We start from the raw sequence: 105315 nt of genomic DNA on the forward strand, positions 1-105315 counted from the left end.
GCGACGTGACCGATCCGGGCCTTCTTCCGGAGTTGCGGGGCGCCGTGGATGTGCTGCTGTGCAACCCGCCCTATGTGCCGGCGGCCACGCCGGTTCCGGCCGAGGTCGCCGTCGACCCGGCCGAGGCGGTGTTCGGCGGCGACGACGGGCTGACCGTGATCCGGCCGGTGATCGCGCTGGCCGCGGCCCTGCTGCGGCCGGGCGGAGTGGTCGGCATCGAGCACGACGACGTGCACGGCGAGGTGGTGCCCGAGCTGCTGCGCGCCGACGGCCGGTTCCTCGAGGTGGCCGCGCACGCCGACCTGGCCGGGCGGCCACGGTACGCGACAGCGAGGCGGGCCTGATCGATACGCCGGATCGCATGGCAGACTGCACGGTGTGATGCTCTACGACTGCCGTACGACCGCGGACCGGGATCGCGGCATCGCCGCCGCCGTCGAGGCGGTCAAGAGCGGTGAGCTGGTCGTCATGCCGACCGACACGGTGTACGGGGTCGGAGCGGACGCGTTCACCCCGCACGCGATCACGTCGCTGCACCATGCGCGCAGCGTCACCAACCAGGTTCCGCCGCCGGTGTTGGTCGGTTCGCGGCACACGCTCGACGGTCTCGTCTACTCGCTGCCCAAGGCGGCGCGTGAGCTGGCCGACGCGTTCTGGCCCGGCGCGCTGACCCTCTATGTCGAGCATTCGCCCAGCCTGCAGTGGGATCTCGGCGACACCGGCGGCCGCATCGCGGTGCGCATGCCGCTGCACCCGGTGGCCCTCGAGGTGCTGCGGGCGGTCGGTCCGATGGCGGTCACCACAGCCAACAAGGTGGGTCAGCCCGCCCCGATCACCGCCGAGGCCGCCCGCGACCAGCTGGAGTACGCGGTCCGGGTCTATCTCGAGGCCGGCGAGGCGCACGACCCGGCGCCCAGCACGGTCGTCGACGTGACCGGCGAGGTGCCGCAGGTGCTGCGGGCCGGCGCGATCCCGATCGGCAAGCTGCGCGACGTCGTGCCCGAGATCGTGGCGCCCGACGAGGCGGAGGCCTGAGGTGGCCCCCTTCACCGTCCTGCACGTCTGCATGGGAAACATCTGCCGGTCGCCGATGGCCGAGCGCCTGCTGGCCCGGGCCGTCCGCGACCGCGTCGGCGAGCAGGGCGACCAGCTGGTGCGCAGCGTCAGCGCGGGCACCGGCGGCTGGCACGAGGGCGAGGAGATGAACCCGCCCGCCGCCCGTCAGGTGCTTTCCCGCGGCGGCTCCGACGACGGCTTCGAGGCCCGCAAGCTGCGCGGCGACTTTCTCGACGAGGCCGACCTGATCCTCACCGCGACCGCCGACCAGTACGACTACGTGGTCGCGCTGCGTCCCGGCGCCGCCGCCCGCACGTTCGTCACCGGCGAGTTCGGCCGGCTGCTGGGCGCGGTCGACGCGAGCGCGCTGCCGCCGGTCGAGCCGAAGCCGGACGCGGTGCACGCCCGCGGGGTGGCCCTCGTCGAGGCCGTGCACGCCCTGCGCGGCCACGACGGGCCCCAGCCGTCCGACGACCTCGACGACCCGTGGGGCCGCGGCGACCAGACGTTCCAGCGCATCGGCGACGAGATCGAGGACACCACGGTCCCGTTCGCCAAGCTTCTGCTGCCGTGAGGCTGGTCCGTCCCGACGCCGACGGCCTGCGGCGGGCCGTCGAGGTGCTGCGGGCCGACTCGGTCGTCGCCTTTCCCACCGAGACCGTGTACGGCCTGGGGGCGAACGCGTTCTCCGAGAAGGCGGTGCGCGAGATCTATCGCCTCAAGAACCGGCCGTCCTGGAACCCGCTGATCGTGCACGTGGCCAACGTCGCGGCCGCCCGGGACCTGGCCGAGACGTGGCCCGCCCTGGCCAACGAGCTGGCCGCGCAATTCTGGCCCGGACCGCTCACGCTCGTGCTGCCGCGGGCCCGTCATCTGGCCGGCGTGGGCGCGAGCAACGACACCATCGCGATCCGCATCCCGGCCCACGAGGTGGCTCTGCAACTGCTCGAGGCGTCCGGGCTGCCGCTCGCCGCGCCCAGTGCCAACCGCTCCGAGAGCATCTCGCCGACCACCGCCGAGCATGTGCTGCGCAGCCTGCCCGACGTGCCGCTGGTGCTCGACGGCGGCCCGGCGTCGTGGGGCATCGAGTCCACGGTTCTCGACATCACCGGCGAGACGGCGCGGCTGCTGCGGCCGGGGGCGCTGCCGTTACGCCTGCTGCGCGACGTGACCGGCTCGATCCTGCTGCCCTCCGCGGACGGCCCGGAAGACGGCGCGGTGCGCCATTCGCCGGGCATGAGCCGGCGGCACTACGCGCCGCGGGCGAAGTTGCTGCTGGTCAAGGACGTCGGCGATATCGACCAGACCGGTCTGTCCGGCCCGGTCGGGGTGCTCACCTACGAGGGCAGCGGAGTTCCGGGCACAGAGATGCTCTCGGGCGACCCGCGCGAATACGCGGCCGACCTCTATGCCGCCCTGCACCGGCTCGACGACGCCGGAGTGGCCACGATCCTGGTGCAGGAGCCGCCGCAGACCGAGGACTGGCTGGCCGTCCGCGACCGGCTGAGCCGCGCGGCGGCCTGACCGCAGGCGTCAGCCCGGTTGCGGGCGGTCGGCCGGGCGCCGGACGCGCTCGGCGCCCTTCGCGATGTTGTTGGTCATGCCCTTGAAGATGAAGCCGTGGAAGGGCACCACGGCCGCCCAGTACGCATGGCCGGCCAGGCCGCGCGGCAGGAAGACGGCCCGCTGGCGATAGACGCTGCCGCCGTTGCCGTCCGGCGAGGCGGACATCTCGAGCCAGGCCCGTCCCGGCACGCGCATCTCGGCCCGCAGCCTCAGCAGCTTGCCCGGCTCGATCTCCTCGACCCGCCACCAGTCGAGCGCCTCGCCCACCCACAGGCGGTCGCGATCGCGGCGGCCCCGGCGCAGACCCACGCCGCCGACCAGCCGGTCCAGCCAGCCGCGGACCGACCAGGCCAGCGGGAACGAATACCAGCCGTTCTCGCCGCCGACGCCCTCGATGACCCGCCACAACGCGTCGGCCGGGGCGTCGACCGCGCGGCTGCGCTCGTCGACGTAGATGTTGCCGCCGGACCAGGCCGGGTCGCTCGGCAGCGGCTCGGCCGCCCAGTCCCGCCCGGCCGCGTTGGACCAGCGCGTCTCCACGTTCGCGTCGCGCACCTTGCCCAGCGCGACCCGGACGGCCTGCTCGAAGCCGAGCGGCTCGCCGGGGGCGTACTCGCGGATGTCGTTCTCGTGGGCCACGGCCTCGTGGATCAGGCTGGCCACCAGCGGGCGGGCGATCGAGTTGGGCACCGGGGTGACCACGCCGACCCAGTGCGACGACAGCCACGGGCTGAGCGGCCGCAGCGGGACGATCACGCGGCGGTGCAGCCCGGCCACGCGGGCGTAGCCCTGCATCATCTGGCCGTACGTGAGAACGTCCCGGCCGCCCACGTCGAAGCCGCGATTGATCTCGGGTGGCAGGGTGGCCGCGGCGATCAGGTAGCGCAGCACGTCGCGGATGGCGATCGGCTGGATCCGGTTGCGGACCCAGCGCGGGGTGACCATCACCGGCAGGCGCTCGGTCAGATAGCGCAGCATCTCGAACGACGCGGAACCGGAGCCGATGATCACCGGAGCTCGCAGTACCGCCGTCGGCACCCCGCTGGCCAGCAGGATCCGGGCCACCTCGGCGCGCGAACGCAGATGCGGCGACGGCTTGTCCTCGGGCGGCGGCTCGGGGCCACCGAGATAGACGATCCGGGAGACTCCGGCCGCCTTGGCCGCGATCGCGAAGTTGCGGGCCGCCTCCCGATCCAGCTTCTCGAAGTCGGCCCGGCCCAGCGAGTGGACGAGGAAATACGCCACGTCGACGCCCTCCATCGCCGCCCGCAGCGTCCCGGCCTGGTTCAGGTCGCCCTCGACCACCTCGGTGCGCCCGGCCCAGGGCACGTCGCGCAGCCGGCCCGCGCTGCGGGTCAGGCAGCGCACCTCGTGGCCGGACTCGAGCAGGCGCGGGGCCAGCCGTCCACCGATGTATCCCGTCGCACCCGTCACCAAGCACCGCATAAACAGAGACTGTGCCCTCGGAAAGGCCTGGTTAAGCCATATGCTCGAAACCGGCAGCGCTGCCTACGCGGGGGAGGGCACGTGGACACCTTCTGGGGGCCGGATTTCGCCGCGCTCGAGCGTGCCGATCCGGACATCGCCCGCATCCTGCTGGCCGAGGTCGAGCGGCAGCGCACCGGACTGCAGCTGATCGCCAGCGAAAATCTCACCTCGCCGGCCGTGCTGGCCGCGATGGGCTCCACGCTGGCCAACAAGTACGCCGAGGGCTATCCGGGTGAGCGCTATTACGGTGGCTGCCTCGAGGTCGACAAGGCCGAGCGGCTGGCCGTCGAGCGGGCCAAGGATCTGTTCGGCGCCGAGCACGCGAACGTGCAGCCGCACTCGGGGGCGGCGGCCAACCTGGCGGCGTACGCGGCCCTGGCCGAGCCGGGCGATCCGGTGCTGGCCATGGAGCTGCCGCACGGCGGGCACCTGACCCACGGCAGCCGGGTCAACTTCAGCGGCAAGTGGTTCCATCCGATCGGCTATCGCGTCCGCCCCGATACCGAGGAGATCGACTACGACGAGGTGCGCGACCTCGCGCTGGCCCACCGGCCCAAGATCATTATCTGTGGCGCCACCGCGTACCCCCGCCTGATCGACTTCGCCCGGTTCCGCGAGATCGCCGACGAGGCCGGGGCCTATCTGGTGGTCGACGCCGCGCACTTCATCGGCCTGGTCGCCGGGCGGGCCGTGCCGTCGCCGGTGCCGCACGCCGACGTGGTCACCTGCACCACGCACAAGGTGCTGCGCGGTCCCCGCGGCGGCATGATCCTGTGCCGGGCCGAGCTGGCCCAGCGGATCGACAAGGCCGTCTTCCCGTTCAGCCAGGGCGGCCCGATGATGCACGTCATCGCGGCCAAGGCGGTGGCGTTGCGCGAGGCGTCGCTTCCGGGTTTCCAGACGTACGCCCGTCAGGTCGTCCGCAACGCGCAGGCCCTGGCCGCCGGTCTGACCGCCGAGGGGATGCGGCCCGTCGCCGGTGGCACCGACACCCACCTGGCGCTGGCCGACCTGCGCGGGCTCGGGGTGTCCGGCCGGGACGCCGAGAGCCGGTGCGATCTGGCCCGCATCACGCTCAACAAGAACGCCATCCCGTACGATCCGGAGCGACCCGCGGTGGCCTCGGGCATCCGGGTCGGCTCGCCCAGCGTGACCACTCAGGGGATGCGCGAGGGTGAGATGCGGCAGATCGCCGGCCTGATCGGCGTGGCCGTGCGCAGCGATCCGGACACCCTGGGCGGGGCGTCCCGTCTGGCCGACGCCGCGGACGAGGTGGCCGACCTGGTGCGGCGGTTCCCGGCGTACGGGCGGCAGGAAGTGCTGGCATGAGCGACGCACCGCGCTAGGCGGAGCGGCCGCCGGGCCAGGAGGCATGCCATGGAGGCGCAGGCTTGAGTACGGAGATCGACGAGTTCGAGCGGGAGCGACAGCGGGCGCTGGAGTTCCAGCAGCGGCGTGCGGCCGAGGACGACGAGGACGATCGCCCGCTGCCCGACCTGCCCCCGCTGCCGGCCGACCCGCGTTGGCGAGTGGCCCACCTGCCGTTCCTGACCATCGTCTCGTTCGCGCTCATCCTCTGTGCGGCCTCGGCCGGGTTCTTCGCCGGTGGGAAGACGTCGGCGCTGGGTGCGGCGCTCGGCGTGGTGATCGTCACGATCAGCTACACCATGTCGACACTTATCATTGCTTGGGCCGATACCGTACGCCCGGCCCTGCTGATGCCGTTGGCCCTGTTTACGTACGTTTTGAAGTACAGCGTGCTCGGCGTCGTGCTGGCCTATGGCGTCGAAAGTCAGTGGGCGGGCAAGGACGCGCTCGGCTGGGGCATCGTCGCGGGCGTCATCGTGTGGACCGCCGTCCAGGCCTGGTGGTTCCACAAGGTCGGTCGCTCGAAGTGATCCTCTAACAGCCGTTTCGCCTCGTCAGCGTCCCATTCGTGGTTTGTTGACCACGAAACGGTGACGTGAACGGTTACGTGATGTCAGGTTATGGCGAAGGGGGAGTACCGTGTCCTTCCAGTTGCGAGACCCCTGACGCCTGGACAACTGCGGTTGTGCGGGGGGTCGCGCTTAGCCTCGTGTTTCCTGCTGATATCGTTCGGGCCGTCATGACCGGTCAAGAACCTCCCAGGAAACCCGACGGTGACGACGACCAGCCCCCGCCCGACACAGGCATGGGAATGACGGCGGTCGCTTATCTCATCTCGGGCATGTTGGTGTGGGGAGCGATCGGTTTGCTGGTCGATCACTGGGTCGGGACCAAGGGCATATTCGCCGGTATCGGTGCTGTCGTTGGAATCGGCGGCGGTGTCTACCTCATCGTGCGCCGTCTCGGCGCCTGACAGGAAAGGGCTACGGTGATCGGTCAGTCGATCGTCCTCGCAGCGGAAGTTCCGTTCCCGCCGAGTGTCGAGGACTTCTACCTGCCCAGCATCCTGCCTTGGGGAGAACACAACTCCTACTGGTTCACCAAGATCACGGCGTTGCTGTGGATCACGGTGGCCGCGATCATCATCTTCTTCCTGGTCACGTACCGGAAGCCGCAACTCGTGCCGACCAAGAAGCAGTGGCTCGCCGAGAGCATCTACGGCTTCGTGCGGAACAACATCGCGGTCGACATGCTGGGCAAGCGCGGCATCAACTTCGCGCCCTACCTGACGACGCTGTTCGTCTTCATCCTGCTGATGAACTTCTGGGCCATCGTGCCCTTCGCGCAGATCTCGCCGAACTCGCACATCGCGTTCCCGGCCATTCTCGCGGTCATCAGCTACGTCATGTTCATCTACATCGGCATGAAGCACCACGGCGGCCTGAAGTACTTCAAGCACGCGCTCATTCCGCCGGCGCCGTGGTTCATCCTGCCGCTGCTCATTCCGATCGAGTTCTTCTCCACGTTCCTCGTCCGGCCGTTCTCGCTCGCCGTTCGTCTCTTCGCCAACATGTTCGCCGGCCACATGCTTCTGCTGGTGTTCACGCTGGGCGGCTTCGCGATGCTGAACGCCAACGTCTGGTTCGCGCCGTTCTCGGTCGTCTCCTGGGTGATGACCATCGCCCTGACCTTCCTGGAGTTCCTGGTCATCTGCCTCCAGGCCTATGTCTTCACGGTGCTCACGGCGAGCTACGTCCAGGGCGCGCTCGCCGACGAGCACTGAGTTCGGCCACGTAACACCCGTTACACCCCGTTGTCGTCCCGCGTGACAGTCACGCGAGATACCAGGAGGAATTGCAATGGTTGACGTTATTGCCGCCGTCGGTGGTAGCACCGCCGCCATCGGCTACGGCCTCGCCGCCATCGGCCCCGGCATCGGTGTGGGTCTCGTCTTCTCGGCCTACATTCAGTCGACCGCCCGTCAGCCGGAGTCGTCGCGCCTGACCCTGCCGTACGTCTGGATCGGCTTCGCCGTCATCGAGGCGCTCGCCCTGCTGGGTATCGCGTTCGGCTTCATCTGGGCCGGCGAGTTCTAAGCCCCTTCCCGCGCAGCGGAGGTCTTTATGATCACCAAACTAGCGACTGACGTCACAACGCTGGCTGCTGAAGGCGCTACCGAGCACAACCCGATCATCCCGCTCTGGCAGGAGGTCGTCCTCGGCCTGATCGCTTTCTCGATCCTCTGCTTCGTGCTGATGAAGTTCGTCTTCCCCATGATGGAGAAGACCTTCGCGGCGCGGGTGGATGCGATCGAGGGTGGCATCAAGCGCGCCGAGGCTGCTCAGGCCGAGGCCAACCAGCTTCTCGAGCAGTACAAGGCCCAGCTGGCCGAGGCTCGTACGGAGGCCGCGCGCATCCGCGACGAGGCCCGGGCCGACGCCGAGGGCATCCGCCAGGACATCCTGGCCAAGGCTCGCGAAGAGTCGGACCGCATCATCGGCGCCGGCCAGGAGCAGCTCTCCGCGCAGCGCGAAAGCATCGTGCGTGAGCTCCGCTCCGAGGTCGGAACGCTCGCGGTCGACCTGGCCAGCAAGATCGTGGGCGAGGCTCTCGCCGACGAGGCGCGCAGCCGGGGCACCGTCGAGCGGTTCATCGAAGAGCTCGGCACCACCGGCTCGGCGGGCGGGCGGCGCTGATGGCGTCGCTCGTCAACCAGCAGGGCTTCGCCGAGGCTTCGGAGAAGCTCGAGGCGGCGACCCGCACGGCCACGGCCGAGCAGGTCGCCAAGGTCGCCGACGACATCCTGTCGGTGGCCGGCCTGCTCCGGACGCAGCCGCGTCTGCGCCGGGCGCTGACCGACCCGTCCCGCACCGGGGCGGACCGGGGCGAGCTGCTCCGGTCGCTGCTCTCCGGCAAGGTCGACAGCATCGCCGCCGACGCACTGGCGACGCTGGTGTCGGGCCGGTTCTCCCGGCCGGGCGAGCTGCTCAACGCCACCGAACGCCTGGGCGTCGACGCTCTGCTCGACTCGGCCGAGCGCGACGGCAAGCTGGAAGACGTCGAGGACGAACTGTTCCGCTTTGGGCAGATCGTCTCCGGCAACTCCTCGCTGGCCGTGACGCTCAGTGATCCAGGTGCGCCGATCGATCGTCGCGTTAAGCTGGTGCAGGACCTGCTGAAGGGCAAGGTCCAGCTGGCCAGCGGACGGCTCGTCGAGGTGGCTCTCATGGGCCTCGGCGGCCGCGGCTTCGAGGCCTCGCTGGCCCGTCTGGTCGAGTGGACCGCCGCGAAGCGCGATCGTGAGGTGGCGTACGTGACGGTGGCCAAGCCGCTCACCGAGGCCGACGAGCAGAGCCTGGCGGACAAGCTGGCCACGATCTACGGCCGGCAGGTCTCGCTCAAGGTGAACGTCGACCCCGCCATCATCGGCGGCGTCAGCGTCCAGGTCGGCTCCGACCTCTACGACGGCACGGTTCTGCGGCGGCTGAACGCGGCCAAGCAGGCATTCGCGAAGCAGTAATTTTCTCTCGGTCCCGCGGTGACGTCGGATCGAGCAGGCCCCTCGGTGGCGGGAACGTCCCGAGCTACACAGAGAAGGCAGAGGATGGCCGAGCTGACCATCTCCTCGGACGAGATCCGGGGGGCGCTAGAGCGCTACGTCTCGTCCTACACGTCCGGACTCACCCGCGAGGAAGTCGGCACCGTCTCCGATGCGGGCGACGGCATCGCGCACGTCGAGGGCCTGCCCTCGACGATGGCCAACGAACTGCTCGAATTCGAGGACGGCACGCTGGGTGTCGCCCTGAACCTCGACGTCCGCGAAATCGGCGCCGTGGTGCTCGGCGACTTCACCGGCATTGAGGAAGGCCAGCCGGTCAAGCGCACCGGCCGCGTCCTCTCGGTGCCGGTCGGCGACGCGTTCCTCGGTCGCGTGGTCGACCCGCTGGGCCGGCCGATCGACGACCGTGGCGAGATCGCCAACGAGGGCTTCCGCGAGCTCGAGCTCCAGGCGCCCAACGTCATGAACCGCCAGCCGGTGAAGCAGCCGCTGCAGACCGGCATCAAGGCGATCGACGCCATGACGCCGATCGGCCGCGGCCAGCGCCAGCTGATCATCGGCGACCGCAAGACCGGCAAGACCACGGTCGCGATCGACACGATCATCAACCAGCGGGCCAACTGGGAGTCCGGCGACCCGGACAAGCAGGTCCGCTGCATCTACGTCGCGATCGGCCAGAAGGCGACCACCATCGCCTCGATCCGCGGCACGCTGGAGCAGAACGGCGCGCTGGAGTACACGACGATCGTCGCCGCTCCGGCCTCCGACCCGGCCGGCTTCAAGTACATCGCTCCGTACACCGGCTCGTCCATCGGGCAGCACTGGATGTACAACGGCAAGCACGTCCTGATCGTCTTCGACGACCTGACCAAGCAGGCCGAGGCGTACCGCGCCGTGTCGTTGCTGCTGCGCCGCCCGCCGGGTCGCGAGGCCTACCCGGGCGACGTCTTCTACCTGCACTCCCGGCTGCTCGAGCGCTGCGCCAAGCTCTCGGACGAGCTGGGCGGCGGCTCGATGACCGGTCTTCCGATCATCGAGACGAAGGCCAACGACATCTCGGCCTACATCCCGACCAACGTCATCTCGATCACCGACGGCCAGATCTTCCTGGAGACCGACCTGTTCGCCTCGGGTGTCCGCCCGGCGATCAACGTCGGCACCTCGGTGTCCCGGGTGGGTGGCTCGGCGCAGGTCAAGGCGATGCGCTCGGTCTCCGGCCGTCTGCGTCTCGACCTGGCCCAGTTCCGTGAGCTGGAGGCGTTCTCGGCCTTCGCCTCTGACCTGGACCGTGCCTCGCGGGCCCAGCTCGACAAGGGCGTACGCCTGGTCGAGCTGCTCAAGCAGCCGCAGTACTCGCCGTACTCGGTGGTCGACGAGGTCATCGTGATCTGGGCCGGCACCACCGGTCAGCTCGACGACATCCCCGTCGGCGACGTGCGCCGGTTCGAGCAAGACTTCCTGGAGTGGGTCAAGCGGCACCGCAGTGACACCGTCACCGCGATCTCGTCGACCGGCCTGCTGTCGGATGACGACATCGAGAACCTCAAGAGCGGCGTGAACGAGTTCAAGGAGCTCTTCAAGCGCGGCGAGACCAGCAGCGCGGTCAACGAGAACCCGGCCGAGCCGCTGGAAGACGGCCGCCAGACGCGCGAGACGGTGACCCGCGAGGTTCCCCGTCCGGCCGAAGGCCAGTAGTCGTGGCCGGTCAGGTACAGGTTCTCCGGCGGCGCATCCGCACCGTCCGGTCGACCAAGAAGATCGCGAAGGCGCAGGAGCTGGTCGCCACCAGCCGCATCGCCAAGGCTCAGGAGCGGGTCACCGCCTCGAAGCCCTACGCGGAGGCGATCACCCAGGTCCTGACCGCCCTGGCGTCCAACGCGTCGATCGACAACCCCCTGCTGGTCCCGCGCGAGCGGGTCCGGCGGGCGGGTGTCCTGCTCATCACCAGCGACCGCGGCCTGGCCGGCGCGTACAACGCCAACGCCATCCGCACCGCCGAGCAGCTGATCGAGCGTCTCAAGGCGGACGGCAAGGACCCGGTGCTCTACGTCGTCGGCCGCAAGGGCGTCGGCTACTACCGGTTCCGCAACCGGCCGATCGAGACCAGCTGGACGGGCTTCTCCGAGCGGCCGTCGTTCTCGGACGCCAAGGCGATCGGTGACGCCCTGCTGGACGCCTTCATCGCCGGCGCGGACGACACCGACAGCACCTACGGCCCGGACGGCATCCAGGGCGTCGACGAGCTCCACATCGTCAGCACGCAGTTCAAGTCGCTGATGACGCAGAGCGCCGAGGCGCACTTCCTGGCCCCGATGCAGGTCGAGGAGCGCGAGGTCGAGCCCGGTCTGCGCCCGGCCTACGAGTTCGAGCCGGACGCCGACGAGTTGCTCGACGCGCTCCTGCCGAAGTACCTCAACACGCGGATCTACGCGGCGTTGCTGGACTCGGCGGCGAGCGAGTCGGCCTCCCGGCGACGGGCGATGAAGAGCGCGTCGGACAACGCGGACGACCTGCTCAAGCGGTACACGCGCGAGATGAACTCCGCGCGGCAGGCTGCGATCACCCAGGAAATCAGTGAGATCGTCGGCGGCGCCAACGCGCTGGCCGCGGCGGGAAGTGATGTGTGATGACTGCTGTTGCTGAGCCCACCAAGGCGGAGACCGGCGTCGGCCGCGTCGTCCGGGTCATCGGCCCGGTCGTCGACGCCGAGTTCCCGCGTGACGCCATGCCCGAGATCTTCAACGCGCTGCACGTCTCGGTGACCCTCTCCGAGGGCACCAAGAAGCTGACCCTGGAGGTCGCCCAGCACCTGGGTGACAACGTGGTCCGCGCGATCTCGATGCAGCCGACCGACGGCCTCGTGCGCGGGGCCGAGGTCACCGACACCGGCGGGCCGATCTCGGTGCCCGTCGGCGACGTGACCAAGGGCCACGTGTTCAACGCCCTCGGCGAGGTGCTCAACGCCGACCCGGCGACCCTGGACATCCAGGAGCGCTGGGGTATCCACCGCAAGCCCCCGGCCTTCGCCGACCTCGAGCCCAAGACCGAGATGCTGGAGACCGGCATCAAGGTGCTCGACCTCCTCGCGCCGTACGTGCGTGGTGGCAAGATCGGCCTGTTCGGCGGCGCGGGCGTGGGCAAGACGGTGCTCATCCAGGAGATGATCATCCGGGTGGCCCGCAACTTCGGTGGTACGTCGGTGTTCGCCGGCGTCGGCGAGCGCACCCGTGAGGGCAACGACCTCATCCTGGAGATGGAGGAGGGTGGCGTTCTCGACAAGACCGCCCTCGTCTTCGGCCAGATGGATGAGCCGCCGGGCACCCGCCTGCGCGTCGCCCTGTCCGCGCTGACCATGGCGGAGTACTTCCGGGACGTCCAGAACCAGGAGGTGCTGCTCTTCATCGACAACATCTTCCGGTTCACCCAGGCCGGTTCCGAGGTCTCCACCCTGCTCGGCCGTATGCCGTCGGCCGTGGGTTACCAGCCCACGCTGGCCGACGAGATGGGCGAGCTGCAGGAGCGCATCACCTCGGTCCGGGGCAAGGCCATCACCTCGCTCCAGGCGATCTACGTGCCCGCCGACGACTACACCGACCCGGCGCCGGCCACCACGTTCGCCCACCTGGACGCCACGACCAACCTCGAGCGGTCGATCTCCGACAAGGGCATCTACCCCGCCGTGGACCCGCTGGCCTCCAGCTCGCGGATCCTGGCGCCCGAGTACGTCGGCGCCGAGCACTACGCGGTCGCCCGTGAGGTGCAGCGAATCCTGCAGAAGTACAAGGACCTGCAGGACATCATCGCCATCCTCGGTATGGACGAGCTCTCGGAAGAGGACAAGGTCACGGTGCAGCGGGCCCGCCGCATCGAGCGCTTCCTCTCCCAGAACACGTACGCCGCCGAGCAGTTCACCGGCGTCCCCGGCTCGACGGTCCCGCTCAAGGAGACCATCGAGGCGTTCAAGAAGATCAGCGAGGGCGAGTACGACAACTTCCCCGAGCAGGCCTTCTTCATGTGCGGTGGCCTCGAGGACCTCGAGAAGAACGCGCACGAGCTGATGAAGGGCTGATTCTCCGCTCATCGCGCGAGACTCAGAGTCAGCGAAGCCGCGCCGACCGTAATGGTGGGCGCGGCTTCGTCATGTCCGGCCAGAAGTCGTGTCCGTTTTGTGTTGTTCTGCTGGGATCCTCGTGGGCGCTCACTGGTTACTCTTGGCGGCGTCCGATCGAAGTATTGGGGAGCAAGTGGCGAAGTCCGGGAAACGACGTACGCCTCTCTGGGCGCGGCTCTGCGCGATCTTCGGTTGCGTCCTCATGGTCGTCGCCGGCGGCGCCCTCGTCACCCAGCAGGTGCTGGTGTCGCGATACGCCGGGTCGATCGAGACGCAGAACCTGCTCGGTGCGCCGGCCGCCAACGCCGCCAAGCCCGCGTCCGACATCAAGGGCCCGCTCAACATCCTGCTGGTCGGCATCGACCCGCGCACCGACGAGCAGACGCCGCTGAGCGACTCGATCATCGTGGCGCACATCCCCAAGGACATGAAGCAGGCTTACCTGTTCTCGATCCCGCGTGACCTGGTGGTCGACATCCCGCCGTTCGAGAAGACCGGCTTCAAGGGCGGCCGCTCCAAGATCAACGCTGCGATGGGGTACGGCAGTTCGATCGGCAACGGCAAGCACGACGTGGTGCAGGGCTTCGATCTGCTGGCCAAGACGGTCGGGCAGCTCACCGGCATTCCCACGTTCGACGCGGGCGCGATCATCAACTTCAACGGCTTCAAGGCGATCGTCGAGGCCATGGGCGGCGTCACCATGACGATCGACCAGAACGTCAAGTCCGAGCACCTGCAGCCCAACGGCAAGCCCCGCCCGCGCCTGTCCCGCTGCGCCGACAACTCCTGCGCCCACCCCTATTACGGCCCTCAGGCCGAATACAAGAAGGGGACGTACCACCTGCAGGCCTGGCAGGCCCTCGACTACGTGCGGCAGCGCTACGGCCTGCCCCGCAGCGACTACGACCGCCAGCGGCACCAGCAGCAGTTCATCAAGGCGATGGCCAAGCAGGCCCTCGGCAAGGACGTGGTGACCAACCCGGCCAAGCTCGACCGGGTGCTCAAGGCGGCCGGCAAGGCGCTGATCTTCGACGGCGGCGGTCACGACGTGGTCGACTGGGCGTTCTCGATGAAGAACATCCGCTCCGACGACATGACGCTGATCAAGCTGCCCGGCAGTTCGATCATCAACAACGGCGACTACCGCGGCGAGGAGCTCGCGCCGAGCGCCAAGGACTTCTTCACCGCGGTCCGGCGGGACACCGTTCAGGACTTCGTGTTCCGTAACCCGGAGTACATCAACAACAACGCCGGCTGACCGTGTGGCGGTTGCCACCCCGTACCACGGCGGGCAACGACGCCGATTAGACTTCACCCATTCGGCGGTGCCGCCGGAGGTCAAAGCAGGCTCAACAGGAGGACAGCGTGGCCAACCAGCTGCCCGTCAAGGTCGTTGCCGTCGAGGAACGCATCTGGTCCGGCGAGGCCGAAATGCTCGTCGCGCGCACCACCGAGGGTGAGATCGGTGTGCTGCCCGGCCACTCTCCGCTCCTCGGCCTGCTCAAGGAGCCGTCGCAGGTGCGGGTCAAGCTCGCCGGCGGCGAGCAGCTGACCTACGACGTGTCCGGCGGCTTCCTCTCGATCGACGCCGACGGCGTGACCGTCCTGGCCGAGAGCGCCACGCCCGCCACCCCCGAGTCCCGCTGACGCCGGCGATGCGGGTTCTGGAAGTCTTCGGAATCTGCGTCGTTGCGCTGCTCCTTGTCCTCCTCGCGATTTTCTTCCGCCGCCGGCTGCTCATGGTCGGCGGCGGAACGATCCGCTTGCAAATCCGCGTCACCACGTTCGTGCCGGGTCGCGGCTGGTCCACGGCGACCGGCCAGTTCGCCGGGGGCACGCTGCGGATCCACCGCATGTTCAGCTTCGCGTTCCGCCCGAAGCGCATCCTCGACCGGGCCACGACCGTGGTCGAGGGCCGGCGTCCCCCCGAGGGGCCCGAGCGGCTCACGATGCCCGGTCACTGGGTGATCCTGCGTCTCTCCACCACCCTCGACGAGATCGAGATCGCCATGGCCGAGTCCACGGTCACCGGCTTCCTCTCCTGGCTCGAGGCCGCGCCGCCCGGGCCGCCCGGCAGTGTGGCGCCCCGCCCGGCCATCCACCCCGGCTCGATCGAGCCGTGACCGCCTGATTGGCTCTCGCCCCACCGCTGCGGCAGGTCATAGCGTCGGGGAATGCGAATTCGAATCGTCGACGCCTTCACCGACCGTCCGTTCGCCGGGAACCCGGCCGGAGTGGTCGTGCTCGACAGCTCGGAGTTCCCGTCCGACGAGTGGATGAGCCAGATCGCGGCCGAGGTCAACCTGTCCGAGACCGCCTTCGTGCATCCGGTCGAGGGCGAGGCCGACTACGCGCTGCGCTGGTTCACCCCGGCCATCGAGGTGGCGCTGTGCGGTCACGCCACGCTGGCCACCGCGCACGTGCTCGGGGTCGACGGCACGGTCAGCTTCTCCACCCGCAGCGGCATCCTCACCGCCACCGCCCGGGACGACGGCTCGTACACGCTGGACTTCCCGACCGCACCCCTGGCGCCGATCGCCCCCGACGCCAAGCTGCTCGACGTGCTCGGCGCCTCGCCGGTCTCGGTGCACCACACCGGGCCCAACACCGACGACGTGCTGCTGGAGCTGCTGGACGAGACCGCCGTACGGAACCTGACGCCCGACCTGACCACGCTGGCCACCTACGAGCAGCGCGGCGTGATCGTCACCGCCCGGGCCGACGACCCCGGCGCCGGCTACGACTTCGTGTCCCGCTTCTTCGGCGCGGCGGCGGGTGTGGGCGAGGACCCGGTGACCGGCAGCGCCCACACCGCGCTGGCGCCGTTCTGGTCGGCCAAGCTCGGCGGCCGCACTGAGCTGGTCGGCTACCAAGCGTCCCGCCGCGGCGGGACGGTCCGGGTGTCTCTGCGCGGCGACCGCACCCTGCTCACCGGCCGGGCCGTCACCGTCATCGACGGCACGCTGCTGGCCTGACCGCCGGCCCGCGGCATCCCCGGCCCGGCTGCTCGCTCGGGCCGGGTTGCCCACTCCGGCCGGGTTGCTCGTTCGGGCCGGGTTGCCCGCTCAGGCTGGGCTGCCGGCTCGGGCCGGGTTCCTCGCTCGGGCCGGGTGCTCGTTCGGGCCGGTGGGCCGGTCGCCCATCAGACCCGCGTAGAGGCGGTCACGCAGGGCGTTCGCGGTCTGCTTGGGCAGGGCCCGGTGCAGGTCGCGCAGCACGACGCGGAGCAGCACGTTCACCTCGCCCTCGCGGAGACCCAGCCGCTCGCGGGAGGCGGCCGGCAGCGCGGCGGGCGGGGTGACCGACTCGATGGCGACCTCCTCGACCAGATGGGCGTCGGGGCCGAGCAGTTCCCGGACGCGGTCGCCCAGGTCCTCGGCCGTGACTCCGGCGGGCAGCGCCACCGACAGGTCCCGGCGGGCCGCAGGCTGGGCCGAGACCGGCCGGTACGGCGTCAGGTCGAGCATCTGGCCCGCCACCCGCGGGTCGGCCGAGCGCAGCAGCCGGATGTCGTCGACGCCCTTGCGCAGCATCAGCAGCCGGTCGAGACCCAGCCCGAGCGCCAGCCCGTGCCGGTCGGGGCCGACCACGTGCGAGGCCGCGACGCCGCACTCCCCGATCTCGACCCAGGCGTCGCCCACCCGGGCCTCGATCTCGAGGCCTTCGGTCGTGTAGGGATGCTCCGCCGGGTTGGCACGCCACTCCGCGCCGGGCAGCGCCGCCGCCACCACGGCCTCGACCAGCTCCACGAGTGCGGAGGGCGCTGGGCAAGCGGGAGCGACCCACCACAGGTCCATCTGGTGCGGTGTGCCGGTGTGCAGCCGGTCAATGGAGTCGCGGCGGTAGACGACGCCGGGGCAGGCGATCAGCGCCTCGGACGCGGACAGTTCCCGCAACGCGCCCGGTACGAGGGCGGAAGTCTGCGATCGCAACATACGCCGGGCGCCGACATATCGGGTGTACCGGCTGTCGCGGGCGGCCGCCGAGGCGCTGTAACCCAGGCGGTCGTAGTTGTCGGCCACGTCGACGATCCGGTCGCCGCGATGGACGACCACGGCCGCATCCGGATATCGGGCGCTTGCCGCCCGGATCACGGCGTCGGCGATCGCCTGGATCGCGTGCGGACCCGCGGCCGGGTCGGTGAGGTCGCGGACGGCCAGGTCGGCGGCGAGGGCTTCGGGGGACAGGTGGGACATCGGCTTCTCCGTACGTGAGGAAGCTGCCCACGCGGAGGCCGGAAAGCAGAATGGCCGCCCCGTGGGGCGGCCATGAATGGAACGCGAAGGTCAGCCGGCCGCCGGAAGAGGCCGGGCAAAGACAGCGACGCGAGAACTCATGCCCCGATGGTGACACCTGCGGGCGCGTCCGTCACCGGATTTTGCCGACCGGCGTCAGGCCGCGCCGCCGCCGGGCACCCACTTCACGTCGCCGCCCGGGTTCGCGATGCGGGACAGGATGAACAGCAGGTCGGAGAGGCGGTTCAGGTATTTCGCGGGCAACTCGCCCGTACGGGAAGGGTCGCTCTGAAGCAAGGCCCACGTCGAGCGCTCGGCCCGGCGCGCGACCGTGCGGGCCACGTGCAGCAACGCCGCGCCGGGGGTGCCGCCGGGCAGCACGAAGCTGTCGAGGGCGGGCAGCCGCTCGTTGAACTCGTCGCACCAGCCCTCGAGCCTGGTCACGTACTCCTCGGTGATCCGCAGCGGCGGGTACGGCGGATTTTCGCTCTCGGGGTTGCACAGGTCGGCCCCGACGTCGAAGAGATCGTTCTGGATGGCGGTGAGCACCTGGCGGACGTCGGCCGGCAGATCGCCGAGCGCCAGCGCCACGCCGATCGCGGCGTTGCACTCATCGGTGTCCGCGTACGCCACGATGCGCGGATCGGTCTTGCCGGCGACCTCGTTGTTGCCGAGGCGGGTCTGCCCGGCGTCGCCGGCACGGGTGTAGATGCGAGTGAGGTGAACGGCCATGGACTGAGCCTAATGGGCATGCCCTTCTGGCCCTCGCCTTCGAGGCCGTTGTCAGATGCTGCCGGGTGCCGCTCGGTGCAGGCGGTCATACCGGGCCTAATGGGCATGCCCTTCTGGCCCTCGCCTTCGAGGCCGTTGTCAGATGCTGCCGGGTGCCGCTCGGTGCAGGCGGTCATACCGGGCCTAATGGGCATGCCCTTCTGGCCCTCGCCTTCGAGGCCGTTGTCAGGTGCGGCTGGGTGCCGCTCGGTGCAGGCGGTCATACCGACCCTACGGAGGCGCGGCCGGGAGCTCACCAATACCATGGCCCGCGTGGATGTGATCAGGGTGAAGGGTGGCACGCCGCTGACCGGTGAGGTCACTGTCGGTGGCGCGAAGAACTCGGCGCTCAAGCTGATGGCGGTGGCGTTGCTCGCGCCGGGCCGCAGCGTCGTCGAGAACGTTCCGCGCATCACCGACATCGCCATCATGGCCGAGGTGCTGCGCCGGCTGGGCTGTCAGGTGTCGCTCGACGGCGGTCAGGCGACCATCGACGTGCCCGACAATCCGGGCAGCGAAGCCGACTACGACCTGGTCCGGCGGCTGCGCGCGTCGATCTGCGTGCTCGGGCCGCTCCTCGCCCGTACGGGATATGTCCGCGTCGCCCTCCCCGGCGGCGACATGATCGGCTCCCGCGGGCTGGACATGCACGTCTCGGGTCTGGCCCGGATGGGCGCGCAGATCTCCGGCGAGCACGGCTTCGTGATCGCCTCGGCGCCGGGTGGCCTGCGCGGCGGCAAGATCTGGCTCGACTTCCCGAGCGTCGGCGCCACGGAGAACCTGCTGATGGCGGCCGTGCTGGCCAAGGGAGTCACCGAGATCGACAACGCGGCGCGCGAGCCCGAGATCGTCGACATCTGCGAGATGCTCGTCGCGATGGGCGCGCGCATCGACGGCGCCGGCTCGTCGACCCTGACCATCGAGGGCGTCAACGAGCTTTCCCCCGTACGGCATCGGACCGTGGGCGACCGCATCGTCGGCGGCACCTGGGCCTTCGCGTCGGCCATGACCCGGGGCGACGTCACCGTGCAGGGCGTGCGGCCCGAGTTCCTCGACCTCGCGCTGGACAAGCTGGTCACGGCCGGGGCCACGGTCGAGCCGGGGGACAACCAGTTCCGCGTACGGATGAACGACCGCCCCAAGGCCGTCGACATCGTGACCCTGCCCTATCCGGGCTTCGCGACCGACCTGCTGCCGATGGCGATCGGCCTGGCCGCGGTGGCCGAGGGCTCCTCGCTGATCACCGAGAACATCTTCGACGGCCGGTTCATGTTCGTGAACGAGATGGTCCGGCTCGGCGCCGACATCCGCACGGACGGCCACCACGCGGTGGTCAACGGGCGGGAACGGCTCTCCGGGGCGCCGGTGCGGGCCACCGACATCCGGGCCGGGGCCGGGCTGGTCATCGCCGGGCTGTGCGCCGAGGGCGTGACCGAGGTCGGCGAGGTGCACCACATCGACCGCGGCTATCCCGACTTCGTGGCCGACCTGGCCAAGCTGGGCGTCGAGGTGGAGCGGGCCGACGTGCCCGAGCCGACGTTCGACTTCTGAGCCGGCGACTCAGACCGAGCCGGCCAGCCGCCGGGCCGCCTCCACATGCTCGGCGAAGACCAGCACGATGGTGCGGCCCTCCCGGTCGTACGTCTGGGTCGCTCTGATGCCCGCCTCGCCGAGCAGTCGCCTGATCTCGTCGGCGACCTCGGCGTCGGTGGTGACCGCGGCCGGGCAGAGCAGGCCGTAGTCGTCCGAGTCGCCGAAGATGGCCAGGCCGGTCGCCGGTTCGGGTTCCGTCGCGAGCGTCCATTGCAGGCCCATGCGCCAGAAAATCGCGCCGAGGACGCCGACCAGACCGACGGCGATCAGAGGCCCGACGAGATACCAGCCATTACCCGACGCCATGGGCACAGTCTGGCACCGGTACGTGCGGTTTTACCCCGAAACTGCCCCGATCGAGCGGCGCCCCCTGCCCTGAATTTCCGTTCAGTAACCCGGCTAGGGTGTGCCTGTTGTTCTCGACGTCGAGGAGGAAACACACATGGCGGGTCGACTCGCGGTCATCGGCTCCGGGCTGATGGGTTCCGGCATCGCGCAGGTCTCGGCGCAGGCCGGCTGGCACGTCACGATGCGGGACGTGGACGACGCGGCGACCGGCCGCGGCATGGCGGCGATCCGTGACTCGCTGAGCCGGTTCGCGGCCAAGGGCAAGATCACCGAGGAGGACGCCGAGGCGACTCTCGGCCGGATCACCCCGACCACCGACCTCGAGGCCGCCGCCGACGCCGACGTGGTGGTCGAGGCCATCTACGAAAAGGTCGAGGCCAAGCACGAGGTGTTCCGCACCCTCGACAAGATCTGCAAGGCCGACGCCGTGCTCGGCACGAACACGTCGGCCATCCCGATCACCCAGATCGCGACCGTCACCCAGCGGCCCGAGTCGGTGGTCGGCATCCACTTCTTCTCGCCGGTGCCGATGATGAAGCTGGTCGAGCTTGTCCGGGGCTACCAGACCTCCGACGAGACGCTGGCCGCCGCCCGGGCGTACGCGGAAGAGGTGGGCAAGACCTGCGTCGAGGTCAAGCGGGACGTCGCCGGTTTCGTCTCCAACCGGCTCTTCAGCGCGATCCTGGTCGAGGCGATCAAGCTGGTCGAGTCGGGCGTGGTCAGCGCGGCCGACCTCGACACCGTGATGAAGCTGGGTTTCGGCCACTCGATGGGCCCGCTGGCCACGGTCGACCTCACCGGTCTCGACGTCATGCTCAACGCGGCCAGCAACATCTACCGCGACACCGCCGACGAGAAGTTCTTCCCGCCGGAGCTGCTCCAGCGCATGGTGCAGGCCGGTGACCTGGGCCGTAAGAGCGGTAAGGGCTTCTACTCGTACTAATCGGATTATTATCCGCTTATGACGCGTACGGGGCCGGCTCCGGAGGAGATGCAGTGGGCGCTCGCCGAGGCCAGCAAGGAGGCCCTGGCGGTCGCCCCCGGCTGGTTCCGCACGTGGCCCACGACCGAGGACAAGTGGTCGGCCGTGAACGTCCGGTCGGCCACCCAGGTCATCGTCAACCATAGCCGTGAGGACGACCGGCATCCGAACAGCTGGACCGTACGCGCCGTCTTCGGCACCCACACCGTCGAACTGCGCCTCGGCCCGTACGACTCCAAGGAGCAGGCGATCCTGGTCGCGCACGCCGTGCTGTCGGTGGCGTACAAGGAAAGCTAGCTGTTCTGCTCCTCGAGCTCGCGCGGCGCCACCCGCAGCCGCACCTTGGTGATCGCGCGGCCGGTGACCTCGACGACCTCGGCGGTGTGCCCGTCGATCTCCACGGACTCGCCCGGCTCGGTGGGGATGTGCCCCAGGTGGGCCAGCACCAGGCCGGCCACCGTGGTGTAGTCGCCCTCGTCCAGGTTTTCCACGTCGACGCCGATGTCGGGCAGGTCGTGGATGGGGAACGTGCCGGGCAGCAGCATCGAGCCGTCCGGCTCGCGGACCACGGACTGCACGTCGCGGTCGGTCTCGTCGTAGATCTCGCCGACGATCTCCTCGACCAGGTCCTCCATGGTCACGATGCCGTCGATGGCGCCGCGCTCGTCGACGACCAGCGCGATCTGCTGCCGCTGCAGACGCATCTGCTTCATCGCGTCCGACACCTTGAGCGTCTCGGGCAGGAACAAGGGCGCGAACATGTGCTCCCGTACGGGACCCTCGGAGTCGACGAGATCGCGCAGATGCACCACGCCGAGCACGTCGTCCAGGCCCATCGGCCCGGTGACCGGCACCCGCGAATAGCCCTTGGCGATCATCTCGGCCAGCGCCTCGTGCGAGTTCGTGTCACCCCCGACAACCAGCACGTCGCGGCGCGGCACCAGGATCTCGCGCAGGATCCGGTCGGCGATCTCGAACGCGCCGCTGATGATCGTGCGCTGCTCGGGCGTGAATTCCTGCTGCTGGGTGACCAGGTCGCGGATCTCCTCGGTGGTCACCTCCTCGCGGGCGGCGTTCGGGTCGGCGCCGGTCAGCCGCACGACCACGTCGGTCGACTTGCCGAGCAGCCAGACCACCGGGCGGGACAGCGTGGCCAGCATGTCGAGCGGGCGGGCGACCAGCATGGCCCAGCCCTCGGCGCGCTGCATCGCGATCCGCTTGGGGGCCAGCTCGCCGATGACCAGCGTGAAGAAGGTCAGCACGATGGTGACCACGACGATCGACGCCGGCTCGGCCGCCGAGCCCAGAAACTCCAGCGGACCGGTCAGCGGCTTGGCCAGCGAGACCGCGGCCGAGGCCGAAGCGAGGAAGCCGGCCAGCGTAATGCCGATCTGGATCGTGGCCAGGAAGCGGTTCGGGTCGCGGGCCAGTTTCGCGAGCGTGCGGCCGGTGCGGCTCTGCCGTTCCAGCCGCTGCAGCTGACTGTCGCGCAAGGAGATCAGGGCCATCTCGCTGCCGGAGAACGCCGCGTTGAGCAGCACCAGCACGATGACGAGCACGATCTGCCAGCCATATCCGCCCATGGCGGCGACCAACCCCTTCGCTTGGTGATCCCGCCGGTTTACCCGCGGGCGGTGAAGATCAAGCCTGTCAGAATCGGCGGTCGCGTTCGGTCGTCCACCCGAAGCTCATCAGACCGGTGACCCGACACGATAGCGGGCGCCCCGGAATGACCCTTTACCGGAAAGGGCGGTCGCGGGTTTACCTTCTAATCAGACACGAGGACAAAGACGAACATGACGGCACCCGGCGGCAACCGGGTGCCGTAGCGGAAGCAGATCCCCCCAAAGAAGCGAAGACGCCCGGGCCGAGGCCTTGGGGTTGTTCGTGATGGACCGTGGGGCCTGCCTTGCTACGGCACCCGGGACTCTGGGGCCGTATCAGGTGGTCCCGGCTGAAGCCGGAGGTAGCCGTCATGTTCACCGTTCTCGAGACCCTCAGCCCGGCGATGGGCTGGGTCGCTGTCGTCACCGCCTGCGCGGCGGGCACGTTCGTGATCTATGTAGGCGCGACCCTGGCGGTCACGTTGTTCCACCCCCGCGCCGAGATGCGCCGGCATGCGGCCCGCGTGCTGCGTCAGCTGCTGAGCTTCCTGCGGAGCGACCGTTGACCGGCGAGGAGCTTCGCCGTCAGTTGATCGCCGACCGCACGATCGAGGCGCTGGCTTCGCTGCGGCGGCAAGGGGTGCGGCTGGGCCGCCCGCGCCGGTGCCCCGACGAGGTGTTGCTGCGGGTGCTCACCGAGCGGGACGCCGGCCGGCGACTGGCCGAGATCTGCGCCGGGCTGAACGCCGACGGGGTGCCCACCCCGGCCGGTGGCGGGCGCTGGTATCCGTCGCACCTGTCCCGGCTGCTGCGCACCCAGGACGCGCAGCGTTTACGGGCGGCCCGGAAATGATTGCGACGATGCTCACTTGTGGATAACCCGGTTCGAGCCTCGGCCCGAGCCTAGGGTTACGCCACCTTTTCCCTGGGCGGGCGGGGGAGGCGGTGGCTGCTCAAGTAACTGGCGGGTAACAAGAATCAGTGCTTCGACGCGAAGGCCAGCGACATCAGGGTGGCCGCGACCATGCCGCCCAGCAGGGTCAGGCCGATGCCGCCGATGTCGAGGCGGGCCTGCAAGCGGCGGTGGGCGATGAACGCGGCCACCGGCACGCCGGCCGAGGGGGCCACCAGGAAGGCCATCCAGCCGAGGCCGCGGATGACCGCGCCGCCCCAGATGCCGGTGCTTCCGAAGGTCACCAGGCCCGAGCCGACCAGGCCGGCCATGGCGGCGATCAACGCGCCGATCAGGGGGAGCAGCGGCAGGGACCAGCGGGGCAGGGAACGGCGTCCGGCCGGGCGGATGGTGTGGTCGATCCGTTCGGCCGCGCGGTCCAGCAGGGCCCGCGGGGACTGCCGGGGAACGGGTGGCGTGTCCGGAGCGGAGCCGGGGCGGGGGAGCGCGACGCGGGGCAGCGACTCGACCGGCGTGGGCTCCGGCATCTCGCCGATGGCCCGCACCCGCAGCCCGCGCGCCCGGCGCAGCTGGTCCCAGAGGCGGGCCGCCTCCCGGTCCACGTCGAGCACCTGGGCGGCGGCCGCGCCGGCCCAGCGGTCGGCCGACAGCGCGTCGCCCTCGGCCCGGGCCAGCTCGCCGGCGGCCTGGGCGGCGCTCTGCTGGTAGGCCTGTTCGGCTTTGCCCAGCTCGTGGTCGCGGCGCCGGGTCGCCTCGGCCAGCGCGCTCACCATCAGCTGGTAGTCCCGGCCGATCGGCTGCCGGTCACGTGTGGTCACTGTTCACCTCGTACGGGACGATGACTTCGGGTGTGCGGTGCACCGAGCGGTCGAAGAACAGGGCCCGGCGGGTGCGGGGATACCAGGCGGGGCCGCCGGGCTGTGGATAGATGGGGGCCAGGTCGGCGCCCTGCACGTCGAGCGCCACCCAGGCGCCGATCGGGTCGAGCCGGGCGCCGAGGCCGCCGAGCGAGTCGCGCAGCCGGGCCACCGAACGCCACCAGCCCAGCACGTGGGTGCGCTGTTCGGGGCCCTCGGTCACGAGCTTGCGCAGCAGGGCCTGGTCGTTGCCGGCGTCGAGGGCGTACCCGATCACGTAGTGCGGCACGTCGAGCGGCATCATCTCGGGCAGCGCGTCGCACCAGTCGGCCGACGGCAGTTCGGCGATCAGGCGGGCGGCGGGGCGGGCCGCGTCGGCGTCGAGGCAGACGACGCTGAAGTGGGCGGGGCCCTGCGCGGCCAGGGACAGCGCTGCCGCGGCGAGGATGTCACAGGCCTCGTCCGTACGGGTCCCGAGCACCGCCAGGTTGCGTCCCGGCATGCGCCCCAGCCGGAACCGGGCCGGTCGGGCCGCCACGTCGATGCGCTCGCCGAGCACCGCACCGGGGGAGGAGCCGACGGGGCTGGCCGCGGTGGGCACCGGACCGGCGGGTCGGCAGTTCTCGGGCAGCATCGGCACCGCATCGCCGTCGAACAGGCGGGGCTCCTCGCAGCCGTCCGGCCGGTCTCGCCACAGCCGCCGCTGCAGGCTGCGCCACACCAGGCGGTCGCCGGCGTCGGGCAGGCGCACGATCTGGTTGGCCCCGGACGCTCCGGACTGGGTGTTCACGACGGCGTGGAAGCGGGGGATCACCGCCGCGGCCAGGTTGTCGTCGGCCAGGATGCGGCGGGCCTTGGGCAGGGCGATCCGCAGCGTGAACTGTCCGATCAGGCCGGAGCGGCCCCACAGCGCCTCGATGCCGCTCACGTCCTGGCTGGCCAGGATCAGGTGGATGCCCTGCGAGCGGCCGCGCCGGGCCAGGTCCTCGAGCAGGGCGACGGCCTCGTCGGCGACCGCGTCCCGCCCGGCCAGCAGCACCTGGAACTCGTCGATCACCGCCACTATGCGGGGCCAGTGCCCGTGCGGGTCCTCGGCGCGCAGCTCGGCCAGCTTGGAGGCGTCGACGCGCTTGGCCGCCTGGGCCCGCGTACGCAGTTCCTCGCTCAGATGCCGCAGCATGGCCAGCCCGAACTCGCGGTCCCCGTTCACGTTGATGCCGGCCAGCCGCACCTGAGGCAGCCAGCCGGGGTCGCGCGGCCCGGGCACGAACCGCGCGAACGACACGCCCTCCTTGAAGTCGAGCAGATAGAGCGCGAGCTCCTCGGGGCCGTAGCGGGTGGACAGCGCGGCCAGCCAGGCGTAGATGAGGTTGGTCTTGCCCGATCCGGACGGCCCGCCGATCAGCGCGTGCGGCGGGTCGTCGCCCAGCGGCACGTCGACCAGCGAGCCGTCGGTGCTGTCGCCGATCGGCGCGACCAGCCCGTGCGCCGACGACTCGGCCCAGAATTCGCGCGGCTCCAGGTCGGACAGGCGGGCCGGGGGCGGTCCGGCCCGCAGGCGCTCGGCGGTGGCCCGGCAGAACGCGGCCACCCGTTCGGCCGGTGGCGCCTGATCGAGGCGGATCTCCAGGTCACCGGTGATGTCGCAGGTCGCGGTCTGGTCGCGCACCTCGAGCCGGCGCACGGTCGGATGTTCGGCCAGCTCCAGACCCCGTACGAGAAGGTGGACCCCACAAGAGACGCCGGTGCGCACGATCCGGTCAAGCTGCGCGCGCTGGGCGTTGGTCAGCTCCTGGGCGGTGGCCGAGTCGGCGAGCAGGACGACCACCCGCCACGGCTCGGCGCGCGGGCCGGGAGTGGCCGCGGTCAGGTCGGCCAGCGACTGGTACTCCCCGGCCAGCACGGTCTCGTTGACCCGGCAGATGTGCTCGACCAGCTCGTCGAGGGCCGGTCCGAGCCCGCCGGGCCCGACGAACGAGATGCCGAGCGGGGCGAACGAGGCCAGCGTGCCGCCCAGGTATTCGGGGTCGTAGACGGTGAGTTCCACGTCGCCCGGGCGGGTGGTGCCGAGCGCGCGCAGCAGCAGACCGGTGATCACGCCGTCGGCGGTCGCGGCCGGGCCGTCCAGGTTGATGTGGGCCGCGTCGAGGAACGGGACGAGGGCGGGCAGCGCGGCGGTGTCGTCGAGGGTCAGCGTGCCGATCCGCAGCAGGCCGGGGCGGGTGCCGGGTTCGGGCTCGGTCGGCGACCACATGCGCCAGGGCAGGCCGGCCGCTCCGGTGGCGCTGCGGGCGGCCAGCTGGCGTACGTTGCCGGCCAGCCGGGACGACTCATACTGGAAGCGGCGTTGAATGTCGCGGCGGGCGGCGTCGCGCGCCTCGGCCAGCTGGTTGAGGCAGGTCGAATACGCGTCCCGGACGAGGCTGCGCCGGGTCTGCGCCTCGCCCCGGGCCGACTCGGCCTCGGCCAGCACCGCCCGGGCCGCCCCTCGGGCCTCGGCCAGCTCCTGCCGGACGGCGGCGACCAGCGCATTGCGATGGTTACCCACACGATCCCCCGAGATTCACGATGGGGGATTTTACCGATTTTCGCCCGAAGAGCCCGATTATGTGCTGCGTGTCGGCGCGGTCCGGTGGCCGCGCTGCGGGGCGATCTTCCGCGGGTCGGTGGTGATCAGCTCATCCCAGAGCCCGGCCGCGACCAGGGCGGCGGCCTCGTTGTGCCAGCGTCGCAGGGTCCCGCGCGGCACATAGCGGCGCATCCAGTCGAGCGCCTGCCGTGCGTCGCGTTCCAGTCCGTCCGTCCGGAGCTTCCTCCCGTACGGGTTGAGCCCGAGCACGGTGCAGAAGTGCAGCGCGTTGTAGTGCCGCCATTCGTCGGTCGTCTCGAACGTCCCCGACGGGCGCAGCCGGTCGACCTTGTCCTTGAGCAGCGCCCGCAGTTCGACCGCGCGCTCCAGCGGCTGGTCGGGCGCGCTCCCGGTCAGGCGGCGGTCCACGGCGGGCAGGTCGGTGAGCGGGCTGCGCATCAACCGGCCCAGATCGCCGTAGTTGTCGAGCGCCTGTCGCGCGTACCGCAGGAACTCGTCCTCGCCGGTGGCCAGCAGGCGGTGCCGTTGCCGGTGGCGGGGCAGCGCCTCGGCCAGCCGCAGCAGCGCCGACCTGTCCTGACGCAGCCGCTCCTCGTCGCGGAAGGCCAGCAGGTCGAGCCCGCGGCGCACCGGCCCCTCCAGGCCGACGACCGACATCACGGCGGCGACCAGCCCGAACTGCAGACCTTGGACGATGGCGTCGTCGACCGCGAGCAGGGTGACCGCCACCGGACCGCCGACCAGCACGGTCATCACGGCGGCGGCGGTCGCCGAGCGAACCAGGTCGGGACGCAACCGCTCGCCCACCTCGATCGTGTCCGAGACGGCGATCAGGAACCCGAGGACGAGCAGGTCGAGACCGATCGCGGCCAGCACCAGGCCGGTCAATCCCAGGTGGAGGGGCAGCAACAGGGCGGCCAGGGCCAGCGCATAGAGGGTGGCCGCGACCGTCAGCGCGGCGGTCAGCATCGGCGGGCGCACCTGGTCGCGGAACCGCCAGAGCAGCACCAGCCCACCGGCCAGGGGCGCCAGCGCCACAAGCCGACCGGCCGACGGGAGGACGATCAGCATCGCCAGGAAGACGCCGGCCAGGATCATCCAGCCCAGGTCGATCTGGCGCCGCTCGGGAACCGCGGACGGCAGCAGCGCCACCGCGGCCCCGGCCCAGAGCACGGCGGGCAGGCAGAGCAGCACCTCAGCGGCCACGCCGCCCGGGTCGACGGTCCACAGTGCCACCCCGGCCGCGTACGTGAGCAACGCGCCGGCCGCCCGCATTGCCGCCGGTCGCTTCGGGTCGCGACCGGCCAGATAGCAGGCGGCCCACCAGGCGAGCGCGAAGACGGGGACGGCGAGGGCAGGCACGGCGAAGAGTCAACCACCCAGCCGTGGGGAGCCGGTAGCGGCGAGGGTCCTCCGGCGGCGGCGCCGGCGCACCACCCAGATCGCGGCCCAGACCATCACCACCAGTCCGACCAGGACCAGGACCGGCAAGAGAATGGCCAGAACGGACATCACGACGCTGCCGATGTCTTCCGCCGTGCTGGCCACGGGCGCCCCGAAACCGGCGGTAGTGGCGTTCACCACTGGCCGGGAGGACGCCTTCACCCCGTGGACGAGGAGCGCGATGATCACCCCGGCCGCGATCGGCACCCACTGATGCGATCCGAAGAACGAACCCGGGTCGCTGACCGTGACCGTCTCGGAGGTCGAGCCGGCGCCGAACGCGAGGCCACCCGCGGTCGGCCGTACGACGGTCTGCACCACGTCGTTCACGTGGTCGACCACCGGCACCTTGTCCGCGACGACCTCGACCGCCAGCAGCAGGGCCAGGATCAGTAGCGTCCAGCCGTTGGACAGCCAGGACCAGCCGGTGGGCAGGTCGATCGTGTCGGTGTAGCGGGCGAGAACGCCCATGGTGATCAGGGGGATGTAGGCGTTGAGCCCGGCCGATGCGGCCAGGCCGGTGCCGGTGAGCGCTTCGAGCACGACTTCAGGATGACAAACCCACGCGAGTGCCGCCCGTCGAGCGGGATCGCGTACGGGTAGGGTCGTGCGGTGCGTCTGGTCATCGCGAAGTGCTCTGTCGACTACGTCGGGCGGCTGTCCGCCCACCTGCCCACGGCCGTCCGGCTGGTGATGGTCAAGGCCGACGGCTCGGTCTCGATCCACGCCGACGACCGTGCCTACAAGCCTCTGAACTGGATGAGCCCACCCTGCAAGCTGCAGGAGGCGCCCGGCGTCTGGAAGGTCGTCAACAAGGCCGGCGAGGAGCTGCGGATCACCCTCGAGGAGATCTTCCAGGACACCTCGTACGAGCTGGGGGTCGATCCGGGCCTGGTCAAGGACGGTGTCGAGGCCCACCTGCAGGAGTTGCTGGCGGCCCACCCCGAGACCTTCGGCGAGGGGCACACCCTGGTCCGCCGCGAGTTCATGACCGCCATCGGCCCGGTCGACCTGCTGCTCAAGGACTCGACCGGCGCCTCGGTCGCGGTCGAGGTCAAGCGGCGCGGCGAGATCGACGGCGTCGAGCAGCTCACGCGGTACCTCGAACTGATGAACCGCGACCCGCTGCTGGCCCCGGTCCAGGGAGTCTTCGCCGCCCAGGAGATCAAGCCGCAGGCCCGGGTGCTGGCCACCGACCGCGGCATCCGTTGCGTGGTCGTCGACTACGACAAACTACGCGGCATGGAACGCGACGAATTGACTTTGTTCTAGTTCGACAGTTCCGTGCGGTCGTCGCCGGTGGTTCCGGACAGGTAGACGCGGGCGCCGGCCACGCCGATGACGGCCTGGAGCAGCAGGAGCGTCGGGGTCAGGTTGCCCGAGCCGATGGCGATCCAGGCCGGGATGCCCAGCAGCAGCAGGTCGGGGCCCATCACGGCGTTGACCAGCGGGCCAGTCGAGAGGGTGCCCATGGGGGTGTCCAGCGGCAGCAGTTCGTTGCGGACGAAACCGACCCGGGCGCGGTGCACCGCGGCGGCCGCGCCGACCGGGCCCAGGGTCAGGCCCAGCGCCCACCACGGGCCGGCCGGCAGGTTGCCCAGCAGGTCGAGGGCGGTCAGCGCGACAGCCGCCCACACGGCGGCCAGCACGCCGGGGATCCACAGGCGCTGCAGGACCGCGTCGCGGGACGACAGGCCGAGCAGTCGCAGCAGGACCGGGTTGCCCGCGTCGGTTTTGACGTTGCCGGTGGCGGTCATCCCGGCGATCAGGCAGCCGACCAGCACGGCAGCGCCCAGCACCCAGCCCGGGGCCCCGCCCAGCAGCACCGGCAACGCGGCCATCAGCACCAGCCACAGCAGGCGGCTCCCGCGGCGCAGCGTCAGCAGCAGGTCCTGGGCCACGAGCACCGGCAGCCGGGGGAACAGGCGGGTCGATCGCAGCCGCCGCCGGGCCCAGTAGCGCCGCTCGACCATGTCGGTCAGGAACGACGGCTCGATGCCGAACGCCGCGTCGAACAAAGTTCCGGCCGTGCGGGACGCCTCGAGGATGCGGTCGCTCGGCGTCGCCGCCAGACCGCGGATCACCAGGGCCAGCGCGACGACCACGACCAGCGCGACCGCGGCCACGACCGGGAGCAACGCCGAAACCGCGGGCCATCGGGTCACCACGGCCGGCCGGTCGAGGGTCGTGGCCGTGACCAGCCCGGCCAGCCCGGCCGCGAAGACCAGGCTCACCAGCCGGTCGAGCGCGTCACCCCACCGGCCCCCGGCCTGCGCGGCCGTCGCCACCAGCAGCAGCACCAGGCCGATCAGCGCACCCCCGGTGACCAGCAGCGCGACCTCGTCGCCGGCCTCGGCCCGCGGTGCGGCGTGCCCGACCACGGCCAGCGCGACCACGCCGCCGAGGACCGTGGCGACGATGCCGGTCAGCCGCAGCGACGGCAGCAGCAACCGGCGCCGGCTGACCGGGGCCGGCAACAGCCAGGACGCGGCCGGCCGGCTCAACGCGAGCGGGCCGAACCGGCGCAGTGCGAGATAGAGCAGCCCGTAGCAGATCGCGACCAGCGATCCGGCGGCGAGCGCGGAGCTGTCCGGCGCGGACGGCCAGAAGATCGCGGCGACCTGCTTGTGCAGCATCCCGCCGATGATCGCGACGGTCAGGACGCCGATGTAGAGGCTGCTCAGCGTGGCGCCGCGCTCGCGATGCGACGACTGGGTGCGGCTGATCCACCGCCGTACGGGAGCCAGCGGGACGACGCTCATGGCGTGACCGCGCTCAGCGACTCCATCGTCGTGACGTCCGCCCCCGACGCGAGCGCGAAGGCGTCGTCGTGGCTGGCCATCAGCAGCGACCCGCCGCCCGCGACGTAGTCGGTGAGCAGGCCGGCCACGTCGGCCCGGCCCTCGCGGTCGAGGCGTTGCTCGGGCTCGTCCAGGATCAGCAGCGAGCTGGGCCGCAGCAGGGCGATGGCCAGCACGAGCCGCTGCTTCTGACCCGACGAGAGCTGCGGCGGGATGGCGTCGGCGTGCGCGCCCAGGCCGAAGCGGTCGAGCGCCTCGTCCACGCCGGCGTCGTCCGGGTCCTGCCCGTGCGCCCGGCAGACCAGTTCGGCGTGCTCGCGCGCGGTGAGACCCGGATACCAGGTCGGCGGCTCGACCGTGGTCACCACGGCCCGCCAGAACTCGGGGGTGGCGCCCGGGTCGCCGCCGAAGACCCGGATCGTGCCCTCGTCGGGCTGCTGCAGCCCGCTGACACAGCGCAGCAGGGTCGACTTGCCGATGCCGTTCTCGCCGGTGACGCACACGCCCCGGCCGGCCGGCACGGTCAGCGAGACCCCGACCAGCACGGGCGTGGAGCCATATCCGACATGCAGGCCGTCGACCTCGACAGCGGGGTGATCCACCACTTCAGGGACGCTAGCAGCAGCGTCCCGGCGGCTACTTCCGGCCGTACAGAATTCGCAGGGCCTTGATGATGTTGGCGACCTGAGCGGGGGTGCGTTCGAAGGTCATCGCGGGCAGCACGGACGGTCCCCGGCGTACGGTGATCGACTTGGACCGGGCGAACTCGCGCAGCCCGTCCTCGCCGTGGATGCGGCCGAAACCGGACTCGCCGACGCCGCCGAACGGCAGGTTGCCCATGCCGACGAAGGTGAGCGTCGAGTTGACCGCCACCATCCCCGAGCGCAGCCGGCGGGCGATGCGCAGCGCGTTCTTCTTGCCGAAAACGGCGCCACCCAGCCCGTACGCGGTGTCGTTGGCCTGGCGTACGGCCTCGTCCGCGTCGGCCACCCGGGTGATCGTCAGCGTCGGCCCGAAGGTCTCGTCGCGGATCTCGGCCGAGTCGGCCGGCACGTCGACCAGCACGGTGGGGGAGACGTACGGGGGTTGCACCGCCCCGGCCCCGCCCAGCACCGCCCGGCCCCCCTTGGCCAGGGCGTCGTCAATGTGGTCGCGGATGATGTCGATCTGGCGGGGCATCGTGATCGGGCCGATCTCCTCGCCCGTACGCAGCTTGCCCGCCTTTTCCGTCACGGCGCTCACGAAGGCGTCGTAGATCGGGGCGACCGCGTACACCCGCTCGATGCCGATGCAGGTCTGCCCGGCGTTGGTCATCGAGCCCCAGACCGCCGCCTCGGCCGCGGCCGGGATGTCGGCGTCGGCGTCGACGATCAGCGCGTCCTTGCCACCGGCCTCGATCACGGCCGGCACCAGGTTTTCCGCGCAGGCGGCCAGCACCTTCTTGGCCGTGGCGGTCGAGCCGGTGAACGACATCTTGCCGACGCCCGAGCGGCACAGCGCGGCGCCCACCTCGCCCAGGCCGTGCACCGCCTGCAGCACCGGCTGCTCGGGCACGACCTCGGCGAACGTGTCGACCAGCCACTGACCGACGATCGGGGTGTATTCGCTCGGCTTGAAGACCACGGCGTTGCCCGCGGCCAGCGCCCCGCTGATCGGCCCGACCGGCGTGACGATGGGGTAGTTCCACGGGCCGATCACGCCGACCACCCCGTACGGCTGATATTCGACGTGCCCGGAGTGCTCGGCCAGCAGCAGGCGGGTGCGCATCTTGCGCGGCCCGAGCACCCGCTTGGCGTTGCGGGCGGCCCAGTCCAGGTGTTCGACGGCCGCGGTGGCCTCGACGACCGCGTCCGCGTCCGGCTTGCCGGTCTCGAGGGTGGTCAGCTGGGCCAGCTCCTCGATCCGGCGCACGATCAGCGACCGCCAGCGCAGCAGCCGCTCGCGGCGGCCGTCGTAGCCGAGCGCCTGCCACCAGCGGGCGGCTTCGGCGGCGCGGCGGACGGTCTCGTTCACGGCCGCGGCGTCGGCCACCGGCACCCGGCCGGCCTCGGCGCCGGAAGCGGGGTTCGTGGAGATCAGTACGCCGTCCTCGACGACCGGAATGCCGGGCACACGGGTAGCGGTCATGGCCGCGAGTCTAATTCGCTTGTTACCGGCGAGTCACCAATTGTTTTCACCGGCCCGGCTCCGACGGGCCGGTGATCAGCGTCACCCGTACGCTGGTAAATGTGAGTCCCCGCCGTAACCATCCCCGCCGTCGTGAGGCCGGGGTGACGCCACCGCCGGACCTGACCGACGAGCGGGTCCGCAAGGGCATCGAGGGCGTCCAGCAGTGGCAGGACGGCGAGTGGATGGTGCGGTCGATCTTCGGCGGGGCGGCCGTGAAGGCGTACCGGTGCCCGGGTTGCATGCAGGAAATCCGTCCCGGCGTGGCCCATCTGGTGGCCTGGCCGGTCGACGGCAGCGGCGACCTGACCGACCGGCGGCACTGGCACACCGGCTGCTGGCGGGCCCGTGACCGGCGCGGCCCGAACGTGGAGCGCTCGCGCAACGCGCCGCGCTATGGATAAGGATCTTCTCTCATGACGAGCCCCATTCGAGCCAACTCGATCCTGCCCGCCCACCGGGAGGACATCGAGCTCGAGACCGCCGACGGCCTCACCCTGGTCGGTGAGCTGGCCCGGCCGCTCGACCGCGACCCGGTGGCCACGCTGGTCTGCCTGCATCCGCTGCCCACGCACGGCGGAATGATGGACAGCCACGTCTTCCGCAAGGCCGCCTGGCGGCTCCCGGCCCTGGCCGGCCTGGCCGTGCTGCGCTTCAACAGCCGGGGCACCTCCAGCGTGCGGGGCACCAGCGAGGGCACGTTCTCGGCCGGGGTGGACGAGAAGTACGACGTGGCCGCCGCGATCGAATACGCCGAATTCGCCGACCTGCCGGACATCTGGCTGCTGGGCTGGTCGTTCGGCACCGATCTGACGCTCATGCACGGGCTCGACCCGGCGGTGGCCGGTGCCATCCTGCTCTCGCCGCCGCTGCGCTATTCGCAGCCCGAGCACCTGAAGGCGTGGGCGGCCGACGGCAAGCCGCTGACCGCGATCGTTCCTGAGTTCGACGACTACCTGCGCCCGGCCGAGGCGGCCGAGCGGTTCGCCGTCGTGCCGCAGGCCGAGGTGCTGCCGGTGCCGGGAGGCAAGCACCTCTGGGTCGGCGACGCCGAGAAGGTGCTCGACGAGGTGGTCAAGCGGGTCGCGCCGGGCGTCGAGGTTCCGCTGCCGCGCACGTGGGACGGTCCGATGGAGACGGGCGACATGAACGCGTACGCCGACCGGACCACCTCGGTGTTCCGCGAGGTCCCGATGCCTACCGCGCCTCCTGGCTCGGAATGACGACCTCGCGCATGATCAGCTGGATGGCGGCCACCATCGGGATCGCCACCAGCGCGCCGATCACGCCGAACAGCGCCACCCCGAGCAGGGCCGCGACCACGGCGGCGACGTCGCTGACCTTGACCGAGCGGCGCATCACGTTCGGATAGATCAGGTAGTTCTCGATCTGCTGATAGAGCAGGAAGAACACGGCGCAGACGATGCCGTCGGTCAGCGACGAGGCGAAGCCGACCAGGCTCACGATGATCGCGCCGAGCGTGGCGCCGATCTGCGGGATGAGGTCGGTGATGGCCACGACGACGGCCAGGGCGAACGGATAGGCCAGCCCGAGGATCACGGCCAGCAGCCAGGTGCTCGCGCCGGCCAGCACGGCGATCGAGATGGCCCCGACCATGTACGCGCCGACCTTGGTCAGGATCTCGTCGGTCAGCAGCCGTACGCGCACCCGCCGTGACGCCGGCACGAGCGAGTAACCGGTCTCGCGGATGCGATCGAACGAGGCCATGAAATAGATCGTCAGCACCAGCACGGTCAGCAGGTTGAAGACCGTGCCGGCCAGCACGCGGCCCACGCCGACCACGCCACCGACCGCGTTGCCGACCGTGCCCGCGTTGAGCGCGCTGGTCACCCGGTTGAGGATGTCGTAGCGCTGGACCAGCTCGTTGATCGTCTCGCTGCGCTGCAGGCTCTGGATGTACTCCGGCACGTTCTCGATCAGCTCGGTGGTCTGGCTGATCAGCGGCGGGATCAGCGCCACGATGCCGCCCGCGAGCAGCGCCACCACCGAGAGCGCGACGACGGCCACGGCCAGACCGCGGGGAACACTCCAGCTGCGCAGCCGTACGACGGCGGGGTTGAGCCCGATCGCCAGGAAGAGCGCGATGAAGATCAGGACGAGGATGCCCGCCGCGTTGCGCAGCCCCAGGAAGATCCCGTACGCCAGCAGGATGCCCAGCCCGCCCAGCAGCCCGATCATGAACGGGTTGCGGCGGTCGAGCGGCGGCCCGGCCCGGCCGAAACGACCGGCCAGATGCTCCTCGGCCGGAGGTTCCAGAGGCTCGTCGTCGCGCGCGGTCTCGTCGTCTTCGCCGGCCACCCGAATCCTCCACACTGGTGGGTGAGCCGGAGTTGCTGACGCCGGCCTTCCGTTCCCCGGCGGCGACGTTATCGCTGTGCGGCCGGGGCCGCCACTCGCATCAGTCGGCGTCGGCTCCGACGCGCGTGACCGGCGGCACGGTGACCTTGGCCGAGGCGGTGACCTTGCCGGCCGGCTTGTCCGTGGTCTTGTCGGCGGCATGCTGCGCGGCGGTCTGGTCGACGGCGTGCTGTCCGATGGCCTTCTCGGGGGCGTGCTGCCCGACGGGCTTCTCAGCGGCGTGCTGTCCGACGGGCTTCTCGGCGGCGTGCTGCCCGGTGGGGTTCTCGGCGGCGAGCGGCCCGGTGGGCTTTTCGGCGGCGTGCTGCCCGGCGGGTTTGTCGGCGGCGTGCGCCCCGACCGCCTCGTCGTCGGCCGGATCGTCGTCGGCGGACGAGCCCGCGGCGGCCAGCACGGCGGCGGCGGCCAGCTCGGCCACCCGCTTGGCCTCCCTCTGCACCTGGCGGCGGACGTCGGTGGCGTGGCGCTCGGCGGCCTCCCCGGCACTGCGCGCCTCGGTCACCCGCTTCTGCGTGACCTCGAGCTCCTGGCGGGCCTCGGCGAGCTGCTTGTGCACCAGGTCGGCCTGGCCGGCGCCGGCCCGGGCGCGTTCCTCAGCCGCGGCCAGCTCGCGCTCGGCCTCGGCGACCTTGGCCCGGGCGGCCTCGAGCTCGCGGCCGGCCTCGGCGATCTTTTCCTGCTGGGCGGCGATCTCGTTGCGGACCGCGGTGGCCTGGTCGTCGGAGCGGCGCAGAACCTCTTCCGCGTATTTGTCGGCCTCGCTGCGCAGGTCGGCGCACTGCTTCTCGACGCCCGCGCGCATCTGGGTCAGCTCCTGTGTGAGCGCCTGGCGCTTCTGCGCGAGCTCCTGATCGAGGGCGCCGCGCTGCTCGGCGGCGGCGCGCTCGGCCGCGGTGCGCTGGGCGGTGATCTCCTGCTGGGTCTTCTCCCGCAGCGCCTTGATCTCTTGCTCGGCCTGCATGCGGGTGGACTGGGCGTAACCGTCGGCCTCGGCCCGGGTGCGGTGGGCCGCCTGCGCCGCCTGGTCGGTGTGCTGCTGCGCCTCGGCGCGGGCGCGGGTCAGCACGTTCTCGGCCTCGGTGCGCATCTGCTCGGCCGACTGCCGGGCGGCGACCAGCGCCTTTTCGGAAGCGGCGCGCTTGGCCGAGTCGGCCCTCTCCTCCTCCGCGCGGCGGGCGGCCAGGGCGATCTCGAAGTCGCGGATGCCGTTGTGCGCGTGCGCCTCGGCCTCGGCCCGCACCCGCTCGGCCTCGGCCAGGCGGGCGGCGATGTCGTCGGTGGCCGACGCCTTGATCGCCTCGGCCTGCTCCTCGGCCAGCGTGAGGATCTGCTCGACCCGCGGGCCCAGGTGGCGGAACGAGACCTCGGGCCCGGGACCGTGCTGCTTGCGGGCCTGCACGATCTCCTGCTGCAGACGCTCGATCTGCGCGTTCATGGCCTGCATCTGCGAGTAGGCCTGCTCGCGCTCGGCCGCCAGCGCGGCGATCTCGTTCTCGGCGCGGGCGACGTACCGCTCGACCTGCTTCTTCTCATAGCCCCGCAAGGCGATGTCGAAGCTGGGTTCGGTGGCCGCGTCTCCGCCGAGACCAAGAATTTCACCGCCGTGCGACATGGTTCCCATCCTCACATACGCGACGTCCGGCCTCGGGGGGATACACACCGTCCCGGGGGGAGTATGCGTCTAGTTGTGATTTGTCTGACCCGGCTTGCGTCTCGAGACGAAACAAGGCTACGCGCGAAAACGATCGAGGCCGTACCGGAGAAACTCCGATACGGCCCGCATCGATGTTCGTCTGACGACCGGGCGACCCATACGGTCGCGCACCTCGGGGGTGCTCGCAACCGCAGGGAACCCGGTCGGGCAGATCAGGAGTTCGTCTTTGCGGGCACCTGCTTGTCGGCCTCGGGAGCGGGCTTGGGGCCGCCGTCGGTCGCGCGCTGAGCGGGAGCCTCGGTCGCCTTGGCCACCGCCTCGGCCGCCTTGGCCGGGCCGACGCCGGGAACCAGACCGGAGAGGCCGGACAGCATCTGGCCGAGCTGGTTGGTGACCGCGTCCTTCTGGCGGGTCAGGTCCTCGACCTCGCGCCGGGCCGCCTGCGTGGTCAGCTCGGCCTCGGTGCGGGCCTCGCTGAGCAGGCGCTGCGCCTCGGCGCGGGCCTCGCTGACGTTCTTCTCGGCCAGGGCGCGGGCCTTGTCGGTGGTCTCGGCGGCGTTGCGCTCCGACTCGATGCGGCGCTGCTCGGCCCGCTGCGAGATCTCCTTGGAGCGGTCCTCGGCGGCGCGGGCGCGCTCCTCGGCCTCGGCCACCATCTTCTGCGTCGCGTTGATCTGGGCCGCGTGCCGCTGGGACTCTTCGCGCTCGGCCTTCTCGCGGCGCTCGGCGATCTCGAGCGCGAGGGCCTGCAGGTCCTTGTCGCGCTTGTCGCGGGCGTCGGTCAGCAGCTTGGTCGCCTCGGCGCGCTTCTCTTCGGCCTCGCGCGACGTCTTGGCCCGCAGCTGAGTGATCTCGCGCTCGGCCGTGGCCCGCAGCGAGGCCACCTCGCGCTCGACGGTCGACTTGAGCTCGGCGACCTCATGCGCGGTGACCGTACGCAACTGCTTGGTCTCACGGTCGGCGTCGGAGCGCAGCGTGTCGGCCTCGCGGCGGGCCTGCACCCGGGCCTCGGCGGCCTCGCGCTCGGCGTGGGTGCGCAGCTGGCCGGCCTCGCGCTCGGCGGTGGCCTTCATCGCGGCCGCCTCGGCGCGCGCCTTGTCGGTGATCTCCCGAGCCTCGAGACGCGCAGCGGAGAGGATGCCCTCGGACTCTCGCTTCGCCTCGCTCCGGTGATCGTTCGCCTGTTCCTCGGCCAGCCGCAGGATCTGCTCGACCCGGGTGCCCAGCCCGGAGAGCGTCGGCCGGTTGTTCTCCTCCAGCAGCTTGTTGCTGTCGGCCAGCTTCTGCTCGACCGCGTTGAGCCGCTGCTCGGCCTGACGCAGCCGGCGCTGCGCGTCGTTCATCCGCTGCTCGGCCTCGCCCTGGGCCTGCGAGGACTGGTTGAGCGCGGCCACCAGGCGGCCGAGGTGGGCGTCCACCTGCCCGCGGTCGTACCCGCGGAGCACAACGGTGAAGTCGTGCTGAGAATTCGCGGAGTCGAAAAATGCCAAATTCTGATCCTGCTGCTGGGGCATTGGGCCATCCTGGCGAAGACACACGAGCCACGCAAGAGCGGAACGGCTACGGAAAAGACACGTAGATCAGCTTTGAGCTGGCCCGGAGCGAGCGGGTCCACCGTTCGGCCGGACGAACGTCACCCGCGCGGCGGTCCGGTTCCGCCCCGGTGTCACCTGCTGTATCGGGGGTTGTCGCGATGATCGTCGGGAGAGGGCCGCGACCGCAACCCTCTATGCCCCGAGATCCTGCCAGGCCGGGCTGGCCACGTCAGGACGATTCATCCTTAAGGCGTACGAAACCCGGCAGGCTCCACCAACTCCACCAGAACGCCCCCGGCGTCCTTGGGGTGCACGAAGTTGATCCGGGACCCGGCCGTGCCGCGGCGCGGGGTGTCGTAGAGCAGGCGCAGCCCCTTGGCCCGCAGCGCCGCCGAGGTGGCCTCGACGTCGGCCACTGTGTACGCCAGCTGCTGCATGCCCGGGCCGCTGCGGTCGAGGAACTTGGCGATCGCCGAGTCGGGCCGGGCCGGGGCGAGCAACTGCAGGCGGGGACCCTCGCCGTCGCCGACCGCGAGCATCGCTTCCCGTACGCCTTGCTCCTCGTTGGTCTCTTCATGCACGCACCGCATGCCGAAGGTGTCGGCGTAGAAGCGCAACGCCTCGTCGAGGTCGGGCACGGCGATGCCTACGTGATCAATCCGCAGAGGCGCTACCTCGCTGAATGTGACATTCTCAGACTCGGTGGCACTAGGTGAAGGCTGGCTCATCCTATTAGTCTTGCCTAAACGGCCGTTAAGGCCAACGGGGCGTCCCCCCTATGACCCCCCTGAGTCCGCCCGGCAGATCGGAAAACAACCGTGACCAGCTCGGTGATCGTGAGCGGCGCCCGTACCCCGATGGGCCGCCTGCTCGGCAACCTCAAGAACGTGCCGGCCACGACGCTCGGCGGCTATGCGATCGAGGCCGCCCTGTCGCGCGGTGGCGTGCGCCCCGACCAGGTGCAATACGTGATCATGGGGCAGGTGCTGCAGGCCGGCGCCGGTCAGATCACCGCCCGGCAGGCCGCGGTGGCCGCGGGCATCCCCATGTCGACCCCCGCCCTCACCGTCAACAAGGTGTGCCTCTCCGGGCTCGACGCGATCGCGCTGGCCGACCAGCTCATCCGGGCCGGCGAGTTCGACATCATCGTGGCCGGCGGCATGGAGTCGATGACCAACGCGCCGCACCTGCTCATGACCCAGCGGCAGGGCGTCAAGTTCGGTGACGTGCTGGTGCGCGACCACACGGCGTACGACGGTCTGATCGACCCGTGGGACGGCGTTTCGATGGGCGAGTCCACCGAGCGCAGCGGCGTGCACCTGGGCATCACCCGCGCCGAGCAGGACGCGTTCGCCGCGCTGAGTCACCGCCGGGCGGCCGCGGCGCAGCGCGAGGGCCGGTTCGCCGAGGAGATCGTGCCGATCAAGGCCGGCCAGCGCTCGGAGGACCCGATTGTCGAGGTCGACGAGGGGGTCCGGCCCGACGCGACGGCCGAGTCGCTGTCCAAGCTGCGGCCCGCGTTCACTCCAGGCGGCACGATCACGGCCGGCAGCTCGTCGCCCATCTCGGACGGTGCGGCCGCGGTCGTGGTGATGAGCAAGGCCAAGGCCGAGGCGCTCGGGCTGCACTGGCTGGCCGAGATCACCGCGCACGGCAACGTCGCCGGCCCCGACAACTCGCTGCAGTCGCAGCCGGCCAACGCGATCAAGCACGCGCTCGACAAGGCCGGGCTGACCGTCGACGACCTCGACCTGATCGAGATGAACGAGGCGTTCGCCCAGGTCGTCCTGCATTCGATGCGCGAGCTGAAGGTGGACGAGGAGATGGTGAACGTCAACGGCGGGGCCATCGCGCTGGGCCACCCGATCGGCATGTCGGGCGCCCGGCTGGTGCTGACGCTCGCGCTCGAGCTGCGCCGCCGCGGCGGCCTCTACGGCGCGGCCGGCCTCTGCGGTGGTGGCGGTCAAGGGGACGCGCTGATCATCAAGGCTGCCGGGGCGTGAGCTTTCGGCACGACGTTCCAGTGCTGGTCGCCAAAGCGCGGGACGGTGACGCCCGATCGGTGGCCCGGCTCATCACCCTGGTCGAGAACGGTGACCCGGCGCTGCCCGAGGTGGCCGCGGCCCTGGCCCCGTACGCCGGTGGCGCCCAGGTCATCGGTCTCACCGGCTCGCCCGGCGTGGGCAAGTCGACCACCACCAACGAGCTCGTGCGGGCGCTGCGCCAGGAGGGCAAGCGGGTCGGCGTGCTGGCGGTCGACCCGTCCAGCCCGTTCACCGGCGGGGCGATTCTCGGTGACCGCATCCGCATGCAGGACCACACCACCGACCCGGGCGTCTACATCCGGTCGATGTCCAGCCGTGGCCAGCTGGGCGGGCTCGCCGCGGCCACGCCCCAGGCCGTACGGGTGCTGGAAGGGGCCGGCTGCGACGTGATCCTGGTCGAGACCGTCGGGGTCGGGCAGGCCGAGGTCGAGATCGCCTCGCTCGCCGACACGACGCTGGTGCTGCTGGCGCCGGGCATGGGCGACGCGATCCAGGCGGTCAAGGCGGGCGTGCTCGAGGTGGCCGACGTGTTCGTGATCAACAAGGCCGACCGGCCGGGAGCCGACGCCACCTACCGCGACATCCAGGGCATGCTCGGGCTGGGCGAGCGTGCGCCGGGCGACTGGCGGCCGCTGGTCGTGCGGGCCACCGCGGTCAAGGCCGAGGGCATCGACGACGTGGTGGCCGCGGTCGGCAAGCACCGGGCCTGGCTCGAGTCGACCGGCACCCTGCGGACCCGCCGCGAGCGCCGGGCGGCCGTCGAGGTCGAGGCGATCGCGCTGGGTGTGCTGCGGGCCCGGATCGGGAGCCTGCGGGAGGGCACGGCCCTGGGCGAGCTGGCGACCGGCGTGGCCGGCGGCGAGATCGACCCCTATGCCGCGGCCGACCAGCTGATCAAGGGTCTCTAGCCGAATTCCTCCAGCGTGTCCTCGATCAGCTTGAGGTCCCAGGTCAGCGTGCCGTCGTCGAGATCGGCGACGACCCCGCGCAGCCAGGCGATCTCGGCCGTGAGCAGGGCCGCGCGGTATTCGTCCTCGATCAGGAAGAGCCGGGGCAGACCCGGGGGCGCGGCCGCGTGGACGTCGGTCACCTTTGCCTCCAGGGCCTCGATGCGCCGCGCGAGCAGATCCCGTACGTGCGCGGGCTCGAGCACGGCGATGAAGGCGAGCGCGGCCGGAAACTCGGGGAACTCGCGGGCCGGGGTGGGCAGCGCGGCGTCCAGCCAGCGCCGCATCGTGGCCGCGCCCTCCGCGGTGATCTCGTAGACCGTGCGCTCGGGCCGGCCGGCCTCGCGCGCGGTGCCGGCCGGGCGGGCCAGGCCGTCCCGCACGAGCCGGTCGAGCGCCTGATAGACGCTGTTGCGCTGGGCCACGTTGACGAGCTGGTCCTGGCCTCTTTCCTTGATCATCTGCTGCATCCGGTACGGGTGCATGGGCGCCTCGATCAGCAGCGCCAGCAGCAGCATGCCCAGCGTCGATCGGCGCGGTTCGGTGGCCACCGATCAAGCCTAAGGGGTTGACCGTTCATAGTCATGAGATGGATAGTCATTACATGACTAAGCCAGTTGCTCTGATCGCCGGCGGCGGAATCGCCGGCACCGTCGCCGCCCTCGCCCTGCATCGAGCCGGCTGGGCGCCGCACGTCTTCGAGGCGCGCTCCGCGGGCGCCGACGAGCGCGGCGCGTGGCTGACCGTCGCCGTCAACGGCCTCACCGCCCTGCGCGCCCTCGGCCTCGACCCGTCCGTCGTGCTCGCCGACGGCTTCCCGACCCCGTCGCTGACCATGACCAACGGCGCCGGGCGTTCCCTCGGCGTGCTTCCACTCGGCGGTCCGGCCGAGGACGGCACGACGACGACCACGATCCGCCGGGCCGACCTCTACTCGGCGCTGCGGCGGGCGGCGGAATCGAGGAGCATTCCCCTCTCGTACGGGACGGGCCTGCGCGACTTCACCGAGGGGCCGGGCGGGGTGTCCGTCACGCTGACCGACGGCTCGACGGCCGAGGGTGAGCTCCTGGTCGGGGCGGACGGCCTCCGGTCCCGTACGCGCGAACTGCTCGACCCCGACGGCCCGGCACCCTCCTATCTGGGTTTGCTGAACGGGGGCGGGTTCACGACCGGTCCCGTCGAGGGGGTCGACGCCTCGGCGCCGGGCATGGTTTACATGGCCTTCGGGCGGCGGGCGTTCTTCGGCTGGGTTCCGGCGCCGGACAGCTCGGTGTGGTGGTTCGCGAACCCGCCCAGCCGGCAGCCGGTGCGCCCGGGGGACTATCCGGCCGGGGCGTGGCGGGCTCACCTGCTCGACCTGTTCGCCGACGATGGGTTCCCGGCCGCGGCCATCATCCGGGCCACGCCCGAGGTGCTCGGACCGTGGAACACCGACGACCTGCGGCGCGTACGGGTGTGGCACTCGGATCGGACGGTGCTGATCGGCGACGCGGCGCACGCGGTCGCGCCCTCCTCGGGTCAGGGCGCGTCGATGGCCTTCGAGGACGCGGTCACGCTCGGGTTGTGCCTGCCCGCGGCGGGGCCGGTTCCGGAGGGGCTGGCCGCGTACGAGCAGCGTCGCCGCCACCGGGTCGAGCGCGTGGTGGCCGCGGGCCGGCGCAACGGCAGCGGCAAGACGGCCGGGCCGGTCGGGGCGGCGATTCGGGACGCGATGTTCCCGCTCTTCATGAAGCTCCTCTACCGCCGGGGCAACCCGCAGGCGTGGATCCTCGATCACCGCGTCGCTTGAGAGTTTTTCGGTCACATCCGGTGAGCATTCGGAGGACCGGCCGTACCCTCCGTTGACCCGATCGGCAACCCCTTCGCAACGCCCTAAGCTGGGACTACGCCATCGTCACGAGAGGAGGGGCGTCATGGTCAACCCGGTCACGTTCCCCCGGGCGGCCGGCACCACGGCCACCTACCTTCACCCTCTGTTGCAGTCGGCGGTGCTGCAGTCGACGGTCCTCGCGTCTGCGGCGAAGCCTTCCGAGGCCGCCGCGAACGCCCCGCAGGCGCGTGTTCCGGCCGTGCCCGCGGTGGCTGCCGTGCAGCCGACTCCCGCGTACGCCGAGAGCCTGGCCCGCGACGCCGCCACCGCGGTCCGCTCGGCCACGGTGACCGCCAAGACCAGCCGGCGCGACGACGACACCCTGGTCGACGACCCGTTCGCCGAGCTCGCCCGGCAGGCCTCCCTGGACCGCGCCTCGTCCCAGGTCGGCATGCTGCTGACCCGGGCCGCCGCGGAACGCCGGGTCGCCGTCAACTCGGGACTGCCCGCGGCCCGGCTGGCCCAGCTCGACACCACGACGTCCCGGCTGTACCACGCGCTGGACGTCCTGGTCTGAGCCCCGGCCGAGAGTCGTGACGCCCGCGCCGTGTCCTGTCACGGCGCGGGCGTCCTCGTCCCGCCCCGTCCGCCAGGTCAGGATTGACCTTAGCGATCGTTCAGGAATGGCCCTAGGATGTCGGGCATGGATGCTGCCGACATCGCCGCGGGGCGGGAGCGCTGGCAGCGGCGCTACGACGCCGCGCGCAAGCGGGACGCTGACTTCACGACGCTCTCCGGCGCCACGGTCGAGCCGGTTTACGGGCCACCCGAGGGCGCCGGTTATCCGGGGTTCGACCGCATCGGCTGGCCGGGTGAGTTCCCATACACCCGGGGCCTCTATCCGACCGGCTATCGCGGGCGCACCTGGACGATCCGGCAGTTCGCCGGGTTCGGCAACGCCCGCCAGACCAACGAGCGCTACAAGATGATCCTCGCGGCCGGCGGGGGCGGCCTGAGCGTCGCCTTCGACATGCCGACGCTGATGGGCCGCGATTCCGACGACCCGCAGTCGGCCGGCGAGGTCGGCCACTGCGGCGTGGCCATCGACTCGGCCGCCGACATGGACGTGCTCTTCGACGGCATCGACCTCGAGAAGACCACGACCAGCATGACGATCTCGGGCCCGGCCGTGCCGATCTTCTGCATGTACCTGGTGGCGGCCGAGCGGCAGGGCGCCGACCTGCACCGGCTCGACGGCACGCTGCAGACCGACATCTTCAAGGAGTACATCGCGCAGAAGGAGTGGCTCTTCCAGCCCGAGCCGCACCTGCGCCTGATCGGCGATCTGATGGAGTACTGCGCCGCCGAGATCCCGCGTTACAAGCCGTTGTCGGTCAGCGGCTATCACATCCGCGAGGCCGGCTCGACCGCCGCGCAGGAACTGGCGTACACGCTGGCCGACGGCTTCGGCTATGTCGAGCTGGGCATGCAGCGGGGGCTCGACGTCAACCAGTTCGCCCCCGGGCTCAGCTTCTTCTTCGACGCGCACATCGACTTCTTCGAGGAGATCGCCAAGTTCCGGGCCGCGCGCCGCATCTGGGCCCGCCACCTCCGCGACGACTACGGCGCCACCAGCGAGAAGGCGTTGTGGCTGAAGTTCCACACGCAGACGGCGGGGGTCTCGCTCACCGCACAACAGCCGGTCAACAACGTCGTCCGTACGGCGGTGGAAGCGCTCGCCGCGGTGCTCGGCGGGACGAACTCGCTGCACACCAACGCGCTCGACGAGACGCTGGCGCTGCCCACCGACGAGTCGGCCGAGATCGCGCTGCGCACCCAGCAGGTGATCATGGAAGAGACCGGTGTGGTCAACGTGGCCGACCCGCTCGGCGGTTCGTGGTATCTGGAGGAGCTCACCGACCGGATCGAGGCCGAGGCGGAAGAGATCTTCGCGCGCATCCGCGAGCTGGGCGAGGACGGCAGCATCACCGCGGGCATCCTGCGCGGCATCGAGGATGGCTGGTTCACGGCCCACATCGCCGACTCGGCCTTCATCTATCAGCAGGCGGTCGAGAAGGGCGAGAAGCGGACCGTCGGCGTCAACGCGCACACCGGCACGGTCGCCAAGGAGCTCGAGATCCTGCGGGTGTCGCACGAGGTCGAGATCGAGCAGAATCGCGTGCTCGGATCGCGGCGTTCGGAGCGTGATCCCGTACGGGTCAAGGCCGCTCTCGACCGCATGGTGGAGGTGGCCCGCGCCGGCGGCAACATGATCCCGGCCATGCTCGAGGCCGCGCGGGCCGAGGCGACCCTCGGCGAGATCTGCGGGGTGCTCAAGGACGAGTGGGGCATCTATCGGGAGCCCGCGCGCTTCTAGCAAACCGGACAAAAGCGTCGGCTGCCGGGCGGATCTTGCGGAACCGCCCGGCAGGGCCGAGGATCGGCGGAAACACGCCCCTGTGACGTCCGATATCGGCGCGGCGGAGCGCCTCGTCTGCGTGCGAGACTAGGTAACCATGAGCGACCCACGGACCACTCCGTCGATCTTCACCCGCGGCGCGGTCGATCTCAGCGCGCTGCGCGCCCCGGCTGCCTCCCCGGCGAATCGTCCCGCCCCTGCCGGCGCGCCCCCGAAAGAGACCCACGACGGGCCGTCCGGCACCATCCCCGGCGGCCTGCCCGGTGGCGCCGGCCCTGAGACGATCATCGACGTCACCGAGGCCAATTTCCAGACCACCGTCCTCGAACGGTCTCTGAGCACCCCGGTCATCCTCGACTTCTGGGCCGACTGGTGCGAGCCCTGCAAGCAGCTGTCGCCGATCCTCGAGCGACTGGCCGAAGCGGGCGGCGGCTCCTGGGTGCTCGGCAAGGTCGATGTGGACGCCAACCCCCGCCTGGCCCAGGCGCTGCGGGTGCAGGGCATCCCGATGGTGGTCGCGGTGGTCAACGGCCAGCTGGTCGAGGGCTTCACCGGAGTCCTGCCCGAGACCCAGATCAAGCAGTACGTGGACGCGGTGCTCAAGGCCGGCGGCGTCTCCGTCGAGCCGGCCGCCGACCCGCGGCTCGACGAGGCCGACGACGCGCTGATGGGCGGCGAGCTCGACGAGGCCGAGGCGGCGTACCGCAAGATCCTGGCCGAGCACCCGACCGACGCCGCCGCCGAGTCCGGCCTGGCCCAGGTCGAGCTCTACCGCCGGATCACGGGCGTCGACGCGGCCACCGCGATGGCCAAGGCCGAGGCGTCCCCCGATGACATCGACGCGCAGCGGCTCGCCGCCGACATCGAAGTGCTCAGCGGGGAAGCGGACAAGGCCTACGCTCGGCTCGTCGCCCTCGTCAGGCGCACCTCCGGCGACGAGCGCGACGCCGTACGCAAGCACCTGCTATCGCTGTTCAGCGTGGCCGGCCCCGATGACCCCGCGGTGGCTGGTGCCCGACGGGCCCTGGCCAGCGCCCTCTTCTAGCCAGGGAGCCGCTCCGTGCGCCGCATCGCCGTCCTTGACGCACCGTCCAATCTCGGTCTGCGCCCGCCGACCGCGACGTCGGTGCCGGGCTGCGCCAAGGCGCCCGGAGCCCTCCGTGACCACGGCCTGATCAGCAAGCTCGACGCCCGTGACGCCGGCTGCCTGACCCCGCCCCGATACGACGCGGGCGACTGGCGGCCCGGCGACGGCGTGGCCCACGCGGCCCAGATCGGGGCCTATTCGCGGGCCCTGGCCGACCGGATCGGCGGGATCCTCGACGCGGGCGAGTTCCCGGTCGTCCTCGGCGGCGACTGCTCGATCCTGCTCGGCTCGGGCCTGGCCATGAACCGGCTCGGCGAGTCGGTCGGCGGGCGCATCGGCCTGATCTTCGTCGACGGCCACTCCGACTTCCGCCACCCCGGCAACGCCTCCTATGTGGGCGCGGCCGCGGGCGAGGACCTCGCGCTGGTGACCGGCCGCGGTCAGCCCGACCTGGCGGCCATCGAGGGCCGCCGGCCCTACTTCCGCGACGTCGACGTCGTGGTGATGGGCATCCGGGCGCAGGACGAATACCGCCTCGACCTGCAGGCGGCCGGCATCGTGACCCGTCCGGTGCCCGCGCTGCGGGCCGAGGGCGCGGCCCGCAGCGCTCAGTGGGCCCGCGAACAGCTGGTCGACTGCGCGGGCTACTGGGTGCACATGGACGTCGACGTGCTCGATCCGGCCGTGATGCCGGCGGTCGACGCGCCGTCGCCGGGCGGGATCGCCTTCCCCGAGCTCGAGATCCTGCTGGCCGGGCTGGTGGAGTCGCCGCACTGCCTCGGCGTCGAGATCACGGTCTTCGACCCCGACTACGACACCGACGGCTCGTACGCGGCCGAGATCGTCAGCGCCATCACGTCCGGGCTGGCCAACGCCCACACCGTGACCCCGCGCCCCGACCTGATCGCGGCCCGAGCCGACCTCAGCGAAACCGCCGCCGCCCCGGCCTTCGATGCCACCGGCCCGGGCCGCCTGGGCCCTTCGGCGCCCCGCTTCAACCGGCCCGAGTCCGTCCTCACCGGCCTCGACCGCAACGACACCGACCCGGCGGCCTCAAGTCGCGGTGACGGTGGTCCGGCGGGCTTGAACCGCGATGACGGTGGTCCGGCGGGCTTGAATCGCGGTGACGGTGGTCCGGTGGGCTTGAACCGCGGTGACGTCGACCCGATCGCCTTGAATCGCGACGAGGACAGCGACGACGACAGCGACAGCGACGGTGTCAGCCGTGATGAGGGCGGCCTGACCCGTAGGTTCGGCGGGCTGAACCGTGACATGGACCTGGGTGGGCTCAATCGCGGCGATGCCGGTCCGGGCGGGTTGAACCGCGCTGATTCGGGTCCGGGCGGGTTGAACCGGGCTGATTCGGGCCCGGGTGGGCTCAACCGCGGCGGTGCGGGTCCGGGTGGGCTCAACCGCGGCGGTGCGGGCCCCGGTGGGCTCAACCGCGGCGACTCCGGCGCGGCCGGCCTCATTCGGCCGCGGTCTCCCATTGCGCGGATCGGGCGCGCGGACTCGCTGACAGCCGGGCTCAACCGGGACGGCTCGCAGGCGGCCGGGCTGCGGCGTCCGCTCGAATCGGTTCCCGATCCCGAGGACGAGCACGAGCGGGAGCAGCACGAGCGGGAGCAGCGCCGGGCCGACGCTGCGGCCGAGAGCGTTTCGCTGGCGGCCGCCGGGATGTCGGACGGCGTGCCCGCTGCACCGGACGAAGTCGCCATTCCCGCCACGACGCTGCTCGGGGTTGAGGAGGCCGACGAGCTCACGTCCGGGCATGACGGCCCGGAAAGTAGCTTCGGGCATGACGGCCCGGAAGGCTCCGGGCATGACGGCCCGGAAGGCTCCGGGCATGACGGCCCGGAAGGCTCCGGGCATGACGGCCCGGAAGGCTCCGGGCATGACGGCCCGGAAAGCTCCCGGCATGACGGCCCGGAAGGCTCCGGGCATGACGGCCCGGAAGGTTTCGAGCATGACGGCCCGGAAAACTCCCGGCATGACGGCCCGGAAGGTTTCGAGCATGGGGGCCCGGAAGGCTCTGAGCACGGGGGCCCGGACGGTTCCGCGGAGGACGCCCGCCCCGGCGACGGGGCTTGGGACGCCGAAGCAGCTGGCGACGACCAGAACCCCGCCGAAACGCACGCGGCCGAGCCGACAGATCACTGGGACGAGGGCATCGAGCCCCTCGATGGCGCGGATCCGGCCGAGGGTGAGCCGGCGGATCACTGGGGCGAGGACTCCGAGCCGGTCGGGGACGCGGATCCGGCCGACGTCGAAGAGCTTCAGGCGGATCACTGGGCCGAGCCCGAAGGCGCCGAGGAGGGCGTGGACGAGGCGGACGGCGAGAACCCGCCGCCGCGCCTGATGCCCCGGCCCCTCGGTCAGGCTCCGCTGCTCGATTCCGAGCCGCTGCCCGCCACCCGGCCCGGCATGCTGCGGCCGCGCACCCACGACGAGGAGCCGTTCTCGTTGCCGGCCCAGCGCCCCGCCTTCGACCTCGGGCCGGGGGCGCCGGCCGACGTCGCCGGATCCTGAGCGGTTACTTCGCGGCGAGGTTGCGCAGGAACCGTTCGGCGATCGGGACCGCGGCCTCGGAGCCGGCCCCGCCCTTCTCGACCATCACCGCGAAAGCCACATCGCCCTGGTAGCCGATGAACCACGAGTGTGTGTCCTCGGTGGCCTCGCTGAACTCGGCCGTGCCGGTCTTGCCGAAGACCGCACCGCCGGGGGTGTCACGCAGGGCGGTGGCCGTCCCACCGGTCACCACCTCGCGCATCATCGTGTGCAGCGCGGTCACGGCCGGCTTGTCGAGGGCGGCGCCGTCGGGGGCGGCCGCGGCCGGAGCCGGGTCGAGCACCAGTTTGGGCTGCTTGAACTGGCCGCGGGCGATCGCCGCCGTCGCGCCCGCCATGGCCAGCGGGCTGACCGCGGTCGCGCCCTGGCCGAAGGTGGCCGCGGCCAGTTCGGTCGGGCTGTCGGCGGGGGACAGCTTGCCGCTGAACGCCTCGACGCCCAGATCCCACTTGCCACCCAGGCCCACCGCCTCGGAGGCCGAGCGCAGCCCGTCCGCGCCCAGCTTGGGGGCCAGCCCGACGAACGCCGTGTTGCAGGACTTGGCGAAGTCCACGTGGAACGGCACGCTGCCCAGGGCCAGGTCGTGGGAGTTCTTGAACTGGCGTCCACCGACCACTGCGATCTTGGGGCAGGCCACGGCGGTGTTCGGCGTCGCCACCTTCTTCTGCAGGATCCCGTACGCGGAAATGGCCTTGAACGTGGAACCGGGTGCGACCTGGCCGGTGAGCGCGGTGTTGACCGTGCCGCCGTCGGGCCCGTTGGCCACCGCGAGCACCGACGAATCGCTGACCTTGATGGCGACCAGCGAGCTCGGCTGCTTCTCGCCGGCCAGCGCCTGATCGGCCGCGAGCTGCGTCTTCACGTCGATCGTGGTCTTGACCGGCTTGCCCGCCACCGGATCCGTCGTGAAGATCGCCTCGGGAACCTGCTCTTCCTGGCCGGTATCGGTGCCGGTGCCCGCCGCGTCGTCGTCGTCCGTGCCGCCGCTGATCGCGATCGAGACGCCGGGCGTGCCGCGCAGCGCGATGTCGTATTTCTGCTGAAGCCCACCGTGACCCACGGTGTCGCCCTCGACGAGCGTCTGCGGGTTCTTCTCGAGGTCTTCGGCCGTGGCGACGTCGGCCGTGCCGAGCAGCGCGCGAGCGAAGGCCCTGGTTGGGGCCAGGTCGCGGTCCTCCTTGATGAAGGCCGTGCCGTTCAACGCCCGCAACCCGGGCCGGATCTTGTTGTAGTCGGGCTCGCGCAGAGTGATGAGGTCGAGGAAGGCCTCGGGCTTGGCATTCTTGATGCGGTCGGCCAGGTTGGCGGTGTCGACCGTGACGCCGATCTTTTTGAACTGGGCGGCCAGGCCGGCCCGCAACGCGGCCAAGTCGGTGACCTTCTGCGGCTCGACGCCGACCATGATCACGGTGCGCGGGGTGACGATCGGCTTCCCGGCGGCGTCGAGAATGCTCGCGCGGTCGGGTCGCAGGCGGGCCACCTGGAACTTGTCGCCCGCGGTCAGGTCGCTGTGCAGCACCGACGGTTCCCACACGACCCGCCAGCCGTCGCTGTTCTGCTTGGTGAGCCGGACCGTGCTCTGGTACGACCACTTGACGTCGCCGGGCAGCGTCCAGTCGAGCTTGAGGGCACTGGTCGCGTTGTCGCCGTCGGTCTTGGGCTCGCCGTCGGCGGCGACCGCGAGCGGTTGCCGGGCCAGGTCGCCCGAGATCGCCTTGATCTGCTCGAGCACGGCCGGCGCCGCGATCTTGCCGCCGTCGGCGCCGACGAAGCCGACCTTGCTCAGGTCGCCGCCGCGCCACCCGGCCACGAAGTCTTCCAGGGTTCCCTCGGGGCCGTCCTTCGAGCACCCGGCCAGACCACCCGCAACCAGTGCCAACGTCGCGGCGGCGCCGACGGCTCGGCGCACGGACAAGTACGGACCGCGGTGCATGAGGGCCCCTTTCGCCGGGTATCGGCCTTTGCGTTGGTGACGGTAGTGAACGAATGCACGTTCCGCTGACCCCACTCCGGTGAGATAGGTCAAATCTCCCGCCCAACGGACCGTTCGTACCGCGCCTGTCCTAGGGCCCCGGGCGGGGCTCTAGGCTGTCCTCGACACGTTCGAACCCACAGTGTCGTGGGTGAGGGGAGCGCCTGAGCCATGGCTGTCGCCGATGAGGCAGCAACCGAATCCGATGCCGACCAGGATCTCATCGCCGGACCGGGCCTGGCCCTGACCGGCCGCCTCGGCGCCAGCGCCGAGGAAGGTGAGCTCGACGAGACGCTGCCCAACGGGGAGCGGCTCATCGCCCAGGCTGTGGAGGTGGCCGGCGACGACCATGCCACCGCCTCGCTGGTGGGACGGTATTGGCGGTTCGCGCCGGACGAAGAACTCGTGGGGCTCACCCCGCAGGAGATGTACGACGCCGCGATCAGCCACCGCGAGCTGGCCGCCACGCGCCTGCCGGGCGAGCTGAAGCTGGCGATCACGCCGCCGGGCGGGTCGCAGTGCCACACCATCCTGCAGGTCGTCACCGACGACATGCCGTTCCTGGTCGACTCCGTGATCGCCCTGCTGTCGGCCCATCAGCAACAGGTGCATCTGCTGGTGCACCCGTTGATCGTGGTGCGCCGCGAGCCGTTGGGCGCGCTGGGTGAGCTGGCCGCCGACGTCGAGCCCGACGACGCGATCGACGGCGATCTCGTCGAGAGCTGGATCCGCATCGAGATCGACCCGATCCGCAACGCCGAGGCCCGCGAGCAGCTGCTCAACGAGGTGCGGCGGGTGCTGACCGACGTGCGCGACGCGGTCGAGGACTGGCCCCGCATGCGTCAGCGGGCCCTGGTCATCGCCGACGAGCTGGCCGCCGCCCGGGGATCCGAGCGCAAGCTGCCGGTGCCCGACAAGGACGTGACCGACTCGATCGAGCTGCTCAAGTGGCTGGCCCAAGACCACTTCACGTTCCTCGGCTATCGCGAGTACCACCTGGACGGTGACGTGCTCAGCGCCGTCGACGGCAGCGGGCTGGGCATCCTGCGCGGCGACAGCAAGCCGCGCAAACTCTCCACGATGGCCGACGAGGCGTTCCAGCGGGCTCTCGAGAAGCGCCTGCTCGTGATCACCAAGGCCAACTCGCGGGCCACCGTGCACCGTTCGGCCTATCTCGACTACATCGGCGTCAAGATCTTCAACGAGACCGGCGAGGTGGTCGGCGAGCGCCGCTTCCTGGGCCTGTTCAGTTCGTCGGCCTATCGCACCAGCGTGCGCGAGCTGCCGGTGGTCAAGCGCAAGGTCCGCGAGGTGCTCGACCGCTCGGGCCTGTCCCCGCGCGGGCACTCCGGAAAAGATCTGCTGCAGATCCTCGAGACGTACCCGAGGGACGAGCTCTTCCAGATCAAGACCGATGACCTGTACGAGGCGGTGATCGGCGTCCTGCGCATGGCGGGGCGCCGCCAGCTGCGCCTGTTCCTGCGGCGCGACGGCTACGGCAGGTTCATCTCGTGCCTGATCTATCTGCCGCGCGACCGTTTCACGACCGGCAACCGGCTGCGCATGCAGGAGATCCTGCTCCGCGAGCTGAACGGTGTCGGCGTCGACTACACGACCCGGGTGACCGAGCGGATGCTGGCCCGGGTGCACTTCATCGTGCGTACGGACCCGGCCGACCCGCCGGGCCAGATCGACCCGAACACGCTGGCCGAGATGCTGGCCGACGCCACCCGCATGTGGGACGACGACTTCTCGCTGGTGCTCGAGCGCAAGCTGGGCGAGGAGGCGGCGCGCGACCTGTTCTCGCGCTACGCGACGGCCTATCCCGAGAGCTACAAGGACGGCCACACCCCGTACGAGGGAATGCAGGATCTGTCCAAGCTCGAGCTGCTCGAGGAGGAGGGGCAGCTCGAGATGCACCTCTACCGCAAGCGGCGTCCCGGGCGGGACGGGGTGCTCGAGGCCGACGACCACGACATCCGGTTCAAGGTCTACCGGTACGGCGAGCCGATGGTGCTTTCGGCGGTGCTGCCGGTGCTGCACTCGCTGGGCGTCCAGGTCATCGACGAGCGGCCGTACGAGATCCGCCGCACCGACGGCACGATCTACCTCTACGACTTCGGGCTGGAACCGCCGGCCGCGCATCGCGAGCTGGCCGAGGTGCGCCCGCAGGTGGAGAACGCGTTCGCGGCCGCCTGGCGGGGCGAGGCCGAGGTCGACGGGTTCAACGAGCTCGTGCTGCGGGCCGGGCTCACCTGGCGCCAGGTCGTGGTGCTGAGGGCGTACGCGAAATATCAGCGCCAGACCGGGTCGGTGTTCTCGCAGCGCTATCTCGAATCGACGTTCATCGCCTATCCCGAGATCGCGCGCCTGCTCGTCCGGCTGTTCGAGACGCGGTTCTCGCCGAGGCTGGAGGCGGGCGAGACCGAGCGCGGCCGGCTCGCCGACGAGCTGGTCGAAAAGATCACTTCGCTGCTCGACGACGTGGAGAGCCTCGACCAGGACAGGATCCTCCGGTCCTATCTGACCCTGATCCAGGCCACGCTGCGCACCAGCTTCTTCCAGCGTGGCGCGGACGGGCGCCCGAAGTCGTACGTGGCCTTCAAGCTCGACCCGCAGGCCATTCCCGACCTGCCGCAGCCCCGGCCCAAGTACGAGATCTTCGTGTATTCGCCTCGCTTCGAGGGCGTGCACCTGCGGTTCGGCGCCGTGGCCCGCGGCGGCCTGCGCTGGTCGGACCGGCGGGAGGACTTCCGCACCGAGGTGCTGGGCCTGGTCAAGGCGCAGATGGTGAAGAACGCCGTGATCGTGCCGGTCGGCGCCAAGGGTGGCTTCGTGCTCAAGCAGAAGCCGGGCGACCGCGACGAGGCGGTGGAGTGCTACAAGCGCTTCATCACCGCGCTGCTCGACGTCACCGACAACATCCTCAGCGGCAAGATCATCCCGCCGCGCGACGTGGTGCGCCACGACGGCGACGACCCCTATCTGGTGGTCGCGGCGGACAAGGGCACGGCCACGTTCAGCGACATCGCCAACGAGATCTCGGTGTCCAAGGACTTCTGGCTGGGCGACGCGTTCGCCAGCGGCGGCTCGGCCGGCTACGACCACAAGAAGATGGGCATCACGGCCCGCGGCGCGTGGGAGTCGGTCAAGAAGCACTTCCGCGACCTGGGCGTCGACACCCAGCGCGAGGACTTCACCGTGGTCGGCGTGGGTGACATGTCGGGCGACGTGTTCGGCAACGGCATGCTGCTCAGCGAGCACATCCGGCTGGTCGCCGCGTTCGACCACCGGCACATCTTCCTCGACCCCGACCCCGATTCGGCCACGTCGTTCGCCGAGCGCAAGCGGCTGTTCGAGTTGCCGCGCTCGTCGTGGGACGACTACGACAAGTCGCTCATCAGCCCGGGCGGGGGCGTCTATCCCCGTACGGCGAAATCGATCCCGGTCTCGCCCGAGGTGCGGGCGGCTCTCGACCTGGGCGAGGCGTCCGCGGTCAGCCCGACCGACCTGATGCGGGCCATCCTGCGCGCGCCGGTCGACCTGCTGTTCAACGGCGGCATCGGCACCTACGTCAAGGCGGCTTCCGAGACGCACGCCGACGTGGGCGACAAGACCAACGACGCGATCCGGATCAACGGCGGACAGCTTCGCGTACGCGTCGTCGGCGAGGGCGGCAACCTCGGGCTCACTCAGCGCGGGCGCATCGAGTTCGCGCGGACGGGCGGCCGCATCTACACCGACTTCATCGACAACACCGCCGGGGTGGACTGCTCCGACCACGAGGTCAACATCAAGATCCTGCTGGGCGGCGCGGTGACCGACGGCGAGATGAGCGTGCCGGAACGCGACGAGCTGCTGGCCGCGATGACCGACGAGGTGGCCGCGCTGGTCCTGCGGGACAACTACGAGCAGGCCACCGCGCTCGGCAGCGCGCGGGCGCAGGCGCATTCGCTGTTGCCGGTGCACCGGCGGCTGCTCGACGATCTCGAGTCGAGCGGTCAGCTCAACCGCGAGCTCGAGGCGTTGCCGAGCGATGCCGAACTGGCCGCCCGCTACGACGCCGGGGAGGGGCTGACCGCTCCCGAGTTCGCGGTCCTGCTGGCGTACGTGAAGATCAGTCTGGAACGTGAGGTGCTCGCCGACGAGATCGTCGACGAGGCGTGGACCAACGCGGTGCTGGCGCGATACTTCCCGACCCCGTTGCGCGAGCGGTGCGCGGGGCGCATGACCGGTCACCGGCTGCGCCGCGAGATCATCGCGACCGTGCTGGTCAACGAGGTGGTCAACCGGGGCGGCACGTCGTTCGTCTATCGGGCGATGGAGGAGAGCGGGGCCTCGGCGGCCGACGTGATCCGGGCCTTCACGGTGGTGCGGGAGGCGTACGGGCTGGGCGACATCTGGGCCTCGGCCGAGGCGCTCGACAACAAGGTGCCGACCGAGGCGCAGACGCTGGTGTTCCTCGAGTCGCGGCGGCTGCTCGACCGGGCCGTGCGATGGGTGGTCAGCACCCGCCGTTCGCCGATCGACGTGGCCGCCGAGATCGCGAAGCTGCGCGCCGGCATCCAGTCGCTGCTGCCGCAGATGCCGCAGGTGCTGCGCGGCATCGAACGCCGGTCGATGGACGAGCACATCGCCACGCTGGTCAACCGGGGCGTGCCGATGGAGCTGGCCGAGCGGGTCACCTGGTGCAACTACGGTTTCGGTCTCCTCGACATCCTCGAGACCGCGGGTGGCACGGGCAAGCCGTTGGTCGAGGTGGCCGGGGTCTACTTCGCCCTGTCCGAGCGCTTCCACATCGACCAGCTGCTGTCGCACATCTCGCGCCTCCCGCGGGGCGACCGCTGGCAGACGCTGGCCCGCATGGCGTTGCGCTACGACCTGTACGCGGCGCTGGCCGCCCTGACCGCCGAGGTGCTGCAGTCGACCCCGTCGGACGCCTCCGCCGACGAGCGCGTCTCCGAGTGGGAGCGTGTGAACGCCGCCTCGATCGCCCGGGCCTCCAACGCCATGGGTGACGTGGCCGACACCCCGGCCGAGCTGGCCGCCCTGTCCGTGCTGCTACGCCAGATCCGCACGCTGGTGAAGACGTCCGCCGCCTGACACAGGGAGTTCTTCCGCGAAGGGGCCGCCGGGTGCGGCCCCTTTCGCATGCCCGCCTGCGTCGCAGGTACCCCCAAGGGGTATAGGGTAGGGGCATGGAGCGGGTGATTGAGCTGGAGATCGGCGGGATGACGTGCGCCGCGTGCGCCAACCGCATCGAGAAGAAGCTGAATCGGATGGACGGCGTCGTCGCGACCGTGAACTATGCGACCGAGAAGGCGCGGGCCACGGTGCCGGCCGCGCTCTCCGCCGCCGACCTGATCGCCGTGGTCGAGAAGACGGGCTACACGGCGGCCGAGCCGCAACCGATGGAGGCGGCGAAAACCGAGGCGGCCCGGGACACGCTCCGCGACAGGCTGCTGATCTCCGCTGCGCTGAGTGTTCCCGTCATCGTCCTGGCAATGGTGCCGGCCTGGCAGTTCGACTACTGGCAGTGGTTGTCCTTGACCCTGGCCGCGCCCGTGGTGGCGTACGGGGGATGGCCTTTCCATCGCTCGGCGGTCGTCAACCTGCGCCACGGCGCCGCCTCGATGGACACGCTGGTCTCGATCGGCACGCTGGCCGCCTTCGGCTGGTCGGTGTGGGCGCTGTTCCTGGGCGACGCGGGCATGCCGGGGATGTCGCACCCGTTCTCGCTCACCGCCCGCGACGGGGACGCGATCTATCTCGAAGCGGCCGCCGGGGTGACGACGTTTTTGCTGGCCGGACGCTATCTGGAGGCGCGCGCCAAGCGCCACGCGGGCGACGCGCTGCGGGCCTTGCTCTCGCTGGGCGCCAAGAACGTCACGGTCCTCGAGAACGGCCACGAGCGGGTGATTCCGGCCGCCGATCTCGCGGTGGGCGCGCTTTTCCTCGTACGCCCGGGGGAGAAGGTCGCCACGGACGGCGTGGTCGTGGAGGGGTCGTCGGCGCTCGACGTCAGCCTGCTGACCGGCGAATCGGTTCCCGTCGAGGTGCGCCCGGGTGACCCGGTGACCGGCGCGACGATCAACGAGGGTGGCCGGCTCGTCGTCCGCGCGACCCGGGTCGGCGCCGACACGCAGCTGGCGCAGATGGCGCGGCTGGTCGAGGAGGCGCAGAACGGCAAGGCGGCCGTCCAGCGCCTGGCCGACCGCATCTCGGGCGTCTTCGTCCCGGTGGTGATCGCGCTGGCCGTGGGGACGCTCGGCTTCTGGCTCGGAACCGGCCGCGGCACGACCGCCGCCTTCACCGCCGCGGTGGCCGTGCTGATCATCGCGTGTCCGTGCGCGCTGGGCCTGGCCACGCCGACCGCGCTGCTGGTCGGGACGGGCCGGGGCGCGCAGATGGGCATCCTGATCCGCGGGGTCGAGGCCCTGGAATCGACCCGCCGCGTGGACACGATCGTGCTCGACAAGACCGGCACGGTGACGACGGGCCGGATGTCGGTGACGGCGGTCGTCGGCGACTCGGACGCGCTGAGGCTGGCCGGGGCGGTCGAGGCGGCCTCGGAGCATCCGATCGGCCGGGCCGTCGCCGACGCCGCCCGCGAGGCCGGCCCGCTGCCGCCGGTCACCGGGTTCCGCGCGACGGCGGGCGTGGGCGTACGGGGAAAGGTCGAAGGTCGCGAGATCGCGGTGGCCGCCGGCGTGCCGGAGGACGCCGGGGACGAGGCGGCCACGTGGGTCGAGGTGACCGCGGACGGGACGGCTCTCGGGTGGATCGCGCTGGCCGACACCGTGCGGCCGACCAGCGCCGCCGCGGTGGCCCACCTGCGCCGGCTGGGCCTGACCCCGATGCTGGTCACCGGGGACTCACCGGCCGTGGCCGCCGCGGTGGCCGCCGAGGTGGGGATCACCGAGGTCGAGGCCGGGGTGCTGCCCGCGGGCAAGGTCGACATTGTGAAGCAGTTGCAGGGCCGGGGCCGGTCGGTGGCCATGGTCGGTGACGGCGTGAACGACGCGGCCGCCCTGGCCCAGGCCGATCTCGGTCTGGCGATGGGCGCGGGCACCGACGTGGCCATCCAGGCCTCGGATCTGACCCTGGTGCGTGGCGACCTCACCGCGGCCGTCGACGCGGTCCGCCTCTCGCGGCGCACCCTGGGCGTCATCCGCGGCAACCTGTTCTGGGCCTTCGCCTACAACGTCGCCGGCCTGCCGCTGGCCGCCGCCGGCCTACTCAACCCCATGATCGCCGGCGCCGCGATGGCCTTCAGCAGCGTCTTCGTCGTGCTGAACAGCCTGCGCCTGCGCCGCTTCCGGCCGGCCGAGACAGCGTGAGCGTGGCCGGGGCAGCGTGAGTGCGGGCCGGGGCAGCGTGAGTGCGGCCCAGACAGCGTGAGCCGGGTCGCGGCGGATTGCTCCCGAAATCCGTTGCCGCGCCCGGCTCACCGTCTGCGTCGCGAGGGCTCGAACTGGTCCCGAAGGCCGAGTCGCTCGCGACGTCCCCAGACCCACCTGCGGACATAACGCTACGTGCCGGCGGGCGGACGCCGGAAGCTTCCCGTACCGGAAATGGCCGTTCGGACAACGCGGATCGGGCGACAGATCCGGATATCTCTGGACAGCAAGGCATAAAGGGTGAAAGTCAATTACTCACCGTGAAGACGAGTATGCATTACGGAAAGTGATCAGTCGTCCTTACGGACGGTCTCGATCAGGGCCAGCACCTGCCGCAGCGCGGGCCGCAGTACCCGCAGCCGCGACAGCGACACCATCCGGTCGATCAGCGGCACCGCGCCGTCGATCAGGCGACGCGTGCGCCGCTGGCCGGGCGACTTGTCGTACACCCAGAAGAGGATCACGCCCATCCAGCCGAGCCAGAGCAGCTCGGGCAGTTCCTTGCGCAGTTCGGGGTCGAGCTTCGCGGTCGAGCCGTCCACCACCTCGCGGAAGATCGCGATGGCGGCCTCCCGCGCCGGCGACGACTCCTTCGAGAACGGGCTGAGCGGCGACGTCGGCTCGGCGGCGGTCTTGAAGAACGTCGCCGCGAACGAGTGATACGGCTCGTTGACGTCGATGCCCGCGTGCAGCACGCCGCGCAACCGGGGCGCCAGATCCTTTTCGGTCGTCAGCACCTGCTCGGCGGCAGCCCGGTGTGCCGCCTGGTTGCGGTCGTAGAACCCCTGGATCAGGTGTTCCTTGGAGTCGAAGTAGTAATATGCGTTGCCGACCGCGACCCCGGCCTCCTTGGCGATGACCCGCATGGTCGTCTCGGCATATCCCCGCTCGCGGAACAACCGCAGGGCCGTCTCGAGGATCAGCTGACGGGTCTGCTCGCCCCGGGCCCGACGAGGCTTTTCCGCGGGATCGGGTTCAGCGGCAGCGGTCGTCACACCCGTCACCGTAGTCCCCTGCCTCGGCGCCGAAGTCTCGCGTACGGCTTCTGACCGCCGACGCCGCGGCGATGAACGCGCGGGCCGCACCCGAGCCCATCCGCTCGGACAGCGCCCGATAGTCGGCGAGTGCCCAGAGGCAGGCTGCCCATGCGCCCTCGCCGGTGTAGACCGACCCTTCGTCGCCGATCACGGTGATGTCCCGCAGGGTCGCCTCGTGGTCGAGTCCCGGAAACCGATACCGGGCCTCCGGTGATCCGGCCGGTACGAATTCCAGCGGCACGAGCTGGGCCCGCCCCTGGAGCCACTTACGCGCCGTCCGGCAGATCGGGCAGCCGCCGTCGTAGAGCACGGTGAGGAAGGTGATGGCCCGGCCGCCCCCTCGTACGGCCGGGCCCGTCTGCTCGGTCATGCCCGCGCCGGCGGTGGGCCCTGCGGCGGCATCTGCGGGTGCATCGGCAGACGACCGGCCGGCGGCAGCGGCGGCACCGGCTGCTGCTGACGAAGGCGCCCGCGGCGGTAGCGGCCGAGGAAGAACACGTTGAGGAAGTGCAGGACGCCCAGGACGAGAAGGACGAGGCCGACCTTGCTGGACAGGGTCTCGAGCGCCTCGCTGGTGTCCGCGATCGTCTGGCCCGAGCGCATGGTGACCGTGACGTAGCCCAGGTTCAGCAGATAGAACCCCATGACGAGCAGTTGGTTGATGGCCTTGGCCAGCTTCTCGTCGGCGAACACCTCGGCCAGGAAGACCAGGCCGTTGCGCGACAGTGTGGTGGCCACCCAGACGGTGAGCCCGATGCTCACCGCGAGATAGACCAGGTACATCCAGACCTTCGGGTCCATCGGCCCGCCTTTCTCGAACATGTTCAACTTTACGTCCTCAGCCTAAGGCCCACAGTTGAACATGTTCAAGTGGTGTGACGTGGCAGTCAGGCGAACGGCCAAAAGCAAAACGGGCGGCCCGTACGAGACGGGCCGCCCGGGAAGGGGAGGAGTTAGAGCGCGGCCAGTCCCAGGGCCTCGGCGGCGGCCCGGCCGTTGGCCAGGCTGGCGCCGTGGGTGGTGACGAAGGCCCGCGCCTGCGTGGGGCGCCAGGTCGACGGCCAGCCCATCTCGACGACGCCGACCGTGTGGGCGGCCGACAGCTGCTCGATCAGGGTCCGGTTCGACTCCTGCCGGTGGGTGTGCCGGCCCACCACCACGATCGGCCGCGAGCCCGCGTGGGCGGTCAGCTGGGCGGCCGAGGCCGAGGCGGCCACCACCTCGACCTGCTCGATCCCGTCGAGGTGCGGGGCCAGGCCCCACGGCACCACGCCCTCGGCGATCGAGTGGCCCGACGCCAGCTGCACGACCAGCGGTGCGGAGAGATCGGTGAGCGAGCCCTCGACCCGCACCGCGCGGCGGGCCGCGGCCAGCCCGAGGTCACCGGCCACGGCCGGGGCCGTACGGGGGGACGCCGTCCACGAGGCGAGCGCGGTGTTGCGGGCGACGGCCTCCTCCAGCCGCGCGACCGGCACGCCGGCGGCGATCGCGTCGGCCACGGCCTCCACCAGCTCGAGGGTCACCTCGGCGCCGATGCACAGCAGGTCGGCGCCGGCGGTCAGGGCCCGCACGGCGGCCTGCGGGATGCCCCCGGCGGCGGCCGCGGCGCCGGCCATCTCCAGCGCGTCGGTGACGATCACGCCGTCGAAGCCGAGCGTCGAGCGCAGCAGATCCTGCAGGGCGGCCGTGCTGAAGGTGGCCGGGTCGTCCCCGGTCAGCACCGGCACCCGGATGTGGGCCGACATGACGGCCTTGGCCGTCCCGGCGACCGCGGCGAAGGGCGGCAGATCGCGCGTCTCGAGGATGTCGCGGGTGACGTCGACGGTCGGCAGCGAGAGGTGCGAGTCGGTGACGGTCGCGCCGTGGCCGGGGAAGTGCTTGGCGCACGCCGCCACCCCGGCCGACTGCAACCCGTCCACCGCGGCCCGCGCGTGCCGGGCCACCAGCAGCGGATCGGCGCCGAAGGACCGGGTGCCGATGATCGGGTTGTCGTCGGCCGTGTTGACGTCGACGGTGGGCGCGAGGTCGAGGTTCACCCCGGCGGCGACCAGGTCGGCGCCGATCGCCGCGTACACCGTGCGGGTGAGTTCCTCGTCGTCGACCGCGCCCAGGGCCGCGTTCCCCGGGTACGAGCTCCCGGTGCGGTGAGCCAGGCGGGTGACATCGCCGCCCTCCTCGTCGATCGCGATCAGGGCGTCCGGGCGGCCCTCGCGCAGCCGGGCGGTCAGCGCGGCGACCTGTGCGGGCTCGGCCACGTTGGTCCCGAACAGGGTGTGACCGGCCAATCCCTGGCCCAGGAGGGTGACCGCCCAGTCGGGTGGGGTCTCGCCCTTGAAGGCCGCCAGCAGAGTGCCGAGGGCGAGGCGCCGGAGTGCGGGGTCGATCGCCATGATGTCCTTCCGGTGACGCAAGTCTGGTCTCTACACCCCGCGAGCTGCCATGATCGCTCGGTGTCGGGCCCGCTACAGGGGCGCCGCTAATCTAATAGGAAACTATCCTAAAAAGTAGAGGATCCTGCCATGGCCTCCACACGGCTTCCGGGCACGCCCCGGCTGCTGCGCGCGCTCAATGACCGCGCGGCGCTGGAACTGCTGCTCAACCGCGGTCCGCTGACCCGGGCCCAGCTCGGTGAGATGACCGGTCTGAGCAAGGTCACCGCGTCCCAGCTCGTGGAGCGTCTGGAGCAGCGCGGTCTCGTGCGCCGGGTCGGTGAGCAGGCCGGCGGGCGCGGTCCCAACGCCCAGCTGTACGCCGTGACCCCCGGCAGCGCCCACGTGATCGGCGTCGACGTCGGCCCCGATCGGGTGGTCGCGGCCTGTGCCGACATCACCGGCTCGATCATCGGCCGGGTCGAGCAGTCCACCAAGGACAACGACGACCCGGTCGGCGTGGTGCACAACGCCGTGGTCCAGGCCGCGACCGACGCCGGCACCGACATGGCCTCCGTACGCCGGGTCGTGCTCGGCACTCCCGGCCTGGTCGACCCGGCCAGCGGCGAGATCTCGTTCGCCTGGGACCTGCCCCGCTGGCACCGCGGCCTGCTCGACGACCTGCGCCGCGACCTGAGCACGACGGTGGTCTTCGGCAACGACGTCAACATGGCGGCAGTGGCCGAGTCGACCACGGGCGCGGCCACCGGCGTCAAGGACTTCGTGCTGATCTGGGCCGGTCGCGGTGTCGGTCTGGCCAGCGTCATCGACGGCCGCCTGCACCAGGGCAGCACGGGCGCCGCCGGTGAGATCGGCTATCTGCCCGTGGCCGGGGCCGAGGTGCCCCGCCATCTGGGCCGCAAGGCGACCAAGGGTGGCGTGCGCGGCGCGTTCCAGAGCATCGCCGGCGCCGACGCGGTCAAGGCGATCGGCAAGAAGTACGGCTTCCGCGGCGTGGAGGCGGCCGACGTGGTGCGCGACGCCGTCGCGGCCGGTCCGGCCGGCGAGCCGGTGCTCGACGAGCTGGCCGCCCGCCTGGCCCTCGGCGTGGCCGCCACCTGCGTGGTCCTCGACCCGCCGCTGGTCGTGCTGGCCGGCGAGGTGTCGCAGGCCGGCGGTCCGGCGCTGGCCGCCCGGGTCGAGAACGAGGTGGCCTCGATCACCCTGGTCAACCCCAAAGTGGTGATCACCGGGGTGGAGGCCGAGCCGGTTCTGCACGGCGCGCTGCACACCGCGCTCGCCTCCGTACGCGATGAGGTGTTCGGTTCGACCACCGGCTGAGACGCGACCGTCGTGCGTGGTTGGATGGACGCGTGCTCGAGCCCGCCATGACTCCCGTGCCTGACCCCTCTGTGCCTGACGAAGACACCGTTATCGCGTTCGACCGGGTCAGCGTGATCCGCAGTGGAAGCTTCCTGGTCCGCAGCCTGTCCTGGCAGGTCGAGCTGGACGAGCGCTGGGTGATCCTCGGCCCCAACGGCGCGGGCAAGACGACGCTGCTCAACCTGGCCTCGGGCCGGCTGCACCCGTCGCGCGGCACGGCCTACGTGCTGGGCGAGCGGCTCGGCCGTACCGACATCAACGAGCTGCGCACCCGGATCGGCCTGGCCACCGGCCAGTTCGCCGAGCGGGTGCCGCCGGGCGAGCGCGTGGTCGACGTCGTGGTCACCGCGGCCTGGTCGGTGGTGGGCCGCTGGCGCGAGGCGTACGACCCGCAGGACGAGGCCCGCGCCCGCCAGCTGCTCGACCAGCTCGGCATGGGCGCGCTGGCCGAGCGCGAGTTCGGCACCCTCTCCGAGGGCGAGCGCAAGCGCACCCTGATCGCCCGGTCGCTGATGACCGACCCCGAGCTGATGCTGCTCGACGAGCCGGGGGCCGGGCTTGACCTGGGCGGCCGTGAGGATCTGATCGCCCGGCTGACCGATCTGGCCCTCGACCCCGACTCGCCCGCGATGGTGCTGGTCACTCATCACGTCGAGGAGATTCCGCCCGGTTTCACCCACGGCCTGCTGCTGCGCGAGGGCACGATCGTCGCGTCCGGGCTGCTGGGCGAGGTCATGACGGCCGACAACCTCACCAAGACGTTCGGCCTGCCGCTGGTCGTCGACCGGTTCGGCGACCGTTACGCGGCCCGGGCGGCCTGACCGTCATGGCGCCGCGCATCGTCGTCGCCGGCAGCGCCAACATGGATCTGGTCGGGCTGGCGCCGCGCCTGCCCCGTCCGGGCGAGACCGTGCTCGGCGACGAATTCCTGATGATGCCCGGCGGCAAGGGCGCCAACCAGGCGATCGCCGCGACCCGGGCCGGGGGCCACACGGTGTTCCTGGGCGCGATCGGGTCGGACGCGTTCGGCGTCAGCCTGAACGCCCGGCTCAACGGGGCCGGCGTCGACATGCAGCACGTCCGCACCACTTACGGGGCGTCCGGCGTCGCGGTCATCATGGTCGACCACGCGGGGGAGAATTCGATCCTCGTGGCGCCCGGGGCCAACAACACGTTCGTCGGCCTGACCACGGCCGAGGAGGCCGCCATCGCCGCCGGTGACGTGCTGCTCTGCCAGCAGGAGATCCCGGTCGAGACGGTGGTGGCGGCGGCCCGCGCGGCCAAGGCGGGCGGCACCCGCGTGATCCTCAACGCCGCACCCGCCCGCGCGCTGCCCGAGGAGTTGCTGGCCGCGATCGACCTGCTGGTCGTCAACGAGGTCGAGGCGCTGGCCGTCACCGGGGGCGACGAGATCGACGTGCCGGGGCTGCTCGCCCTGGTGCCCCGGGTGGTGCTCACCCTGGGTGGCGGTGGCTCGCGCTACGCCGACCGCGAGGGCCGCGACGAGACCGTGCCCGCGTTCCGGGTCGAGGTCACCGACACCACCGCGGCCGGCGACGCGTTCACCGGGGCGCTCGCCGTGGCCTGGGGCGAGGGCCGCGACCTGGTCGAGGCCGTGCACTGGGCCAATGCCGCCGGGGCGGCCTGCGTCCGCCGGGTCGGCGCCTCGAACGCCCTGCCCACCCGCGACGAGATCGACGAGGTGTTCCGGGCCGGCTGAGACCGGGCCGCCGTCACGAGGCGCGGGCCGTCGCCACAAACCGGCTCACTTCGGAGCGCAGCACCTCGGCCAGTTGCGAGAGCCCGGCCGTGCCCGGCGCGCCGCCGCCGTCGACCGCCGTCGCGATGCCGTTCACCAGCCCGCTCATTTCGCGGATGCTGCTGGTCACCGCCTCCAGCACGGCCACCGCGTCCGCCGCGACCTCCTGCACGGTGTTCACCTGCCCGAGAATCTCGTCGCTGGACGAACTCGTCTCCGTGGCCAGGTTCTTGACCTCGCCCGCGACCACGCTGAAGCCGAGGCCCGCCTTCCCGGCCCGGGCCGCCTCGATCGTCGCGTTCAGCGCCAGCAGCCGGGTCTGCTTGGCCACCTGATTGATCAGATCCACCGCCGTACGGATCTGGTCGGACGCGCTGCGCAGGGAGGTCACCGTGGTCAGCCCGCGTTCGGCCTCGGTGACCGCCTCGCGCGCGAAGTCGGCCAGCCCGTTGGCCGAGGCGCCCATCTCGGTGGCCGCCGTGGCCACCTGTTCCGACACGGTCAGCACGGCCGACTCCAGCTCGTCGGCCAGGGCCACCCGGGCCGCCCCGGCCTCGGCCACCTGGTCGGCGCTGATCTTCATGGCCGTGAAGGAGGAGGACATCTGCTCGGCGGCGTCGCGGAACGCGCCGCGCAGCCCCCGGGTCAGGATGCGGCGATGGAAGCGGCCCTCGGCGGCCGCGGCGGAGGCGGCGCCGGCCTCGCGCAGGAACGCGTCGCTGGTGTCGAGCAGGTTGTTCAGGGCCGCGCGGGCGTCGACGGCCTGCGCGGAATCACCGATCGAGGGCAGGCGCGCCTCGAGATCACCCGCGGCCGCGCGCCGGCAGACGTCCGTGATCACCGCCAGGATCTCGTCGCTCATCGGCGCACCCCACCGGCCGGGCCGGTCATGCGCCCGCCCCGTTGGTCAGCCCCCACACGAACTCGTCGTATGTCCGGCCGCCCAGCTCTTCCAGCAATGCCTGCCCGCCCGCCTCGACCGCGGCCGGGGTGGTCGCCTGCCGCTGCTCGGCCGCGCGGATCCGGTCGTAGAGGCGTTTCACCTCGGCCACCGCGGCCGGTTGGGGCAGCCGCCGGTTCGAGTGGTAGCCGATCACCCGGCCGCCGGCCCCGATCGACGGCGTGACATGCGCGTACACCCAGTAGTGCGCGCCGTCCGAGGCCAGATTGATGACGTACGCGAAAATCTCCTCGCGCTTGGCCAAGGTGTCCCAGAGCAGCTTGAAGACGGCCCGCGGCATGTCCGGATGCCGGATCAGGTTGTGCGGCTGCCCGATCGCCTCGTCCTCGGTGAGCGCCGAGGTGCGCAGAAAGACCTCGTTGGAGTACGTGAGAATGCCGCGCGGGTCGGTCTTCGTCACGATGATCTCGTCCGCGCCGAAGGAGCGTTCCACTCCGGTCGGCCGCACCTGGGTTGCTTTCATCTCACGTGCATCGTCACCGACGGACGAATGTCACGCCGGCGCTTTGGGGAAACTCCGGCCTCATCGGGCCACGCGACGCGCCCACATCACGAGCGGCACCTGCAACGGCAGCCGGCCGAGGGCGATCGCGCGCCTGACCGGCGAGGCGTTCCGCGAGTCCACGGCCATCTTGACGTTGGCCGGGAAGACGCCGACGAACAGTCCGGCGGCGGCCAGTCCACCCAGCTTCCGGGTACGCGGGTGCGCGATCGCGGCGGCCACGGCGAGCTCGGCCGCACCACTCAGATAGGTCCACGTGCGGGGCCGGCCGGGCAGCGAGCGGGGCACGATCGAGTCGAACGGGCGCGGCACGGCGAAGTGCAGCACCCCCGTGGCGGCGAGCATCGTGGCCAGACCGGCGGCGTCCTTTTTCACGGGCCGAATCCTACCGGCGGGTAGCCGGCTCCAGTGCGCGCTGCAGGGCCCGGTAGATGCGTCCGAACCGGGCCGCGTCGGGCGTGCTGAGCAGCAGCACGTCGCCCCCGGGAGTGCGGGCCCAGATCTCCCGCACCCGGCTGCCTCGGTCGTACGAGCGGTCGATCCGCTCGAGCAGCACGTCGGCCAGCGGCGCGGTGGCCAGGCCGACCAGCACGCCCCCGCCGGCCAGGGCGATCGTGGTGGCGGTGGAGGCGTCGATGACCAGCGCGACCGCCACCGCCAGCAGGCCCACGACGATCGGGACGAGGATGGCCAGTCCGACCGCGCCGCGACCGGCGATGGTGCCCCAGGAGCGCCGCCCGCGCGTGTGCCACACCTGGAGCAGATCCTCCAGGCGCAGATCGCGGCCGTTCATCCGGACACCGGTGGAGGTGACCCACACGTCCGGATCCCGGTAGTACGTGGTCATCGTCATTACCGATACCCGTCGTAGGCTGACCTGAACCGACAGTAGGTCGGCTACAGCTGATGGAGGCGCGGCGTGGGCGAGTTCGTGACGTTGGAGACTACCGACGGCATCGGCACCATCCGGTTGGATCGTCCCCCGATGAACGCGCTCAACACCCAGCTTCAGGAAGAGTTGCGGGCCGCCGCGCAGGCTGCCACCGCCGACGAGCAGGTCAAGGCCGTTGTCGTGTACGGCGGGGAAAAGGTCTTCGCGGCCGGCGCCGACATCACCGAGTTCACCCAGGTCGGCTATCCCGAGATGGCCGTGCGGGCGGCCGCGCTCTCGAGCGCGTTCGACGCCGTGGCGCGCATCCCCAAGCCGGTCGTGGCCGCGATCACCGGGTACGCCCTGGGCGGCGGCTGCGAGCTGGCCCTGGCCTGCGACTGGCGGGTCGTGGCCGAGGACGCCAAGCTCGGCCAGCCCGAGATCAAGCTGGGCATCATCCCGGGCGCGGGCGGCACCCAGCGGCTGGCCCGGCTGATCGGCCCGGCCCGCGCCAAGGATCTGATCTTCTCGGGCCGCATGGTCGACGCCGAGGAGGCGCTGCGGATCGGGCTGGCCGACCGGGTCGCCCCCGCGGCCGAGGTCTATTCGACGGCGGTCGCGCTGGTCCGGTCGTACGTGTCCGGTCCGTCCCTGGCCCTGCGGGCGGCGAAGCTGGCGATCGACGGCGGCCTGAACACCGATCTGGCCTCCGGTCTGGCCCTGGAGTCCCAGCTCTTCGCCGGTCTGTTCGCCACCGACGACCGGATCGAGGGCACCACGGCTTTCGTCGAAAAGCGTAAGCCCACATTTACGGGGCGTTAGGCCTCGACCATATCGATCCCTTGCCATAAAGTCCGACATTGTGGAACCGGTTCCGGTCACGCGCAGGGTGCGCCGCACCGTTCGCATGGCCGTCGCGCTGGTGGTCGGCCAGGCGATGTTGTGCGCGCTGATCGGCTGGCTGACCCTGGGACGCCACCGGGCCGAGCCGTCCCGCCCGCCCGGTTCCGGCGTGGTCGACCAGCTCGCGGTCCCGCCCCTGACCGGCACGGCGCCACTGCCGTCGTCGTCGCGCAGCGCCATCTCGGCCACCGCGCAGGCGCGTCCGCCCGCGCCCCGAGCCCCGGCGACCCACCCGGCGCCGACCCGCAGCACCGCTCCGGCCACCCCGCGGCCCGGTGGCACCTCGCCGGCCAGTCCGCAGCCGATCCTGGCGCCGCCCGACGATCCGGTCGTACCGCCGGTGCCGGCCCAGCCGCCGGCGACCACGCCGCCGGCGAGCCTGCGGCCGACTACTCCGGCGCCGTCCGGATCACCGGGCGCCGTGCAGGAGCCGGTCCGGGTGGGGGACGAATGCCGCCCGCTGGGCGCTTACGGGCGAACCGCCGAGGGCGACCTCGTACGTTGCCTGCGGGACTGGCGGCACGGGCCGCGCTGGAAGATCGTGTAACGGCGGCGACCCCCTAGACTCAGGGGATGGCCATCGACCAAGGTGAGCCGAAAAGGCATGCGCTCGGCGTGGACTTCGGCACCTCGAACACCGTCGCGGTGGCGCGCTGGCCCGACGGTCGCGCGCGCCCGATCCTGGTCGACGGCTCCCCGCTGCTTCCCTCGGCCGTCTATGCCGAGCCCGGCGGCGCGCTCGTGGTCGGCCGCGACGCCGTGCACAGCGCCCGGCTCGACCCGGTGCGCTTCGAGCCGAACCCGAAACGCCGCATCGACGACGGCCTGGTGCTGCTGGGCGAGCAGGAATTCCCGGTCGTCGACCTGATCGCCGCCGTGCTGGCCCGGGTCGCCGAGGAATGGCACCGCGCGGTCGGCCCGGTGCTGCCCGAGGTCACCCTGACCTGCCCGGCCACCTGGGGCGCGACCCGCCGCTCGCTGCTGGCCGAGGCCGCCGCCCGGGCCGGGCTGACCAGCGCGCGCCTGGTCGCCGAGCCGGTCGCCGCCGCGACGTATTTCGCCGAGGTGCTCGGCCGCGACGTGCCGATCGGCTCGGTCGTGGTGGTGCACGACTTCGGCGCGGGCACGTTCGACGCCAGCGTGGTGGCCCGCACGGCCTCCGGCTTCGAGGTGATGGCGGTCGACGGGCGCGACGACATCGGCGGCCTCGACATCGACGCGGCCATCGTCGAGCACCTGCGCACCAGTGAGTGGGAGCGGCTGCTCGAGCCGGGCACGGCCCAGGAGAGGCGGGCCCAGCGCCAGCTCTGGGAAGAGGTGCGGATCGCCAAGGAGCGCCTGTCGCGCGCCCAGTCGGCCGACTTCGTCGTGCCGCTGCTCGACACCGAGGTCCACCTCACCCGCGACGAGCTCGAGAAGCTCGCCCGCCCGGTGCTCGAACAGACCGTCCGCGTCACCAAGGGCCTGCTCGACTGGGCCGACCTGCCCGACGGCCGCCTGGCCGGCGTCTTCCTGGTCGGCGGCGCGAGCCGGATCCCGCTGGTGGCCACGCTGCTGCACCGTGAGCTGGGCGAGGCCCCGGTGGTGATCGAGCAGCCCGAGCTCGTCGTCTCCGAGGGCAGCATCCTGGCCGACGCGGCGCTGCTGGCCAGCGGGGCGGCCGCTCCCGGCCTGACCTCGGAGTTGCGGCTGGTCTCGACCGGCCGGGCCGAGTCGGCCACCGTACGCGTCCCGGCCGCGAGCGTGCGCGTGCCCGGCACGACGGGCCTGCAGCCGGCGGTCGACCCCTGGCCCGACGCCGACCACGGCTGGGTCCCCGACCCGCACGCCACCGTGCCGACGCCGAAGCCGAAGTTCGAGCGCCCGGTCTCCACGCCTCCGGTCTCGTCGGCGCCACCGATGTCCCCGCCGCACGGCATGGCCGCGGTGCACACCTCCCGGCCGATCTCGTCGCGGCCGGTGTCACCGCCGCGCCCGATCTCGCGGCCGCGCCCGCAGCCGCAGGTCTCGCAGGCCGTGCGGCGCACCCGGCGGAGCGGCGGTTTCCTGCGTTTCCTGCAGGTCCTGTTCAGCTTCGCCATCATGGTCGTGGTGCCGCTGGCCGCGCTGTTGCTGGCCTACGGCTACGGCAACGGCGACCCGATCCAGGTCGACGCGGAAAACCTCATCCGGGATATCCGAGACCTTCTCGGTTTCTGAGGTGACTCGCGGGTAACGTGCTCACACCGGCGACGAGGCTGAGGGGGCTGCGGGAATGGCAGAAGTGATCGAGGGGCACGGCGGCGAACTGGCGCTGGCCGCGGCGCGGGCGTTCGGGGTGAACGAGATGTTCACGCTGTCCGGCGGGCATGTGTTCCCGCTGTACGACGCCGCGCACAAGACCGACTTCCCGATCTACGACGTGCGCCACGAGCAGACCGCGGTCTTCGCGGCCGAGGCGGTGGCCAAGCTGCAGCGCCGTCCCGGTCTCGCGGTGCTCACCGCCGGTCCGGGCGTCACCAACGGCATCTCCGGTCTGACCAGCGCGTTCTTCAACGCCTCGCCGGTGCTCGTGCTGGGCGGCCGGGCGCCCGCGTTCCGCTGGGGCTCGGGCAGCCTGCAGGAGTTCGATCACGTGCCGCTGGTCGCGCCGATCACCAAGTACGCGGCCACGGTCGGCGACACCGACTCGATTGCCGGCGAGGTGCGCGCGGCCCTGACCGCGGCGCTCACCGCCCACCGCGGCCCGGCCTTCCTCGACATCCCGCTCGAGGTCGTCTTCTCCGGCGGCGAGGCCGCGGCCCCCGGCGAGCCGGCCGTCCCGGTCGTCGAGGCCGACCCCGACGAGGTCGCGCGGGCGGCGTCGCTGCTGGCCACGGCCCAGCGCCCGGTGATCATCGCGGGTTCCGACGTCTGGGGCGGCGACGCGATCGCCGAGCTGCGGGCGGCCGCCGAGGCGCTGCAGGTGCCGGTGTTCACCAACGGCATGGGCCGGGGCGCGCTGCCGCCGTCCCACCCGCTCGCCTTCGCCAAGGCCCGCCGGCCCGCGCTCAACGAGGCCGACCTGGTGTGCGTGATCGGCACCCCGCTCGACTTCCGGCTCGGCTTCGGCGAGTTCGCCGAGGCCCGGGTGGTGCACATCGTCGACGCGCCCGGCCAGCGGGCCACGCACGTCGAGCCGGCCGTCTCACCCGCGGGCGACCTGCGGCGCATCCTGGCCGCGATCGCCGGCTACTCGGGCGACCGGACCGACCACGCGGAGTGGATCTCGGCGCTGCGCTCGGCCGAGGACGCGGGCAAGGCGCGCGACGCCGAGGCGATGGCGGCCGAGACCGACCTGATCAAGCCGGCGCGCATCTACGGCGAGCTGCGCAAGGTGCTCGCCCCCGACGCGGTCACCATCGGGGACGGGGGCGACTTCGTCTCGTACGCGGGAAGGTTCCTCGAGCCCTCGCAGCCTGGCACCTGGCTCGACCCGGGCCCGTACGGGTGTCTCGGCACCGGCATGGGTTACGCGATGGGCGCCCGGGTCACCTATCCCGACCGTCAGATCTGCGTGCTGATGGGCGACGGGGCCGCGGGCTTCTCGCTGATGGACGCCGAGTCGCTGGTCCGGCAGGGGCTCCCGGTCGTCATGGTGGTCGGCAACAACGGCATCTGGGGTCTGGAGAAGCACCCCATGCAGGCTATGTACGGCTACGACGTCGCGGCCGACCTGCAGCCGGGGCTGCGCTACGACGACGTGGTCCGGGCGCTGGGCGGCGCGGGGGAGACGGTCGAGAAGGCGTCCGAGATCGGCCCGGCCCTCGAACGCGCCTTCGCCGCCGGGGTGCCCTATCTGGTCAACGTGCTGACCGACCCCGGCGACGCGTACCCGCGCTCGTCGAACCTGGCTTAGGGCTTGTCCTCCTCGCGGTTCTTTAGTTCCTTTTCCCACTGGGCGAGCATTTCGCGATCCCGCTTCGACTGCTCGGTGTCGACCGAGCGCAGGAAGTCGGCGTCGTCGTCCGGCGAGGCCGGGGCGGGACGCCGGCGCGCGATCCCGCCCTCGACGGGAGCCGGCCGGGGGCGTCCCCAGACGAAATACGCGAGCGGGCCCAGCAGGGGGATGAGAAGGATCACCAGCACCCACACCACGCGGGGGGCGTTGCGGACGCGAGTGGCCGACAAACAGCTGATCAGCCCCAGCACGAAGAGCACCAGCTGTATGGCAGCCAAGAAGATGAACAACCGGACCATGTGGCAATGATGACGCGCCCCGGCCGATCCGGCGACGATCAGAGCATGACAATGACCCCCGCGAGCACCGCGAGGCCGACCGTGGTCAGCGCGTACGCGGTGATCGAGCGCCGACCGGCATGGGGCGGGCGGCGGCGCAGGGCCCGGGCCCTGCGGTAGGCCAGCGCGACGAGGACCGACCAGCCCAGGCCGGCCAGGGCGGCGGTGATCCACTGCCCGGGGCCGGCGTCGGGGTGGACGGCCGGGCGGGCGGCGAGCAGCACGACGACGCCCGCCGACAGGGCCGTACGCCGCCAGGCGAGCCGGGTGCGCTCGGCCGAGGCGCCGTGGTCGGGCGTCCACTCCGCCGGCGGCCCGGTCATCGCGGCGACTGCAGGAGCACCGCCACGATCAGCAACAGCGCGCCGAGGGCGACGACCACGGCCAGGACGGCGGGGAACCTGGAGCCGGGCAGTTCCTCGCCCAGCCGCATGGCCCGTTCGGTGCGCGCCCAGTGGTCGACGGCCCGCAGCGCCACGACCCCGCCCAGCACGAGCAGCGAGACCGCGATGATCTCGCGGAGATAAGTGATGGGCAGCGGCGGCAGGAACTGGGCACAGCCGAGCCCGCCCGCGACCAGGGCCAGGCCGGTGCGGATCCAGGCCAGGAACGTGCGCTCGTTGGCCAGCGAGAACCGGTAATCGGGCGTGCGGCCGACCGTGGGAGTCTTCTCCGGGTCTATCCACTGTCGCAAGCCACCGAACACACGTGGATTATTGACCTTCGGGGTCAAGAAGGCGGGTCCACACGGTGCGGACTTCGTCACTCACGCAGATCTCGCGGAGCCGGCCGCAGCGGCACCACGGCCAGTCGGGGCTCTCGCGGCCATGGACGACCGGTGCCATCGCGGCGGCGCGTGGTAGACGATGTGAGGCGGACGGAAGCAACCCGTCGGCCAAAGGAACGGTAAGCCCGGACATTTCGTACACCTCCCTGCACCGACTGTAGCGATTCGGCGGTCGGAGCGGGTGAGGTGAGTCACTCTTCGTGGCCGACGACGCCTATGCTACCGACGGGTAACCTGTCGGGAGGCGTCCGGCCGCAACGGTGCGTTCACAACAGGAGGTCGTAGGAGCGCGATGAACATCGTCGTACTGGTCAAGCAGGTACCCGACTCCGGTGCCGAGCGCACGCTGAGCGCCGACTACACGGTCGAGCGTGCGTCGGCGAGCAATGTCATCAACGAGATGGACGAGTACGCCATCGAGGAAGCCTTGAAGATCAAGGAGGCGCACGGCGGCGAGGTCACCGTCCTGACGATGGGTCCGGCCGGTGCGACCGAGTCCATCCGCAAGGCGCTGTCGATGGGCCCCGACAAGGCCGTGCACGTCTCCGACGACGCGCTGCACGGCTCGTGCGCCGTCGCGACCTCCAAGGTCCTGGCCGAGGCGCTCAAGACCCTCAACGCCGACCTGGTGCTCTGCGGCGCCGAGTCGACCGACGGCCGCGTCCAGGTCATGCCGCACATGCTGGCCGAGCGCCTGGGCATCGCCGCGCTGACCGGCGCGCGCAAGCTCACCGTGGACGGCTCGCAGCTGACCGCCGAGCGGCAGACCGACGAGGGCTACGAGGTCGTCACCGCGGCCACCCCGGCCGTCGTCAGCGTGTGGGACACCATCAACGAGCCGCGTTACCCGTCCTTCAAGGGCATCATGGCCGCCAAGAAGAAGCCGGTCCAGGCGCTCACCCTGGCCGATCTGGGCATCGCCGCCGACGAGGTCGGCACGGCCGGCGCCACCAGCGCCGTGGTCGAGTTCGCGAAGCGCCCGCCGCGCAGCGCCGGCACCAAGGTCACCGACGAGGGCGAAGGCGGCACGCAGCTGGTCACGTACCTCGCCACCGAGAAGTTCGTCTGAGCGGGGGAGTGAGAATTCATGGCTGAAGTTCTGGTTGTCGTCGAGTCCGGCGTCAAGAAGGTCACGCTCGAGATGCTGACCATCGCCCGCGGGCTCGGTTCGGTCTCGGCGGTCGTGTTCGGCGAGGCCGACACGGCCAAGCTCGGCGAGTACGGCGCCGAGAAGGTCTACGTCGCGTCCGGTGACGACGTCGACGGCTACCTGGTCGCCCCCAAGGCGGCCGTGGTGGCCTCGCTCGTCCGCGACAAGCAGCCCGCCGCGGTCCTGCTGGCCTCCACCCAGGAGGGCAAGGAGATCGCCGGCCGGCTCGCCGTCAAGCTCGACAACGGGCTGCTCACCGACGCGGTCGAGGTGGCCGCCGACGGCACCGCCACGCAGGCCGTCTTCGCCGGCTCGGGGATCGTCAAGTCCAAGGTCACCAAGGGCCTGCCGATCGTGACCGTGCGGCCCAACTCCGTCACGCCGGTGGCGGCCGCCGCCACCCCCGCGGTGGAGCAGGTTACGGTCGCGGTGAGCGAGGCCGACAAGCTGACCAAGGTCGTCGAGCGGGTCGTCGAGCAGAAGGGCTCGCGCCCCGAGCTGACCGAGGCCGGCATCGTCGTCTCGGGCGGCCGCGGAGTCGGCAACGCCGACAACTTCAAGCTGGTCGAGGAACTGGCCGACCTGCTCGGCGGCGCCGTCGGCGCGTCCCGCGCGGCCGTCGACTCGGGCTTCTACCCGCACCAGTTCCAGGTCGGCCAGACCGGCAAGACCGTCTCCCCGCAGCTGTACGTGGCGCTGGGGATCTCCGGTGCGATCCAGCACCGGGCCGGCATGCAGACCAGCAAGACGATCGTCGCGGTCAACAAGGACCCCGAGGCCCCGATCTTCGAGCTGGCCGACTACGGCGTGGTGGGCGACCTGTTCAAGATCGTCCCGCAGGCGGCCGACGAGATCCGCAAGCGGAAGTAGTCCCCGCCCTGTGACGAACGGCTCTGTGACGAACGGCTCGGCGCCCAGCGCCGGGCCGTTCGGCGTTCCCGGGCCCAGGCATAAGCTTGGGCTCTGATGGCCTACTTGGATCACGCTGCGACCACGCCGATGCTCGACGAGGCCCTGGCGGCATATGTTGCGGCGGCCCGCGAGGCCGGTAACCCGTCGTCCCTGCATGCGGCCGGCCGGCGAGCCCGGCGGCTGGTCGAGGAGTCGCGCGAGCGCATCGCGGCGGCCCTCGGCGCCCGGCCCTCCGAGGTGATCTTCACCAGTGGCGGCACCGAGAGCGACAACCTGGCCGTCAAGGGCATCTTCTGGGCCCGGCGCGCGAGCTCGCTCAACCGCAGCCGCGTGGTCGCCTCGTCGGTCGAGCACCACGCCGTCGTCGACACCGCCGAGTGGCTCGGCACACACGAGGGCGCCCAGGTGAGCTGGCTGCCGGTCGACGCCCTCGGGCGGGTCGATCCGGCGTCGCTGGCCGAGCTGCTGGAGGCGTACGCGGAAGAGATCGCGGTCATCAGCGTGCAGTGGGCCAACAACGAGGTCGGCACGATCCAGCCGGTGGCCGAGCTCGCCCAGCTGGCCGCCCAGGCCGGCATCCCGTTCCACACCGATGCCGTGCAGGCCGTCGGGCAGGTGCCGGTCGACTTCACCGCCAGCGGGGCCGCCGCCATGACCGTCACCGGGCACAAGGTCGGCGGGCCGGTCGGCGTGGGCGCGCTGCTGCTCGGCCGCGAGGTCGGCTGCACCCCGCTGCTGCACGGCGGCGGACAGGAACGTGACGTGCGGTCGGGCACGCTCGACACGGCCGGAGTGGTGGCCTTCGCCACCGCGCTCGAGATCACCGTCAAGAACCAGGCCGCGTACGTGGAAAGGGTCGGCCACCTGCGCGACGAGCTCGTGCGCCGGGTCGTCGCCGCCGTGCCCGACGCGATCCTCAACGGTGATCCGTCCGACCGGCTGGCCGGCAACGCGCACTTCAGCTTCCCCGGCTGCGAGGGCGACGCGTTGCTGCTGCTCCTGGACGCGCAGGGCGTCTGCTGCTCGACCGGTTCGGCCTGCTCGGCCGGGGTGGCCCAGCCCAGCCACGTGCTGCTGGCCATGGGCGCCGACGAGGACCGCGCGCGCTCCTCGCTGCGCTTCACCCTCGGGCACACCAGCGTGCTCGAAGACGTCGATGCCCTGCTGGCCGCGCTGCCCGGGGCGGTCGAGCGCGCCCGCCGCGCCACCGCCTGGAAAACCCCCCGTTAGGCTGGTGCCATGCGAGTTCTAGCGGCCATGTCGGGCGGGGTTGATTCCGCCGTCGCCGCCGCGCGCGCCCACGACGCCGGCCACGACGTCACCGGGGTGCACCTGGCGCTGGCGCGCAACCCCCAGACCTATCGGACGGGCGCGCGCGGCTGCTGCACGCTCGAAGACTCCCGCGACGCCCGCCGCGCCGCCGACGTGATCGGCATCCCCTTCTACGTGTGGGACATGGCCGAGCAGTTCCAGGCCAACGTGGTCGACGACTTCGTCGCGGAATACGCGGCCGGCCGCACGCCCAACCCGTGCCTGCGCTGCAACGAAAAGATCAAGTTCGAGGCGGTGCTCGACCGGGCCGTCGCGCTCGGCTTCGACGCCGTCGTGACCGGCCACCACGCGCGCCTCGGGGCCGACGGGCTCCTGCGCCGCAGTGTCGACGAGGGCAAGGACCAGTCGTACGTGCTGGCCGTGCTGACCCGGGCCCAGCTCGACCGCGCGGTCTTCCCGCTCGGCGCCTCCACCAAGGCCCAGGTGCGCGAGGAAGCGGCGGCCCGCGGGCTGGCCGTGGCCGACAAGCCCGACTCGCACGACATCTGCTTCATCGCCGACGGCGACACCAAGGGCTTCCTGCAGCGGCAGCTGGGCGACGCGCCGGGCGACATCGTCGACGGCCGCACCGGCGAGCGGCTCGGCGGTCACAACGGCGCCTACGCGTACACGGTGGGTCAGCGCAAGGGTCTCGACCTGCGGGTTCCCGCGGCCGACGGCCGCCCGCGCTACGTGCTGTCGATCACCCCGGTGACCAACACGGTGACCGTCGGTCCGCGCGAGGATCTCGAGGTCGGCACGGTCACCGCGACCAAGGTGATCTGGCACGGCGCCGAGAGCCCGGTCGAGTGCGACGTGCAGCTGCGGGCCCACGGCGAGGTCTATCCGGCCACGGTCACCATCGAGGGCGACACGCTGACCGCCCGCCTGCAGTCCCCCGCGCGCGGGGTCGCGGCCGGTCAGGCGATCGTGGCCTACCAGCGCTCGGCCGAGGGCGACGCCGTGCTCGGCTCGGCCACCATCACCGCCGCGGCGCCCCTGGCGGCCGCGCGTGCCTGACTTCCCGTGGCGGGCGGGGTCGGCCACCGGCATCGGGTCGCTGCCCGGCACCGACATCGCCGAGGCCCAGCGCATCGTGTTCGGCGAGCTGCCCGATCTGCCGCACCTGGCCGAGTTGCCCGCGCGCGGGCCGGGCGCCGACATGATCGGGCGCAGCGCCGGGTTCCTGGTCGAACTGCCGGTGCAGGTCTACGCCGGGCGCTGGCAGGTCGCGCCGCGCCCCGGCAAAGACCTGCGGGTCACGGCCGACCTGCGGGAACGTGACCTCGACCAGCTCACCGAGCAGGGCGAGACCTACGCCGGGCCACTGAAGATCCAGTCGGCCGGTCCCTGGACACTGGCCGCCTCGATCGACCTGCAGATCGGCGGGCGGCTGCTGCGCGACCCCGGCGCGGTCCGCGACCTGACCGACTCGCTGGCCGAGGGACTGCGCCGGCACGTGGACGACGTGCGCAAGCGGCTGCCCCGGGCCGAGATCCTGCTGCAGCTCGACGAGCCGTCGCTGCCCACCGTGCTGGCCGGCCGGGTGCCGACCGAGAGCGGGCTGGGCGCCTATCGTGCGGTCTCCGGGCCCGACGCGGCGTCGGCGCTGCGTACGGTGGCCGAGGCGGTGGGCGTGCCGGTGATCGCCCATTGCTGTGCCCCCGGGATGCCGTTGCAGGTCTTCCGGGACGCGCAGGCCGCGGCCGTGGCTTTCGACCTGTCGCTGCTCAAGGATCTCGATCCGCTGGGCGAGGCGATCGAGGCCGGGATCGGGCTGTTCGCCGGGGCCGTTCCGACCGGGCCGACGGCCGGCCGCGCCGACGGCAAACGGGTCGCCGAGCGGGTGTCGACGTTGTGGAAGCGGCTCGGTTTCTCGCCCTCCTTGCTGCCGCAGCAGGTGGTCGTCACCCCGGCCTGTGGGCTGGCGGGGGCATCGCCCGATCAGGCCCGGGCCGTGCTGACCGCGTGCCGCGAGGCCGCGCGTCGGTTGTCCGAGGTCTAGGTTCCGCCGGGCCTGGGCCCTAAGCGCGTCGGGCCCTGAAAATGTCGGGGGTGCGTACTACCGTTTCCCCTATGTCTGATGAGGTTGCTGATGCTCAGCCCACCGCCGAACAGGAAGCGGCCGCGGGCCAGGATCCGACGCCTCAGGCGAGCGCCCGGCATGCCGAGCTGAGCGACGAGCTGCGCGGTCACCAATACCGGTATTACGTGCTCGACTCGCCCACCATCTCCGACGCCGAGTTCGACAAGCTGCTGCGCGAGCTCGAGGCGCTCGAGGCCGAGTTCCCGGCGCTGCGCACCCCCGACTCCCCGACGCAGAATGTCGGCGGCACGTTCTCCACGCTGTTCACCCCGGTCGAGCACGCCGAGCGCATGATGTCGCTCGACAACGTCTTCGACGACGAGGAACTGGCGGCCTGGGTCGAGCGCACGCTGCGCGACGCGGGCGGTCCGGCCGAGTTCATCTGCGAGCTCAAGGTCGACGGCCTGGCCATCAACCTGACGTACGAGAAGGGCCGGCTGGTCCGCGGGGCCACGCGCGGCGACGGGCGTACGGGCGAGGATGTGACTCCCAACGTGCGCACGATCCGCGAGATCCCCGAGCGGCTCGCCGACGACAACCCGCCCGACCTGCTCGAGGTGCGCGGCGAGATCTACTTCCCGGTCTCCGCGTTCGCCGATCTCAACGCGTCACTGGTCGAACAGGGCAAGGCGCCGTTCGCCAACCCGCGCAACGCGGCCGCCGGCAGCCTGCGCCAGAAGGATCCGCGCATCACCGCGTCGCGCGGGCTGCGCATGGTCGTGCACGGCATCGGCGCGCGCGCCGGTTTCAACCCGACGTCGCAGTCGCATGCCTACGAGGCTCTGAAGGCGTGGGGCCTGCCCACCAGCGACCGGTGGAAGCTGGTCGAGGACATCGACGGCATCCGCGACTACATCGCCTATTACGGCGAGCACCGGCACGACGTCGAGCACGAGATCGACGGCGTAGTCATCAAGACCGACCCGGTGGCGATCCAGGGCCGGCTGGGCTCGACGTCGCGCGCGCCGCGCTGGGCCATCGCCTACAAATACCCGCCTGAGGAGGTCACCACCAAGCTCCTCGACATCGACGTCAACGTGGGCCGCACGGGCCGGGTCACGCCGTTCGCCGTGCTCGAGCCGGTCAAGGTGGCCGGGTCGACGGTCGCGCTGGCCACGCTGCACAACGCGCGCGAGGTCGAGCGCAAGGGCGTGTGGATCGGCGACACCATCGTGCTGCGCAAGGCGGGCGACGTGATCCCCGAGGTGCTCGGCCCGGTGATCGACCTGCGCCCCGACGACGCACGCCCCTTCGTGATGCCGACGCACTGCCCCGCCTGCGGCACCAAGCTGGCGCCGGCCAAGGAAAGCGACATCGACATCCGCTGTCCCAACACGCGGTCGTGTCCGTCGCAGCTGCGCGAGCGGGTCTTCCACCTGGCCGGGCGGGGCGCGTTCGACATCGAGATGCTGGGCTACAAGGCCGGCCAGGCGCTGCTCGACTCGGGCGTGATCAGCGACGAGGGCGACCTGTTCTCGCTCACCGAGGATCAGCTGCGCCAGTCCCCGTTCTTCGTCAACCAGGACGGCAGCCTCGGCACCAACGCGGTCAAGCTGCTGGAAAACCTGGACCGCGCCAAGGACCGCCCGCTCTGGCGCGTGCTGGTGGCCCTGTCGATCCGCCACGTCGGTCCGACCGCGGCCCAGGCGCTGGCCCGCCAGTTCGGCTCGATGGAGGCGATCGAGGCCGTCGTGGCCGCCGCCCCCGGCAGCGCCGAGGAGGCCGCCGCGGTCGCCGCCTCCGCCCCGCCGGCCACCGCTGACGCCACCGCCGCCACCACCACCGCAGCCGCTCAGGCCACCACCGCAGCCGCTGAGGCCACGCCAACCACCGCGGGCGCTGACGTCACCGCCGATGTGGCCGCTTCTACCGAAACTGCCGCTGGCACTGAGACCGGCGCCGGTGAGGCTGCCGCCGCCGAGGCCGCCGCCGAGGGCTCCAAAAAGAAGGCCAAGGCCGAGCCCGATCTGCTGTCGACGGTGGAGGGCGTCGGGCCGACCATCGCCGAGAGCCTGCGCGAATGGTTCGCGGTCGACTGGCATCGCGACATCGTGCGCAAGTGGCGCGAGGCCGGTGTCCGCATGGCTGACGAGCGGGTCGACGAGGGTCCCCGCCCGCTCGAGGGCCTCACCCTCGTCGTCACGGGCACGCTGGCCACCCATTCGCGCGACCAGGCGACCGAGGCCGTGACGTCGCGCGGCGGCAAGGTGAGCGGTTCGGTCTCGAAGAAGACGGCGTTCGTCGTGGTCGGCGACAACCCCGGCAGCAAATACGACAAGGCGCTGTCGCTCAAGGTGCCCGTGCTCAACGAGGAGGGCTTCGCCGTCCTGCTGGCCGACGGCCCCGACGCGGCTCGGGAGGTCGCCGAGATCGGCTCCGACGGCTGAGGTGCTGCCCCGAGGGCGAACCCGGGAGCCAATCGCGAGGGCAGATCAGGAACGGGCAAGGCCATCGCCACGGCTGCGACCATCGCCATCGCCATCGCCATCGCCATCGCCATCGCCACGGCTGCGGCCAGTGCCACGGCTGCGGCCAGCGCTATGGCTATGGCTGCGGCCAGCGCTATGGCTGCGGCCAACCGCTATGGCTACGGCCCGTCGCTGCCACCGACACCGCCACCGACGCGACTGGGCAGGACGGATGAAGAAGCTTTAGCCGACAGGCGCCGTTTGCGACAAAGCGCTGTGGACAAGGCCAGTTGACCGCCGGCCAAGGCGCTAGCTTCGCTCCCTGCCCTTGGGTGGGCGGGGGAGGTGGTGGCACTCCGTCGATCTTGAGGCGGGGGAGGTGGTGGCACTCCGTCGATCTTGAGGGTGGGGTTACCAGGGCGGGGTTGCTGCGGTGGCCGGGCGCAGGGGGCGGTATCGGTTCAGCCAGTCCGCGAGCTCGGGGGCCGGCATCGGGCGGGCGTGGAACCAGCCCTGTGCGGCGTGGCAGCCGGCCTCGGCCAGCAAGCGCCACGTGCGCTCGTCCTCGACGCCCTCGGCCACGGCTCGCAGGCCCAGCGCCTCGGCCAGGTCGATGACGGACCGCACTATCGCGGCGTCGCCGTGGTCGGTCGCCATGCCCAGGACGAAGGAGCGGTCGATCTTCACCTCGGCCAGGGGCAGCCGGCGCAGGTGCTGCAGGGACGAATAGCCGGTGCCGAAGTCGTCGAGCGAGATGGCGATGCCCATCCGGTCCAGGCGGGTGATCGTGCTCAGGACGCGGTGCGGGTCGGCCATCAGCGCGCTCTCGGTGATCTCCAGCTGGAGCAGGTCGGGCGGGATGTCGTACCTGTGCAGCAGGTCGTCGACCCGGTCGGCGATGTCGCCCGCGTGCAGGTCGCGCGCGCTGATGTTGACCGCCGCGCGCAGGGGCCGGCCCGCGTCACGCCACTCGGCCAGCTGGGCGACCACGTCGTGCAGCACCCGGCCGGTGAGCAGGCGCATCACCGGGGTCGGCTCGGCCACCCGGATCAGCTCTTCGGGACCGACCAGCCCGCGCTCGGGGTGCCGCCAGCGCAGCAGGGCCTCCACACCGACCACCTCGCCGGTCGCGATGGCGATCTGCGGCTGGTAGAAGAGCATGATCCCGTCGTCGGGCGAGTCCGAGCGCAGTGCGTGCCGCAGGTCGGCCAGCAGGGCCAGGCGGTCGGGCGTGTGGTGCGGAGCGTCGGGGCCATAGATGGTGAACTGGTCGCCGCGCTGCTTGGCGTCGTACATGGCTGCCTCGGCCTCGCGCAGCAGCGACGCGCCGTCGCCGCCCGGCTCCCGCTGCAGCGCGATCCCGATCGAGGCGGTGATGTCGACCGGCATGCCGTCCAGGGTGAACGGCCGGTTGAGCGCCTCGGTCAGGTGCTCGGCGATGCGGCACGCGCCCGGTGGACCGTCGGCCCGCGTGGCCAGGACGGCGAACTCGTCGCCGCCGAGCCGCACCACGAGGTCGTGGGCGGGCACCACGTCGGCCAGGCGCCGCGCGACCTCGGCCAGCAGCCGGTCGCCCATGCCGTGCCCGAGCGCGTCGTTGACCGTACGGAACCGGTCGAGGTCGAGAAGCAGAAGCGCGAGCCGCCGTCCCGGGGACTGCGAGAGCATCGCCGCGTGCAGCGCGCGCCGGTTCGGGAGCCCGGTCAGCGCGTCCACGCGGGAGGCCCGCTCGAACTCGCCGGCCGAGCGGACCATCCGGTGCACGGCGTGCAGCGCGAGCAGCACCAGTGGCACGAAGGCCAGCCCGACCTGCGCGGTGGCCAGCACGACCGGCCCGAGCAGCAGAAGCGCGGCCGTGGCCAGCAGCTCCACCCCGAACCGCCGGAGCCGTCGCAGGCGTTGCAGTCGGCCGGGCCGGTCGGCCGTCCAGCGGGCGACGAGGGCGGCCAGCCCGTAGCGGGCCAGGATCCACGCGCCGGCCGCGGCCACGGTCAGCAGGGCGTCGCCCCAGTCGGGGCCGGGGCCGATGCGCAGCGAGACGAGCTCGACGACCAGGCAGGCCGCGCCCAGCGCAACGGCGTGCTGGACGGCCAGGTGCAGCATGCGTTGCGGGGTGTGCCGCAGGCGGATGCCGGCCACGGTGACCGCGACCAGCTGGGTGGCCAGGGCCGGACCGTAGCCCCAGGCCAGCGCGATGGCGAAGGTGAAGCAGATGGACGGCAGGATGACCTCGCTGGCCCGGCGGTTGGCCACCACGTACGGGCGAGCGTCGACGATCACGGCCAGGAAACCCATCAGCCAGTACGCGGCCGGCAGCGTCTCGAACTGCGGCCGGTCGAGCGCATAGAGCCCGGCGTCGACGGCGGCCACGAGCAGACCGGTGACCAGGAGCGCCCGGCGACGGCGGGCCGAGCCGCCGGGGGCCCGGTCGGAGCCGGAGGGCCGCCGCCGTCGCACGATGATCGTGTCGTGGTCGGATTCGCGACCGCTCGCCGCGGGGTCGCGGGGGCGTGCGGCATCCATGCGACCTCCACCAGGGACTCGATCATCAGATCGTTCCCACGATAGATCCACATGGGCGATTAACCGCGAAACGGCCTTGCCGTTATCAAATCGGCATGAGCCGCCAAACGCTCATTAAACATAAATTACCTCTAACGGGCGACGCCTTTCGTCCGCGCCGCCGCCCCGACGCCCCAGCCAAACAGCCCGGCCGCGAGCGAAATAGACTCGTACGGTCAGCCGCAGCATCGACAGAAAGTAGGGGCAGGATGGCCGCCATCTCCCGCGAAGAGGTTGCGCACCTCGCGCGCCTGTCGCGGCTCGCCGTGACCGAGGACGAACTGGACCGGTTCGCGGGGCAGCTCGATGTGATCCTGCAGTCGGTGGCCCGGATCGGTGATGTGGCCGCCGACGACATCCCGCCGACCTCGCACTCGGTGCCGCTGACCAACGTGTACCGCGATGACGTCCCGGTGCCGTCCCTCACGCAGGAAGAGGCGCTGTCCGGCGCTCCCGACGCGTACGAGGGCCGGTTCCGGGTGCCGCGGATCCTGGACGAGGAGGACTGACCGCCGTGTCTGACCTGACCAAGATGTCGGCGGCCCAGCTCGCCAAGGCGATCGCCGGCAAGGAGGCCTCGGCGGTCGAGGTCGCCACCGCCCACCTCGACCGCATCGACGCCGTCGACGAGCGGGTGCACGCCTTCCTGCACGTCGACCGCGAGGGCGCGCTCGCCGCCGCGGCCAAGGTGGACGCCGGTGAGGTGACGGGTCCGCTGGCCGGTGTGCCGGTCGCCGTCAAGGACGTCATCGCGACCAAGGGCGTCCCGACCACCGCCGCCTCCAAGATCCTCGAGGGCTGGCGCCCGCCGTACGACGCGACGCTGGTCGAGCGGCTGCGCGCGGCGGGCACGGTGATGCTCGGCAAGACCAACATGGACGAGTTCGCGATGGGCTCCTCCACCGAATACTCCGCCTACGGGCCCACCAACAACCCGTGGGACCTCGGCCGCATCCCGGGCGGCTCGGGTGGCGGCAGCGCCGCGGCCATCGCCGCGTTCGAGGCCCCGCTGGCCATCGGCACCGACACCGGCGGCTCGATCCGCCAGCCCGGCGCGGTCACCGGCACCGTCGGCGCCAAGCCCACATACGGAGGCACCTCCCGCTACGGTCTGATCGCGTTCTCCAGCTCGCTCGACACGCCGGGCCCGTGTGCCCGCAACGTCGAGGACGCGGCTCTGCTGCACTCGGTGATCGCCGGCCACGACCCGCGCGACTCCACCTCGATCCCGCAGCCGGTGCCCGACGTGGTCGGCGCGGCCCGCCTGGGCGCCACCGGCGACCTGAGCGGCGTCCGGCTCGGCGTGGTCAAGGAGTTCGCCGGTGACGGGTCCGAGCCGGGTGTCCTCAGCGCTTTCCACGAGTCGCTCGAGGCGCTGGTCAAGCTGGGTGCCGAGATCGTCGAGGTCTCCTGCCCCCACTTCCAGTACGCCCTGCCGGCCTACTACCTGATCGCGCCGAGCGAGGCCTCTTCCAACCTGGCCCGGTTCGACGGCGTGCGTTACGGCCTGCGCACCGGCGACGACGGCAGCCGCTCGCTCGAAGAGGTCATGTCGCTGACCCGCGACGCCGGCTTCGGTCCCGAGGTCAAGCGGCGCATCATCCTGGGGACGTACGCGCTGTCCAGCGGTTACTACGACGCGTACTACGGCCAGGCCCAGAAGGTCCGCACGCTCATCACGCGCGACTTCGAGGCGGCGTGGAACAGCGTGGACGTGCTGGTCTCGCCGACCACCCCGTTCGTGGCGTTCCCGTTCGGCTCGCGCACCTCGGACCCGTACCAGATGTATCTGGCCGACCTCTTCACCATCCCCACCAACCTGTACGGCGGCCCGGCGATCTCGGTGCCGTGCGGGCTCTCGGAGGGGCTGCCGGTCGGGTTCCAGGTGATGGCGCCCACGATGGCCGACGACCGCATGTACCGGGTCGCCGCCGCCCTCGAGTCCGCGGTCGGCACGCTCACTCCGCCGGCCCTCTAAACGGGTGTGGCCCGGGGATCTCGCCAGCCGGTGAGGTCCCCGGCCCCTGCACCTCGCCGCCCGACTAGTCTTGAATCCGTTCAGTTCGCCGGTCTCCTGGGAGCTCATCGCATGACCACCACCGCGCTGCCCGCATACGAGGACGCCGTCTCGCGTTACGAGCCGGTCATCGGCCTCGAGACCCACGTCGAGCTGGGCACGGCCACCAAGATGTTCTGCGGTTGCCGCACCGACTTCGGCGCCGAGCCCAACACGCAGGTCTGCCCGGTCTGCCTGGGTCTGCCGGGCGCGCTGCCGGTGGCCAACCGCGCGGGCATCGAGGCGACCATCCGCATCGGCCTGGCCCTCAACTGCGACATCGTCGAGTGGTGCCGCATGGCGCGGAAGAACTACTTCTACCCCGACATGCCGAAGAACTTCCAGACCTCGCAGTACGACGAGCCCCTGTGCGTCGACGGCTATGTCGACGTCGAGCTGGGCGGCAAGTCCTACCGCATCGGCATCGAGCGGGTGCACCTCGAGGAGGACACCGGCAAGAGCCTGCACGTCGGCGGCGCGACCGGGCGCATCCACGGGGCGACCGAGTCGCTGGTCGACTACAACCGGGCCGGCATCCCGCTGGTCGAGATCGTCACCAAGCCGGTGCCGGGTCTGGGCGCGCTCGCTCCCGAGGTGGCCAAGGCCTATGTGGCCGAGCTGCGCGACATCATCCGTTCGCTCGGTGTCTCCGACGTGCGGATGGAACAGGGCTCGCTGCGCTGCGACGTGAACACCTCGCTCAACAAGCCGGGCGAAGAGTGGGGCACACGCACCGAGACCAAGAACGTGAACTCGCTGCGCTCGGTCGAGCGCGCGGTCCGTTCCGAGATCATCCGGCAGTCGAGCCTGCTCGACGAGGGGGTCCGCATCTTCCAGGAGACGCGGCACTTCCAGGAGACCACCGGCGACACCCGGCCGGGCCGCTCGAAGGAGACGGCGACCGACTACCGCTACTTCCCCGAGCCCGACCTGGTGCCGATCGCGCCCGACCCGGCGTGGGTGGCCGAGCTCAAGGCCGCCCTGCCCGAGCGGCCGAGCAGCAAGCGGGCCCGCCTCCGCGAGGAGTGGGGGATCAGCCCGACCGACATGGAGTCGGTGGCGAACGCCGGCGCGGTCGAGCTGATCGAGGAGACCATCGCCGCCGGTTCCTCGCCCGCGGGCGCGCGCAAGTGGTGGATGGGCGAGCTGGCCCGCCGGGCCAACGAGACCGGCGTCGAGCTGTCCGCCGTGGGCGCCACCCCGGCCCAGGTCGCCGCGCTGCAAAAGCTGGTCGACGAGGGCAAGCTCAACGACAAGCTGGCCCGTCAGGTGCTCGAGGGCGTCGTGGCCGGCGAGGGTGACCCGGCCGCCGTCATGAGCGCCCGGGGGCTCGGGGTCGTCTCCGACACGGGCGCGCTGACCAAGGCCGTCGACGAGGCGATCGCCGCCAACCCCGACGTCGCCGCCAAGATCCGCGACGGCAAGGTGGCCGCGGCGGGCGCGCTGGTCGGCGCGGTCATGAAGACCACGCGCGGCCAGGCCGACGCCAAGTCGGTGCGCGACCTGATCCTGGAGCGCCTCGGCGCGAGCTGACCTACGGGGTCGGCGACAGCGACGGCGCGGGCTGCTCTTCGGGGTCCGCGCCGATCACGTTGCGCTGCATCTCCACGTTGGACTGGCCGGTGCCGCCCAGCTTGATGTCGTCGTAGGCCTTGAGCTGCCGGTTCTCGTCGAAGTAGAGCACCGACAGGCTCAGCGGCGTCGGCTCCTCCTTCTCGAGACCGCGCAGCCCGGCGCCGCCCGTCGAACCCTCGATCATGAGCCGGGTGGCCACCGGGGCAGCGTCGGCTCCCGAGGCCGCCGGGGCCGGTGAGGCCGAAGGTTCCGGCGCGGGGGCGGGCAGCAGCTCGACCGAGCGCTGGTGCCGGTGGCCGGCGAGCACGAGCGGCACCACGCCGGACAGCGGCGGCGCCATCGCCGGGTCGTGCACCAGGGCGATGTCGACCGGTTTGCCGGACGCCCGGATCGTGCCGGCCAGCTGCGATCCGGCCCGCAGCAGCGGCGACTGCACCGGTTCGTCGGCGTTCCCGGCGGGCGGGGTCTCGTTTTTGTCCGGCGTGAACTCCGGATCGCCGATGCCGCCGATGGTCAGGCCGGCCACCGTGGTGATCTTGTTGTCGAGCACTGTCGCATTGCGCTGGCGGGCCACGGCGGTCTGGATCGAGGCCGAGTCGTGGTTGCCGCGCACCCAGATGTACGGCACCCCGACCGAGGGGATCGAGGACGCGTACCCGGTCTCGGCCGTGCTGCCCCAGTCGACCAGATCGCCGGTGTCAATCACGACGTCGATGTCGAAGGTCTGCACCACGGTTCGGATCAGCCCGTACGCCTGCGGGCTCAGGTGCAGGTCGGAGACGTGCAGCACGCGTGTCGTGTTGCCGGCCGGCTCGTAGACCGGCAGCGACGAGACGGTCGTGTAGAGCCGGCTCACGTTGCTGACGATCTGCTGCAGCTGCTCGGAATACCGCCCGTAGTTGTCGGCGATCCGGCGCGCGTCACCGACCACGGCGGGCGCGTTGACCAGCAGACCCTCGTAGCGCGGCTCGGCGATCGATTCGGGCCGTAGCGTGTTCGCGGCCAGACCCAGGCTCGCCCCGGTCACCAGCAGCGCGGTCAGACCCGACGCGGCGACCCGGCGCACATTGCGGAAGATCAGCGCGCTCAGCACCAGGGCGCTGAGCACGGCGATGCCCAGCGTGCGCACGCCGAGCCGGATCACGCCGTCGCGCACGTCGTCGACCGCGTTCTCGCCGGCGCGGCTGATCGCGGTCGGCTCGTCGATCAGGGCCTCGGTGCGGCTCTGGTCGAGCGCGGCCAGGTTGACCTTGAGGTGGATCGGCCCGTCATGGCTGTCGAGGTGCAGCGAGCCGAGCGGCGGCAGGTCGACCTCGGTGCCGCCGAAGACCGACGGGCTGATCGACATCTCCGCGCGGAACGGCCCCACGTTGACGTTGGCGTGCGCGAACAGCATCGTCCCGATCACCACGCCGGCCACGCTGATCAGGGCGATCATGGCGGCGACCCGGAGCCGGCCGGTCCACGGGCTGCGCCGCACCACCCCGAAGAGCCTTCCCACCACGTACGGGAATCGGCGCACCTCCGACAGCAGGCGCTCGCGGGTCGTCATTGTCGGGGGCGTCTGTTCGATCATCGTCGGCTCACCTGCCCGGCCCTTCCGCCCGTCAAACCGTGGTCCCTCCCACCGTGGCACCGGTCAGCTGCGACCGGCGCCGCCGTCCGAGAAGACCAGCCGAATGATCCGGTCGTCGTCGGCGCTCGGGGTGCCCTCGTCCTCCTGGTTCGACGTGCCCACCCAGAGCGAGCCGTCGGGTGCGGTGACCATGCTGCGCAGCCGGCCGTACTCCCCGACCAGCGCCTCCTGCGGCGTGCCCAGCACGGTGCCGTTCTCGGTCACGTTGAGCAGGTAGATCCGCTTGCCCAGCAGGCACGCGGTGGCCACCGTCTGCTCGAGCACGGCGACGCCCGAGCAGCCCGAGTCGTCGACCGGCCAGCTGAACAACGGGTTGGCCAGCTTCGTGTCGCTGCCGGGGCCGTCGGCCCGGGGCCAGCCGTAGTTCTTGCCCTTGGCGATCACGTTGAGCTCGCCCGACTTCTTCTGCCCGCTCTCACTGGCGTACAGGCGCTTGGTCTTGTCCCAGGCCAGGCCCTGGACGTTGTGGTGGCCGGAGCTCCAGACCAGGCTGTCCTTCACCGGGTTGCCCGCCGAGGGCTTGCCGGCCGTGGTCATCCGCAGGATCTTGCCGCCGAGGCTCTTCGGATTTTGCGCCTGGGAACCGGCCGGGGTGCCGTCGCCGGTGCCCGCGTAGAGCTGACCGTCGGGGCCGAAGGCGAGCGCGCCGCCGTTGAAGTCGGTCGAGCGCGGGATGCCGGTCAGGATCGGCTGGAGCCGCCCGCCGATCACCAGCTTGCCGATGCGGTTGTCCTTGGCGGTGGAGTAGTAGACGTACACCGTCTTGTCGGTCTGATATTTCGGCGAGACCGCGATGCCGAGCAGGCCGCCGTCGCCGGACGCGCGCACCTCGGCCAGGCGCTGGGCCTCGGTGACCGTCAGGCCCTCGGCGTCGGAGTCGGGACCGACCTTGAGGATGCGCGCGGTGTCCCGTTCGGTGACCAGCGCCGACCCGTCGGGCAGGAAAGCCATGCCCCACGGCACGTCGAGCCCCTTGGCCAGGACGGTGACCGCGACCTCCTGGCTGCCGCCGCTCGGGTTCTGAGCCTCGTCGGAGGCGTCGACCGACGGCTTGGGCAGGTTCGGCGGGGCGCCCTGCTGGTCGGGATCGGGCGGGCCGAAGCTGCACGCCGAGGCGAGCCCCAGCACGGCGGCGAGCGTCACCGAGACGACGCGGGCCCGGCGGGAACGCACGATCACTCGACCTCCTCGGGGTTCGACGCACCCCAGGGTAGCGAGGTCAGCTGGGAGGCTGGTCGGAGTGGCCGATCTCTTGCCCGCCGACGGCCAGGACCCGGGGCAGATTGTCGGGGGTCACGCCGGTCAGACGGATGACGTTGCCGTTGTCGAGCAGCGCGGAGATCTGCCCGCTGGCGTCGGGCGCGAGCTCGCTGATCCGCGGCCACGGCACCCGGGTGCTGCCGACCAGGGCGCGGACCCGCAGCTCGTCGGCGTAGACGTCGGTGCCGGCACGCCAGGCCCAGACGAAGGCGGCGATCGGGATCAGCAGAATCGGGGTGAGCTGCCACATCGCGCCGGCCAGGGGGATGGCGCCGACGAAGGCGATCGCCGACGCGACGATCAGGGCGCCGGTCTTGCGGACGCGCAGCAGGGGCTTGGAGCTCACGATCTCATCTTCCCACCCACTGTGTGCGGTGTTTCTGCCGGTCCCGGCGCATACTCGGGCGCATGACTTTCCGGCCGGCCATCGGCGCGCGGGCGAGTGTCCATAGCCGACTTCTGAACGTGCGGAGGGGTAATACCCGGCCGTAACCTGTTCGTGGGACGTTCGTTGTCCGGTGCAGCTCCCTCTGTCCCCCTTCCGACGCAACCGCAGAGGATCCGTCGACGTGGCAGTGCCGCCCCCCACGCACGCCGCCCGGCTCGGTGACCGGGCCCGATGGGTCGTGCCCGCGGCCGCCGTCGTCGTGCTGCTGGCCGGTCTGACCGGGGTCGTCGCGCCCGAGCTCGCGCTGGCGGCCGGGGTGGGTGGCTGCGCCCTGTGGGCCTCGGCGGTGCTGGTGCGGGCCGCCCTCTCGATCCACCACGCCGACCGTACGTTCGCGGCCTGCCGCGGCGCCGGTTTCGTCGGCATGGGCGCGCTCGCGACCGGCCTGGCCGTGCTGGGCCCGCTGATGGCCGGGCCGGCCGACGTGATCGTGGTGACCGTCGCGTTCGGTCTGGCCGCCGCCTGCTTCGCGGTCGGCACGCTGCTGCTGCCCGGTTCGGGCCAGGGCTGGGTGGTCCACTCCCGGCGGGCCTTCGACGGCCTCGGGCTAGGGGTGAGCCTGGCCTTCGCCGGTTATCTGCTCACTCCGGAACGGGTGGAGCAGCCGGGTGGCCTGCCGGTGACCCTGATCGGCGCCACCGGCATCGCGATCGTGCTGGTCGCCACGCTGCGCGGCCGGCCCGCCCGCCGCCCGGCGGTCCACTGCGGCATCGGGGTGATTCTGGTGCTCTGCGCCCTGGCCGCGATCGCCACGATGCTGACGGCCGACGCCGGCGGTCTGCTGCCGGCCGCCGTGGGCCTGCCGATGGTGGCCGGGCTGGCGCTGATGGCCGAGGGTGGTTCCCGCCGCGACCTGCCCGCCGTGCCGCTCGAACCGCGCAACCCCGACCAGTATCTGGCCAGCTATCCGTTGCTCGCCGTGCCGGCCGGCGTGGGGGTGGTCGCCGCGGCCTGGCATCTGATCGTGGCCCGCGAGTTCGACCCGACCAGCATCATCCTGGGTATCGCCATGGTCGCCGTGCTGGCCATGCGTGAGCTGCTCGTCGTGCACGACATCCGGCGGTACGCGGGCCAGTTGCAGACCGCCGAGGCGCACTTCCGCTCGCTGGTCGCCGGGGCCACCGATCTGACCCTGGTGCTCGACGAGAATATGCGGATCACCTGGCAGTCGCCGGCCGCGTCCCGCCTGTTCGGACTGGACGACGACGAGGTGGTCGGCCGGGCGTTCCACGACCTGATCCACCCCGACGACGTCGAGACCGCGCGCGAGGTGATCGACTCGGTGCAGGCCGGTGAGCATGCCGACGGGCCGCCCGCGCTGGTCACGGCCCGCATGCGCGACGGCGCCGAGCTGTGGCGCGACACCGAGTCGACGATCTCCGACCAGCGTGGCGTGCCCGAGGTGGCGGCGCTGGTGGTGCACGTGCGCGACATCGGCGAGCGGCGGCACCTCGAGCGGACGCTGCACCGCCTGTCGTACACCGACCAGCTCACCGGGCTGGCCAACCGGCGGGCGCTGATGCGCGATCTTCTGACCCACCGGCGTCGCCCCGGCCGGCCCGGCACGCTGCTGGTGATCGACCTGCACGGCCTGGCCGAGATCAACGACAGCCGGGGCCGCGAGATCGGTGACGCGGTGCTGATCGAGGTGGGCCGCCGCATCCGCAGCCTGCTGGCCCCCGAGGACGTCCTGGCCCGTCTCGGTGGTGACGAGTTCGCCGTGCTGACGGCCGACGGCGCCGTGCTGGCGTACGCCCTGGCCAGCCGCATCGCGACCGTGCTGGCCGAGCCGCACCAGCTGCCCGGCACGATCGTCGACCTGCACACCAGCATCGGCCTGGCCGAGCTGGCCGGCGGCGCCGACTCCGACGAGGTGCTGCGCCACGCCGACCTGGCCCGCAAGCGCGCCCGCCAGCTCGGGCTCGACCGCGTCGAGTGGTACGACCCCGACGTCGAGATGAAGCTCAACCGCCGGATGGACCTCGAGCGCGAGGTGCTCGGCGCGGCCGACCGGGGCGAACTCGACCTGGTCTTCCAGCCGGTGGTCGACCTGCGTGACCAGCAGCCGGTCGGCGTCGAGGCACTGCTGCGCTGGCGGCATCCGCAGCTGGGCACGATCCTGCCGCACGAGATGCTGCCGATCGCCCGGGCCGTGGGCATCGCCGCCGAGCTCGACGAATGGGTGCTGGAAACCGCCTGCAAGCGGCTGTCCGGCTGGGCCGGTGGCGACAACGGCTTCTGGCTGTCGGTGAACGTCTCCCCGCGCGAACTGCTGACGGCCCGGTTCCCCGACCGGGTGGCGACGATCCTCAAGCGGTACGGCGTGGCCCCCGAGCGGCTGGTGGTCGAGGTGGCCGAGGCCTGGATCGCCGAGGACATGCCCGCGATCGTGGCCTCGCTGGCCGGGCTGCGGAAGCTGGGGGTGCGGGCCGCGCTCGACGACTTCGGCGCCGGTCAGGCCTCGCTGTCGCACCTGCGCCGCCTGCCGGTCGACGTGCTCAAGCTGCACGCCTCGCTGACCAACAGCTCGCCCGAGGCGACGCCGGGCGCCGGTCCGGCGGTGATCGACGTCGTGGTCAGCCTGGGCCGGCGTCTGGGGCTCGAGATCGTGGCCAAGGGGCTGGAGACCGACGAGCAGATCGAGCGGGCGGCCAAGGCCGGATGCCTCTACGGGCAGGGCTTCGCGGTGGGCCGGCCGGCGCCGGCCGAGCGCATCGAGGCCTACCTCGACACCCACCGCGCTTAAATCTGGCGAGGCGGCGCGGTGCTGCCCCGGGGGGTCAGGTGGGCGGTGCCGGCTTCGACGTTGCTGACCTGCTTGCCGTCGATCGCGGCCAGCAGCTCGCGAGCGGCGTGCGCGCCGTATTCGGCGATGTCCCGCGACAGGGCGGTCAGCGGCGGGTGCACCAGGCTGCACAGCGGGGAGTCGTCCCAGGCCACGATGGACAGGTCGCCCGGCACGGCCAGCCCCATCTCCTGGGCCACGGCCAGCCCGGCCACGGCCATCACATCGTTGTCGAAAATGATGGCCGTGGGTCGCCCGGCGCCGATCAGGAGCCGCCGGGTCGCCCGGCCGCCCTCTTCGCCGGTGTAGTCGGACGGCACGGTCATCGCCTCGGTCAGCCCGAGTGAGGCGCAGACGTCGTTGAAGGCCCGGGTGCGGGTCTGCGTGTGCAGCAGCCCGGGCAGACCGCTGACCCGGGCGATCCGCCGATGGCCCAGCGCCACCAGATAACGCACCGTCTCGGTGATGGCGCCGGCGTCGTCCGACCACACCTGGGCGATCTTGCCGGTGTCGCCGGGGCCGCCGATGACGACTGCCGGAAGTTGCAGCTTTTGCAGAACCGGGATGCGGACGTCGTTCTCCCGCAGGTCGGTGACGATCACGCCGTCGATGCGGCGCTCGCCCCACCAGCGGCGGTAGACCTCGACCTCCTGCTCGGGGGTGGCCACCACCTGGAGGGTCAGCGCGTAGGAGCGGGCCGCCAGCTCGGCCTCGAAGCCGCTGATCAGGCCCATGAAGAAGGGCTCGATGCTGAGGATGCGGGCCGGGCGCGACAGGGTCAGGCCGACGGCACGCGCGCTCGCCCCGGACAGCGCACGCGCGGCGCTGTTGGGGTTGAAGCCGATCTCCTGGGCGATGGCGACGATGCGCTGCCGGGTCGCCTCGGAGACGCCGGGCTGGCCGTTGAGCGCGTACGACACCGCGCCTTTCGACACGCCCGCCCGCCGGGCTATGTCGGCGATCGTGGGCCGCTTCACTCGGTCTCCTCTTTTCCCGCCGAGCCTACCGGCGGAGTTTACCGGTGCCGGAATCGGTAGAGCGCTCTCACGCAGAACCACGCCGACATGACCGAGCGGCGGAGGCGTGTCTTGATCGGTTAAGTGTTGGGGGCCACACCGCACTTTGTAAACAGCGATCGCCGTTTTAGTCCGATTGGCCCTACTTAACGAACACTGACAACGATGACAGATCACCGTCGTAACACGGTATTGACACTTATCGAGGAGCGGCTTAGCGTCTCCACAACTTACCCGGTTCAGTAATTCCCCTGGCAAGCAATCACTCTCCGCATGGAGGAAAAATGAGACGGACTTTGGGCGTGGTCGCGGCCGGCCTCGCGGCAACCCTGGTTATCGCGGGATGCAGCGGTCGTGACCTCGAAAGCAACGACAAGGCGGAGGGCGGCAGCGGCGAGCAGATCACGCTGAAGGTCGCGTTCTGGGGCGACATGGGCTTGGACGCGCTCAAGGCCGCGTACGAGAAGGAGCACCCCAACGTCAAGATCGTGCTGAACACCGGCGAGTTCAACGCCCAGCACGAGGACCTGCAGAAGAAGCTGGTCGCGGGCACCGGCGCGCCGGACATCTCGGCGGTCGACGAGGGCTTCATCGTGCAGTTCCGCAACCAGGCCGACAAGTTCGTCAACCTGCTCGACAAGGGCGCCGGCGACTACGAGTCGAAGTACCTGGACTGGAAGTGGAAGGCCTCGCAGTCGGCCGACGGCAAGCAGATCGGTCTCGGCACCGACGTCGGCGGCCTGGCCATGTGCTACCGCTCCGACCTGTTCAAGGCGGCCGGCCTGCCCACCGACCGTGACTCGGTCTCCAAGCTGTGGACCGACTGGGACAAGTTCATCGAGGTCGGCAAGCAGTACACGGCCAAGACCGGCAAGAAGTTCGTCGACTCCGGCACCAACATGTTCAACCCCGTGCTCGCCCAGCAGCCGGTCGGCTTCTACGACGACCAGGAGCAGCTGCAGATGAACGGCGGCCCCAAGGTCGCGTTCGACGTGAGCATGAAGGCGATCGACGCCGGCATCTCGGCCAACCTCGCGAGCTTCCAGCCCAACTGGAACCAGGGCTTCAAGAAGGACCAGTTCGCCGTGCTGGCCTGCCCGGCGTGGATGCTCGGCCACATCCAGGAGACCGCGCCCGACCAGAAGGGCAAGTGGGACATCGCCGCGATCCCGGGCGGCGGCGGCAACTGGGGCGGCTCCTGGTGGACCGTCCCGTCGCAGGGCAAGAACATCGACGCCGCGGTTGACTTCGTGAAGTGGATGGTCCAGCCCGCGCAGCAGATCGAGGTCTTCAAGACGGTCGGCAACCTGCCCTCGCAGCCGGACCTCTACAAGGACCCGGCGGTGCTGAACTACAAGAAGGAGTTCATGAGCAACGCGCCCACCGGCCAGATCTTCGCGGCCACCGCGGCCAACCTGAAGCCGCAGTACCTGGGCAAGAAGAACGGCCCGACCCGCGTGGCCGTGGAAAACGTGATCACCCGGGTCCAGCAGGGCGGGCTCAAGTCGGATGCGGCCTGGGCCGAAGCGGTCAAGCAGGCCGAGAAGGTCGCCAAGACCGGTAAGGCCTGACGGTTCAGCCAGGCGGGGCGGCGTCACGCCGCCCCGCTCTTCCCTAGGAGTGGCCGTGTCCCTCACTGAGCTCCGGCCGGCGTCGCATCGTCCCGCCCCGCCGCCGAAGAAAGTCAAGACCAGGAGCTGGCTCTACCGGTTCGACAACAAGACCATCCCGTACGTCTTCATCTCGCCGTTCTTCATTCTGTTCGGCATCTTCGGCGTCTTCCCGCTGATCTTCAACGGGATCGTCGCCGTCCGGAACTGGCGGCTGGACGACCCGACGCTGACCGGCTGGGCCGGGCTGGAGAACTTCAACCGCCTGCTGTCCGACGAGGACTTCTGGAACGCGCTGGGCAACACGTTCGGCATCTTCATCCTGTCCACCGTGCCGCAGCTGCTGCTCGCGCTGATCATCGCGAACCTGCTCAACCGCAGGCTTCGCGGCACCACGTTCTGGCGGATCGGCATCCTGCTGCCGTACCTGACCCCGGTCGTCGCGTCGACCCTGGTCTTCGCGATCTTCTTCGCCCGCGACAACGGCATGGCCAACTGGTTCCTGTCGCTGGTCGGCTTTGGCGAGGAGACCCCGCTCGACTGGCGGGCGCAGAAGTGGAGCGCCTGGATCGCCATCGCCACGATGGTCAACTGGAAGTGGATCGGCTACAACGCCCTGCTCTACCTCGCGGCGATGCAGGCGATCCCCAAGGACGTGTACGAGGCGGCGGCGGTCGACGGCGCCGGCGCGTGGCGGCAGTTGTGGCGGATCACCGTGCCCATGATCCAACCGGTCGTGGTGTTCACCGTGATCCTGTCGACCATCGGGGGGCTGCAACTGTTCAACGAGCCGATGATGTTCGACGAGAACCCGCAGTCGGCCAGCGGCGGCTCGGCCCACCAGTTCCAGACGATCGCCCAGCTCATATACAAGGTCGGCTGGAAGGACCTCGACCTCGGGTACGCCGCGGCGATGTCCTGGGCGCTGTTCCTGATCATCCTGATCGTCGCCGGCATCAACACCCTGCTCACCCGGCGCATCGGAGGCGACCGATGACCAAGACGTACGTGAATCGCGCGCCGCAGGACACCCGGGGGACCCTGCTGACGTACGTCAGCCTCGGACTCGTCCTGTTCTTCTCGGCCTTCCCGGTCTACTGGATGTTCGTCATCTCGACGAGCACCGACGAGGCCGTCGCCCAGATCCCGCCGTCGGTCATCCCCGGCGGCGAGTTCTGGACCAACGCCAACGAGGTGTTCACGCTCAACGAGGTCTTCTTCGCGGCCTCGCTGATCAACAGTGTCGTGGTGTCGTCCGTCATCACCCTGGCCACGCTGTTCTTCTGCTCGCTGGCCGGCTTCGCGTTCGCCAAGCTGCGCTTCCGCGGCCGCAACGCGCTGCTGGTCGTGGTCGTGCTGACCCTGACCGTGCCCAGCCAGCTCGGCATCGTCGCCCTCTACATCGTGATGGGCAAGCTGGGCTGGAACGGCACCCTGCTCGCGGTCATCGCCCCCGGCCTGGTCAGCGCGTTCGGCGTCTTCTACATGCGGCAGTTCATCGCGCACGCCGTGCCCGACGAGCTGGTCGAGTCGGCCCGCATCGACGGCGCGCTCAACATGCGCGTCTACTGGAACATCGTGCTGCCGGCGATCCGTCCGGCGCTCGCCGTGCTGGGCCTGCTCACGTTCGTGATGGCCTGGAACGACTTCCAGTGGCCGCTGATCCAGCTCAACGGCACCGACTTCCCGACCTCGATGGTCGCCCTGTCCGACCTGGCCAGCGGCAACTACGTGATCTATCGGCGGGTGCTGGCCGGTGCGTTCATCGCCACAGTTCCGCTGATTGTGCTGCTGTTGATCGGCGGACGGCAGATCGTGCGAGGGATCATGGAAGGCGCCGTCAAGTCCTGATCTTTGCCCGTGGCCCTTTCGACGAGGGCCGCGGGCACGGCTCGCATAAGGAGAACCGTGACCTCGTACCGACCCCTGCACGACGGCTGGACCGTCTCCGGAGGCGACATTTCCGGCGTTCCCGCCACCGTGCCCGGATGCGTGCACACCGACCTGCTCCGGGCCGGGCGGATCGAGGATCCGTATCTGGACGAGAACGAGAAGAAGCTGGCCTGGATCGGGCGTACGGAATGGGAGTACTCGACCAGCTTTGCCTTCTCCGAGGGCGGCCGGACCGATCTCGTCTGCGCCGGTCTGGACACCGTCGCCCAGCTCGTTCTCAACGGCGTGCCGGTCGGCGAGACGGCCAACATGCACCGCGGCTACCGGTTCGACGTCAGCTCGCTGCTGGTTGACGGGGACAACGAGCTGAAGATCAAGTTCAACAGCGCTTACGCGTACGCCGAGGGGCAGCGCGACCGGCTGGGCGCGCGCCCCAACGCGTACGACGAGCCGTTCAACTTCATCCGCAAGCAGGCCTGCAACTTCGGCTGGGACTGGGGCCCGACCCTGGTCACGGCGGGCATCTGGCAGCCGATCGGCCTCGAGACCTGGACGACGGCCCGGCTGGCCGAGGTGCGCCCGCAGGTGACCGTGACCGGCGGCGTGGGCCGGGTCGAGCTGCGCGTACGCCTCGACCGGCTCGCCTCCGCCGCCGCCACCCCGGTCCGGATCACCGCGTCGGTCGGCGGGCGTACGGCCCAGGCGACGGTCGACGGCATCGAGGCGTTGCTGATCCTCACCGTCGACGACCCCGATCTCTGGTGGCCCCGCGGTTACGGCGCTCAGCCGCTCTACGACCTCGACGTTTCGCTGACCGCGGGCGACGCCGTGCTCGACACGTGGTCGCGCAAGATCGGGTTCCGGGACGCGCGGATCGACACGGCCGACGGCGGGTTCACCGTCGTGATCAACGACGTGCCGGTCTTCGTACGGGGAATCAACTGGATCCCGGACGACGTCTTCGCCGACCGCATCACCCGCGACCGGCTCGCGGCCCGGTTCCGGCAGGCCGCCGGGGCCAACGTCAACTATCTGCGCGTGTGGGGCGGCGGCCGCTACGAGTCGGACGACTTCTACGAGCTCGCCGACGAGATGGGCTTCCTGGTCGGGCAGGACTTCCTGTTCGCGTGCGCGGCCTACCCCGAGGAGGAGCCGTTCCGGTCCGAGATCGAGGCGGAGGCGCGCGAGAACGTCGTACGGCTGGCGTCGCACCCGAGCCTCGTCGTCTGGACCGGCAACAACGAGAACCTGTGGGGTCATGAGGACTGGGACTGGAAGCCCGCGCTGAACGGGCGTACGTGGGGCGCGGGTTTCTACTACGACCTGCTGCCGCGCATCGTCGGGGAACTCGACCCGTCCCGCCGGTACTGGCCCGGCAGCCCGTATTCCGGCAGCCCCGACCGCTATCCGAACGACCCGTCCTACGGCACCACCCACATCTGGGACGTGTGGAACACCGACGACTACACGAAGTACGCCGCCTACCGTCCCCGTTTCGTCGCCGAATTCGGTTTCCAGGCCCCGCCCACGTACGCCACCCTGCGCCGCTCGATCTCGGACCCCGTGCTCGCGCCCGACTCGCCCGGCATGGCCCACCATCAGAAGGCCATCGGCGGTGACCGCAAGCTCGAACGGGGACTGGCCAACCACCTGCCGGCTCCGGCCGACTTCGACGACTGGCATTTCCTGACCCAGCTCAACCAGGCCCGCGCGCTGGCGTTCGGCATCGAGCACTTCCGCTCGCTGAGCCCGCTCTGCACCGGCACGATCATGTGGCAGCTCAACGACTGCTGGCCGGTCACGTCGTGGGCCGCGGTCGACGGCGACGGCCACAAGAAGCCGCTGTGGTACGCGATGCGCGACGCCTACGCCGACCGCCTGCTGACCTTCCAGCCGCGTACGGGTGATCCGCTGACCGCCGGAGGCCCGCTCACCGACGTCGAGCCCGGCGCGGTCGTCCCCGCTTCCGGCGCCCCCGCCCTGGTCGCGGTCAACGACGGCCGCACGCCGTGGACCCTGGAAACCACCGTGACCCGCCGCAACCTGACCGGCGACGCGCTGGCATCCGTCTCGGTGAGCGCAACGGTCGCCCCCGGCTCGGCGGTGACCGTGACCCTGCCCGCCGACGTCGCCACCCCCGGCGACCCGCGCACCGAACTGCTGGCCACCGACACCGGCGCCACGTGGTTCTGGGCGTCCGACAAGGACATCCCGTGGCCGGCCGCCGACTTCACGACCGAGGTGACCCGCACCGGGGACACCACCACCGTGACCGTCCGCGCCGCGACCATCCTGCGATCGCTCACTCTCTTCCCCGACCGCCTGTCCCCAGCCGCCGAACCGGACCGCGCCGCGGTCACCGTGCTGCCCGGCGAGTCGGTCGCCTTCACCGTCCACACCCCGGACCCACTCGACGAGGTCGCCCTGACCAGCCGCCCCGTCCTGCGCTGCGTGAACGACCTGGTCTGATCGCCGGGGGTCCGCCGAACGCATCCCGGGCCCGGACCCCGGCTCATGCCGCGCTGACGAGCACCACCTCGTTGCCTTCGGGGTCGGCGATCCGCCAACGGCCGGGGGACTCGTCGAGGAGCCGGCCGCCGGCGGCGACGATCGCGGCGAGGCGCTTCTGGGCCCGGTCCGACGGCACCGCCAGCTCGAAGAAGAGGCGGTTGCGCTGTCCGCGCCGGTCCGTCTCGGCCAGGTCGAGCTGCTGGAAGACCAGCACCGGGTTCAGCCTCCGCGGATCGTGGATGTCGCTGACCCCCGCCCGCCGGTCGTGGGTGTATCCGAGGGCGGCGACCCAGAACGCGCGGACCGCGGCGACGTCGGCGGCGTCGAGGAAGAGCTGAGCGAAGCGCGGCAGCGCCGGGTCGGCCGTGGCGCCGAGTTCGCGGGCCGCGGTCTGGATGGTCGCGGCCAGGTCGGTGAAGTCGAGCGCGAGGCCGTGGGCGTCGCCCTCCCACTGGTCCTTGCCGCTGTCGAGGATGACGAGCCCGGGGCGCAGGTCGATCAGCAGCGGAAAGCCCGCGTCGACGGCCGAGGCGGCCGCGGCGGCGGCCAGGTCACGCTGCTGCGCCGGCGAGGTGGTGCGGTAGCAGGCCATCGCGCTGAACACCGTTTGCCAGTCGGCCGTCGCGGTGCTCTCGCCCAGCGCCTCGCCCGGCACGAAGTCGACCTCGTTGCCGTCGGGGTCGGTGTGACAGACGCCGTAGGGTCCCGAGGGCTCGCCCAGACCCGCCTGCTCGACCGCCGCGGCCGGCCGCACCACGTCGACGTGAATGCGGTTTCGCAGCGGCCGCGATTCGGCCGACGGCCGGATCCTGATCGCGGGGTCGCGCCGCAACGGATCCGTCAAACCGCCGTCCTCCCCGGGCGCGTAGTCGAGCACGCGCTGCCAGAACCCTCGCACCGCCGACGGATCCGCGGACTCGAACACGACGCTCAGGTCCTGCGGCACGTCGGGGTTCGCGGTCAGCCCGAGATCCCGGGCGGCCGCCGACACCGCCTCGGCGTGCTCGTCCGAGTCGAGGCGCACCCGCAGGCCGGTCGCGCGCAGGTCGACCACGACCTCGGCCGGAAGCTCCACGATGCGCCCGGCCATCGTGGCCGCCTCGATCAAGGAAGGCGCGTCGAACCATGCCGTTGTGACGCCGTCGACCACAGTCATGCCCCGCACTATAGGTTTCTCAGTGCAGGGCTGTGGTGCCCGCTAGTGTGCCGAGCGTGATGTCGTGGGCCGCGTGGTCGCCGGTCAGTTCGACCCGCGTGGCCACCGGGGCGTGGCCGCTGGCCGCCACCGTGTAGACGCCCGGCGGCAGGTCGCGCAGTTCGTAACGTCCCTCGTGATCGGTCGTGGCCGCCCCGGCCACCCGGCCGTGCCGGTCGACCGCCACCACCGACGCCTCCGGGATCGGGTGCCCCGAGCCGGCCGCCCGCACGTTGCCGGTCAGCACCCCGCCCACGGCCAGCGCCAGGTCGACCGGGCCGGGCTCGTTGGGGGACACCGTCCGCGAGGCCGGGCGGGCGTGCGGCGCCGTCGCCGTCAGGGTGTACTCGGGGCCGTCCAGCCCGGGCAGCTGATAGCGGCCGTCCGGACCGGCCGTCGTCGTGGCCACGACCTCGCCCTTGGTGTTGGTCAGCGTCAGCGTCGCCCCGGACAGCCCGCGGCCCGCCCGGTCGGTGACCCGTCCGGTGATCTGCCCGGCCCCGGCCAGCGACAGCACGCGCCTTATCTCGCCGGCGGCCACGTTGATGACCGCGGCCGCGGGCTGGTGGCGGTCGGCCGCGCAGATCAGCAGGAACGAGCCGCCGGAGTGCAGCAGCATCCGGTAGGTGCCGTCCGCGCCGGTCACCGCGCGGGCCAGTTGCTGCCCGCCGAAGTCGGTGATCGTCAGTGTGGCGCCGGGCAGCGGCAGGCCGCCCGGACCGTCGATCCGGCCGCGTACGACGGCGTCGCCGGGACCGGTCGGCTCGTCGAGAGCGGGGTCGTCGATCAGCTGAGCGGTGGCAGTGTCCATGTCGGGCGTCCGTTCGAGGCTGGGCCCGGTGTCGAACAACCGGGCGAGGTCGGCATCAAGGTCGGCGAGATCGGCGCGGGCGAGGGCATGTTCGGGGGCCGCCTGATCTCCGGAGGCGGGTCCGCCTCGCAGCGGCACGTGCGGAAGGAACAGGAAGAGCACGAGGGCCACCAGCAGGATGGCCGCGGCGACGAGGAAGATGGCGTCCACCGCGTCCGAGAAGCCCGTCTTGAACGGATGGGCCAGGGCGGGAGTCACCCGCTCGAGGAACGAAGTGTCGTCCAGGGCGGATCCCTCGCCCCGGACCGCGTCCAGGAAGGCCGGGTCCTTGGCGACCGCGGGATCCTGCAGCGCCCGCTGGAAACCGGTGTCCGAACGGATCGCGGCGGCGATCTTGTCGCCCACGGTCGCGAACAGGATCGACAGGAAGACGGCCGTTCCGGCGGTCGCGCCCATCTGCCGGAAGAACGTGGACGACGCCGTGGCCACGCCGATCTCGGACGGCGGCATGGCGTTCTGCACGGCCAGGGTCACCGGCTGCAGCACGAACCCGAGCCCCAGCCCGAAAACTCCCATGTGGACGCCGGTGTGCCAGAACGGCGTGTCCACGCCCACGGTGTGCAGCAGCACCAGCCCGGCGATCATCAGCGCCGCGCCGGTCGGCGGGAAAACGCGGTACCGGCCCGTACGGCTGATGGTCTGTCCCGAGATCAGCGAGCCGGCCATGATGCCCGCCGTCATCGGCAGCAGCTGCAGCCCCGACTCGGTCGGCGTCGCGCCCCGCACGATCTGCAGGTAGAGCGGCAGCAGGGCGAGCCCGCCGAACATGCCCATGCCGGTGACGAACCCGCCGCCCGCGGTCAGCGCGAATGTGCGGTTACGGAAGAACCGCAGCGGGATCAGCGCAGCCGCCCCCATCCGCTTCTCGGCGATCAGGAACAGCACGAGCCCGGCCGCGCCCACGAGGTAGCAGGCGATCGACCGGCCGGCGTCCCATCCCCACGTACGCCCCTGCTCGGCCACGGTCAGCCACGGCACCAGGCACACGCACAGCGCCAGCGCGCCCCACCAGTCGATCCGATGGTCCCGGCGGGTGTGCCTGATCCGCAGCACCCGCGCCACCACGGCCAGCGCCACCGCGCCGATCGGCACATTGACCAGGAACACCCAGCGCCAGCCGGCGATGCCCAGCAGTTCGTCCGCACCGGCCAGGAACCCGCCGATCACCGGCCCGAGCACGCTCGCCGAGCCGAAGACGGCCAGGAAGAATCCCTGATAGCGGGCCTGCTCGCGCGGCGGCACGAGGTCACCGACGATCGCCAGCGCCAGCGAGAACAGCCCGCCCGCGCCCAGCCCCTGCACCGCCCGGAACGCCGCCAGCTGATACATCGATCCGGCGAACGCGCAGGCCGCCGAGCCTGCCACGAAGATCGAGATGGCGGCCAGGAAGAACCGTTTGCGGCCGTAGATGTCCGACAGCTTGCCGTACAGCGGCGTCGAGATCGTCGCGGTGATCAGGTAGGCCGTGGTCACCCACGCCTGCACGCTGAGCCCGTGCAGGTCGTCGCCGATCGTCCGGATGGCCGCCGTGACGATCGTCTGGTCGAGCGCGGCCAGAAACATGCCGAGCATCAGCCCGGCGAGCACCTCGAGGGTCTGCCGGTGGCTTCTCTGCTCAGCGGTGCTCACGCATCGAGCAACGATGCGGCCCGGGCGTAAGTTGCCCTTTGGGAAAGATCAAATTCATAAAGTACGAGTTCCGGCCAGTTCGGCCCCAGCAGTCCCGCGCCGTCGTGGTCACCCTGGTCACGCCACCACCGGCTGGATCGGGTCAAGACCCGGCGGGGGGGGGGGGGGGGGGGGGGGGGGGGGGGGGGGGGGGGGGGGGCCCCCCCCCCCCCCCCCCCCCCCCCCCCCCCCCCCCCCCCCCCCCCCCCCCACGCCCGCACGGGCCGGGTCGTCGGTGACCCGCGCCTATGCCGCGTCCTCGGAGG

90 protein-coding genes and 2 pseudogenes (1 of these 92 cut by a window edge) are annotated in these 105315 nt (G+C 71.3%); 56 read left to right on the forward strand and 36 right to left on the reverse strand.

The features are described from left to right. The 4 genes in view from prmC to ACZ3I4_RS39310 are tightly spaced (at most 37 nt apart) and all read left to right on the forward strand, a layout consistent with a single transcriptional unit that may run on beyond the window. A protein-coding gene (gene prmC / locus ACZ3I4_RS39295; RefSeq protein WP_465387201.1) for a peptide chain release factor N(5)-glutamine methyltransferase crosses the window boundary here: on the forward strand, positions 1 to 344 show its 3' end. It extends 529 nt beyond the left edge of the window; the window shows 344 of its 873 coding nt (coding positions 530-873); the start codon falls outside the window, past its left edge; the stop codon is at positions 342 to 344. Positions 345 to 381: 37 nt separating this feature from the next. Next, positions 382 to 1035 carry an L-threonylcarbamoyladenylate synthase gene (locus ACZ3I4_RS39300; RefSeq protein ID WP_465387293.1) on the forward strand — a complete coding sequence of 218 codons (654 nt, stop codon included), beginning with the start codon at positions 382 to 384 and terminating at the stop codon, positions 1033 to 1035. Position 1036: 1 nt separating this feature from the next. Beyond that, the gene (locus ACZ3I4_RS39305) at positions 1037 to 1630 is read left to right on the forward strand and encodes an arsenate reductase/protein-tyrosine-phosphatase family protein (RefSeq protein WP_465387202.1); all 594 of its coding nucleotides are present in this window, start codon (positions 1037 to 1039) and stop codon (positions 1628 to 1630) included. Further along, the gene (locus ACZ3I4_RS39310; protein ID WP_465387203.1) at positions 1627 to 2580 is read left to right on the forward strand and encodes an L-threonylcarbamoyladenylate synthase; all 954 of its coding nucleotides are present in this window, start codon (positions 1627 to 1629) and stop codon (positions 2578 to 2580) included. Before ACZ3I4_RS39305 ends, ACZ3I4_RS39310 begins: the two co-directional genes overlap by 4 nt. Before the next feature lie 9 nt (positions 2581 to 2589). Here the strand turns inward: ACZ3I4_RS39310 and ACZ3I4_RS39315 are convergent, their stop codons facing one another. After that, positions 2590 to 4068: an SDR family oxidoreductase gene (locus ACZ3I4_RS39315; protein ID WP_465387204.1), complete on the reverse strand. Its 1479-nt coding sequence runs from the start codon at positions 4066 to 4068 to the stop codon at positions 2590 to 2592. 81 nt (positions 4069 to 4149) lie between these two features. On the opposite strand from ACZ3I4_RS39315, the gene ACZ3I4_RS39320 reads away from it, so the two are divergent. From ACZ3I4_RS39320 to ACZ3I4_RS39385, 14 genes are all read left to right on the forward strand, one after another. Next, complete coding sequence (locus ACZ3I4_RS39320) at positions 4150 to 5439, forward strand: serine hydroxymethyltransferase (protein ID WP_465387205.1); 1290 nt, start codon at positions 4150 to 4152, stop codon at positions 5437 to 5439. Between the two features lie 62 nt (positions 5440 to 5501). Then, positions 5502 to 6008 carry a hypothetical protein gene (locus tag ACZ3I4_RS39325; RefSeq protein WP_465387206.1) on the forward strand — a complete coding sequence of 169 codons (507 nt, stop codon included), beginning with the start codon at positions 5502 to 5504 and terminating at the stop codon, positions 6006 to 6008. A 209-nt stretch (positions 6009 to 6217) separates the two neighbouring features. Further along, the gene (locus tag ACZ3I4_RS39330; RefSeq protein WP_465387207.1) at positions 6218 to 6451 is read left to right on the forward strand and encodes an AtpZ/AtpI family protein; all 234 of its coding nucleotides are present in this window, start codon (positions 6218 to 6220) and stop codon (positions 6449 to 6451) included. 15 nt (positions 6452 to 6466) lie between these two features. Continuing rightward, positions 6467 to 7261, forward strand: a complete 795-nt coding sequence (gene atpB / locus ACZ3I4_RS39335; RefSeq protein ID WP_465387208.1) for a F0F1 ATP synthase subunit A — start codon at positions 6467 to 6469, stop codon at positions 7259 to 7261. Between the two features lie 76 nt (positions 7262 to 7337). Then, complete coding sequence (locus ACZ3I4_RS39340) at positions 7338 to 7574, forward strand: ATP synthase F0 subunit C (protein ID WP_133874671.1); 237 nt, start codon at positions 7338 to 7340, stop codon at positions 7572 to 7574. Between the two features lie 27 nt (positions 7575 to 7601). Continuing rightward, on the forward strand, positions 7602 to 8174 hold the full coding sequence (locus tag ACZ3I4_RS39345; RefSeq protein ID WP_465387209.1) for a F0F1 ATP synthase subunit B: 573 nt from the start codon (positions 7602 to 7604) through the stop codon (positions 8172 to 8174). Further along, positions 8174 to 8998: a F0F1 ATP synthase subunit delta gene (locus tag ACZ3I4_RS39350; protein WP_465387210.1), complete on the forward strand. Its 825-nt coding sequence runs from the start codon at positions 8174 to 8176 to the stop codon at positions 8996 to 8998. Before ACZ3I4_RS39345 ends, ACZ3I4_RS39350 begins: the two co-directional genes overlap by 1 nt. A gap of 84 nt (positions 8999 to 9082) precedes the next feature. After that, complete coding sequence (atpA, locus tag ACZ3I4_RS39355; protein WP_465387211.1) at positions 9083 to 10732, forward strand: F0F1 ATP synthase subunit alpha; 1650 nt, start codon at positions 9083 to 9085, stop codon at positions 10730 to 10732. A 2-nt stretch (positions 10733 to 10734) separates the two neighbouring features. After that, a complete protein-coding gene (locus ACZ3I4_RS39360; protein WP_465387212.1) occupies positions 10735 to 11664 on the forward strand; it encodes a F0F1 ATP synthase subunit gamma in 930 nt (309 codons plus the stop codon). After that, on the forward strand, positions 11664 to 13106 hold the full coding sequence (atpD, locus tag ACZ3I4_RS39365) for a F0F1 ATP synthase subunit beta (RefSeq protein ID WP_465387213.1): 1443 nt from the start codon (positions 11664 to 11666) through the stop codon (positions 13104 to 13106). The genes ACZ3I4_RS39360 and atpD overlap by 1 nt, the downstream gene beginning before the upstream one ends. Positions 13107 to 13281: 175 nt before the next feature. Then, positions 13282 to 14406, forward strand: a complete 1125-nt coding sequence (locus ACZ3I4_RS39370; protein ID WP_465387214.1) for an LCP family protein — start codon at positions 13282 to 13284, stop codon at positions 14404 to 14406. A gap of 107 nt (positions 14407 to 14513) precedes the next feature. Beyond that, a complete protein-coding gene (locus ACZ3I4_RS39375) occupies positions 14514 to 14795 on the forward strand; it encodes a F0F1 ATP synthase subunit epsilon (protein WP_465387215.1) in 282 nt (93 codons plus the stop codon). Positions 14796 to 14803: 8 nt separating this feature from the next. Then, complete coding sequence (locus tag ACZ3I4_RS39380) at positions 14804 to 15271, forward strand: DUF2550 domain-containing protein (RefSeq protein ID WP_465387216.1); 468 nt, start codon at positions 14804 to 14806, stop codon at positions 15269 to 15271. A 51-nt stretch (positions 15272 to 15322) separates the two neighbouring features. Beyond that, positions 15323 to 16123: a PhzF family phenazine biosynthesis protein gene (locus ACZ3I4_RS39385; RefSeq protein WP_465387217.1), complete on the forward strand. Its 801-nt coding sequence runs from the start codon at positions 15323 to 15325 to the stop codon at positions 16121 to 16123. Between the two features lie 90 nt (positions 16124 to 16213). Here ACZ3I4_RS39385 and srmL read toward each other — a convergent pair whose 3' ends face one another. Together srmL and ACZ3I4_RS39395 are read right to left on the reverse strand one after the other, a co-directional pair. Further along, positions 16214 to 17344 carry a PheS-related mystery ligase SrmL gene (srmL, locus tag ACZ3I4_RS39390; RefSeq protein ID WP_465387218.1) on the reverse strand — a complete coding sequence of 377 codons (1131 nt, stop codon included), beginning with the start codon at positions 17342 to 17344 and terminating at the stop codon, positions 16214 to 16216. A 195-nt stretch (positions 17345 to 17539) separates the two neighbouring features. Then, complete coding sequence (locus ACZ3I4_RS39395; protein WP_465387219.1) at positions 17540 to 18115, reverse strand: cob(I)yrinic acid a,c-diamide adenosyltransferase; 576 nt, start codon at positions 18113 to 18115, stop codon at positions 17540 to 17542. Positions 18116 to 18418: 303 nt separating this feature from the next. Between ACZ3I4_RS39395 and murA the strand changes: the two genes are divergently transcribed. Beyond that, positions 18419 to 19705, forward strand: coding sequence for a UDP-N-acetylglucosamine 1-carboxyvinyltransferase (gene murA / locus ACZ3I4_RS39400; protein ID WP_465387220.1), 1287 nt, complete (start codon positions 18419 to 18421; stop codon positions 19703 to 19705). 9 nt (positions 19706 to 19714) lie between these two features. Here the strand turns inward: murA and ACZ3I4_RS39405 are convergent, their stop codons facing one another. Beyond that, on the reverse strand, positions 19715 to 20053 hold the full coding sequence (locus ACZ3I4_RS39405) for a hypothetical protein (RefSeq protein ID WP_465387221.1): 339 nt from the start codon (positions 20051 to 20053) through the stop codon (positions 19715 to 19717). 136 nt (positions 20054 to 20189) lie between these two features. Between ACZ3I4_RS39405 and ACZ3I4_RS39410 the strand changes: the two genes are divergently transcribed. Beyond that, a complete protein-coding gene (locus ACZ3I4_RS39410) occupies positions 20190 to 21038 on the forward strand; it encodes a 3-hydroxyacyl-CoA dehydrogenase family protein (RefSeq protein ID WP_465387222.1) in 849 nt (282 codons plus the stop codon). 18 nt (positions 21039 to 21056) lie between these two features. Continuing rightward, positions 21057 to 21374, forward strand: coding sequence for a hypothetical protein (locus tag ACZ3I4_RS39415; protein ID WP_465387223.1), 318 nt, complete (start codon positions 21057 to 21059; stop codon positions 21372 to 21374). On the opposite strand, the gene ACZ3I4_RS39420 is transcribed toward ACZ3I4_RS39415, so the two are convergent. Next, on the reverse strand, positions 21371 to 22660 hold the full coding sequence (locus ACZ3I4_RS39420; RefSeq protein WP_465387224.1) for a hemolysin family protein: 1290 nt from the start codon (positions 22658 to 22660) through the stop codon (positions 21371 to 21373). The genes ACZ3I4_RS39415 and ACZ3I4_RS39420 overlap by 4 nt on opposite strands. A 392-nt stretch (positions 22661 to 23052) precedes the next feature. Between ACZ3I4_RS39420 and ACZ3I4_RS39425 the strand changes: the two genes are divergently transcribed. Together ACZ3I4_RS39425 and ACZ3I4_RS39430 are read left to right on the forward strand one after the other, a co-directional pair. Beyond that, positions 23053 to 23247 carry a hypothetical protein gene (locus tag ACZ3I4_RS39425; protein ID WP_465387225.1) on the forward strand — a complete coding sequence of 65 codons (195 nt, stop codon included), beginning with the start codon at positions 23053 to 23055 and terminating at the stop codon, positions 23245 to 23247. Continuing rightward, entirely contained in the window at positions 23244 to 23534 is a 291-nt protein-coding gene (locus ACZ3I4_RS39430) for a hypothetical protein (protein WP_465387226.1), read from the forward strand. Before ACZ3I4_RS39425 ends, ACZ3I4_RS39430 begins: the two co-directional genes overlap by 4 nt. A gap of 125 nt (positions 23535 to 23659) precedes the next feature. Here the strand turns inward: ACZ3I4_RS39430 and ACZ3I4_RS39435 are convergent, their stop codons facing one another. Genes ACZ3I4_RS39435 through ACZ3I4_RS39450 form a run of 4 tightly spaced genes read right to left on the reverse strand, consistent with a single transcriptional unit; the run spans position 23660 to position 29027 of the window. After that, positions 23660 to 24412, reverse strand: coding sequence for a hypothetical protein (locus ACZ3I4_RS39435; protein WP_465387227.1), 753 nt, complete (start codon positions 24410 to 24412; stop codon positions 23660 to 23662). Beyond that, positions 24399 to 26999, reverse strand: a complete 2601-nt coding sequence (locus ACZ3I4_RS39440; protein ID WP_465387228.1) for an FtsK/SpoIIIE domain-containing protein — start codon at positions 26997 to 26999, stop codon at positions 24399 to 24401. Before ACZ3I4_RS39440 ends, ACZ3I4_RS39435 begins: the two co-directional genes overlap by 14 nt. A gap of 57 nt (positions 27000 to 27056) precedes the next feature. Beyond that, positions 27057 to 28403, reverse strand: coding sequence for a hypothetical protein (locus tag ACZ3I4_RS39445; RefSeq protein ID WP_465387229.1), 1347 nt, complete (start codon positions 28401 to 28403; stop codon positions 27057 to 27059). A 9-nt stretch (positions 28404 to 28412) separates the two neighbouring features. Beyond that, complete coding sequence (locus tag ACZ3I4_RS39450) at positions 28413 to 29027, reverse strand: DUF4126 domain-containing protein (RefSeq protein WP_465387230.1); 615 nt, start codon at positions 29025 to 29027, stop codon at positions 28413 to 28415. Between the two features lie 69 nt (positions 29028 to 29096). On the opposite strand from ACZ3I4_RS39450, the gene nucS reads away from it, so the two are divergent. After that, positions 29097 to 29756, forward strand: coding sequence for an endonuclease NucS (nucS, locus tag ACZ3I4_RS39455; protein ID WP_465387231.1), 660 nt, complete (start codon positions 29097 to 29099; stop codon positions 29754 to 29756). Here nucS and ACZ3I4_RS39460 read toward each other — a convergent pair. From ACZ3I4_RS39460 to ACZ3I4_RS39470, 3 genes are read right to left on the reverse strand one after another with little or no spacing between them, the layout of a single operon-like run. After that, positions 29753 to 31246, reverse strand: coding sequence for a DUF6297 family protein (locus tag ACZ3I4_RS39460; RefSeq protein ID WP_465387232.1), 1494 nt, complete (start codon positions 31244 to 31246; stop codon positions 29753 to 29755). The two genes, nucS and ACZ3I4_RS39460, sit on opposite strands and share 4 nt — an antisense overlap. After that, positions 31243 to 31890, reverse strand: a complete 648-nt coding sequence (locus ACZ3I4_RS39465) for an ABC transporter ATP-binding protein (RefSeq protein ID WP_465387233.1) — start codon at positions 31888 to 31890, stop codon at positions 31243 to 31245. Before ACZ3I4_RS39465 ends, ACZ3I4_RS39460 begins: the two co-directional genes overlap by 4 nt. 31 nt (positions 31891 to 31921) lie before the next feature. Then, entirely contained in the window at positions 31922 to 33412 is a 1491-nt protein-coding gene (locus ACZ3I4_RS39470) for an aldehyde dehydrogenase family protein (RefSeq protein ID WP_465387234.1), read from the reverse strand. Positions 33413 to 33513: 101 nt separating this feature from the next. On the opposite strand from ACZ3I4_RS39470, the gene ACZ3I4_RS39475 reads away from it, so the two are divergent. Next, positions 33514 to 33855 (forward strand): hypothetical protein, encoded by a 342-nt coding sequence (locus ACZ3I4_RS39475; protein WP_465387235.1) that lies wholly within the window; start codon positions 33514 to 33516, stop codon positions 33853 to 33855. A gap of 12 nt (positions 33856 to 33867) precedes the next feature. Further along, the gene (locus ACZ3I4_RS39480) at positions 33868 to 34674 is read left to right on the forward strand and encodes an alpha/beta hydrolase (RefSeq protein ID WP_465387236.1); all 807 of its coding nucleotides are present in this window, start codon (positions 33868 to 33870) and stop codon (positions 34672 to 34674) included. Here the strand turns inward: ACZ3I4_RS39480 and ACZ3I4_RS39485 are convergent. From ACZ3I4_RS39485 to mce, 4 genes are all read right to left on the reverse strand, one after another. Continuing rightward, on the reverse strand, positions 34649 to 35770 hold the full coding sequence (locus ACZ3I4_RS39485) for an AI-2E family transporter (RefSeq protein ID WP_465387237.1): 1122 nt from the start codon (positions 35768 to 35770) through the stop codon (positions 34649 to 34651). The genes ACZ3I4_RS39480 and ACZ3I4_RS39485 overlap by 26 nt on opposite strands. A 100-nt stretch (positions 35771 to 35870) precedes the next feature. Then, positions 35871 to 37442 carry a coiled-coil domain-containing protein gene (locus ACZ3I4_RS39490; protein ID WP_465387238.1) on the reverse strand — a complete coding sequence of 524 codons (1572 nt, stop codon included), beginning with the start codon at positions 37440 to 37442 and terminating at the stop codon, positions 35871 to 35873. Positions 37443 to 37696: 254 nt separating this feature from the next. After that, positions 37697 to 38998 (reverse strand): DivIVA domain-containing protein, encoded by a 1302-nt coding sequence (locus ACZ3I4_RS39495; protein WP_465387239.1) that lies wholly within the window; start codon positions 38996 to 38998, stop codon positions 37697 to 37699. A 266-nt stretch (positions 38999 to 39264) separates the two neighbouring features. Beyond that, a complete protein-coding gene (gene mce / locus ACZ3I4_RS39500; protein WP_465387240.1) occupies positions 39265 to 39747 on the reverse strand; it encodes a methylmalonyl-CoA epimerase in 483 nt (160 codons plus the stop codon). A 90-nt stretch (positions 39748 to 39837) separates the two neighbouring features. Between mce and ACZ3I4_RS39505 the strand changes: the two genes are divergently transcribed. Next, positions 39838 to 41022 carry an acetyl-CoA C-acetyltransferase gene (locus ACZ3I4_RS39505; RefSeq protein WP_465387241.1) on the forward strand — a complete coding sequence of 395 codons (1185 nt, stop codon included), beginning with the start codon at positions 39838 to 39840 and terminating at the stop codon, positions 41020 to 41022. Continuing rightward, a complete protein-coding gene (gene meaB / locus ACZ3I4_RS39510) occupies positions 41019 to 41972 on the forward strand; it encodes a methylmalonyl Co-A mutase-associated GTPase MeaB (protein ID WP_465387242.1) in 954 nt (317 codons plus the stop codon). Before ACZ3I4_RS39505 ends, meaB begins: the two co-directional genes overlap by 4 nt. On the opposite strand, the gene ACZ3I4_RS39515 is transcribed toward meaB, so the two are convergent. After that, positions 41969 to 42562, reverse strand: coding sequence for a PadR family transcriptional regulator (locus ACZ3I4_RS39515; protein ID WP_465387243.1), 594 nt, complete (start codon positions 42560 to 42562; stop codon positions 41969 to 41971). The genes meaB and ACZ3I4_RS39515 overlap by 4 nt on opposite strands. Positions 42563 to 42615: 53 nt before the next feature. Between ACZ3I4_RS39515 and ACZ3I4_RS39520 the strand changes: the two genes are divergently transcribed. From ACZ3I4_RS39520 to ACZ3I4_RS39540, 5 genes and pseudogenes are all read left to right on the forward strand, one after another. Continuing rightward, positions 42616 to 43800 (forward strand): FAD-dependent oxidoreductase, encoded by a 1185-nt coding sequence (locus tag ACZ3I4_RS39520; protein ID WP_465387244.1) that lies wholly within the window; start codon positions 42616 to 42618, stop codon positions 43798 to 43800. Positions 43801 to 43924: 124 nt separating this feature from the next. Then, positions 43925 to 44398: a hypothetical protein gene (locus ACZ3I4_RS39525; RefSeq protein ID WP_465387245.1), complete on the forward strand. Its 474-nt coding sequence runs from the start codon at positions 43925 to 43927 to the stop codon at positions 44396 to 44398. A gap of 126 nt (positions 44399 to 44524) precedes the next feature. Further along, on the forward strand, positions 44525 to 46198 hold the full coding sequence (locus ACZ3I4_RS39530) for an acyl-CoA mutase large subunit family protein (protein ID WP_465387246.1): 1674 nt from the start codon (positions 44525 to 44527) through the stop codon (positions 46196 to 46198). Between the two features lie 139 nt (positions 46199 to 46337). After that, positions 46338 to 47285 carry a tetratricopeptide repeat protein gene (locus tag ACZ3I4_RS39535; protein ID WP_465387247.1) on the forward strand — a complete coding sequence of 316 codons (948 nt, stop codon included), beginning with the start codon at positions 46338 to 46340 and terminating at the stop codon, positions 47283 to 47285. A gap of 15 nt (positions 47286 to 47300) precedes the next feature. After that, positions 47301 to 48177: pseudogene (locus ACZ3I4_RS39540) on the forward strand (arginase family protein); the annotation flags it as partial. A 1683-nt stretch (positions 48178 to 49860) separates the two neighbouring features. Here the strand turns inward: ACZ3I4_RS39540 and ACZ3I4_RS39545 are convergent. After that, entirely contained in the window at positions 49861 to 51828 is a 1968-nt protein-coding gene (locus ACZ3I4_RS39545) for a penicillin-binding transpeptidase domain-containing protein (RefSeq protein ID WP_465387248.1), read from the reverse strand. Between the two features lie 210 nt (positions 51829 to 52038). Between ACZ3I4_RS39545 and ACZ3I4_RS39550 the strand changes: the two genes are divergently transcribed. Together ACZ3I4_RS39550 and ACZ3I4_RS39555 are read left to right on the forward strand one after the other, a co-directional pair. After that, positions 52039 to 56970, forward strand: a complete 4932-nt coding sequence (locus ACZ3I4_RS39550) for an NAD-glutamate dehydrogenase (RefSeq protein ID WP_465387249.1) — start codon at positions 52039 to 52041, stop codon at positions 56968 to 56970. Between the two features lie 95 nt (positions 56971 to 57065). Further along, entirely contained in the window at positions 57066 to 59207 is a 2142-nt protein-coding gene (locus ACZ3I4_RS39555) for a heavy metal translocating P-type ATPase (RefSeq protein ID WP_465387250.1), read from the forward strand. A 350-nt stretch (positions 59208 to 59557) separates the two neighbouring features. On the opposite strand, the gene ACZ3I4_RS39560 is transcribed toward ACZ3I4_RS39555, so the two are convergent. The 4 genes from ACZ3I4_RS39560 to ACZ3I4_RS39575 all read right to left on the reverse strand — a co-directional run bounded on the left by ACZ3I4_RS39560 (position 59558) and on the right by ACZ3I4_RS39575 (position 62694). Next, positions 59558 to 60262, reverse strand: coding sequence for a TetR/AcrR family transcriptional regulator (locus ACZ3I4_RS39560; RefSeq protein WP_465387251.1), 705 nt, complete (start codon positions 60260 to 60262; stop codon positions 59558 to 59560). Beyond that, positions 60243 to 60674: a thiol-disulfide oxidoreductase DCC family protein gene (locus ACZ3I4_RS39565; protein WP_465387252.1), complete on the reverse strand. Its 432-nt coding sequence runs from the start codon at positions 60672 to 60674 to the stop codon at positions 60243 to 60245. The genes ACZ3I4_RS39560 and ACZ3I4_RS39565 overlap by 20 nt, the downstream gene beginning before the upstream one ends. After that, the gene (locus ACZ3I4_RS39570) at positions 60671 to 61105 is read right to left on the reverse strand and encodes a hypothetical protein (protein WP_465387253.1); all 435 of its coding nucleotides are present in this window, start codon (positions 61103 to 61105) and stop codon (positions 60671 to 60673) included. Before ACZ3I4_RS39570 ends, ACZ3I4_RS39565 begins: the two co-directional genes overlap by 4 nt. A gap of 152 nt (positions 61106 to 61257) precedes the next feature. Further along, on the reverse strand, positions 61258 to 62694 hold the full coding sequence (locus tag ACZ3I4_RS39575) for a glycoside hydrolase family 3 protein (RefSeq protein WP_465387254.1): 1437 nt from the start codon (positions 62692 to 62694) through the stop codon (positions 61258 to 61260). 129 nt (positions 62695 to 62823) lie between these two features. On the opposite strand from ACZ3I4_RS39575, the gene ACZ3I4_RS39580 reads away from it, so the two are divergent. The 3 genes from ACZ3I4_RS39580 to ACZ3I4_RS39590 are packed head-to-tail and all read left to right on the forward strand — an operon-like array spanning position 62824 to position 65776. After that, the gene (locus ACZ3I4_RS39580; RefSeq protein WP_465387255.1) at positions 62824 to 64014 is read left to right on the forward strand and encodes an ROK family transcriptional regulator; all 1191 of its coding nucleotides are present in this window, start codon (positions 62824 to 62826) and stop codon (positions 64012 to 64014) included. Positions 64015 to 64061: 47 nt separating this feature from the next. Beyond that, positions 64062 to 64877, forward strand: coding sequence for an ABC transporter ATP-binding protein (locus ACZ3I4_RS39585; protein ID WP_465387256.1), 816 nt, complete (start codon positions 64062 to 64064; stop codon positions 64875 to 64877). Positions 64878 to 64882: 5 nt separating this feature from the next. After that, complete coding sequence (locus tag ACZ3I4_RS39590; RefSeq protein ID WP_465387257.1) at positions 64883 to 65776, forward strand: ribokinase; 894 nt, start codon at positions 64883 to 64885, stop codon at positions 65774 to 65776. A 13-nt stretch (positions 65777 to 65789) separates the two neighbouring features. Here the strand turns inward: ACZ3I4_RS39590 and ACZ3I4_RS39595 are convergent, their stop codons facing one another. Genes ACZ3I4_RS39595 through ACZ3I4_RS39610 form a run of 4 tightly spaced genes read right to left on the reverse strand, consistent with a single transcriptional unit; the run spans position 65790 to position 68131 of the window. Then, positions 65790 to 66677 (reverse strand): methyl-accepting chemotaxis protein, encoded by an 888-nt coding sequence (locus ACZ3I4_RS39595; RefSeq protein ID WP_465387258.1) that lies wholly within the window; start codon positions 66675 to 66677, stop codon positions 65790 to 65792. A gap of 25 nt (positions 66678 to 66702) precedes the next feature. Next, positions 66703 to 67239 (reverse strand): PAS domain-containing protein, encoded by a 537-nt coding sequence (locus tag ACZ3I4_RS39600; RefSeq protein WP_465387259.1) that lies wholly within the window; start codon positions 67237 to 67239, stop codon positions 66703 to 66705. Positions 67240 to 67299: 60 nt separating this feature from the next. Then, a complete protein-coding gene (locus ACZ3I4_RS39605; RefSeq protein ID WP_465387260.1) occupies positions 67300 to 67653 on the reverse strand; it encodes a DoxX family protein in 354 nt (117 codons plus the stop codon). 10 nt (positions 67654 to 67663) lie between these two features. Further along, complete coding sequence (locus ACZ3I4_RS39610) at positions 67664 to 68131, reverse strand: DUF6232 family protein (protein ID WP_465387261.1); 468 nt, start codon at positions 68129 to 68131, stop codon at positions 67664 to 67666. A 66-nt stretch (positions 68132 to 68197) separates the two neighbouring features. Here ACZ3I4_RS39610 and ACZ3I4_RS39615 point away from each other — a divergent pair, with 66 nt between their 5' ends. From ACZ3I4_RS39615 to ACZ3I4_RS39630, 4 genes are read left to right on the forward strand one after another with little or no spacing between them, the layout of a single operon-like run. Continuing rightward, a complete protein-coding gene (locus ACZ3I4_RS39615; RefSeq protein WP_465387262.1) occupies positions 68198 to 68971 on the forward strand; it encodes an enoyl-CoA hydratase/isomerase family protein in 774 nt (257 codons plus the stop codon). A 40-nt stretch (positions 68972 to 69011) separates the two neighbouring features. Further along, a complete protein-coding gene (locus tag ACZ3I4_RS39620) occupies positions 69012 to 69599 on the forward strand; it encodes a hypothetical protein (protein WP_465387263.1) in 588 nt (195 codons plus the stop codon). 26 nt (positions 69600 to 69625) lie between these two features. After that, entirely contained in the window at positions 69626 to 71251 is a 1626-nt protein-coding gene (locus ACZ3I4_RS39625; RefSeq protein WP_465387264.1) for an Hsp70 family protein, read from the forward strand. Between the two features lie 55 nt (positions 71252 to 71306). Continuing rightward, positions 71307 to 72929, forward strand: coding sequence for an acetolactate synthase (locus ACZ3I4_RS39630; RefSeq protein ID WP_465387265.1), 1623 nt, complete (start codon positions 71307 to 71309; stop codon positions 72927 to 72929). Here the strand turns inward: ACZ3I4_RS39630 and ACZ3I4_RS39635 are convergent. Genes ACZ3I4_RS39635 through ACZ3I4_RS39645 form a run of 3 tightly spaced genes read right to left on the reverse strand, consistent with a single transcriptional unit; the run spans position 72926 to position 74015 of the window. After that, positions 72926 to 73270, reverse strand: coding sequence for a PLDc N-terminal domain-containing protein (locus ACZ3I4_RS39635; RefSeq protein ID WP_465387266.1), 345 nt, complete (start codon positions 73268 to 73270; stop codon positions 72926 to 72928). The genes ACZ3I4_RS39630 and ACZ3I4_RS39635 overlap by 4 nt on opposite strands. A gap of 38 nt (positions 73271 to 73308) precedes the next feature. After that, positions 73309 to 73632 (reverse strand): DUF202 domain-containing protein, encoded by a 324-nt coding sequence (locus tag ACZ3I4_RS39640; protein WP_465387267.1) that lies wholly within the window; start codon positions 73630 to 73632, stop codon positions 73309 to 73311. Next, positions 73629 to 74015: a YidH family protein gene (locus tag ACZ3I4_RS39645; RefSeq protein WP_465387268.1), complete on the reverse strand. Its 387-nt coding sequence runs from the start codon at positions 74013 to 74015 to the stop codon at positions 73629 to 73631. The genes ACZ3I4_RS39640 and ACZ3I4_RS39645 overlap by 4 nt, the downstream gene beginning before the upstream one ends. 373 nt (positions 74016 to 74388) lie before the next feature. On the opposite strand from ACZ3I4_RS39645, the gene ACZ3I4_RS39650 reads away from it, so the two are divergent. From ACZ3I4_RS39650 to ligA, 6 genes and pseudogenes are all read left to right on the forward strand, one after another. Beyond that, a complete protein-coding gene (locus ACZ3I4_RS39650) occupies positions 74389 to 75165 on the forward strand; it encodes an electron transfer flavoprotein subunit beta/FixA family protein (RefSeq protein ID WP_465387269.1) in 777 nt (258 codons plus the stop codon). 18 nt (positions 75166 to 75183) lie between these two features. After that, complete coding sequence (locus tag ACZ3I4_RS39655) at positions 75184 to 76116, forward strand: electron transfer flavoprotein subunit alpha/FixB family protein (protein WP_465387270.1); 933 nt, start codon at positions 75184 to 75186, stop codon at positions 76114 to 76116. 96 nt (positions 76117 to 76212) lie between these two features. Further along, on the forward strand, positions 76213 to 77388 hold the full coding sequence (locus tag ACZ3I4_RS39660; protein WP_465387271.1) for a cysteine desulfurase family protein: 1176 nt from the start codon (positions 76213 to 76215) through the stop codon (positions 77386 to 77388). A 9-nt stretch (positions 77389 to 77397) separates the two neighbouring features. Then, positions 77398 to 78489 carry a tRNA 2-thiouridine(34) synthase MnmA gene (gene mnmA, locus ACZ3I4_RS39665; protein ID WP_465387272.1) on the forward strand — a complete coding sequence of 364 codons (1092 nt, stop codon included), beginning with the start codon at positions 77398 to 77400 and terminating at the stop codon, positions 78487 to 78489. After that, positions 78482 to 79474 (forward strand): methionine synthase, encoded by a 993-nt coding sequence (locus ACZ3I4_RS39670; RefSeq protein ID WP_465387273.1) that lies wholly within the window; start codon positions 78482 to 78484, stop codon positions 79472 to 79474. The genes mnmA and ACZ3I4_RS39670 overlap by 8 nt, the downstream gene beginning before the upstream one ends. Positions 79475 to 79545: 71 nt before the next feature. Continuing rightward, a pseudogene (gene ligA, locus ACZ3I4_RS39675) lies at positions 79546 to 81936 on the forward strand (NAD-dependent DNA ligase LigA); the annotation flags it as partial. A 438-nt stretch (positions 81937 to 82374) separates the two neighbouring features. On the opposite strand, the gene ACZ3I4_RS39680 reads toward ligA, so the two are convergent. Beyond that, positions 82375 to 84486: a putative bifunctional diguanylate cyclase/phosphodiesterase gene (locus tag ACZ3I4_RS39680; protein WP_465387274.1), complete on the reverse strand. Its 2112-nt coding sequence runs from the start codon at positions 84484 to 84486 to the stop codon at positions 82375 to 82377. A 248-nt stretch (positions 84487 to 84734) separates the two neighbouring features. On the opposite strand from ACZ3I4_RS39680, the gene gatC reads away from it, so the two are divergent. The 3 genes from gatC to gatB all read left to right on the forward strand — a co-directional run bounded on the left by gatC (position 84735) and on the right by gatB (position 88114). Next, positions 84735 to 85034: an Asp-tRNA(Asn)/Glu-tRNA(Gln) amidotransferase subunit GatC gene (gatC, locus tag ACZ3I4_RS39685; RefSeq protein WP_465387275.1), complete on the forward strand. Its 300-nt coding sequence runs from the start codon at positions 84735 to 84737 to the stop codon at positions 85032 to 85034. Positions 85035 to 85039: 5 nt separating this feature from the next. After that, positions 85040 to 86503 (forward strand): Asp-tRNA(Asn)/Glu-tRNA(Gln) amidotransferase subunit GatA, encoded by a 1464-nt coding sequence (gatA, locus tag ACZ3I4_RS39690; RefSeq protein WP_465387276.1) that lies wholly within the window; start codon positions 85040 to 85042, stop codon positions 86501 to 86503. A gap of 111 nt (positions 86504 to 86614) precedes the next feature. Further along, a complete protein-coding gene (gene gatB / locus ACZ3I4_RS39695) occupies positions 86615 to 88114 on the forward strand; it encodes an Asp-tRNA(Asn)/Glu-tRNA(Gln) amidotransferase subunit GatB (protein WP_465387277.1) in 1500 nt (499 codons plus the stop codon). A 1-nt stretch (position 88115) separates the two neighbouring features. On the opposite strand, the gene ACZ3I4_RS39700 is transcribed toward gatB, so the two are convergent. The 3 genes from ACZ3I4_RS39700 to ACZ3I4_RS39710 all read right to left on the reverse strand — a co-directional run bounded on the left by ACZ3I4_RS39700 (position 88116) and on the right by ACZ3I4_RS39710 (position 91398). Then, positions 88116 to 89732: a metallophosphoesterase family protein gene (locus ACZ3I4_RS39700; RefSeq protein ID WP_465387278.1), complete on the reverse strand. Its 1617-nt coding sequence runs from the start codon at positions 89730 to 89732 to the stop codon at positions 88116 to 88118. A gap of 63 nt (positions 89733 to 89795) precedes the next feature. Then, positions 89796 to 90971, reverse strand: coding sequence for a PQQ-dependent sugar dehydrogenase (locus ACZ3I4_RS39705; RefSeq protein ID WP_465387279.1), 1176 nt, complete (start codon positions 90969 to 90971; stop codon positions 89796 to 89798). 40 nt (positions 90972 to 91011) lie between these two features. Further along, entirely contained in the window at positions 91012 to 91398 is a 387-nt protein-coding gene (locus tag ACZ3I4_RS39710; RefSeq protein WP_465387280.1) for a PH domain-containing protein, read from the reverse strand. Positions 91399 to 91621: 223 nt separating this feature from the next. Here ACZ3I4_RS39710 and ACZ3I4_RS39715 point away from each other — a divergent pair, with 223 nt between their 5' ends. Next, positions 91622 to 94246 (forward strand): putative bifunctional diguanylate cyclase/phosphodiesterase, encoded by a 2625-nt coding sequence (locus ACZ3I4_RS39715; RefSeq protein ID WP_465387281.1) that lies wholly within the window; start codon positions 91622 to 91624, stop codon positions 94244 to 94246. On the opposite strand, the gene ACZ3I4_RS39720 is transcribed toward ACZ3I4_RS39715, so the two are convergent. Further along, positions 94243 to 95262 (reverse strand): LacI family DNA-binding transcriptional regulator, encoded by a 1020-nt coding sequence (locus ACZ3I4_RS39720; RefSeq protein WP_465387282.1) that lies wholly within the window; start codon positions 95260 to 95262, stop codon positions 94243 to 94245. The genes ACZ3I4_RS39715 and ACZ3I4_RS39720 overlap by 4 nt on opposite strands. Before the next feature lie 323 nt (positions 95263 to 95585). Here ACZ3I4_RS39720 and ACZ3I4_RS39725 point away from each other — a divergent pair, with 323 nt between their 5' ends. The 4 genes from ACZ3I4_RS39725 to ACZ3I4_RS39740 are packed head-to-tail and all read left to right on the forward strand — an operon-like array spanning position 95586 to position 101273. After that, on the forward strand, positions 95586 to 96872 hold the full coding sequence (locus tag ACZ3I4_RS39725) for an ABC transporter substrate-binding protein (RefSeq protein ID WP_465387283.1): 1287 nt from the start codon (positions 95586 to 95588) through the stop codon (positions 96870 to 96872). 55 nt (positions 96873 to 96927) lie between these two features. After that, positions 96928 to 97908: a carbohydrate ABC transporter permease gene (locus ACZ3I4_RS39730; RefSeq protein WP_465387284.1), complete on the forward strand. Its 981-nt coding sequence runs from the start codon at positions 96928 to 96930 to the stop codon at positions 97906 to 97908. Continuing rightward, on the forward strand, positions 97905 to 98762 hold the full coding sequence (locus tag ACZ3I4_RS39735; protein ID WP_465387285.1) for a carbohydrate ABC transporter permease: 858 nt from the start codon (positions 97905 to 97907) through the stop codon (positions 98760 to 98762). Before ACZ3I4_RS39730 ends, ACZ3I4_RS39735 begins: the two co-directional genes overlap by 4 nt. A gap of 57 nt (positions 98763 to 98819) precedes the next feature. Then, positions 98820 to 101273, forward strand: a complete 2454-nt coding sequence (locus ACZ3I4_RS39740) for a glycoside hydrolase family 2 protein (RefSeq protein WP_465387286.1) — start codon at positions 98820 to 98822, stop codon at positions 101271 to 101273. Between the two features lie 43 nt (positions 101274 to 101316). Here ACZ3I4_RS39740 and ACZ3I4_RS39745 read toward each other — a convergent pair whose 3' ends face one another. Together ACZ3I4_RS39745 and ACZ3I4_RS39750 are read right to left on the reverse strand one after the other, a co-directional pair. Next, positions 101317 to 102471, reverse strand: coding sequence for a VOC family protein (locus ACZ3I4_RS39745; protein WP_465387287.1), 1155 nt, complete (start codon positions 102469 to 102471; stop codon positions 101317 to 101319). Between the two features lie 19 nt (positions 102472 to 102490). Further along, a complete protein-coding gene (locus ACZ3I4_RS39750; protein ID WP_465387288.1) occupies positions 102491 to 105010 on the reverse strand; it encodes an MFS transporter in 2520 nt (839 codons plus the stop codon). Between the last annotated feature and the right edge of the window lie 305 nt (positions 105011 to 105315).

The sequence above is a fragment of the Actinoplanes sp. NPDC021490 genome (assembly GCF_055562135.1).

Coding starts and splice junctions, on each gene's coding strand:
- ACZ3I4_RS39300 (WP_465387293.1), top strand. CDS start 382: ATGCTCTACGACTGCCGTACGACCGCGGACCGGGATCGCGGCATCGCC.
- ACZ3I4_RS39315 (WP_465387204.1), bottom strand. CDS start 4,068: ATGCGGTGCTTGGTGACGGGTGCGACGGGATACATCGGTGGACGGCTG.
- ACZ3I4_RS39330 (WP_465387207.1), top strand. CDS start 6,218: ATGACCGGTCAAGAACCTCCCAGGAAACCCGACGGTGACGACGACCAG.
- ACZ3I4_RS39340 (WP_133874671.1), top strand. CDS start 7,338: ATGGTTGACGTTATTGCCGCCGTCGGTGGTAGCACCGCCGCCATCGGC.
- ACZ3I4_RS39345 (WP_465387209.1), top strand. CDS start 7,602: ATGATCACCAAACTAGCGACTGACGTCACAACGCTGGCTGCTGAAGGC.
- ACZ3I4_RS39350 (WP_465387210.1), top strand. CDS start 8,174: ATGGCGTCGCTCGTCAACCAGCAGGGCTTCGCCGAGGCTTCGGAGAAG.
- atpA (WP_465387211.1), top strand. CDS start 9,083: ATGGCCGAGCTGACCATCTCCTCGGACGAGATCCGGGGGGCGCTAGAG.
- atpD (WP_465387213.1), top strand. CDS start 11,664: ATGACTGCTGTTGCTGAGCCCACCAAGGCGGAGACCGGCGTCGGCCGC.
- ACZ3I4_RS39380 (WP_465387216.1), top strand. CDS start 14,804: ATGCGGGTTCTGGAAGTCTTCGGAATCTGCGTCGTTGCGCTGCTCCTT.
- ACZ3I4_RS39385 (WP_465387217.1), top strand. CDS start 15,323: ATGCGAATTCGAATCGTCGACGCCTTCACCGACCGTCCGTTCGCCGGG.
- srmL (WP_465387218.1), bottom strand. CDS start 17,344: ATGTCCCACCTGTCCCCCGAAGCCCTCGCCGCCGACCTGGCCGTCCGC.
- ACZ3I4_RS39395 (WP_465387219.1), bottom strand. CDS start 18,115: ATGGCCGTTCACCTCACTCGCATCTACACCCGTGCCGGCGACGCCGGG.
- murA (WP_465387220.1), top strand. CDS start 18,419: ATGGCCCGCGTGGATGTGATCAGGGTGAAGGGTGGCACGCCGCTGACC.
- ACZ3I4_RS39405 (WP_465387221.1), bottom strand. CDS start 20,053: ATGGCGTCGGGTAATGGCTGGTATCTCGTCGGGCCTCTGATCGCCGTC.
- ACZ3I4_RS39410 (WP_465387222.1), top strand. CDS start 20,190: ATGGCGGGTCGACTCGCGGTCATCGGCTCCGGGCTGATGGGTTCCGGC.
- ACZ3I4_RS39415 (WP_465387223.1), top strand. CDS start 21,057: ATGACGCGTACGGGGCCGGCTCCGGAGGAGATGCAGTGGGCGCTCGCC.
- ACZ3I4_RS39420 (WP_465387224.1), bottom strand. CDS start 22,660: ATGGGCGGATATGGCTGGCAGATCGTGCTCGTCATCGTGCTGGTGCTG.
- ACZ3I4_RS39425 (WP_465387225.1), top strand. CDS start 23,053: ATGTTCACCGTTCTCGAGACCCTCAGCCCGGCGATGGGCTGGGTCGCT.
- ACZ3I4_RS39460 (WP_465387232.1), bottom strand. CDS start 31,246: ATGAGCGTCGTCCCGCTGGCTCCCGTACGGCGGTGGATCAGCCGCACC.
- ACZ3I4_RS39470 (WP_465387234.1), bottom strand. CDS start 33,412: ATGACCGCTACCCGTGTGCCCGGCATTCCGGTCGTCGAGGACGGCGTA.
- ACZ3I4_RS39480 (WP_465387236.1), top strand. CDS start 33,868: ATGACGAGCCCCATTCGAGCCAACTCGATCCTGCCCGCCCACCGGGAG.
- ACZ3I4_RS39490 (WP_465387238.1), bottom strand. CDS start 37,442: ATGTCGCACGGCGGTGAAATTCTTGGTCTCGGCGGAGACGCGGCCACC.
- ACZ3I4_RS39495 (WP_465387239.1), bottom strand. CDS start 38,998: ATGCCCCAGCAGCAGGATCAGAATTTGGCATTTTTCGACTCCGCGAAT.
- mce (WP_465387240.1), bottom strand. CDS start 39,747: ATGAGCCAGCCTTCACCTAGTGCCACCGAGTCTGAGAATGTCACATTC.
- ACZ3I4_RS39520 (WP_465387244.1), top strand. CDS start 42,616: ATGACTAAGCCAGTTGCTCTGATCGCCGGCGGCGGAATCGCCGGCACC.
- ACZ3I4_RS39525 (WP_465387245.1), top strand. CDS start 43,925: ATGGTCAACCCGGTCACGTTCCCCCGGGCGGCCGGCACCACGGCCACC.
- ACZ3I4_RS39530 (WP_465387246.1), top strand. CDS start 44,525: ATGGATGCTGCCGACATCGCCGCGGGGCGGGAGCGCTGGCAGCGGCGC.
- ACZ3I4_RS39535 (WP_465387247.1), top strand. CDS start 46,338: ATGAGCGACCCACGGACCACTCCGTCGATCTTCACCCGCGGCGCGGTC.
- ACZ3I4_RS39545 (WP_465387248.1), bottom strand. CDS start 51,828: ATGCACCGCGGTCCGTACTTGTCCGTGCGCCGAGCCGTCGGCGCCGCC.
- ACZ3I4_RS39550 (WP_465387249.1), top strand. CDS start 52,039: ATGGCTGTCGCCGATGAGGCAGCAACCGAATCCGATGCCGACCAGGAT.
- ACZ3I4_RS39555 (WP_465387250.1), top strand. CDS start 57,066: ATGGAGCGGGTGATTGAGCTGGAGATCGGCGGGATGACGTGCGCCGCG.
- ACZ3I4_RS39565 (WP_465387252.1), bottom strand. CDS start 60,674: ATGACCGAGCAGACGGGCCCGGCCGTACGAGGGGGCGGCCGGGCCATC.
- ACZ3I4_RS39570 (WP_465387253.1), bottom strand. CDS start 61,105: ATGGACCCGAAGGTCTGGATGTACCTGGTCTATCTCGCGGTGAGCATC.
- ACZ3I4_RS39575 (WP_465387254.1), bottom strand. CDS start 62,694: ATGGCGATCGACCCCGCACTCCGGCGCCTCGCCCTCGGCACTCTGCTG.
- ACZ3I4_RS39580 (WP_465387255.1), top strand. CDS start 62,824: ATGGCCTCCACACGGCTTCCGGGCACGCCCCGGCTGCTGCGCGCGCTC.
- ACZ3I4_RS39585 (WP_465387256.1), top strand. CDS start 64,062: ATGACTCCCGTGCCTGACCCCTCTGTGCCTGACGAAGACACCGTTATC.
- ACZ3I4_RS39590 (WP_465387257.1), top strand. CDS start 64,883: ATGGCGCCGCGCATCGTCGTCGCCGGCAGCGCCAACATGGATCTGGTC.
- ACZ3I4_RS39595 (WP_465387258.1), bottom strand. CDS start 66,677: ATGAGCGACGAGATCCTGGCGGTGATCACGGACGTCTGCCGGCGCGCG.
- ACZ3I4_RS39600 (WP_465387259.1), bottom strand. CDS start 67,239: ATGAAAGCAACCCAGGTGCGGCCGACCGGAGTGGAACGCTCCTTCGGC.
- ACZ3I4_RS39610 (WP_465387261.1), bottom strand. CDS start 68,131: ATGACGATGACCACGTACTACCGGGATCCGGACGTGTGGGTCACCTCC.
- ACZ3I4_RS39625 (WP_465387264.1), top strand. CDS start 69,626: ATGGCCATCGACCAAGGTGAGCCGAAAAGGCATGCGCTCGGCGTGGAC.
- ACZ3I4_RS39630 (WP_465387265.1), top strand. CDS start 71,307: ATGGCAGAAGTGATCGAGGGGCACGGCGGCGAACTGGCGCTGGCCGCG.
- ACZ3I4_RS39635 (WP_465387266.1), bottom strand. CDS start 73,270: ATGGTCCGGTTGTTCATCTTCTTGGCTGCCATACAGCTGGTGCTCTTC.
- ACZ3I4_RS39640 (WP_465387267.1), bottom strand. CDS start 73,632: ATGACCGGGCCGCCGGCGGAGTGGACGCCCGACCACGGCGCCTCGGCC.
- ACZ3I4_RS39650 (WP_465387269.1), top strand. CDS start 74,389: ATGAACATCGTCGTACTGGTCAAGCAGGTACCCGACTCCGGTGCCGAG.
- ACZ3I4_RS39655 (WP_465387270.1), top strand. CDS start 75,184: ATGGCTGAAGTTCTGGTTGTCGTCGAGTCCGGCGTCAAGAAGGTCACG.
- ACZ3I4_RS39660 (WP_465387271.1), top strand. CDS start 76,213: ATGGCCTACTTGGATCACGCTGCGACCACGCCGATGCTCGACGAGGCC.
- mnmA (WP_465387272.1), top strand. CDS start 77,398: ATGCGAGTTCTAGCGGCCATGTCGGGCGGGGTTGATTCCGCCGTCGCC.
- ACZ3I4_RS39680 (WP_465387274.1), bottom strand. CDS start 84,486: ATGGATGCCGCACGCCCCCGCGACCCCGCGGCGAGCGGTCGCGAATCC.
- gatC (WP_465387275.1), top strand. CDS start 84,735: ATGGCCGCCATCTCCCGCGAAGAGGTTGCGCACCTCGCGCGCCTGTCG.
- gatB (WP_465387277.1), top strand. CDS start 86,615: ATGACCACCACCGCGCTGCCCGCATACGAGGACGCCGTCTCGCGTTAC.
- ACZ3I4_RS39700 (WP_465387278.1), bottom strand. CDS start 89,732: ATGATCGAACAGACGCCCCCGACAATGACGACCCGCGAGCGCCTGCTG.
- ACZ3I4_RS39725 (WP_465387283.1), top strand. CDS start 95,586: ATGAGACGGACTTTGGGCGTGGTCGCGGCCGGCCTCGCGGCAACCCTG.
- ACZ3I4_RS39735 (WP_465387285.1), top strand. CDS start 97,905: ATGACCAAGACGTACGTGAATCGCGCGCCGCAGGACACCCGGGGGACC.
- ACZ3I4_RS39745 (WP_465387287.1), bottom strand. CDS start 102,471: ATGACTGTGGTCGACGGCGTCACAACGGCATGGTTCGACGCGCCTTCC.